Raw genomic sequence first — 113781 nt, 5'->3', positions numbered from 1 at the left:
CGAACGCCCCCTCCTGGCCGGTCCCTGCCCCATGTACACGGCATGCACCGCCCGGTTGAATCCGCAGAGTGAAGCAGTCGCATGAATGTCCAAATGTCGACCGCGAGGAATGACCTTTCCTGGCCGAGGTCTGCCCGCCGGCGATGGACAGCAAGCGAGCCGCACCGGCCGCGTGCGCCACCGGCCGCGTGCGCCACCGGACGATGCGCAACACGGCGAGCGGCGAGATGCTTGCGCGGCTCAGCGAGACCATCACGGTCGACGACCCGGCAGCGATGCGCGAGGCTGCGCTTCTCGGCCTGGGTGTTGCGCTGCTGGCCGTGTCGGACGTGCTGTCGTCGATCGAACGGGGCGAACTCGTGCGATTGCTACCGAGCTGGTACGGGGACGCCGGGACGATTTCGCTCTACTACGCAACGCGGGCGCTGCTGCCGGCGAAAACACGGGTGTTTGTCGATTTCGTCGTTGAGGCCTTCGAGCGGGAGCGGCTAGCCGAAAGGTTCACTCGAAGCATGGGATGAGTCGCGCCGGGCGGCCATCGCGACGCAACGCGGCGCGTCCAGCGCATGTCAAACAGAAAAGAGTCCAGCTCAGACCAACACGTTCGAGAACACCCGCGTTGCGAAGCTCCCCGAGTCTGTGCCGGCGTTGATGACGCCAACCGACTTCAGATCGTCGGCATACAAGGCGATCTCTTTCTTGAAAGCGTCCCCGGTCGGGTGATGATGATCGGTGTGACTCCTGAGCATTGCGGCCAACTGTCCGACATCGGCGTTCGGCGCGTTCGGCGAAAAAATCGCGGCCGCTTCGTCGGGATGATTCGCAGTCCACTCGGTGGCTTCGAGCAGCGCCTCGGTTAACGCCTGCGCGGTTGCCCGGTCCTTGCGGATCAACGAGCCGCGTACGCCCAGCACGCAGCACACGCGGTTCGCGTATTCGCCGCAGAGGTTGTTCGACACTTCCTGCAAATGGTCGGACTCGCGCAACGTCCAGATCGTCGGGTCGCCATCGGCAATCGCCTGCACTTCCCCCTTCTTCAAGGCTTCGCCGAGCAGCGTCGCTGGATACTGGCGCCAATGCACGTCGTTGTCAGGATCGACGCCGAGCTTCTTCAACGTAATGGCGAAGAAGTTTTTCGCCGGACTGGCCATATCGCTGACGCCCACCGTGTGCCCCTTCAAGCCCGGCAGGTCGACAATCCCCGACGCCTTTGTCGCGAGCAGCCGCATGCAACCGCCGTGGATGCCGGCCGTCAACTTCACGTCGAAGCCCTGCTCCAACGGCTTGATCCAGCGCAGCGCCATACCGACGCCCGCGTCCGACTTGCCCGTCGCGATCGCTTCGAGCAACTGATCCGTCGAGCCTGCAAAGTTGACCAGCTCCACCCGCAGGCCGTGCTTCTGGAAGATGCCCTGCTTGAGCGCGACGGGCACGGGAGCCGTACAGATCGCGCCGGCGTTCCACGAAAGCTTGAGCGGCTTGAGGCCGTCGTCGGCAACGGCGCGCACACAGGGCAAGCCGAAAGACGCGCCGCTGAGCGCCGCCGCGCCCGCGGCCCAGGCGGTCTTGCGCAGCCATGCGCGCCGCGCGGCGTTCGCGGGCATCGTGTCGTCGGTAAAGTTCATGTCGTTGATTCCCCGATGTGTTGTGTGGGTTTCTGTGGTTTGTTTCAGCCAGCCCGGTTCAGGCCTCGAGTCCGAGTTGCGCAAGCACTTCGCGGCGCAAGGCGACCAGTTTCGGATCGTCCCGATGACGCGGATAGGGCGCATCGTTGCGCACTTCCGCGACGATGCGCGCCGGCCGCTCGCTCAGCACGATGACACGCGTTGCGACATACAGCGCCTCTTCGACGTCGTGCGTCACGAGCAGCACCGAAAACCGCGCCGCCTGCCACAGCCGCACCAGTTCGCCCTGCATCCGGATGCGCGTGAGCGAATCGAGCTTGCCAAATGGCTCGTCCAGCACGAGGAGTCGCGGATCGTTGACGAGTGCACGAGCAAGCGCGGCGCGCTGCGCCATCCCGCCCGACAGTTGATGTGGAAAAGCGTCGGCAAACTGCGCGAGGCCAACCAGTTGCAGCGTTGCATCGACGCGCTCGCGAACGCTGCCTTGCGACGCCTGCCCATACGCTGCACGCCCCTTGCGTTGTGCCTCAGGACCCAGTCCGACGTTCTCGCGCACGGTGCGCCACGGGAATAGCGTCGGATCCTGGAACACAACCACGCGTGACGGATCCGGTCCGGTGATGGCGGCGCCGTCCGCTTGCAACGCGCCTCGCGTGGGCTTGTCGAGTCCCGCGACGAGACGCAGCAAGGTCGACTTCCCGCAGCCGCTAGCGCCAAGCAGCGCGACGAATTCGCCTGGTTCGACAGTGAGCGTGATGTCATCGAGTACAGGCAGCGCTTCGCCGCGCAACGAGAAGCGATGACTGACATTGCGCACGTCGATACGCGCGCCCCGCCCGGCCTCGGGCCGGCCAGGTGCAGTCTGAATGGGAGATGCGGCTACCATTTGAGCAATCCTTTTTGCCAGGCGAGCAGGCGGTCGCGCACGCGGAACAGCAGCGTGATGAGACCGGAGCACATCAGCGCCATCACGAACAGCGCGGCATACATGTTCGAATAGGCGGCCCACCCCTGCGCCCACTGCAGATACCAGCCAAGCCCCGCCTTCACGCCCATCATTTCGGCAACGATGAGCACGGAAAACGACGCGCCCAATCCCATGAAGAGACCGACGAACACCGACGGAAGCGCGGCGGGAATCGCAACCTTCAGGATCAGGAACGACGGACGCGCGCCAAGCGTGCGGGCCACATCGTAGTACGCGGAATTCACGCTTGCGACGCCGGACCAGGTCAGCACGGCAACTGGAAACGCGGTTGCAAGTGCGATCAGGAACACACTGGCGCTGAAGCTCGAAGGGAAGAAAAAGAAGGCCAGCGGCAACCAGGCTGTCGCGGGCAGCGGTCCCACGAGACGCAATACCGGATGCAGCCAGTAGCCGAGCGCCCGTGACCAGCCAATGCCCACGCCGACCACGAAGCCAGTCAGCGCGCCGAGCAGATAGCCGTAGGCGAGCAATCCAAATGAATGCGCAACGCTCGATGCGAGCCGCGGCAGGTCGTCGAAGTACACCGCAATCAACGCCTGCGGCGGCGCAAAGAAAGGCCGCGGCAACCATTCGAGCTGCGCAGTGACGACTTCCCAACCGGTGACGCCAACTGCGAGCGCGAGCAGCCACGGGGTTGCCGCAAGCCATGCGTCGATCCGCGGGTGCGGCTTCTGCGCTCGCGTTCGAGTCGGCGTGTCCGCTCGCCAGCCAACGACGCCGAGCGTCGCCGACAGCACCGCAAGCGCGAGTTTAAGGATCAACAAGTGGCGCGTGTACGGCCAGTCGTCGGCGCTCGGCCACCATTGCGTAAGCGCCGCGCCGCCGAGCCATGCGAAAGCCGCCAGCACGGCAACGATATGCTTGCCGCCGTGGCCCTGCCCTACCTCACGGTCTGCGTGAAGCCCGGCGAGTTCGAGTGTTTGCGATTGAGAAGACATGTCGATACATTCATAAGAACGCGGTTTTATTACGCGCTGGCGTTGTGCGTGCCGGAAGGCGTCGGTGCGTTGAAACGGGCGTTGCAGCAGATGCAGCCATATGGCCGCGCTGGCCATCTACATGCAAGCGTAGCGACGAAGCGGGACCCTGAGAATTATCAAGTTTCGATATGTTTATATCGATTCAATATTTATCTTTTGCATTTTTTGATTCTCCCCGATCTCCGGTGCAGCATCGGGTTTATCACTACAGCGGATAAACGTATCGGATTTGCTTCGTTGCGCGAGGCCACGCACAGCAGTAGATTGAGCTTTTCGCGCCATGACCGGCGCCTCTGCTCCGAACAAACGAAGAGTCTAGTGTGACAATTGCTTCCACTTCCGCCGAATCTACGCAGCCGGCCGTTCCCGGCGTGTCAGCCGTCGTGACGCCGCGACGCGTCGAAATTCGCGCCTTCGACGGCCCTGTGGGCGCCGAAGTGCTTGGCCTCGATCTGAGCCGTCCGCTTGACGCGGAGGATTTCTCGCGCATCCACCGCGCGCATCTTGACCATCATGTGCTGGTGTTTCGCGACCAGCGAATCTCGCCCGAACAGCAGATTGCCTTCAGTCGGCGCTTCGGCCCCCTGCAGATTCACGTGCTGCACCAGTTTCAGCTCGCGGGACATCCAGAGGTGCTGGTCGTATCGAACATTGTCGAGAACGGCAAACCGATTGGCCTGGGCGACGCCGGCCATTTCTGGCACTCGGATCTGTCATATAAGGAAAAGCCGAGCCTGGGCTCGTTGCTGCATGCGCAGGAACTGCCCGCCGAAGGCGGCGATACGCTGTTTGCCAACATGCATCTCGCGTGGGACACGTTGCCGGCGCATCTGCGCAATGCCGTCGAGGGGCGCATCGCGGAGCACACCTATCTCGCGAAGTACGCGGAACTGCAGAAGCGCAGTCCGTGGCGGCCGAATCTGTCCGCCGAGCAGATTGCCCAGGTGAAGCCGGTCTTGCATCCGATCGTGCGCACCCATCCCGAGACAGGTCGTAAGGCGCTCTTCGTCAGCGAACATTTCACTACGCGCGTGATCGGGCTGCCTGAAGACGAGAGCAAGCAACTGCTCGAAGAGATTTTCGCGCACAGTGTGCGCCCTGAGCATCTCTACCGGCATGTCTGGGCCGAGCACGACATGGTGTTCTGGGACAACCGCTCGCTGATGCATCTTGCGGCCGGCACGCCAGACCATCTGCGCCGCAAGCTCTACCGCACGACCATCGAAGGCGACGTGCCGTTCTAAGGGCAAATTCGCAAGCCTGTGCTGCCGCAACCAATCGGCTCACTGGCGCGCCGAGACGACCTTACTTGCGCGGCGCTCAGCTTCCGCAAACATCTCGCGCAGCCGCTCCCGTTCGTCGCCGCTCAGATGTGAGACCGCAGCAGGCATCACCAGCACCAGTTGCAACGTCAGCTCGCCGCGCAAGCCGTTGCGGTCCGTGAGTCCATGTCCGGGCAGACGAATCGTGCTGCCGGCGTGCGCGTTCGGCGCAATCTTGACCGGCAGCGTGCGGCCTAGAATCTGCGCTTCAAAGGTGCCGCCGAGCGTGGCCGTCACGAAATCAACCTGAATCTCGCAAGCGAGATTCAGTCCATTGCGACGAAAGGCCGAGTCGCACACGATCACCACCGAGAAGATCGCATCTCCCGACGGCCCGCCATGCGTCCCGGGATGCCCGCCACCTTTCAGGACAAGACGCTGGCCATCCCAGGCACCCGCGGGAACCGTGACGGTCTCCAACTTCCGGTACGTCGCGACACCCGTGCCGAGGCACATTGGACACCCGCCGCCCGCCAGCGGACGCCCGGTCCCCGCGCAGGCACTGCAACGCGTGCCCGAGAGCGACTGGCCGCTGCCGCCGCAGCGTATGCACTCCGAGGCCGTTCCCCGACATTGGCGACACGGCCCGTTCACCGCGTAAGACGCTTGAACATCGCCGCCATAAATCGCGGCTTCGAGCGGCACGAAAAGTTCGACCAGGCAGTTCGCACCGCGCATCGGCGGCCTGTGGTGCTCGCGCGGCGGGGTCTCCTGGTCGCGCGCCTCCTCCGGCGCCGCCTCCGGGCTGAAAGTCGGCGCCTTGCGCTTGCCGGTCAGAATCTCGAACGCCTCCTGAATGCGCTTGAACACCGGCTCGACAGATGATTCACGCCCCTTGTTGCGGTCCGGGTGGTACTTCGCCCTCAGCCGGCGGTATGCGCGTTTGACGTCTGCCTGCGATGCCGTTCCCGGCAATTCCAGGCGCCTGTAGTATTCGTCGAGGCTCACCCGTTTTCCCCGTTTTCTTTCTGGAACTGCAAGTCTATCAAGACGCAATGACAGGACCGCCGTTCTTGATGGCCGGAGTGTCCCCTCCGAATCGCTACAATGATCCAGATGAATAACCCGCTCAACCGCATCAAGCGCCACCCATGCTGACCTCCTTTTACTGGAGTGGCGACGCCATCCGTAGTCGATGCGTGAGCGACGTCGTGCTGTCGGACACGCTCGACGTGCCCGCGCCCCCTGCCCGTCTGCTTGCAGATTGGCAAAGGGAGACATCGTCGAACCTGACCCTGGAGCCCGGCGACGTCGAAGTCATGCCGTTGGCGCGAACGCAGTTTCGCTGGCCCGACTACACGCGCTGCGTGCAGGCCGTATCGGACTGGATGGGCACGCTTGGACTGCCTACTGTGCTTGCCGCTGGCGACCTGGCCCTGATGGCCTGCCGCGGCGCAAGGTACCACCATGACGGTGTGCAATACGGCGGCGCCGCGTTCTGCAATCTCTTCCTGAGCGAGGACAAGGGGTTGGACCTGCATTTTCCGTCTTTGGACCGTCGCATACCGCTGAGGCGTGGAACGGCTGTGATTTTCGATACGGGTCAGCCTCACGGCGTCATTCGGCGTGGCAGCAGCGGTTTCAATGCGACCGACTTCGCCTCCGACCAGGACTGGATTCAGATATTCCTGACGTGGGAGCTTCCCATTGAAGATGCCCATGTTGGACGCGCGCTGAAAATTGCCTTCGACGTCGCCCCTTCAACACCCTTACAACCGCATGAAGAGCAGGTCTTGCTGAACGGCGAGCGAGTCGCCGTGTGCCCGGAATCCGGTCGTTGGTACCGCGCCGGGTAATCGTCAACGTCGCTCTAACCGCCTGTATGATGACGGACTGGCGCCCGCCCGAAAGCCCCACGCAGACGCTCTGCGCAGATCGCGCACTGCCTGCTGCCGCCACGCGGCGCCGACGAATCCATCCACGCTGAACCAGAGGAAAACCGCCATGACGGCCGCAACGCAATTCGATCAGGTTTCCGTTATCAAACGGGCCAACGTCTACTTCGACGGCAAGTGTGTCTCGCACACCGTTCTCTTCGCAGACGGCACGCGCAAGACCCTCGGCGTGATCTTGCCGGGCGCGCTCAACTTCGGCACCGACGCTCCGGAACTCATCGAGGTGCAGGCCGGCCAATGCCGCATCCGTCTCGAAGGAAGCGACGAGTGGAAAACGTACGGCCCGGGCGAGTCTTTCCCGGTGCCCGGCAAGAGCCGCTTCGATATCGACGTGATCGAAACGCTCGACTACGTCTGCAGCTACCTGTAAGACAGACGGGCGCATAGCGCCCGTCCGATGTACGCGTCCCTACGCAAGGATCAAGAAGTGGCGTTATGGCGAACCAAGGCGGCTAGCCGCCCCCGGAATCACCTGGGATGACGTCACTGCGCCACATCCTTCCCGATCGAACAGCGCCGCCATGCCACACGTCGACGAATACATGTGCGAGCTGCTATGCCCTACGTTCGGCACTTCGAGAAAGCGCTGGCTAAAATGCGCTTCATCTTGCGAGCGTAGATAAGCGACGTAATTGAGCCCACGCGACAGGCGTGTCGGCCCCTCCGCCTCCGCCCCGCATGAACGGTCCAGCTCCTTGTGGTTCGGATCGTTATCGTCCATTCCGAAGAGGTACACGATATCGCTCGCGAGGTAGCGCTTCTCGAGCTCGGACGGTGAGACCGGCTGCGTCACATAAGGCGGCAAACCGCCACTCAAGCCATATTCCCAGCGATTGAATTTCGCGCACAGCGATTCGCCCGTCGCGACCGGCCTCTGCGTATCGAAGTACAAGTAGGACGACGGATTGGCCACCACGTAACGGATAGCGATACCGCGCGCCAGCAGAGGCGCCTGTCCATGACCGACCGCCGCATATCGCTGGACCAGTTGACCGCCCGCCGAGTGCCCGGCGAGCACAACCTGCTTGAGGGCCGGAAACAGTGTCTTGTCCGCGAGTCGCGCGAAGATGGTGTCGATCACGCTGAACGAACCGATCGGCGCCGGCCCGTGCGCATCGTAACCGGTCTTCCATCCATCCGTTCCCCAGTGCAGCATGTCGGCCGGCAATTGATGGGCTTCTATATCCGCAGCCGTCAGGAATTGCGGCGTGATGATGATGGCGCCCTGCGCAGCCGGACCCGCGTTGATCGCGGCGCGCTCCCCTGAAGTCAGGTCCCGTCGGACCCAGCCGTGAATGACGATGACCGCACGCGTCACGTCGGGCTGGGGCGTCGACCAATCGCGCGTTACGTGAATCGGGACGACGCCACGGCCCGCGGATGTCGTGATCTCAAGGCGGCCGTCCTGAATGACGGGCACCGGCGTGCGTACTAACGCATAGCGTTCTGGCGGAGCGGAACCGGCATTTTGCGTGGACGCTACATCGCCGGCAAACGCTGGGGCGAGATGAAGCACAGCCGAGAAAAGCATGGCTGAGAGCGTACTGGTACGGAATGCGAACAATCTCATGATTGCGCTCCGTGTCCAGCGAAATGTGTAATTCTCGTCCCTGGCATTGTTTGTCTCGCAGGTGGCCTTAGTCACTCTTTAACGCCACTCGAATAAAAATCCGTCGCGGATCCGCGAAATTTTTTAATGCCGGTCTCTGTGGGCTTTCCACCAGTCGTTGTTGGCGCCTGTCATGCAGAATGGATGCGCGCGTAGGCGACAATGGCCGCAACGCGCATAAAGCCCCCGGAAGCGACCTTCCGGGAGCATGCACCCCGTCAAGCTAAACCCCGCTGCCTCCCACCGTCTTGACACTCTTCCATTGCCCCTGCTCGACCTGGAAAAGCGTATAAGGCGGCTTGATCAGATCGCCATAAGGATCGAAGGTAATCTTGCCCGTCACACCCGTGACCGTGACTTTCGCCAGGCTGCCGACAATCTTCGCACGATCAAGCGAATCTGCACTGTGAATGGCCTTGATCATCGCGAGCGCAGCATCATACGCAAACGGCGCATACAGCTCGACATCCTGGTTAAAGCGCGCCTTGTACCGCTTACCGAACTCTTGCGCGGCGGGGAGCTTATCGAGTGCGGGGCCGGGTTCCAGATCCTGGGTACCGTCCCCCGCCGCGCCGGCGATCTGCAGGAACGCATTGCTCTTCAATGCACCGGCGCCGAACAGTTGAGCGCTCATGCCTAGCGAGCGCATCTGCTTGACCAGCATCGCGCCCTGCTCATCCAGGCCGCCGAAGAACAGCAAGTCGATATTCTTGCTCTTGAGCGTTGTCAGGATGGAGCGGAAGTCGACAGCCTTGTCGTTGGTGAACTCGCGGTCGACAACATTACCGCCCGCTTCCTTGACGCCCTTTTCGAAGGCATTGGCGAGGCCCTCTCCAAACGCCGTGCGATCGTCGATGATCGCAATGCGTTTGGCCTTCATCTGCTCGACCACGAAGTGACCCGCCACGACGCCGCCAATGCCGTCGTGCCCCATCGTCCGAAACACGTTCTTGTAGCCCTGCTTCGTCAGATCCGGGTTGGTGGAACCCGGCGTGATCATCGCGACGTCCGCCTGATGGTAAACCGCGGAGGCCGGAATGCTGCAGCCCGAGTTGTAGTGGCCAACCACCCCCACCACACCGTCATCGACCAGCTTCTGCGCGACCTGCACCGCAACGTGCGGGTCCGCCTGATCGTCCTGCACGTCGAGCACGAAGGTGACCGGCTTGCCGCCTATCATGGGGTGCTTCGCGTTCTCCTCGTCGAGCGCCAATTGCGCACCGTACTGCAGATCTTTGCCGACGCGGGCCACCGGACCGGTCAACGGTCCGGCAAAACCGATCTTGACGACTTCCGGATCGGCGGCCCACGACGGCATCATTTGCGTGCCTAGCGCGGCACAGACGGCCAAACTCAACAGCCAATAGCGGCGATTCATGATGCGCTCCTTGCGAGATGTGACGTCGCGCTTTCTCCAGGTTTGTCGGTTCGATGCGCGACGCGTCGAGACCGTCCTATGAATCCTTGCCTTGAAACGTCAGGCGTGTGCTGCACAGCCCCGGCCATCTGCCGGAACCGCGTGGCGGCATACGGCCCGAGATCGAGCGGCGCTGCGCGCCCCGCGACCAGGTCGGCAACGATCCGGCCGCTGATGCCCGCCAACGTAAGTCCAAGATGCTGGTGACCGAATGCATAAATCACGCGTTCACTCGCACTCGAGCGCCCGAGTACCGGCACGCCGTCCGGCAACGTCGGACGAAAGCCGAGCCAACTGCTGTCGGGTTTGTCGAGCGCAGGCAACGCGCGCTTCGACGAAAAAGTCAGAAGGTCGAGCAGCGAGCGATTACGCGTTTCCGTGAAGCCGCCCAGTTCGACCGTGCCCGCGACGCGCAGACCATCGCTCATCGGCGTCATATAGAAACCGCGTTCGGCCCAGCCAACCGGCCGCGAAATCAGTTGTTGCATGCCCGGATAGCGCACGTGATAGCCGCGCTCGGTGTCCAGCGGCACGGTGTCGCCACATTGCCTCGCGAACTGTGCAGAGCGCGCGCCGCTGGCGATCACGACGTGGCTAAAGCGTCTGGCGGCGCCATCGACCATCAGAGCCGCGCCTTGCGCAGACGGTTGCACCGCATTGACGGTGGAACGCTCCAGCGTCAGCCCTTGCGCCGCAAGCCGTTCATAGAGCGTCTGCAGAAAGCCCTGCGGACTGGAGAGATACCAACTGTCGCTGAACAACACGCCGCGCTCGAAAATCGGCGCCAGTTGCGGTTCGAGCGCCTGAACGTCAGCACCTGACAACACCTCGAAGGCAACGCCGAGCTTATGACGTAGGTCGAGGGCGGCACGAGCCGCGTCGAACGAAGCCGCGCTGGAATAAAGATAAAGACACTCGCGGAACCGAACGAAGCGAGCCAGCTCCGCAGCTTCGAGAAGCGGCGCGTAACCGTCCTGCGCGTGGCCAAGCAACGCCGCAAGCGCCGCTGCGCTCGCCGCACTACGGCCGGGCAACGAACTCATCATGAAGCGGGCGAGCCACGGTGCAAGGTGCGGCAAATATCCCCAACGCAAGCGGAACGGGCTTTGGCTCGAGAACAGAAAGCGCGGTAGATCGCGGAATACCGACGGGTTGTTCACCGGAATGCAGGCGTAGTGCGCGAACGTGCCGGCATTGCCGAACGACGCCCCTTGACCGACGCCGGACGGATCGAACAGCGTCACGCGATGCCCCTCGCGCATCAGCGACGCGGCGCTCGCGAGGCCGATGAATCCCGCTCCCACGATGGCGACGTCGGACATCACGCGCACCCTTCCAGCGCGCGCTCGCCGCCTGGCGAACGGTATTCGGGGGACTGCGCAACGCTCATCGGAACACTCCTGCTGACCGGTTTCTCGACTTTGCCCGGCGGTGTCGGGACAGCCGCCACCAGACAAACCATGACAGCTAGAATCACACAACAATTTTTTGTGTGCAAATAAAACGTACATTGTGTGGCCCTGGAATTTTCCCTGGATGGCTTCTGGCGCGGTCTTTGCTCAGCCGGTCAACGCCGGCCGCTCCGTGCCCGGAAGGGGTTGCAGTCGACTGCTGGTGGTATAGAATCGGCCAAACTCCGTACAATTGCGGACAAAGCTGGTTTTGTATGGAGACATCCATTCTTATGGCTTCTGGCAAAAACCCGGCGCGCAACGCCAACGGCACCTCGGCCCAGGCAAAGCGCGCCACCTATGTCGAAGTGTCCAGTTCGATCGAGAACGAGATTCGCAGCGGGGTGTATCCGCCCGGCAGCCGTCTGCCGCCCCAGCGGCAGCTCGCGACCGAGCTGGGGATCAACGTCTCGACGGTGTCGCGGGCCTACAAGGAATTGCAGTTGCGCGGCCTCGTGATCGGCAGCAAGCGGCGCGGCTCGCTAGTCACGGGCGGCGCGATGCCGAGCGTCGAGCCTGCGCAGAGCGCAAACGGTGCCGCAATCGACCTGACCGTCAACCGGCCGGCCACCGGCGAATTTCTGGCCTGTCTTGCGCGCACCCTCGCGGAATTGCCGCGCGACCCGCGCTATGCGCAACTGCAGGAATACCAGCCGCCGCAAGGGCCCTTATGGGCGCGCGCCGCCGGCGCCCGCTGGATGGCCGCGCCGGGCTTCGAGCCGGCGGCCGATCATGTGGTGGTGACGAGCGGCGCGCAGCACGGGCTATACGCGGTGCTGAACAGCCTGATCGGCACCGAGGGCGTCATCCTCGCCGATCAACTCACCTATTACGGGCTGAAGGCGCTCGCACCGGTGTTCCAGTTTGAAATCGTCGGCATTCCTAGCGACCTCGACGGTCTGCTGACCGACGAAGTCGAGCGCATCTGTCAGCGTATGCCGGTGAAGGCCATCTTCACGGTGCCGAACCTGCAGAATCCCACCGTCATCACGATGAGTCTCGAACGCCGGATGGCGCTCGTCGACATTGCGCGCCGCCATGGCGTGGCGATCATCGAAGACGATGTGTATGGACCGCTAGTGTCGCAGCGCCTGCCGACCATCGCGAGCCTGTGTCCGGAATTGACGTTTCACATTGCCGCCACCTCGAAAATCCTCGCGCCGGGGTTGCGACTGGGCTATCTGCTCAGCCCGCCGGATAGCGCCGCGTTGTGTGCGGAAGCGGTGCGCACCACCGCATGGATGCCGGCGCCACTGTCGATGCTGATCGCTTCGGTCTGGATCGAGGACGGCACCGCCCGTCACATCATGGACGCGCAGCTCGCCGAAATTCGCGCACGCCAGGATCTGGCGCGCGAACTGCTGCCGCAAGCGTTGCTGCAGACCGATCCGGCGTGCATGTTCGTGTGGCTCAAGTTGCCACCGCCGTGGCGTGCCGACGATTTTGCGGCCAATGCGAAGGCGCGCGGCGTGGTGGTGATGCCGTCGTCGGCATTTGCCGTAGACCGCTCGGAAATCGAACACGGCGTGCGGATCAACCTCGCCTGCGCGACGAGCCGCGAGCAACTGGTGAGTGCGTTGAGGCTGTTAACGGCAACTCTCAAAGATCGGCCCAGGGCGCTGTTCGGGACGATCTGAGGCAGTCATCGGAGACGATGCCCCGCTTGAACGCGGCACCACCGCTGCGCGCTTGGCGATACGAACAGCACCACTAGGCGACCGCAGTTTTCAGCGTAGCGATATCGCGCCGGGGCGGCGCGCCAAACATGCGCGAATACTCACGGCTGAATTGCGACGGGCTTTCATAGCCCACCTGATAGGCCGCCACCTCGGCAGTCGCGGCGCCTGTCACCATCAAGTGACGCGCTTCCAGCAGGCGAAGCTGCTTCTGGTACTGCAGCGGCGTCATCGATGTCAATGCCTTGAATTGCCGATGAAATGCCGAAGGGCTCATTTGCGCCACGGCCGCCAGTTCTTCGATGCGTACAGTTTCGGTGAATTGGTCGCGTAACGCATGAATCGCCGTCACGACTCGCTGCGCGTGGCTGTTGGCCAGCACGACCCTGGCGACCTCGCTGCCGTGAGGCCCCGTGAGCAGCCAGTAGCAGATTTCCCGCATGATCAGCGGCGCGAGGATGGCAATGGCTTGAGGCGTATCGAGCAGGCGCACCATGCGCAGCACGCAATCGGCCAGCGGGCCGTCAAAGTCGGTGACAAACACGCCGTGCTCGAGATCGCTATCCGGCTTGGGCGGCGTGTCGAGACGCTCCATCACATCGCGCATCACCGCAAGGTCGAATTCGATCACAACGCCAAGGTACGGCTCGGCAGGACTGGCCTTCACCACCCTGCCGAATGCCGGCATCTCGACGCTCACCACCAGGGCCTGTCCTGCCCGGTAGTCATATTTCCTGTCACCGAACGCGCTCCACTTGGCGCCTTGCACGACGACGCAGAGGGCCGGCTTCATGATCATATGGGAAGGCAGCTTTTCGCGATCCGATCTCATGATCGTCATTCCCTCGATCGCCGTCACGAATGGACTTACCTCGTCCGCACGCTTGTCCGTATAGCGTTTGAGGACCTCGACCAAAGCCTTTGACATATGAACCCCTTCACTGCGCTCGCATTCCTGCATGTTACCGCCACTCGTACCTCGTGGCAGACGTCCGGGCAGGATTAGGCAAGAAGCGAAGCAGTTCCGGCATTCAGCGGCCGGAGCGGCGGGAATACGCTTGCGCCTGTACAACCTGAAGCGGAGCGCAAGATGACAGCAGGAGATTCAGCAGGTGCCGTGACGAAGATCGCAATTGTCACAGGCGGAAGTCGCGGCTTGGGCCGCAATACGGTGGTCCATCTCGCCCGGCGAGGGGTCAGTTCCATCTTCACCTACCGCGCCAATCAGGCAGAAGCCGAGAAGGTCGTCGGCCTGGTGGCGGACGAAGGACAACGAGCCATTGCACTGCCGCTCGATACCGGCAAGGCGGGCACGTTCGATTCATTCGTCGGACAGGTCCGGGAGTCGCTCGCGCAACTGGGCGCCGAGCGTTTCGATTACCTCGTCAACAACGCCGGCATTTCGCATCACATGCCGTTCGACAAGACCAGCGAGGAAGAGCTGGACAGTCTCTACAACGTCCATTTCAAAGGCGTGTTTTTCCTGACGCAGAAGCTCCTGCCGCTTATCAATGACGGCGGCCGCATCGTCAATATCTCTTCGGGGCTGACGCGCGTCGCCTTTCCGGGCAGTGCGTCCTATGCATCCATGAAAGGCGCGGTCGAGGTGCTGACTCGCTATCTCGCGAAGGAACTCGGTCCGCGTCGTATCGCGGTCAATACCGTCGCGCCCGGCGCAGTCGCTACCGACTTCAGTGGCGGCATGGTGCGTGACAATCCCGAGGTCAACAAGATGGTGGCGAATGCCACGGCATTGGGTCGTGCGGGCTTGCCCGACGACATCGGACCGATGATCGCGGCCCTGCTGTGCGAAGACAATCGCTGGGTCAACGCCCAGCGTATCGAGGTCTCAGGCGGGCTGATGATCTAGCGCGCCGGTTTCTCGTGGAGAAAGGCGATGGCAGCCTCGCGGGTGACGCTGCCATCGCCTGTGCTGCCTGCCGCGCTTCCGATGTGATCGGTCTATTCCTGGCTCCCGACCAGGCGGCCATCGATGCTGCGAAACGCATTCTGGTTACCGGCCCTGATGTAATTGATGGCCGGCGCGCCGAAAGTCATCTGGTCGAAAGCGGCCGATTTCACTGCTTCGTAGTTGGCAGCATTGTTCGGATCGCCATGGCCTGTGTAGTGCGCAATGTACGGATAGGGATAGACCGAGCGGCTCGCCAGCGGAGTCAGGCCTTGCGCAGCCACGGGTGAGCTGGGCGGCATCAGGCCGTGGAACTGGAACGCAGCATCCTTTACACCGTTCATTGGCGGCGGGTTCGGTGGATCGGGTGGGTTCGGCGCCCCGGACAGGTTCGGTGGTCCAGGCGGATTCGGCGCCCCGGACGGGTTCGGCGGCCCAGGCGGGTTCGGCGCCCCGGACAGGTTCGGTGGCCCGGGTGGCATCGGCGGCCCGGACAGGTCCGGTGGTCCGGGCGGGCTCGGCGGCCGAGGCAGGTTCGGTGGCCCGGGCGGCTGATTCGGCGGCCCGGACAGGTTCGGCGGCCCGGGTGGCATCGGCAGCGCCGGCCGGAAAACTTTCTCCGAAAGAAGGGCTTTCGGCGCCACGTTCCGCTCGGTCCATGCCAGCAGCGGCGACAGCAAGTCCACCTGGTCGAAGCCTTCGCCTCCCCCGCAATGGCCGACGCCCGGCAGCAGGAAGAGGCGCATGAATTCATCGGTCGCCTTCTCTCCCAGCTCGGCGCGAACGCCCTGGTAGTAGGCAATGGAAAAAGCCGGACTCACGGAGTCGTCAGCAAGGCCATGCCAGAGGATCAGTTTGCCGCCGTGCCGCATGAACGGCCGGAGATCGGTATTGGTCGCGTTGTAGAGCGAAGCCAGCCGGGCGACCCGCTTGAAGTTGTCCATCGTCAGAGGGAAGTCCGCGAGCGACTTGATGCCGGGGTTGGGTTCCGGCAGCAGGACATACTGCAGCGCGGGCAGCACCATCATCTCGGACATGGAGTGTGCGGTCGGCGCCTCGGGCACAGGCCAACGCAATTCAGAGCCTGGCGGCAGACCGCCCAATACGAATTTGTGGCCGGACGCATCCGTCGCGCCCTCATAGAGACGCCTGGCCGCGCCGATCTCTTCCTCGCTCAGGCAGGTGGAGCGGTTCTTGTCGTCCTTGGCGCAGAGGCGAACCCAGGAGGCGTCGAACTTACAGGCATAGGGGTTCTGCAAGATCCCATCGTTCACGCCCGACAGCGTGGAGCAATGATCGAGCACGGCCTGATGCAGGAGCGGCAGGCGGTCCTTGAGCAAGATCGCCGAGCCGTCCTTGCGCTGGTTCGCGACCACATTCCAGCCGTGATAGAAGGAATTCTGGAACTGGAAGAAGGCCGCCGGCGCGCCTGCCGAAATGCCGTCGAAGTCGTCCGGGTAGCGCTGCGCTTCCATCAACGCCTCGCGACCGCCGTCCGAGCAGCCCATGAAGTAAGAATACTTTGGCAGCCGGCCATAGTAGGCCCTGATGAGCGCCTTCGTGGCCACGGCCGTCAGGTGATTCGCCCGGTAGGCGAAGTCGATCCGCTTTTGGGGATCCGCTGCCCAGGAGGCATCCATCATTCCCCCGCTATGGCCCATGTCGTCGGATGAGACGACAAATTCCCCGTTCAGCGCCGGGATACAACCATGGGCATTGGAGACATGGATATTGATGTCGCCACACAGCCCGCCGCATCCCTCTTGCAGAAACCGCTGCGTCCAGTGTTGCAACGGCAGATCGACCTCGAACCCGATCTGCGGTGCGATCATCCCGATCACGTGACAGAAATCGCCCTTGGCCGTCTTGAGTGAGCTTGCGGAAACGATCTTCACCGTCGCACCGACTGCATCGGAAAGGTCGGCTCTCGCCAGTTGCTCGCAGGAGATAACCGGCTGCACGGTGGGAAGCGTTGCTGCGAATGCTTTGCCACCAACCAATGCCAGCATCAGGAACGCGGCCACCAGCCGGCCCCACCCTATCAGACCGTTCATACTCGGAGATTCCTCGAATTGCCTGGCATAGCTAATGTTATGCCCACGCTGCGTGGAATTGCCCACGGTCGGTGGCGACCGGCGTGCGCTGCGGCTTGACGTGGCTGGAGCGCGTGTCGCGCGCGGCGCCGGTCTCGCCTACCTCGCCGGAGGGCACAAAAATATAGCCGCGCCCGCGCAAGGTTTGAATGTATTTCGGCTTCGCGGCATCGGCTTCGATCACCGAACGCAGGCGAAACACCAGAACGTCGAGCCCGCGCTCCGTCTGGCCGGTGTCGTGCTTGCCAAGCAAGGCAATGATGCTGGTACGCGACATGATCTTCATCGGATTGGCCGCGAACATCTTGAGCAGCGCAAATTCGCTCGACCGCAGACCGACGTCCTCCCCGTCCTTGATCAGGCGGCGGGTGGCGAAATCGATCTGCCAGTCGCCGAACGCATAGCGATCGCGGATTTCAGGCGCGGCATAGACAGCCGAGGAGCGGTGGCGCAACGCATTGCGGATGCGCGCCGTCAGTTCGCGCGCATCGAATGGCTCGACCAGGTAATCGTCGGCGCCAAGTTCGAAGGCAATGATCTTGTCGATCACGTCAGCGGACTTGCTGATCATGATCACCGGCACGTCATAGCCGGCAGCGCGCAGACGCTGGAGGGCCGCATGGGATTCGGACAGCGGGAATTCGGCGCGCATCACGATGGCAGACGGCAACTCCAGCTCGACCCGGCGAACCAGCGCGGTCGCGTTATACAGCACCGACATCTCGATCTGATCACGGTGAAAATGGGTGCGCAGTTCGTCGCGTACCGCCTGGTCTGGTTCAATAACAAGAAGTCGCGTGTTCATGACGTTCGAATACCTCTAGACTGCGGTGAAGAATAATCCGGTTTGACCCCGCTTCGCCCCCGCAGTCGAGCCTTGCATCAAAGGCGGTCTACTGGAGCTACCGGAACCGATAGTAAGGATGAAATGCGCACGCAGAATGGGGAAATCGAGGAGAAACTGTGAAGAACGCAGGGCACGGGGAGGCGCCACTGCACGCCAACGCGAAAATCAGGCACCATACGCCGCTTCCGACGAGTGCATCCGCTGCGGCGGAGACCGGCGCTCACCCTGAGCCAGCGGCCGCGCGAAGGAGCGGCGGCAGAGAATCCACATGAAATTAGGCATCACGTCCAAGCTGTTTCTGGCTATCTCCACCTCATGCATCGCCATCGCGATCGCCATGGGTGCGGCCATGCGCGTGAGCTTCGAAAACGGCTTTTTTCACTACCTGGGCGAGCGGAACACGAGCAGTGTCACCCGCCTGACGAAGGCCCTGGAAGGCGCTTATGCGCAACACGGCAACTGGAATTTCCTGCGCGACAACCGCAACGCATGGGCGGGGTTCATCGAAAACGCGCACCTCGGCGCGTCGGAGGCGAACCCGCAGGACCCGGGAACTCGTCTCGAGGGTCCGGGCGGCCCGGGCAGCGACACGCCCCCGCCAGGCGCCCCGCCCGGGCCGCCCCCCGATCAGACAGGCGGCGCAGGCGGCCAGGATGGGCCGGCAGGGCCGCCGTTTGGCGGGCCCCCGCCCGATGCCGCCGGCAACCCGCCCGAGGAGCGCGGACCCGGTGCGGCCTCGCAGCCCGCGACGGCGGCGCGCTGGAGCGATCAAGGACCGCGCGGCCACGGGTGGGTTCCGCCCTGCACGCTGTTCGACGCGCAAAAACATCGCATTGCGGGCAATGGGCCTTTACCGCCACCCGATTCGCAGTTTGAACCGTTGAAGGTCGCGGGCCAGGTGGTCGGCTGGCTTGTCGTGGCTTCCCCCGATAACCTCTTCTATGCGGCCGACCGCCGTTTCCAGGTCCGGCAGTTACGGGCGACGTGGATCATCGTTGCATTGGCCGCATTGCTGGCCGCAGGTGTGGCGATGGTGTTGGCACGCATTTTCCTCGCGCCGATCCGGCGCCTCGTCGACGCAACCCACCGCCTCGCCGGCGGCGACTACGCGACCCGGGTGCCGGAAGGCAGTGGCGACGAATTCAACCGGCTGGCGCAGGACTTCAACCTGCTGGCCGACTCGTTGGAACAGGCGGAGCGCTCGCGCCGGAACTTCATCGCCGATATCTCGCACGAATTGCGCACACCGCTGGCGGTGCTGCGCGGCGAACTCGAGGCGATCGAGGACGGCGTGCGCCATCTCGACCGCGCGTCGCTCTCGTCGCTGCAGAGTGAGGTAGCGATGCTCAGCCAGTTGATCGACGACCTGTATGAGCTGTCGCTCGCCGATATCGGCGCGTTGTCGTTCGAAAAGGTGCCGGTGGATGCCGCAGGCATTGTCAGGGCCGCCACCGACGCCTTCGAGGAACGCCTCAATACAAGGCAGATTGCGCTCGAAACGGAGATCGCCGACCAGCCGGCGATCATCGTGGGCGACCCGCACCGGCTCACGCAACTGCTGAAAAACCTGCTGGAAAACGCTCTACGCTATACCGATCCCGGTGGCAAGGTACTTGTCAGCGCCTCGATGCACGACCAGCAGTTGCATATAGACGTGCAGGATACTTACCCGGGCGTACCCGAGCCGTTATTGCCTCACCTGTTCGAGCGCCTGTTCCGCGTGGACGTCTCACGCAGCCGGCAAAGCGGCGGCGCGGGCCTGGGGCTCGCGTTGTGCCGGCATATCGCCGAAGCCCACAAAGGAACCATAGAAGCCGCGCGCTCGCCGCTCGGCGGTCTTTGGATCAAGCTGCGTTTTCCGCTCCAACCCTCTCACCATGACTGATACGTTCCCCACCGTCCGGATCCTGATCGTCGAGGACGAGCCGAAGCTCGCCGCGCTGCTGACCGACTATCTTCGGGCCGAGGGTTACAACACCACGACCCTCGCTGACGGCCTGCAGGTCATTCCGTCGGTGCGGGCGCAGCCCCCGTCGCTGATTCTCCTCGACCTGATGCTGCCGGGACGCAGCGGACTCGAAATATGCCGCGAGTTGCGCACTTTCTCGGCGGTGCCCGTGATCATCCTGACCGCGCGTGTCGATGAGATCGATCGTCTGCTCGGCCTCGAACTCGGCGCGGACGACTACGTCTGCAAGCCATTCAGTCCGCGCGAAGTGGTCGCACGCGTCAAGGCGATCATGCGGCGCGCCGGACAACTGCCGGCGACGGCGCCGCAGCCGGACCCGGCGCCCAGGCCGCCACTGCAACTGGATGTCGAGCGGCACGTCGCGCGCCTCGACGACACGGATCTACAGCTCACGCCGATCGAACTGAGATTGCTGGCATTGCTGCAATCGACCCCGGGCCGGATCTACCGGCGCGATCACCTGCTGCGGCAGCTCTACGACGATCACCGCGTCGTGACCGACCGCACCGTCGATACCCATATCAAGAACCTGCGCCGCAAGCTGCAAACGGTCCGGCCGGGGCAGGACATGATCCGCTCGATCTATGGGGTCGGTTATCGGCTCGACCTCGATCTGGAAACCGGGAGCGAGGAGGACTGAAGCGCCGCGGCTGACGCTTACCGGCTCAATCGACGATGAACAGTCGCGCACCCGTCCTCGTGCAGGACTGGTGTGCCTCTGCGTTGTCGCCAACCTGGTAGCTCATCCCGGCGGTCAGGACGAACTTGCGTCCGTCTTCGAGAGTCGTTTCCAACTCGCCTTCCATGCAGAAAAGGACATGTCCTTTTTTGCACCAATGGTCCGCAAGGTAACCGGGAGTGTATTCGACCATACGAACCCGGATTCGATTCTGCTCATCACCAAAAAACTGCGTGCGCCAGTAGGCCACGCCGGTTTCGCCTTTGTGCTCAGTTGGTTCGACGTCGGCCCAGTTGGTCGTGCCAAACGCGAAAGCATCCATTTTCATCTTGCTCTTTCCTATCCTTTTGTCGCGTGCCGGTTTGGTGCGTGGCTATTGGTGTCGACGGCGCAAGCATGACCATAACTTCCTGCTCACGTTCGATCAAGCTCAAGCAGTCCAGACTAATGCATCCAGCATAACCGGTGTGAGCGTGGCGGCCTGGTTCACCTGTTTGCCCGCGCGGAACACCCTTCACGGGTACTCCTGCCTGGCGCCGTCCGTGACTTCTGCCGGATTGTGAGCGCAATCCGGACGAAGCAAAGTAACAGCGCCGCTTCGCACTGCCGGAAACACGGTTCGAAGCGCACAAAAGCGCCTTCCTGTCCCTTACGCACCCCACTGGAGCACACCATGACGAAGCTGATTCGCGGCATCGGCATTGCTTCGATTTGCCACGGCACAACCCAACGTCTTCGGCCGGCAACATGAGCGCGCACCGTTTCATAGACCTGTTGCGGCTGCGCAGTCTCGCACGTCCCACCCCGCCGACCAGCCCCGCTGCAAGTACGCTCGCCGTGCAGTTGCGCGACGAATGCGAAGCGATGGCGCGCTATGCGCTGCATCACGGGCTGCCGGTCGCACCGGAGCTCATCGCGCAGCTAAGCGCCCTGCTCGGCAAGGCACCCCAGAGCGTCCCAGCCACGGCACAGGATTCGACGCGTGAGCACGCCTATGCGCTCGCCGCCATTCATCGCAAGCTGTCGACGGCCATCGCACCCGCCACACCGCAAGCGGTCACCTTGCTCGACGCGCAGCATCGCGACCGCCGCGCTCTCGGCTGGCTGGGCCCCGTCCCGCTAATCAGGCTGCTCACCGTCGCGGCGCTCGGCTTTCTGATTGCGGTGATTGTCATTGGCCTGTCACCTGACGTATCGAGCGAAAACATCGATCGAGGCTTCCTCCAGTCGAACGGCACGCGGCTCTTGTGGAACGTGCTGTTTCTGCTGTTCTGCGCGGGACTTGGCGCGTCGTTCGCCACCTTGTTCCAGGCACACCGCTATATCGCCGCGTCGACCTACGACCCGAAATACGACGCCTCATACGGCGCACGCCTGATTCTCGGCCTGATCGCCGGACTGATCCTCGTGGAGATGCTGCCCGCGCGCCTGTTCGATCAAGGCAGCATGCACAGTTTCGGCAAACCGGCACTGGCCATGCTCGGGGGGTTCTCGGCGACCGCTGTGCATCGCTTGCTGCAGCGGCTCGTCGACACGCTGGAAACGCTGGTGCGCGGCGACCGCGCGAACGACGCCGACGCCGCCCTGCAAACGCAGCGCTCACGTGCCGCACACGAACGCACCCAGTGGCAGAGCGAACTGGCCGCGAGCCTGCTCGATCTGCAGCAATCGCTCGATACGTCCGCCTCCGGGGAGGTGGCTCGGCGGCGTCTGGCCGACTTCACCCGCGCGATGCTCGCCGCCGATAGCGCCTCTGCACCGGCCGGCGGATTACAGAACTTTCAAAACGCCGAGGAGTAACGCCATGCTGTTTCTCTACAACCTGCCGTCCGCCGAGATGGGGGCGCTGATCGTCGCGGCCACGCTCGCCGTTGCGCTCACCGGCTACGCGCTGTTCCGCTGCTTCTTTCCGGTGCGGCTCGACGCCGAACAACGCGGCATGACGATCGCCATGATGTCGGCCGTGACGACGATCAATTCGCTGCTCGTCGCGTTTTCGGCGATCTCGGTCTGGGGTTCGTACCAGGCCGCCTCCGACAACGTCGCGGCCGAAGCCGCCTGCGCCACGGAACTCTCGCACGACCTGGCGTCGTTCCATGCGGAGCGTGCCTATGTGGCGCGCCACGATCTGGGCATCTATCTGCAGCGCGTCGTGCGCGACGAATGGCCGTTGATGCAGCAGCACGCCAGCGCGGACGCAGGCACCGAAGCGGCGTTCGACAACATGTTCGCGGCGGTGAACCAGATCGAGCCTTCCGACGATCGCGAGCACGTGCTGCTCGCCGAGGTACTGACGCGCGTGAACGAGATGGTGAAGTACCGCCAGAGGCGCCTGCAAGATCTCGATTCCGCGATGCCGGTTACCTTGTGGGGGGTCATGCTGATCGCGAGCGGCATGTCGCTGGTGCTGCTATACGCGTTACCCGGTACGCGTTTTAACGTGGTGCTCGTGTCGATCTGGGCCATCACGCTCGGGCTCGCGTTTTTCTTCGTGCTGGCCGTCGACCGGCCGTTTGCCGGCGAAGTCAGCGTGGGCTCCGAGCCGATGCAACGGGCGCTCGCCACGCTGATTGCCGAAGACCCCGGGCGCGCGAGCCCGCCCACCTGAGCCGGTCCCCGGCTGCCGGACGACGTGTGCGGGTGGCGGGCCTCCGCCCCCCGCCTGCCCACTGTGTTATCCGTGCACGTCGAACAACGGCGCGCTCGGCGCACGCGAGGCGTCCGCCGCTACGTGCCGGGCCAGCCATAGCGCGGCCTCGGTGCGGTTGCTGACGCCGATCTGGCGAAACAGCGCATACAGGTGATTCTTGATCGTCCCTTCGGCGACGTTCAGCACCCGGCAGATCTGCTTGTTCGACTTGCCTTCGGCCAGCAGCCGTAAGACTTCGCGCTGCCGCGGCGTCAGGCGCTCAAACGAGCGCTCGTCGCCGGCATGCACATGCGAGCGCTCGGCCTGCGCGCCGACGCCGTAGCTGGCCGGCACATAGATCGCTCCCGCGGCAACCCGGCCGAGCGCGTCGGCGAATTCGTCGGCGCTCGCGTGCCGCTCGACGATGCCCGCCGCCCCCGCCAGCAGCGCATCCGCAATCGCCTGGCGGCCCACCGTACGGACCACGAACAGCCACGGCACGGCGCCGAGCGCGTCCCGCAGCACCTTCGGCCACCCCACCTGGGCCGCATGGTCATCCCACTCGATCGTCACCGCTGCAAGGGTTCCCGGGGGCAGGCTGTCGCGCAGCCGGTAAATATCCTCGGGATGTTGGGCGGCCCAGACATGCCAATTATTGTCGCGTTTCCATAGCACATCGGCGACCCCGGCTACGAAAAGCGGCGGACTATCGATCATCAGGACGTTCATTTGCGCTGTTTCCCTCGGTAACGGAACGCTCGGATTGAGATTATTCGCGTCCCTTCGGCTCGCTTTTACCTCTGTTTTAAAAAGGGCGCACTAGGCCCGTCGATCCGTGACAAACGTTCTAATTCGGACGCGCATGTCTTTCATGAAGAATTTCCGTGTCATTTTCATGGGCTGTCGTGCATGACTGACGGCCTATCCCCTGCCGATCATTGTTTATGTAACTTGAATAAAGACAGCGAATTCTCGTTGTCGCCACATGAAGGGGGTTTTTATGGATGCCAATTTTATCGGCTCGGTCATTAACGCTTTGCCGATGGATCAAATGATTGCAGGGCCGTTGAAAGCAATGATTAGCGCGCAAACCCAGGCGGCAAAAAGTTATGCCGACTTTTTGATGCAGGTTTGTATTCAAAACGGCAAGGCGGTAGCCGTGCAATTCGACTACGACGAAACCCTGGTCGACGAAAGCGGCGTGTCCAAAGGCGTGGTGCAAAAGACCATGCGCATTCCGCTGCTTGCCGCGATCGTGCATCCGATCATCGCGATCGAAGAAGGCACGATCGACTTCGAGATGGAGATCACGCAATCGGAGAAAGACGCGTCGTCGACCGAGGCGGGCGGCGAGGTGCAGGCCAAGCTCGGCTGGGGACCGGTCAGCGTCAGCATCTCGGGACGGGTGTCGCACAAGTCGGAGCAGACGCGCAGCACGGACACGCGCGCCAAGTACTCGATCCACACGCAGATCAAGCGGCAGTCGCCGCCGGAAGCGCTGATGCGGGTCATCGATTTTCTGACCGAGGCCGCGACCAAGCCCGTCGTCACCGAGGACAAGTCGAAAGACGTCAAGCCGCTGCCCGCAACGCCCACCGACGGCAAGCTGGTCGGCCAGGCGGCAGCAGACGGTGCGCCGCAAGCGGGCGGGACGCAGGCAGGCGGCGAGCAACAGGCCGTGGCGCACTAAGCGCGCCGGCGAGCGAGAGCGGACCTCATCATGTTCAGCTTCTTCAAGCGGCGTCGCGCCTCGCGCGAGGCAACGGCGGCCGGCGTGCCGCCCGGCGTAACAGGCGAGCACGCCACAGACGATGTGCGCGGCGCGGACCCAGCGAGCACGGCGGGCACAGCTCAGCCGGCGAGCGCCAGCGGCAAAACCAACCCACGGGGTGCAGATGGTTCGCCACAGGATGACTCGCCGGACGCGATGCGCTCGGCTCCTTCGGGCTCCTCTGGGTTCGGCCAGCCGTCTGCTGCGGCCTCTGCGTCGCCACCTTCCGTCGCGCCGCCTCCTGCTTCTCCTTCCGCCACACCGCCTTTTGACTCGCCTCCTGGTTCGCCTCCTGGTTCGCCGCCTGGCTCACCGCCTGGTTCACCTCCTCCCGCTTCGCCGCCTTCCAGCGCTGACCGCCCCCCTCCGCGCGGCCTCGCGCTCGACGAGATCACCCGCGGCATGCAGCACGCGGCGGCCGCGGCCAACCAGTTGCTCGCGCAGCAGTACACCACTGTGCTCGATCAGTTCTTCGATCAGGACGAGGACGGCCTGTTGTCGCCGCGCGAGGTCGAGGTTGCGCTCGACGCCCAGCACACGATGCCGGTGCCGCTGGTCGCGCTCGCCACGCCGCGCGGGCTCGCGCTCGAGCGGATGGTGGTGCATCTGACGGTGCGGGCGGACTTCACCGAAGCATTGCCCGCAGGCGGCTTCGCGGGCGGCGACCAGCGCGGCCGCTTCTACGTGACGCTCGCCCCGCCGTCGGCAAGGACCGGCACTGACGGCAGCGCTGCGACGCGCGACAGCCAGCACATCGACATCGAAATGCACTTCGCGGCGCTCGCTCCGCCCGAAGCGATCATGCGCGTGATCGACGAATACACGAATCGTCTGCTGCCGCGCGCACGGCACGGCGACGAGGAGAATTCCCATGCCTGACCAACCCGAATGCACCGGTGCACAAGGCATCGATCTGATCAAGCACTTCGAGGGCCTGCGTCTGACCCGCTACCTCGACGCGGTCGGCAAGCCGACCATCGGCTACGGTCATCTGATCCTGCCGCACGAGCGCTTCACCCGTCCGCTTACCGCGAGCGAAGCCGAAGCGCTGCTCAGGAAGGATCTGCGCAGCGCCGAGCTAGCGCTGCGCAAGCTGTTACGCGTGCCGGTCACACAGCAGCAATTCGACGCGCTGATGGCCTTTGTCTTCAACCTCGGCGCGGGGCGATTGCGCTCGTCGACCTTACTGCGCTACCTGAACGCCGGTGCGACCGCGCGCGCCGCCGACCAGTTTCTGGTCTGGAACAAGGCCGGCGGCAAGCCGCTCGCGGGCCTCACACGCCGCCGCCAGGCCGAACGCAAGCTGTTTCTCTCGTAGCTGTTGCCTGGCGTTCCTGTCACCCCGGAGTGGCCACCTCGCGGCCACTCAAGGGCCATTTAGTAGCCACCAGCCTCTTGGCAACTCTTTTTTAGCCATCCTTCCTTTAGGAGCCTTCTCATGATTCCGTCACGTTACGGCCGCCGCAGCCGTTGCCTGTGCACGCCCACCCGGCCGGTTCGCGCCATCTTCCTCGCAGCCGTTGTCAGTGTCGCGACGACCTCGGCGCTTGCCGCACCGGATCCCCAAACTGCCGCGCCAACCTGCAGCGCCGAAGTCGCCGGCATCAGCAGCACGCTGCAAACTGCACGGCTGCCGGCGTTGTGCGAACGCTGCGCGGCGCGGCTCGCGCAAACGTTAGGAAGCCTCTATGCAAACGGCGTGTGGCCAGGCTTTTATGTGTCCGCGGACAACGCCAACTGGGACGACCCACAACGCCGTCCAGCGATGCTAAGCGGCCAGAGCCTTGCACACATCGTCGACGGCGAGGATTTCGCCGCCGACATCGACAGCGGCTACGGGCCGCGCGGCGTGCTCCGCTTGCGCTACACCGCCGGCAATCAGCCGCTCGAGGTCACGACCACCGACCACCGGGTGTCGATTCCCGTGACGTACTGCACGGGCGGCAGCACGCAATAGCGGGTGCGATGACCCGCTCCATCGCACCCTGGCCCGTGCCAGGCCGTCTCGCCCAGGCCATCGGTCCCATGCCTTCGACCCGGCCTTCCGCCCTATTCAACTGGTCCCGTTGCAAACGTACGCTGCAAGTGCAGCACAACACAGCACGAATCACCTGGCAGAGCAAACCGATACCTAACACGACGACAGGAGCAAAGGCATGAACGCAGCCCCGCAGTTCAACGGATTGACCCCTCCACTCCCGGCCCGGCGGCGCTTGCGCGCATGCGTTGCAGGACTCGCATTCGCGCTCGCGGCAGTCAGTTCCGCTCACGCTGCCGTCAGCCCGCCGCTGCCTGCCTACGGCGCCGATCTGCAGCGCACGTCCGTATCGGGATTGTCGTCGGGTGCGTTCATGGCCGCGCAATTCGATGTCGCCTATTCGACGCAACTGGTCGGCGCCGGCATCGTCGCGGGTGGAGCCTTCCACTGCGCGGGCGAATCGGAATTCGTCACCCCCGCGGTCGCCGCAGTCACCTTGTGCATGCAGCCACTCGGCGACGCGCCCGCCGCGGCCGGTGCATGGCGCGACGCACGCCATTATGCGCAAGCCGGCCTGATCGACAGCACCGAGGGTTTGCGCGATCAGCGCATCTATCTGTTCAGCGGTGCGAAAGATACGATCGTAGCGACGCGCGTGGTCGATCAGGCCGAGCAATTTTACGAGCTGGCCCAGGTGCCACGCGCCAACATCGAGTATCAGCGCAATGCCGATGCGGGCCATGCACTGATCACCAATCGTCCCGAAGACTCGGCGTGCGACGCGAACAAGAGCCCGTTCATCAATAACTGCGGCTTCGAACAGTCGCACGAAATCGTGCGCTGGATCTACGCGAAACCCGCCGCGCCGCTCAATCCGCCCACCGCGCAGGCGAGCGGCAAGCTGCTCGCCTTCGATCAGCACGTGTTCGATCCCAGCGGGCGCGCCTCGCTCGCCGACACCGGCTATGTCTACGTGCCGGCCGAGTGCGAACACAAATCGTGCGCGGTGCATGTGGTGTTCCACGGCTGCGCGCAGAACGTGGATACGGTCGGCGAACGCTTCGTGCGCGGCGCCGGCTACAACGAGATCGCCGATACCAATCGCCTCATCGTGATCTATCCGCAGGTCGGCAGCAAATCGGCCGTCAACCCGCTCGGCTGCTGGGACTTCTGGGGCTACACGAGCGCCGATCCGGAACACCCCGATTTCTATACCCGCGAGGCGCCGCAGATGGCTGCGGTGATGAAGATGATCCAGCGTCTCGGCGAAGCACGGCCATAAGCGCGACCGTCGAGCCACCGCCAAAACCGGCATATGCGCCCCGCACCCGTTCATCTCGAACTCGCCAACCACCTTAAGGACTCACCATGCTTTCCTCGTTAATTGCGCAATGGGAAACCGCCAATCTCGCCGCCTTCGAACTTCTCGGCAAAGTCGTGACGAAGTCGGCCAACCCGGCGGGCTTGCCGGGCGCCGTCACCGATATCGGCGCATGGCGAGCCTTCGCACGCACCGCGTTACAAGCCGGCCAGCGCTACGCCACCGTTTGCCAGTCGGCACTTGACGAAAGCTGGCGCGAACAGCGCGACCGGCTGGCGTTGAAGGACACCGCTGTGGCAGTCAAGCAGCTCGCCACGCTGAATGCCGATCTTGCCACCCGTCTCGCGCAGGGGCACATGCAGCACACCGGCGCAATTGCCGACGCCGCCGCGCAGTACCTCGACGACCTGTCCCACACGCGCGGCGCAGCGGACCTCGCCATGGCGTTCGGCAAATTTTCCGGCGACGTGCAGGCGCAAAGCCGCGCGCATGCGCTGCATATCGCGGCACTGGCAGGCGGCGTGGCTCCCGCCCTCGCGCAATGGGCCGACACCAATCTGACTGACGATACGGAGCGCGCGTCGTGAACATCCAGTTGAGCTTCATCAACCGCTCGAACGATTGCGGCAACAGCGAAGTCGTGCTGTTCCAGCGCAACGTAGTGCCGGATCTCGACGAGCTTGCGATCGCATGGAAAGTCATCCGCTACTGCGGACGCGACTGTATTCACCCATTCGTATTTTCGACCGCACTCGAAATCGCACTAGGCGACGACCACGGCAACTTCTCGCCGCGGGTCGCCGCGCAGCCGGGCGAGCGCTTCGTCATTCACGCCCATCCGACCGGGCGCGGCCGGCTCGTGCCCGACGCGACCGGGGCCAGCGGCGCGGACGGCACGGGTAGCGGCGCCGATATCCAGGTCGTCAACCGCCTGCCGCGCGGCGCCGTCAACGTCAATGCGTTCAGCTCGGGCAAGCTGCTCGCCGCCAAGCAGGCTGTCGCGCCTGGGCAGAAAGCGGAATTCCGCTTCACTCCGGCGCTTTGGATCGCCGTCGCCTCGCAGGTGCAGGAGAGCCGCGCGCTGAGTTCGGCGGTGATGTCGAGCGACAGCACGTTGCTGCAGCTTGCCGGCATCGCCGCGGCGGAGATCGTGATGACAGGCGGCGGCAGCGGCACGCAGGCGCAGCCGTTCAGCTTCGCGCTCGAAAACGTGCTGCACCTCTAGCGTATGGCGCCGCCCGCGCAACGCGGGCCTTCCCTTCCGGTTTGGTTCGACGACCTGTTCGCGAGAACAGGCCGGTGGCAAGGTACGCGGCAAACCGATTGCCGTTTTCTCAACTCAAGGAGCAAGCAAGTGGACATCCAGCTGAATTTCATCAACCGTTCCAACGATGCGAACAACTCGAGCATCGTGATCTTCCAGAAAAACGTCGCAACCGATTTCGACGAACTGGCGATCGCGTGGAAAGTGATTCGCAACTGCGGCCAGGGCGACAACCACCCGTTCAAGTTTCCGATGACGATGACGGTCAGCGCGAGCGACAGCTACGGCAACTACATGCCGCAGCAGACCGCGGCCAACGGCCAGGTGTTTCAGGTCGTGCGTTCGACCTCGGGCGACGTGCTCACGCTCGCCACGGAGCCGGGCAACAGCTCCGAGGTGCAGGTGCGCAACGATCTCGCGAGCGGCGCGGCGAACGCCACCATCTACAAGGACGGCACGCCGCTCGCGACGAAGACCTCGATCGCCCCGGGCCAGAAGGCCGTGTTCCAGTTCAAGCCGACGCTGTGGATCGGCGTTGCGTCGCAAATCGAGCAGGGCGCGCTGCTGAATTCGGCGGTGATCTCCGACATCAACGCGGAGCTGTCGCTGCTGGGTATTGCCAGCGCCGACATCGTGATGACGGGCGGCGGACCTGGCCCCCGCTCACTGCCGTTCACGTTCCGGATGGAACGCGTCGTGATGGCGTAAGCCGCACGCCGGCGGCGGCAGCCTGGCCGCCGCCGCTCCTCTACCTATCAGAAAGGCTTTGTCATGGACATCAAGCTCAACTTCATCAATCTGTCGAACGACGTCAACAACAGCCAGATCGTGATCTTCCAGAAGAACGTCTCCACCGATTTCGACGAACTGGCGATCGCATGGAAGGTCATCAGCAACTGCGGACGCGGCGACAACCATCCGTTCGTGTTTCCGATGCGCACCAGCGTCACCGCCAGCGACGCCGACGGCAACTACATGCCGCAGAAGCTCGCGCAGAACGGTCAGATGTTCAACGTATCGCGCGTCGCCTCGGGCAATGTGCTGGCGCTGGCCGGCGCTTCGTCGAACTCGCGCGAGATCCAGTTGCGTAACGACTTGCGCACCGGCGCAATCACCGCGTCGGTGTTCAAGGACAACCGCCTGCTCGCGCACAAGACCGGCATCGTGCCGGGACAGAAAGCGGTGTTCGAATTCAAGCCGACACTGTGGATCGGCACCGCGTCGCAGATCGAGCAAGGCGCGGTCATGAACTCGGCCGTGCTCTCCGATATCAATACGGAGCTGTCGCTGCTCGGCATCGCACGCGCGGACATCGTCATGACGGGCGGCGGTGGCGGCACGAGCGCCGTGTCGTATCAGTTCAAGCTCACGAACGTGGTGATGGGTTAAACCACGCTCGGCGCCGTCGCAGGGGCGGCCCGGCGGTTCGCGGGTCGGCCTTGCCCGTTGCCGTGCGCCGGCCGGCAAGCCCCTTTCAAGCTAGCGCCACTTCCACATGCGCGCGCAACGCATCCACAAACGCCCTGACTTTCGCCGACGGATACCGTGCCGCCGGAAACAGCGCATGAATCCCCCCAGGCGGCGAAGCCCAATCGGGCAGCAGGCGGATCAGGCGTCCCGCTGCAACATCTTCGCTGACCGAGAAATTCGTCAGGCACGCCACCCCGCCACCCGCCAGCGTCGCCGCGCGGCAAGCCGGCGCCGTATCCGCCAGAAACCCAGGCGCAAACCGCACCGTCAGTTTCCTGCCGCGCGAATTCTCAAGCGACATCGTCAATGGCTTCGGCAACACCGCCATCCCCACAAACGGCATCCCAGCCAGCGCCGCAGGCGTCGCCGGTCGCCCCCAGGCGGCCACAAACTCCGGACTCGCGACCACCCAGCGCACGAAGCTGCTGATCTTCACGGCCCGATGGCTCGAATCGGCCAGCCGCCCCACCCGGATCGCCACATCCACGCCCTCGGCCAGCAGATTCACCACCCGGTCATTCGACACCAGTTCGATACACAGCTCCGGATGCGCCTGTCGCAGCGCCACCAGCGCCGGCGCAACCACCATCGCGCCGTAATCCACCGGCGTCGCCACCCGCAGCGTACCGCGCAACGTACCGCCGCCTTCTTCCACTACCTGCAGCGCTTCATCAGCAATACTGAGGATTTGCCGGCTGGCTTCGTAGAACGCTCTGCCCGCCTCGGTGACGCTGACCCGCCGTGTCGTACGCACCAGCAGGCTCGCCCCCACTTCCGCCTCGAGCCGCTGCATATGCGTGCTGACCATGGTCTTGGCGATGCCGAGCCGCTCTGCCGCCGCCGTCAACGAACCCGCCTCGATCACCGCGACAAAGACCGCCAGCCGGTTGAGATTCACATCGCTCGCACTAGCCATTCGATTGTCCACTTTAAGAGGAAAGAGTAACCACGATTATCCATCTTCTCAGGCCAGTCCGCGGAGAATAAGCTGGCATCACTTGTCCATTGCCACTTTGCTTCAAGGAGCGCCCGATGTCCTCTACCAAGCCTGCCCAACCGATCCGGCTGCATACCACCCCGCTGTCGGGCCATGGTCATCGCGTCAAGCTGTTCCTGACCATGCTCGACCTGCCGTTCACGGTCATCGAGCTGAACATGAAGGCCGGCGACAACCGCAAGCCTGCCCACCTCGCGCTCAATCCGTTCGGCGAAGTGCCCGTGATCGAAGACGGCGAGATCGTCATGAGCGATTCGAATGCGATCCTCGTGTACCTCGCGCGCAAATATGCCGATCCCTCCTGGTTGCCGCAGGATCCGCTCGGCGCCGCTGCCGTGCAACGCTGGCTCTCGCTCGCTGCCGGCAAGATCGCCTACGGGCCGTGCGCTGCGCGTCTGGTGACCGCGTTCGGCGCGCCGCACAACCTGGAGACGGCGCAAAAGATTGCCGTCAACCTCTTCAAGGTGCTCGACGCCGAGTTAAGCAGCAAGCCGTTCGCGATCGGCGCTACGCCGACCATCGCCGATATCGCCGCTCATTCGTATATCGCGCATGCCCCCGAAGGCGGCATTTCGCTCGAACCGTATCCGCATATCCGTGCGTGGCTCAAGCGCGTGGAAGCGCTGCCGCGCTTCGTGCCGCTGCCCACGACCAAGGTCGGTCTGCTCGCTGAGGCCCAATAGCCTCGTCACGCGCATCGCACTCTACGTCCACCCAGAGAGTCGATCATGTCAATGCCCGCTCCTGCGCCTGGCTGGCGCGCCAGTGAATCGCCGTTTCATGCGGGCGAACTCGCAGCGCAGGAGCGTGCGGGCGTGCGCGAGCGGATGAATGCCGACGCCCACCGGGGCATCCGTGACTACATGCCCGAGCAGCATCGCCGGTTCTTTGCGGAGCAGCCGTTCATGGTGCTGGGCGGCCTCGACGCAAGCGGTCAACCGTGGGCCTCGTTGCGCGTCGGCGCGCCTGGATTCGTCTCGACACCCGATGAGCGCACCGTGCGCATTGCCGGGCGCGCGCCGGCCGGCGATCCGCTGGCTGCGGCATGGCACGTCGGCGCGTTGATCGGCGGACTGGGGATTCAGCCGGCCACGCGTCGGCGCAACCGGGTCAACGGGGTCATCACGGCGCTGGACGGCGAGACGCTCACGTTGAGCGTGAGCCAAAGCTTCGGCAACTGCGCGAAGTACATCCAGAGCCGTGCGCCTACCTTCGTCGCTTCCATTGCCGATGAGCCGCGCATCGCGCCGGTCCCATCGCCGGCGCTCAGCCCGGCCGACCGCGCCCTGCTCGCCCGTGCCGACACGTTCTTTATCGCCAGCGCCAACGCATCCGACGACGCGGGTTTTGGACGCGGCGCCGATGTCTCGCATCGCGGCGGCAAGCCCGGCTTCATTCGTGTGGACGACGAGCGCACGCTGACCACACCGGATTTCAGCGGCAATCAGTTCTTCAATACGATCGGCAATCTGCTGGAGGATCCGCGGGCGGGCTTGCTGGTGATCGACTTCGCAAGCGGCGATCTGCTGTATCTCGCGGTGGATGCCGAGATCATCTGGGAAGGTTCGGAACTCGAATCGTTTGCGGGTGCAGAGCGGCTCATGCGCTTTCACATCCGCGAAGTTCGGCGCACGCCAGGCGCGTTGCCGTTTCGCTGGTCGGAAGTGCAATATGCGCCGCAACTCGAGAAAACGGGTACCTGGGCAACGCAGGCAGCAGCGGCTTTGGCGGCAAGCGGCTGGCGCAAGCTGAAAGTGGTCGAGGCGCGCGAGGAGACGCCGTCGGCGCGCTCGTTCTATCTGGAGTCCGCTGATGGCTCGCCGCTTGCCCGCTTCGAGCCGGGCCAGTTTCTGCCGATCCGCCTGCACGTGCCTGGACTCGCCACGCCGCTCATGCGCACCTACACGCTCTCGGATGCGGATCATGGCCGGCACTACCGCATCACCGTCAAGCGCGAAGGTGTGGCCTCCGCATGGCTGCACGAGCATATCCAACAAGGGGACGTCATCGAAGCAAAGGCGCCCGCAGGCGCTTTCAAGCTGGATCGCGCCAGCCGACGCCCGGTTGTGCTGCTGTCCGCGGGGATCGGCATCACGCCGATGATGGCGATGCTCAATACATTGCTCGCGGACACGGGCGGGCAAACCCAGCCCGAACACATCCACTTCGTGCACGGCGCGCGCAACGCCAACGAGCACCCGTTCGCTGCTCAACTCATGGCAGCGGCAGAGGCGCACCCCAATGTTTCGGTACATCTGCGGGATAGCCGTCCTGCCACGGATGCGGAAGATTCACTCGCCGCGCGCCCGGTGGGACGCGTGGACATCGCGTTTCTCAAACGCGTGCTGCCATTCGGCGACTACGATTTTTATCTCTGCGGTCCAGGCGCGTTCATGCAGGATATCTACAACGGCCTGCGGGCGCTCAACGTTGCTGACGAGCGGATTCGCTTCGAAGCGTTTGGACCGGCCAGCGTCAAACGCAGCGAAAGCATCGCCAACGGAACACGCGCAGAAGCGCCAACTCCGGCCCAAAACGCCGCGCAGTCGTCGAAAATTGTATTTATGCGTAGCGGACGTGAAGCGAAGTGGTCGCACGAGGCTGGCAGTTTGCTCGAACTTGCCGAGGCAAATGGCGTGACGGTGGAGTCGAACTGCCGATCAGGAGCATGCGGGACATGCTCGACGCGGCTACTCGCCGGTGAGGTCGCGTACCCGGTACCATGCGAGGCACAAATCGAACCGGGCCATGCGCTGATTTGCAGTGCGATACCCGCGAAGACAGAAACCGGCGAAGAATCGACGGTGATTCTGGATCTGTAACAACTGGGGCGCGATGCGCCCCGAGCTTATTCCGGACGGCGATGCGCTTCAGCGATGATGGCGCACGTTTGCAGGTGCAGTTGCAGCGCGCGGCGAGCGAGTGCGCCGAGGCGGGCAAGCCAGCCGTTAGCGGCGGGGGCGGAAGTGGCGGTAATGTGGCTCATGGCAAGCTCCAGTTCAGGCTAGGGTTAACTACCTAGGTAATAACCCTATTATAGACCTCTCTTGCCGCAACGCAACAAATCAAAATAAATCCAGACTTACCCCAACCCCAAGGCGGCGCTCCTGCGTCGCACCAATCCCCTCAACTCCCCGCCAGCCAAGCCTTTGCCTGCAAACCCGCGAGCCCTGGGCAACCGCATCGCAACATTTCCCCCGTCTTGACTCCAGTTACCCACCCTGCTGTACTAAATAAAACAAAGTGATTTAGTCAGAAAGGCCAGTCCGATCCTGTGTCATCCGACGCAGGCAGCGAGGCCACGAGAGGCGCCCCCAGCGCCCATCAGCTATTGAATCGACCGTAGTCCAAAAACGTCGTTATCAATTATCCGGAGGAGCGTCCCATGAATCAGAGTTCCCGCAAGCATCCCGCCGCCCGGCGTCTCGCCACGCTGTGCGTCGCCGCATCCGCTGTCTGGTGCGCAAGCGCCACGTTGGCCGTCGCCGATCAGCCCGTAGTCGGTCTCATCACCAAAACCGACACGAACCCGTTCTTCGTCAAGATGCGCCAGGGCGCGGAAGCCGCGGCGCAAAAGGACGGCGCCAAGCTGCTGACCGCGGCCGGCAAGTTCGACGGCGACAACGCGAGCCAGGTCACCGCCATCGAAAACATGATGACGGCGGGCGCCAAGGCGATTCTGATTACGCCGAGCGATACCAAGGCCATCGTGCCGAGCATCAAGAAGGCCCGCGCCGCGGGCGTCATGGTGATCGCGCTCGATACGCCGACCGAACCGCAAGACGCCACGGACGCCCTGTTCGCCACCGACAACTTCAAGGCCGGCGTCCTGATCGGCCAATACGCGAAGGCCGCCATGGGCGGCAAGCCGGCCAAGATCGCCACGCTCGATCTCGCACCGGGCGTCTCGGTCGGGGTACTGCGGCATAACGGCTTCCTGCAGGGCTTCGGCATCAAGGAAGGCGACCCCGCCGTCGTCTGCAGCCAGGACACGCGCGGCGATCAGGCGAAGGGCCAGACGGCGATGGAGAACTGCCTGCAGAAATCGCCCGACATCAACGTGGTCTACACGATCAACGAACCGGCCGCAGCCGGCGCGTATCGCGCGCTCAAGGCAGCCGGCAAGGACAAGGACGTGATGATCGTCTCGATCGACGGCGGCTGCGAAGGCGTGCGCAACGTCAAGGCCGGCGCGATCGCCGCGACCTCGCAGCAGTATCCGCTGAAGATGGCCTCGCTCGGCGTCGATGCAGGCGTCGAATACGCCAAGAGCGGCAAGAAGGTCGCGGGCTATCACGACACCGGCGTCACGCTGATCACCGACAAGCCGATGAGCGGCGTGGACAGCAAGGACTCCCAGTTCGGTCTGGCGAACTGCTGGGGCCAGTAAGCATTCCCAGGCAAATGGGAGGCCCGCCGACGGGTCTCCCACCGTTTTGCCGCGTGGCCGACGCGTCACGCTTTAGTAGCGAGGAAATTCCATCATGTCGACTCCTTCCGCCCCAGCCAGCGGCCACCGCGCCCTGTCCGAGCGACTGCCTTCGCTCGCCGAAATCGGCCCGCTGATCGCCCTTCTGCTGGCCTGCGTGTTCTTTATCACGCAGAGCAATCGCTTCCTGTCGTTCCAGAACCTCTCGCTGATCCTGCAGCAGACCATGGTCGTCGCGGTCATTGCAATCGGCCAGACGCTGATCGTGCTGACCGGCGGCATCGACCTTTCCTGCGGCATGGTGATGGCGTTCGGCTCGATCGTCATGAGCAAGTTCGCAGTCAACCTCGGCGTGCCGCCGATTCTCGCGATCGCTTGCGGCATCGGTGCAAGCGCCCTGTTCGGCGCGCTCAACGGCACGCTGATCACGCGCATCAAACTGCCGGCGTTCATCGTCACGCTCGGCACCCTGAACATCGCCTTCGCGCTCACGCAGATCTATTCGAATGCGGAAAGCGTCTCGAACCTGCCCGATGCGATCATGTTCCTCGGCAACACGTTCAGCATCGGGCCGGCCCAGGTGACCTACGGCACGGTCCTGACGCTGCTGATGTATCTGGCCACCTGGTTCGTGTTGCGCGACACAGTCCCGGGACGGCATCTCTACGCGCTCGGCAACAACGCTGAAGCCGCGCGGCTCATGGGTCTCTCGTCGCAACGCATCCTGCTGACCGTGTACACGCTGGCCGGCGCGATCTACGGCATCGCCGCCCTGTTGTCGGTGTCGCGCACCGGTGTGGGCGATCCACAAGCGGGGCAAACCGAGAACCTCGACAGCATTACCGCCGTGGTGCTCGGCGGCACCAGCCTGTTCGGCGGACGCGGCTCGATTGTCGGCACCTTGCTCGGCGCGCTGATTGTCGGCGTGTTCCGCAACGGTCTGACCTTGATCGGCGTGTCGTCGGTGTATCAGGTGTTGATCACCGGCATGCTGGTGATTCTCGCCGTCGCCGCCGACAAGCTGTCCCACCGCGGCGCTCGATGAGCCATCAGGAGCCTGTCATGCCTACTCCCCAAACTGCTTCCAACGTGACGCCGGTTCTGCAGGCGCGTGGACTCGTCAAACGTTATGGCCACGTCACGGCGCTCGACGGCTGCGACTTCGAAGTGATGCCCGGCGAAATCATGGCCGTGATCGGCGACAACGGCGCCGGCAAGTCGTCGCTGATCAAGGCGCTCTCCGGTGCGACGGTGCCCGACGAAGGCGAGATTCTGCTCGACGGCAAGCCGGTCAAATTCCGCAGCCCGCTCGATGCCCGCGCCCAGGGCATCGAAACCGTCTATCAGGATCTCGCGGTGGCGCCCGCCATGAGCATCGCCGAAAACCTGTTTCTGGCACGCGAGCTGGTCAAACCGGGCTGGCGCGGCTCGATCTTCAAGATGATCGACAAGCGCCGCATGCTCGAAGAAGCAACCGCGCATATGAAGGGCCTGCAGATCGGCATCCGCTCGATGCGCCAGGCGGTCGAAACCCTGTCCGGCGGACAGCGCCAGGGCGTGGCGGTGGCGCGCAGCGCTGCGTTTGCCCGCCACGTGGTGATTCTCGACGAACCCACCGCGGCGCTCGGCGTGAAGGAAGGCAACATGGTGCTCGAACTGATCCGGCGCGTGCGCGACCGCGGCTTGCCGGTCATCCTCATCAGCCACAACATGCCGCACGTGTTCGAGATCGCCGATCGCATCCATATCCAGCGGCTCGGACGGCGCGCGGCGCTCGTCAATACCAAGGACATCCACATGTCCGAAGCGGTCGCCATCATGACCGGCGCGAAGGAAGCGGACGTCAAGGCCATCGCATGATGCACGCACCCCGCTGACGAGCGCCTCGCGATGGATACCACCGGCACCCGCCCACCCCTGAAGCGCACCGTCGGCTCGAATCAGGTCGGCATGCGGCAGTTCAACGAACGGATCGTGCTGCAGGCGATCCGGTTGCACGGCCCGCTTGCCAAGGCCGACGTGAGCCGGCTGACGCGCCTGTCGATGCAGACCGTGTCGATGATCGTCGACCGTCTGATCGACGACGGGTTGCTGGCGCGCCAGCCGCGCGTGCGCGGACGCATCGGCCAGCCTTCGGTGCCGATTGCGCTGCGGCCCGAGGGCGCCTATACGATCGGCATCAAGGTCGGGCGCCGCAGCCTCGACGTGCTGGCGATGGATTTCGTCGGCCACGTCTGCAGCCGCGACGTGCTCGAGTATGCGTATCCCGATCCGCGTGTGCTGTTTCCCGCGCTGGAGGCCAAGCTTGCGCGGCTCAACGAAACACTCGGCGAGCGAGCCAGGCAAGTGGTCGGCGTAGGCGTGGCGGCGCCGTTATGGCTTGGCGGCTGGCGCGATTTCCTGGGGGCGCCGCCCGATGCGCTCGACGCGTGGCACAACATCGACATCCGCGCCCGCATCGCGACGATGACCGGCCTGCCCGTCGAATTCGCCAAGGACACCACCGCCGCCTGCGCCGCCGAACTCGTGATGGGCCAGGGGCGCGGCATCCACAATTTTCTCTATCTGTTTGTCGGCACCTTCATCGGTGGCGGGCTGGTGATCGACGGCCGTCTGCATGGCGGCCCGCACGCTAACGCCGGCGCCGTCGGCTCGATTCCGCTGACCGGCGCTGCGAGTCGAAAGGACGGTTCCTCAACGGGACAAGGCGCAGCGCGCCAGTTGCTGCATGCGGCCTCGGGGTTCGTGCTGGAACAACTGCTGAGCGACGCGGGCGCGCTGGCCGCCGCGGCGCACGATCATCGCGCCTTGGCGCCGGAGTGGTGGCGTCAGACCGAACGGTGGCTCGACACGGCCTGTCCCGCGATTGCCGGCGCGCTGATCAATGCGACTGCCCTGCTCGATCTGGAGGCGGTCGTAATCGACGGCGAACTCGACCGGCAACTGGTGCGCGAAATCATCCGCCGCACCGAGCGCGTGCTGGATGGGTTCGAATGGGAGGGCATGGTGCGTCCGCAACTGCTGGAGGGCACCATCGGCGCCGATGCGCGCGCCATGGGCGGCGCGATCCTGCCGCTCTACGCGCACTTCGCACCGGTGCATGAACTGTTTCTCAAACCGGCGACCGAGGCCGGGTACTGAGTACTGAGTACTGAGTACTGAGTACTGAGAGGCGGCATCCGCACCGCCCCAAGCAGCCCCTCAGCTCCGCTTCACCGCAGGCACGGCGGACGCGGCAGGCGCCTTCGGTTCACTCAGCAAGGGCTGCAACGCCGGCGCAAGCGACTTCAGCAACTGCACAGACATCGCGCTCGTGAACTCGTAGTGCGACGCATACGGCTCATGAACATAAGCAGTCAATGTGCCGTAGAAACGATCCCCCATCATGAACACGAAGGTTGCGCTGCGATTGACCTTGCGCGACTCGATCAGCCGGCCGCCTTTGGCGAACACCTCGAAGCGCTGGTCGCCCGTACCGGTCTTGCCGAACACCGGCAGCGTCGTGCCGTTGGGGAACACCATGCCGTCGGCGAGACGCTTGGCCGTGCCGCCTTGCACCACATCGTTCAGCATCTGATGCACGACATTGACGACCTGCGGCGACAACTGCGTCTGCGGCGCCACCGTTGCGCGCACGAAATGTGTTTCGTACGGCGTATCTTTGGCGAAGTCGAGTTGCGTGATGCTTTCGGTCGGCACCTTGTCGCCGCCATTGGCGATCACGCCGATCAGTTGCGCAAGCGCCGCCGGACGGTCGCCCGACGCGCCGATCGCCGCCGCATACGAAGGCGTCAGATTGGCGAACGGATAGCCGAGCGCTTGCCACGACTTGCCGATCGCGTCATAGGCGCGCAACTCGATCATGTGTTTGATCCGGCGGTCCTGGGTCGCGTGGTAGCGCGTCTTGAAGAGCCACGAATAGGTCGTCGCCCGCACGTCGCGGCTGGCCTCCTGAACCTGGTCGAGCGTGACATCGGGATGCTCGCGCAGGTAATTGACCAGCCACAGTTCCAGCGGATGCACGCGCGAAATATAGCCGCGGTCGTTCAGATTGAAGCGGTCCATCGCGTACTTCGTGTAGAGCTTCGCCAGATCGTCGTCGCTGAGCCACTGCGCCGGGGTACCCTTTAGCTGCTCGCGCATTTGCGCGTCGAACCAGCCCAGCGAGCCGTTGGGCGCCACGCTGCGCAGCACCGTGGCAATCCTCGGCGGCGATTTGTGCACGCTGCGCAGCATGATCGCCAGCGCGTCGTCGGGCATCTTGCCGTGATACTTCGTGTAGAAACGCTTCATATACACGCGGCTTTCCTGATCGGCGAAGCGGGTCAGGTAGAGCTGGCGCGCGGCGGGATCGTCGAGCCATTGCGTCGACGGCCCGGAGGTCTGGATCATTTCGTAGCGCACGATGTCGCGCATCAGCCGCACGAAAACGAGGTTCACCGAGTGCTGGAACGCGCGGTGCACAGTCAGGATCTGGCTGTTGTCGCTCGATTCGAAATTGGTGAAGGTCTGCGCGCCGCCGCCCGTATAGAACGTTTCACCCGCGCTGGCAGAGTATTTTCTCTCCACCGCCGCATCGAGCATCGCTTGCAGCGAGTGGTCGGGCGTATGCGCCAGATAGTCGAGCGCCCAGCGCGTCAGGACATCCTGCGGATCGGGCTGGACCCGCTTGAGATCGGCCGCGCTCAGCGACGCATAGCGCTCGTGCAGGTCGGAGACGATCTGCAGGTAAGTGATGATCGTGCGCAGCTTGGCGGTCGAACCGAGGTTCAGGCGCGCGCCCGAGTTGATATCGAACGGTTCGTTGACGCTGTCCGTTTGCACCCGGACGAGATTCGCACCGTTGTGCCGTTCATAGAGCGTCAGGCTGTAGGTGATTTTCGAAGGGTCGTCGCCGGGGCGCAGCATTTCGAATCCGTACAGCCCCGCGGCCTGCGCGCCGTCCTTGGTAGCCGCGCTCGCGAGCCGGTCGCTCACCGCCTGCTGCACCGAATTATTGAGCGTGCCGGTGGCCTGCAAGTCGAGCTGGTCGAGCTCATAGAAACTGCGCAAACCGAGCGCGGCCAGCAAGTGCGCGCGCATCGAGGTGACCGCCTTGCGGCTGATGAACGACTCATCGGTTTGCCGCACCGGCGTGGGGCTAAGCGCAATCTGGACATTGAGCGCCGCGTCGCGCAATGACGGCGAGATGACACCGCCCGTTGCGAGCAGCCGCAGATAGCTGTCGGTCATGCGCTGGAGTTCGCCGTAGCCGTGATGCAGAAAGTACGACGGCGCCCGCTGCGCGATCATCAGCGAGAGTACCTGGCGGAACGCCAGCGCCTGCTCGGCGAGGTTGTCCGCGGAGCTTGGCGCATTGAGAATCGCATTGACCTCGGCAAAGTCGCGCCCATACCAGGCGGCCAGACCGTCGCCCATGCCGTTGATCTCGCCGACGCCCGGCTGCGCCGACAGCGGCACCGAGTTCAGGTACTGCACCACGATTTCGTGCCGCGCCGGCATGGTCTGTGGTCCATCCAGGTAGGCACGCACCGAAGCGGACGCGATCTGGCGCAGTTTCTCCGGCGGCGTCGCGGTCCGTCCGTCCGGCGAGTGACGGAACTTCTCGATTTGCGTAGCGAGCGTGCTGCCGCCAGGTTGCGCCTGGTGCCGGTTGAAAACCCGTGCGCCTTGATCGAACAGTGCGTGGCCGAAACGTCCCCAGTCGATCGCCGGATTGCGGTTCGGCTGGTTCGGATCGAGCAACTCACGGTCCTCGATAAAACACAGCGAGTTGACGATGAGCGGCGGAATCACGTCATAGCTGCCGTAGATCCGGCGCGGATAGGCGGCGTGGAAAAGCGCTTGGCCAGTGCCGTCGAACAGTTGCAAGCCGGCCTGGTCTTTCTCCTGGTAGGGCAGGAACAGGCCGTCGTCGGCAAGCGAGAGCATCCGTTCCGAATCGCGCGCTTGCGAGGCCACCACGAAACCGCGCGCACTCAGGCGCTGCTGGAACGATGGCATGAGCGCATAGCCAAGCCGTTCGTCGTACGGGCCGTTGGTAGGAAAACGGATATTGGGGCTTGCACCATCTGCGAGCGTGAAGTCCACATCGCGCGTTAACTCGGAGAGGTAGCGCGCCTGCAGGCGAGAGGTTTCGATTTCGATCTGGCAAAGCTTGGCCAGGATGGCGAGCGCCACCAGAACGGCCGCGATTAGCGACCATTTAATCCACTTCCACACCGACGCACCGCCGGCAACGCGAAGCGGAAACCTAACGAGTGGCCGATTCATGGCGGCATCTCCCTCGCAGGCGCCGAGCGAGCAATCTAGCCTGCATTCAATCCAGTGTAGCGCGGATCGGCAAAACGCAAAGGGGCCTGAATAACCTCACAGTCTCGCGCCAACAACACCGCTTCAGAGAGTCGTGGCGCAGCAGCAAATCTAGTGAGATATTGATGGTTTCCGCGCACGATCGGCGGCAGGCGATCTGCGAAAACGTGCGGCCAGGGTTGGTCTGAAACGCGCTTTTCAAGCGCGCGATGCGAAAAATTCGCCCATTCCGGTCAAGCCAGTTAGGTTGTTTTGAACTGGCCTGACCGTGCTGCCGAATGAGCCTACCCTGACGCATGCTGACTTCCTGTGCGCCGGACATTGACTGTCCCGCCCGGCGTGAAGCTGTGCCGGCGCCGTTCGGCGCCGAACGCCAGCCCTAGTCACCACGACTACCCCCGTCCCCCCTTCCCCCCTTCCCTGCGTGGCCTTTCGATAACGCACGGCTCTTGCCGCAGGTCTGCCTACGCACCTCTCTACGTTGCCGCAGGCACAACGGATGCAGGTCGGCGCTAAAAAAACCGGATATAACCTCAGACGGAATTTGAGTAACATACCCCCGCATGTCATCACTCATTCGGCCATGACCGCCAACCCTCGAGAATTGACGCCGGAAACGCTCGCTGTGCTGCTCGAACGCGTCGCCGGGAAGGACGCTGCGGCACTGCGCGAGCTATACGACGTCGCGGCGCCGAAACTGTTCGGCCTTGCGCTCCGTATATTGAGCAAGCATGAGTGGGCCGAAGAGGTCTTGCAGGACAGCTTCGTCAATATCTGGCGCTTTGCGGGTGACTACCGGCGCGGCTTGTCGGCCCCCATGACATGGATGTCGGCGATCGTACGCAACCGTGCACTCGACCACCTGCGGCGGGTGAACACGCAGGAAACCGAATGGAGTGAAGTGTTGGACGATCTGGTGGCAACGGGGGACCCCGATCCGGAAGCATTGTCGGCCGTGAGCATGCAGGCACGGTTGCTGGACGGGTGTATGCAGCAGCTCGAGCCGGCGCAGCGGCAAGCCGTCGCGCTCGCCTATCTGCGCGACCAGAGCCACAGTGAGATTGCCGAAACCCTGAGCGTTCCGCTCGGCACGGTCAAATCGTGGATCCGGCGCGGCCTGAGCAAGCTCAAGAGCTGCCTGGGAGGTGCACGATGAATCTGCACCGCTATCCTCAACTGGTCGATCTGCTGGCCGCCGAATATGCACTCGGCACCTTGCGCGGCGGCGCGCGGCGACGGCTGCAACGCTACGCCGAGAACGACGTGACGATCCGCGCCTCACTGGAAGAATGGCAGCAGCGCCTCGAACCGATGGCCGAACTGGCGCCGGCGCGGATGCCTTCCGCGGCGGTCTGGGAGGCGATCGAGCAGCGCCTCGGCATAGTCACGGCTCACAGCCCTGCTCCGGATCGGCCGACAGTGCAGCCGCTGCGGCCAGTACAGGCCACCCGCCCGGCGCGCGGCTGGTTCGACAGCCTGGCGTTCTGGCGCGGCTGGGCGATCGGCGTCACCGCGCTTGCGGCCATCGCCGTGTTCGTCGCCGTGCGTTCGCTCATGCCGTTCGGGGCGCTCGCCCCGCAAGGCGCGCAGACGGTCGCGCAGCAACCCGGGACCGAGGTATCTCATGTTGCCGTGCTCAACAACAAGGATGCGCAGCCGGTCATCCTGGTGGCGTGGGATGAAGTGCACGCCACCATGACGTTGCACCGTATCGGCGACACCCAGTTGCCGCCGCAGCGCGCCATGCAGTTGTGGGGCATCCCGGCCAGCGGTCATCCGGTCTCGCTCGGCGTGCTGCCCAACAGCGGCAACGGCAAGGTTCCGGCGGCGCAGCAGCGGCCGGAAAGCTACGCGGCGCTCGCCATCTCGATCGAACCGCCGGGCGGCTCGCCGGACCCGAATGGCCCGAGCGGCCCGGTGGTGTTCAGCGGCAAGCTGTTGCCGGTATCCTGAGTCCTCTCTTTCATGTCGACGCCTGCTGAAACAGCGGGCGCCGGCCAACTCATCTCTACTTTATGCAAAGCTTTTACGAAGCCACCGTGGTTCGCCCCGAGCGTGCCCGTCTTACCGGCAAGCGCGCGGCCGATGTCTGCATTATCGGCGGCGGGCTGGCCGGCCTGTCGACGGCGCTCGGCCTCGTCGAACGCGGCGTGCGCGAGGTGGTCGTGCTCGAAGCGCAGCAGACGGGCTTCGGCGCGTCGGGGCGTAACGGCGGCTTCGTGTTCGGCGGCTATAGTCTCGACTGCGCCGATCTGCTGAAGATCCTCGGCCCCGTGCGGGCGCGCGAACTCTATGCGCTCACCACCGATGCGGTCGATCTGATGCGGCAACGCATCGCCCGCTACGCCATTGACTGCGACGCGACTCATGCCGGCGTGATTCTCGCCAACTGGTTCGATGAACCGGCGCGGCTCGAGACGCAACGCCGCCTGATGCGCGACTCGTTCGGCGTCGACTGGGAGCCGGTCGATGCGGCCACGCTCGCCGCGCAGTTGAAGACGCACCGCTATCACGGCGGCCTGTTCGAGCGCAACGCGTTCCACTTTCATCCGCTCAAGTATGTCCTCGGCGTCACCGCGGCCGCCTCAGCCGCAGGGGCGCAGATTTACGAGCGCTCGCCGGTGCTGCGGCTGCAGCCGCAAGGCAGCGGCTTTCTGGTCGAAACCGCCGACGGCGCCGTCGAGGCACGCCAGGTTGTGATGGCCGGCGGCGGCTACGTGCGCAACGTCTACCCGAAGGTCGAGCGTGCGGTGTTGCCGATCGCCACCTACGTAATGGCCACCGAACCGCTCGGCACGCGCCTCACCGAGGCCATCGACACCGCCGCGGCGATCTACGACACGCGCTTCGCCTTCGACTACTACCGCCCGCTGCCCGACACGCGCATCTTGTGGGGCGGCCGCATCTCCGTGCTGAACCGTGAGCCGCAAGCCATCGCCCGGCTGCTGCGGCGCGATCTGCTGAAGGTCTATCCGCAACTGCGCGACGTGCGCATCGAGCATGCTTGGGGCGGTCTGATGAGCTATGCGCGGCACAAGATGCCGCAGATCGGCCGCAGCGCCGACGGCGTCTGGTACGCGGTCGGCTTCGGCGGCCACGGCATGGCGCCCACCACCGTGTCCGGCGAATTGCTGGCGGCCGCTATCTCAGGCGAGCGGCCGGTGCCGGAGGCGTTCGCCAGCTTTGGGCTCACGCATACGTTCGGCACGCTCGGACTCGCCGCCGCCCAATTGACCTACACCACCATGCAGGCCCGCGACGCGCTGGCGGCGCGCCGCCGCGCTCCCTCCTGAGACCGCACCCGATGCCTTGTGCGATGGCGCGAAGCCGCGGCGAAGCACGAATTTCGCCATGCTAGAATGCGCCGTCATCGCCGCTCGAATACACAATGAAAAAGGGAAGCAAGGCCGCCGCGCCCGATCACAGTGGCATCCCGTCCGAACCTCGGCGCACTACCGCCCGAACTAACGACGCCCGCCGCAAATACGATCCCGAAGAGACGAAGCGCAACATCCTCGAAGTCGCGACCCAGGAGTTCTCCGCGATGGGGCTGACCGGCGCGCGTGTCGACGCCATCGCCGAGCGCACCCATACCACCAAGCGCATGCTGTACTACTACTTCGAAAGCAAGGAAGGGTTGTACCAGGCAGTGCTGGAAAAGGTGTACGGCGATATTCGCGCGCTCGAGCAGGATCTGCACGTCAGCGAACTCGATCCGCTGGAAGGCATGCGTAAGCTGGTCGAATTCACCTTCGATTATCACGACCGGCATCGCGACTTCGTGCGTCTCATCACCATCGAGAACATTCACGGCGCGAAGTTCGTCGAGCAGTTGAAGACCTTCAAGAGCAGCAACGCGAGTGCGATTCACACCATCGAAGACCTGCTGGCGCGCGGCATTGCGAGCGGCCAGTTTCGCGCCGACGTGGATGCGATCGACCTGCACCTCTTGATCAGCTCGCTGTGCTTTCACCGTATCGGCAACCGCCACACGTTCGGCACGGCATTCGGCCGCGATCCGTCGCATCCGCGCCTGCGCACGCGGCACCGGACCATGGTGGTGGACGCCGTGCTGCGTTTCCTGCACAACGCGGATTGATGCACAGGCAGTGAAGCATTGAGGCGACGGGCCACCGCTACAGGTGGCCCGCCTGCGCCTTGCACCCGAGGCTCAATCGGCGAGCACGATCCGCTTGATATCGCCGACGATAAAGATGTACGACAGCGCCCCGATCAGCGCGATCACACCGATGAACACCAGCGCGCCGACGAACGAGCCGGTCGACGCCACGATCAGCCCCACCGCCAGCGGCGTAATGATGCCCGCCAGATTCGCCGCAAAGTTGAAGATGCCGCCGGTCACGCCGAGCAGGCCGTCCGGCGCGATATCCGACACCAGCGTCCAGCCGAGCGCCGCCATGCCTTGCGCGAAGAACGCCACCGAGAGGATCACGATCACCGTCACGTTGCTTTGCACGTAATTGGCGAGAATGATCGTCGAGGCGAGCAGCAGGCCGGCGATGATCGGCAGCTTGCGCGCCACGTTGGGCGACACGCCGCGCCGCAGCAGCCAGTCGGAGAAGGTGCCGCCGAACATCACGCCAATCGACGCCGCGATAAACGGCATGATCGCGAAGAAGCCGATCTTGAGCCAGCCCATATGGCGCTCGGTGGCCAGATAGGTCGGGAACCAGGTCAGGAAGAACACCAAGGTCGAATTGCCGGCGAACTGGCCGAGACAGATGCCGGTGAGCTGGCGATGCTTGAGCAATTGGCCGATGGTGCGCCACTCGAAGCCGCTCGACTTCACCTTCGGCTTGGGCGTCGCTTCTCCCGTGCGCGGCTCGCCTGGGTTCTGCTTGCGATGCGTCAGGCCACCGCCCGCCTCGATGTAATCGAGTTCCGCCGCATTGGCGGCCGGGTGGTCGCGCGGCTCGCGGTAGCTGAACCACCAGATCACGCCGAAGACCAGGCCCACTCCGCCCACCACGTAGAACAGCGAGCGCCAGCCAAACGCGCCCATCAGCGCGAACAGGAGCGGACTGAAGAACGCGAGGCCGATGTATTCGCCGACGGTATACGTGCCCGTCGCCATGGCTCGCTCGCTTTGCGGAAACCAGGTCGCCACGACACGGCTATTGGTCGGAAAGCACGGCGACTCCGCCACGCCGAGGCCGAGCCGGAATGCGAACAGCGGCGCGATGCCGTGCACCAGCCCTTGTGCGAGCGTACACAACGACCAGAACGTCATCGACAGGAAATACGTGACCTTGCTGCCGAAGCGGTCGAGAAACAGGCCGCCTGGAATCTGCGAGGCCACATAGCTCCATGAGAACACCGAGAACATCAGGCCCATGATCGCGGCGTTGATGCCCAGTTCCTTGGTCAACTGCGGCGCCGCGATGCCGAGCACGGTGCGGTCGAGATAGTTGATCATCGTGCCGATGGCAAGCAGCCCGAGGATGCGATAGCGCACGTTCGTGCGGCGCGCGCCGGTCGCTGCCGCGCCGGCTGGCAGCGGCGGCTGCTCCGGCAGATCGGATTGGGTCGGATGAATCGGTTGCGGCATTGTCTGTCTCCTGTCGGTCAGAGTTAGCGCTTTATCTGTCGATCAGAGTTCGCGCCTTTGCGCTTGACTCTGATCCCATGCAAAGCTCGTTACTCCGGTCTTATGCAAAGCTGCGTTTTATTAGGTGTGCTCTACAGCACCTTCGGTACACTTCACTGCCGGTCTATGGCTTAGGCAGCAGCGACTGGAAGTGCTCGAACATCCTCTCGGCATCCGGTTCCAGGCCGGTAAAAATGCGAAACGCGTCCACTGCCTGATATACCGCCATGCCGCCGCCGCTGAGCGTGCGGCAGCCCACCGCCCCGGCCGCCTGCAGCAACGCCGTGCGAATCGGGAAGTAGACGATATCGGCAACCCACAGGCCGTCATGCAGCAACTCCGCCGGCAACGGCAAGCCTGGCAGCTTCGCCATACCCGTGGGCGTTGCGTGAATCAGACCCTGCGCCTGCGCGAGCGCAGCGGCGAGCGACTCGCCTGCGCGCACGGTTGCGGACGGAAAGCGCTGCTGCAGTTCGTCCGCGAGTTGGGATGCGCGGGTGCCGTCGACATCGAATAGCGTCAGCGCCTGCGCGCCCATCGTCAGCGCCGCATGGGCGACGGCGGCGCCCGCACCGCCGGCGCCGAGTTGCACCACGCGTTCGAGCAGCGCATCCGGCAAGCCACGCTGGAAAGCTCGCGCGAAGCCGGACCAGTCGGTGTTGTGGCCAATCCGCTTGCCGTCCTTCAGCAGCACTGTGTTGACGGCGCCCAAGGCGCGCGCATCGGCAGACAGTTCATCGAGCAGCGGAATGATCTGCTGCTTGCACGGATAGGTGACGTTCAGGCCGTTGTAGCCCATCCTTTCCGCCGCAACCAGGATGTCCGGCAGCGCCGCCACATCGAGCTTGAGCGCTTCCAGATCGATGCGGCGATAGACATACTGCAGGCCGAGCTGCCGGCCTTCTTCCTCGTGCATCGCGGGCGTCAGCGAGCCTCCGATGCCCGCGCCGATCAGTCCGACCAGATACGATTGCTTGCCAGCAGTCGCCGTCATTTCGCAATCCTCGCTTTCAGGATGGTCGCCATGCGCTCCAATGCCAGCACATAGCCCTGCGTCCCGCAGCCGATGATCACCGCCTCGGCCAACGCCGACACATACGAGTGGTGCCGGAAGGCCTCGCGCCGATGCACGTTCGAAATATGCACCTCGATCACCGGCTTGGCGATCGCGCTCAACGCGTCGGCAAGCGCCACGGACGTATGCGTGTACGCCGCAGGATTGATGACCACGCCATCCACTCGGGTGCGGGCTGCGTGCAGCCAGTCGATCAGTTGATGTTCGGCATTCGACTGCTGGAAATCGAGCGCAAGGTCCAACCGTTGCGCAGCATCGCGGCACATCCGCGCGACGTCGTCGAGCGTCTCGGAGCCGTAGATGGACGGCTCGCGTGTGCCGAGCAGGTTGAGATTAGGTCCGTTCAGGACCAGCACCGAGGCAAAACTCATTGCGGCTACTCCATGAAATTCAGGCGCGGGCAGCGCAGCCAATGCGGCCACTTTTCCCCACTGTAGCCCTAGTGTGCGCCAGATCGGGGGTTCGGTCTTCTGGGGTTTTCTCTAATTTGTACGATCTAGTTAGTTTGTATAGAATCGCCAAAACTCGAACTACAGTGGCAAAAACTGCCCCTGAGTTTGAGGTAGACAAGTAACTGGCTGGACCATTCTGCAACGCCATCCGCCACCGCCGCCTGCTTCACCGGCGAGGCTCAGGCCCCGCTTCAGGCTCTCGCGTCAGGCCTCGTTTCACGCTTCTTTTTCTTTGCCCGCAGGAGCCGTCATGCAACGTTCGATTGCCACCGTGTCGATTAGCGGAACCCTGGTGGAGAAGCTGGTCGCCATCCAGGCGGCCGGCTTCGACGGCGTCGAAATCTTCGAGAACGACCTGCTCTATTTCGACGGCTCGCCGGCCGACGTGCGCCGCATGGCCGCCGACCTCGGCCTGAAGATCATGCTGTTCCAGCCGTTTCGAGACTTCGAGGGCGTCAGCGCCGAGCGGCTCGCGCGCAATCTCGACCGCGTCAAGCGCAAGTTCGACCTGATGCATGAGCTGGGCGCCGATCGCCTGCTCGTTTGCAGCAACGTCTCGGCGGATACGCTTCGCGACGACGGCCTGATCGTCGAGCAGTTAGGCGCGCTGGCGCTGGCGGCGCAGCAGGCGGGCGTGATCGCCGGTTATGAAGCGCTTGCGTGGGGGCGTCATGTCAATTCCTACCGGCATGCGTGGCGGCTGGTGAATGCGGTAAGCCATCCGAACCTCGGGATCGTGCTCGACAGCTTCCATACACTGTCGATCGACGACCCGGTCGACGAGATCGCCAGCATTCCCGGCGAGCGCATCGCCTTCGTGCAGATCGCCGACGCACCGAAGCTGGCGATGGACGTGCTCGAATGGAGCCGGCATTACCGCTGCTTTCCGGGCCAGGGCGACTTCGATCTGGCCGGCTTTACCGCCCGCGTGGTGGAGACCGGCTACCAGGGGCCGCTCTCGCTGGAGATTTTCAACGACGGCTTTCGCGCCGCGCCGACGGCGGCGACAGCCGCGGACGGGCACCGTTCGCTGCTGTTTCTCGAAGAGCAGACCCGCAACAAGCTGAACCAGCAGGGCCAGCCGGCCGCGCAGCTCTACCGGCCGTCTCCGGCGCCCGTGCATGTGGGCTTCCAGTTCCTCGAATTCGCGGTGGATGACGCGGCGCGTACCCAGCTCGCCGACTGGCTTGGCAAGCTGGGGTTCCAGTGTGCCGGACGACATCGCTCGAAAGATGTGACGCTGTACCAGCACGGCGCCGCTTCGATCGTGCTGAACGCCGAAGCGGACTCGTTTGCCAGCGCGTTTTTTCAGCAGCACGGGCTCTCGCTGTGCGCCTCGGCGCTGCTCGTGGACGATGCGAAGCTCGCCTTCGAGCGCGCGGCGGGCTTCGGCTATGCGCCGTTCTCAGGTCAGGTGGGACCGAACGAACGCGTGTTGCCGGCCGTACGGGCGCCGGACGGCAGCCTGAACTACTTCGTCGACGAAACACCCGACGCACCCACGCTGTTCGAAGCCGATTTCGTGCTGAACGAAAGCCGGTCGCCACACGCACCGGCGCTGCTGACCGAGATCGATCACGTGGTTCTTTCGCTGCCCGCCGACGCGCTCGATACATGGGTGCTGTTCTTCCGCACGGCCCTGGGTTTCGAAGCGGAACCGAGCTGGCTGGTGCCGGACCCCTATGGACTGATGCGCAGCCGGGCGCTGCGCAGTCGCGACGGCTCGGTGCGCATTGCGTTGAACGCGTCGCTCGACCGGCACACGGCGGTAGCCGAAGCATTGCAGACCTATCGTGGCTCCGGCCTGAACCACGTCGCTTTCCGCAGCGACGACATCTTCTCGGCAATTCCGCAATTCGCCGCCGCCGGCCTGCCGATCCTGCCCATCCCGCGCAACTACTACGACGACCTGGCCGCCCGCTACGCGCTGCCGGACGAGACGATCGAAGCGTTGCGAGCCCGCAACATCCTGTACGACCGCGACGAAAAAGGCGGCGAGTTTTTCCACGCCTATACGGCCCAGCTCGATCAGCGCTTCTTCCTCGAGATCGTTGAGCGACGGGGCGGTTACGACGGCTACGGGGCAGGTAACGCCGCCGTCCGGCTTGCCGCACAGGCACAGCATCGCAAGCACGGCATCAACTAGTGATTTACCTTGTTTGACGAGTTGGCGTTGATATTGAAATATTGTTTGACAAGTAACGGGCCGAAATAAGGTCTCGATAAAAACTACCGATTTACCTTGGCGATCTAACCAGCAACGAAGGAGACAGCAGATGAAGCAGTCAGGCGGTACATTCAAGAAACTCGCGTTCACGGCCAGCGCAGCCCTGCTCGCCAGCCCGGCGTTCGCGCAAAGCAGCGTCACGCTGTACGGCGCGGTGGACGACGCGATCGTCTACGCCAACAACCAGAAGGGGGCGTCGAACACCTATCTGCGTCAGGGCAATCTGTACGCGTCGAAGTGGGGTCTGCGCGGCGTTGAAGATATCGGCGGCGGCACCACCGTGATCTTCGATCTGCAGAACGGCTTCGATCCGAATACGGGCGCACTGTCGTCGTCTACGCAGATTTTCAACCGTCAAGCGTATGTCGGCATGCAAAACCCGCTGTACGGCACGTTTACGATGGGCCGCCAGTACACCCCGTACTACCAGTTTGTCGGACCGCTCGCCTCCAGCAACTGGCTGACCGGCGCAACGGGCGCGCACCCGGGCGATATCGACGGGCTCGACACCACGATCCGCATCAACAATTCGCTGATCTACACCACGCCGAACTGGAACGGCCTGCAGGCGAGCGGCATGTACGCGCTCGGCGGCATTGCCGGCAGCACCGGCAAGGGCGAGACCATCAGCGCGGGCGTGCGCTATGCGACCGGCCCGGTCAACCTCGCCGCCGGCTACCTGCGCCTGGACAACGCGCAGCAAACCAGCGGCTTCGATTCGGCCTCCACGGGCAGCTTCGGCACTTCGTCGCTGAATACGGGTTACGTGTCTGCAAAGGCGCTCCAGCACATCGCCGCGGCAGCCGATTACACGATCGGCAACCTGATGATGGGTCTGACGTACTCGAACGTTCAGTACGTGGCGGGCAGCAAGTCGATCTTCCACGACACCGCCATCTTCAACACCTACGCTGCGCTCGCCACCTACCGCTTCACGCCGGCCTTCGATGTCGCCGGCGCGTTCTCTTACACGCTGGCGTCGAAGGCCAACGGCATCACCAGCGCCGCGCGCTACCAGCAGTATTCGCTGAAACAGGCTTATCACCTGTCCAAGCGCACTACCCTGTATGCACTGGAGGCTTATCAGCACGCCAGCGGCGACACGCTCGGGTCGAAGGGCGCCGGCAATATCGTGGAGGCGACGCCGGCGGTCGGCGATTCGCAAAACTCGACGCCGTCGTCGACGAATTCGCAGTTCGTCGGCATGCTGGGGATCGCGGTCACGTTCTAAGCGGGCTGTTGCCGCTTTTTAGCGGCTTCGGTCGCTTTTTGCCGCTACTTTTCCGGCTGTTGCCGCGAACCGTGCGGGTGCGTCAGGGGCTGCCTTACACGCACCTTGCACCGGTTCCGCGGCGCCTCCTTCCTCGGGGCACGTTTCTTGCGGCGATATAATCGCCTTTTGATCCGCCGTCCGGCGCGGCGCCCGGCGGCCGCCGCCCGCCGGGCGCCGCGCTTGGCGAACCGCAAGAACCGATACCTCTGGAGACTCATGAAAAAGCTTGCCGTAGTCCTGTCCGTTCCCCTGCTTTTCAGCGCGTGCGCGTATTTCCAGAACCCGGATTCGGGCGAGCCCGTGATCGACGGCAACACGCAGCGCCCCGTCAACGACGTGGTGGCATGCATGACCCAGGAAGCCGCCAAACATCACGCCACCTTCAAGACCACCCCGCTGCCGGAAGGCCAGATGCTCGATTTCGGCGACTCGAACGTCGTCAAGATCCGCGCCGACAATGGCGCGACGACTTACCGCTTCTACGCCGGCAAGCGCCACGTGGACAACCTCTGGATTGAGGGCGCGAGCAAAATCTGCGCACCCTGACGTAAGCGCCGGTAATCCAGGCCAGACCAAAAGTCACGCGATCCCGCCGATTCCAGTCCGAGTCTTAAGAGTGGTTTAAGACTCGAGCCTCATGATCCTCCGGACAATGAAGAAGCCGGAGGTGGATACCATGAACAAGACTGATCACGAAGCGAACGATGCGGCGGCGCCGGCCAAGCGCCCGACCATGCTGCGCCGGCTGCTGAGCCATCACGAACTCGCGACGCTGCTGCTGTTGCTGCATGCGCCGATCGACGCGTTCGCCAAGCCTGAAATTCCGATGCTGCACGAAGCCGGCCTCGTTGAAACCGTCGCCAGCGAAGCCGGTGCGCCGAGCATCCGCTTGACGCCGGAAGGCAATGCTGTGCTGCGCGGCCTCGGCATCCGCTGATCCTGCCGCGAATCCGGGCATCAGCCTAGCCGCGCGGCCGCTCGTCAAGCCTGCCACACCGCGTAACCCGCCTCACGCAAGCCAATCGCCAGCTCCACCTCCATATCCCGCGCCCCGTCGTAGGGCATCGGATTGAACACCTCATACAGTTCCGGCATGAGCCGCAGGCCGTAATCGCGCACATAGCGATTCGCCTGGATATCGGCCTTATGACGGTCGAAACGCAAGTCCGGGTCCAGTCCCGTCATCCCCACATACGCGCACGGCCGCTCGAACCGGTAGTCCGGATTGGCGCGGCGAAAACGCGCCTCGTTCCAGACCTTGTCCGACAACGCGACAACATAGACGTAATAGTGATGACTCGGACGGCGGCGTGCCATGCAATGCGGGCGCTTGGTTGGCCGTGTTAGCTGGCCGTGGTCCCATGCAGCAGCATGCGGTACTCGGTCGGCGTGATGCCGACGGTGGCCTTGAACTGCCGGGTGAAGGCGCTGTGATCCGTATAGCCGCATAGAGCGGCCACGTCCGTGACCTTGTCGTGCGAGACCAGCAGCGCGGTCGCCGCATCCAGCCGCGTTTTCAGCAGCACCTGGCGCGGCGTGAGATGAAACACCTTGTGAAAGTAACGCTCGAGCTGCGCCACCGACATATCCGCCATCGCCGCAAGCTGCTTCAGATTCAGCGGCTGCACATAATTGTCCTGAATGTACTGCACGACCGTCGCGAGCCGGCTATAGGCGGGATGGCTGCCTTCGTCCGCTTTCAGATCGCGCGAAATGCCGGCCAGCCCCACCACCTGCCCCGCCGGATCGCGCAGCGGCTGCTTGCAGGTCAGGCACCAGCCGGGTTGCCGTCCGGGATACAGATGCAGTTCCAGTTGATCGACCATCTGGTTGCCGACGTGGATAATCGCCTTGTCCTGTGCCGTGTAGATGCGCCCGAAGCGGCGCGGGAAGACGTCCTCGGCGGTCTTGCCGAGCAGCGCGGTCTTGTCCTTGTAGCCGCAGCGCGAGGCCAGCGTGCGGTTCACGAGCGCGTAACGCGCGTGGGCGTCCTTGACGAAAAACACGACGTCCGGCATCGCATCGAAAACGGGCTCGAGCAGCGTGAAATGCGACAGCATGCCCGTCAGCGTGGCATCGGCCGGGTCGAGCGGGTGAGCCAGCGTGTTCATCTTGCGTGTCCCGTGCATCCGGTGCAGTGGTCTTGTGCGGTCGATTATAGGGCCGCGCGCGGCGATCAAGAAATCAGCGGTGCGGGCTTACTGCGCCTGCGCCGCGGCGGATTCGTCTGCCTCGATCAGCGTGGCAATTTGCGCCGGATGGAACGGCGGACGCGGCTGCGCCGCCGGCCAGCCGAAATAGGTGCTGGCCGCCGCCCCGCAGATGCGCCCTTGGCATGCGCCCATGCCGCAGCGGGTGTGCAGTTTGGCATCGCGCCAGTGGGAATAGGCGCGCACTTCTGCGATCGTCACGTCTTCGCACCGGCACAGCAGCGTGTCCGCGGGCGGCAGCGCCCGGGCCGCCGCGCCAAGCGTAAACGCCGTTTCGACGTGCTGCGCAAAGCGCTGCCAACGCGCGCGTTGCGCACGCAGCGAGCCCAGATCGTGCGCCACGCCGCTCGCCACCCGTCCCGCTATTTCGCCTTCGGTACGCGCCAACTCCATGCCGCCGATGCCGGTACATTCCCCTGCAGCAAGCACGCCCGCGACCGAAGTCCGCTGCGTTTCGTCGACGAGAATCGCACCGTGTGCGTCGAGCGCACATCCCAGCGCTTGCGCAAGCGTGACGTTCGGCACCAGACCGTAACCGCACGCCACGCGGTCGCAAGCAAGCGTCACCTCGTGCCCGCCGCGCAGGATCGTGACCTGTTCGACCCGGCCGGCGCCACGCGCCTCGCGCACCACGCTTGCGCTCCAGTAACGCAGTCCTAAGAATCCGCGCGTTAGCTGCGCCGCCTGCACCAGCTTTGAAGGCGTCGCCGCGAGCGATGCGGTAAAGCGCGCCAACGAGGCCGCCGAAGCCTGCTCTATCACCGCGACCACCTCGGCGCCTGCGGCGCGCGCCGTAGCGAGCGTCGCCAGCAGCAACGGCCCGCTGCCGGCAATCACAATTCGCTCGCCGCGTACCGGCGTGCCGCCCTTGATCAACGCCTGCAGCGCGCCCGCCCCAGTCACGCCGGGCAGCGTCCAGCCGGCGAACGGCAGCAGCCGCTCGCGGGCGCCAGTCGCGAGAATCAGTTGGCCGTAGCCGATGCGGATGCCACCGCGCTCCGCCGCTTCCAGCAGCAACGCCCGCTCCGCCAAAGGCGCGACCACGCGTACCGAAGACCACACGGTGACGTTCGGATACGCCTGCAGTGCCGCGTAAACCTCGCGCAGCGGCGCCTTCGGCTTCTGCCCCCCCTGCCGCCAGATCTGGCCGCCGACCCGCGGGTTGTCGTCGAGCACGGCAACCCGCGCACCGGACTGCGCCGCCGCGCGAGCGGCATGCAACCCAGCCGGCCCGGCGCCTACCACCACGACGTCATAGTGCTGATTCGTGCTCACACGGGCCCCGTCGTCTGAATGACCTGTCCGTCGCGACAGACGGTCTGGCAGGCCAGCGCATGCACCCGGCCGTCGATGGTGACGCGGCACTCCTGGCAAACTCCCATGCCGCACAAAGCGGCGCGCGGTTGTCCGCTGACGGCGATGCGCGTGCCGCGCAGGCCCGCCAGCGCCAGCGCCGCCACGACCAGGGTGCCGGCCTCGACCTCCACCGTGCGGGAATCGATCGTCACCCGGACCCGCTCGCTCGCGCGATGGCTAGACATGACAGGCTCCCAACGCGAAACGCTGCGGCAAATACGGCTCCAAGGGAATCGGCGCTGCGTCCCCGGCGATCTGCGCTGCGAGCAGCTTCGCCGTGGCAAGCGAGGTGGTCACGCCAAGCCCCTCGTGTCCAACCGCGAGCCACAGGCCGGGCGCCGCGTCGTCGATGCGGCCGATCAGCGGCAAACCATCCGGTGTGGCCGCGCGAAAACCGGTCCAGGCGCGAATCCCGTTGAGTGTCGGCAAGGCAGGCAGATAGCGCGCGGCCCGCCGCAGCATCTGCGCGAGCACGGGCATGTCGACGGCGGGATCGGTCGTATCGAACTGGCGCGACGATCCGATCAGCAACTGGCCGGTCGGCCGCGGTTGCGCATTGAAGGCCACCGAGGTGCCTGCCGCATGATGGGCGCTTTTGATATAGCCGAGTTCAAGCAGTTGATGTCGAATCAGGCCTGGATAGCGGTCAGTGATCAGCAGATGACCCTTCTTCGGCTGAAGCGGCAGCGACGGCACCAGCGTCTGCGCGCCGATCCCATTTGCCACGATCACGTGGGCCGCCGTTTTGCGCTCGCCATCGGCGAGCGTCACGCCATGCGCATCCACGGAGGTCACCTCCGTTTCGAGCCGCACGCGGATGTTGTTGGCCGCAGGCGATTGCGTGAGCAACCATTCGGCCACCGTCGGCGCATAGACGATGCTGTCGTGTTCGATGCGCAGGCCGCCCGCCATGCCCGGCGCAAGCGCCGGTTCGCAGGCTCGCAACGCGGCGCCGTCGAGCAGTTGCGCAGCCACGCCGCGCCCCGCAAACGTCTCGTGCATGGCGCGGGCGGCTTGCCATTCTTCGTCGTCCGCAGCGACCCACAGCGTGCCGCAGCGCGCGAATGCAGCGCGCTCACTCAGTTGCGGCGCGAGCTCGAGCCACAGTTCGCGCGAATAGATGCTCAGCGCAAACTCGGCGGGCGAGTCGTTCATCACGACAATGTGTCCCATGCCAGCCGCCGTCGCACCGCCGCCTATGCCGTGACGGTCAAGCACCTCCACCCGCATGCCGCGCGCCGCCAGTTCCGCCGCGCATGCCGCACCGACAATCCCCGCACCAACGATAACCACATCTGCCATCATGCCGTGCGCAGACCCCACGCGAACGGATCGCGCTCGTCGAAACACAGACGCCCTTCGGCCATGATGTGCGCATGCCCGGTGATGGTCGGCACGACGCTGATGCGCTCGCCATCGGCCTCGCCCATGCGCCGATAGGTGGCTTCGAACACACTGCCGATAATGCTTTCCTGCCGCCACACCGCGCCTTCGGCAAGCTTGCCGTCGGCGGCCAAGCACGCCACCTTGGCGCTGGTGCCGGTGCCGCACGGCGAACGGTCGTAGGCATTGCCTGGACACAGCACGAAGCTGCGGCTATCGACGCCTTCGCGCGAACCGGCCGCGAACAGTTCGATATGGTCGATCAGCGCGCCATCCGCGCCGGTGATGTGCTGGGCGATCAGCGCGTCGCGGATCGCCGAACTGAAGGCGGTCAACTCGGGAATGTGGCGCGCTTCGAGTGTGCGGCCGTGCTCGGCGACGAGGAAAAACCAGTTGCCGCCCCAAGCGATATCGCCGGTCAACGCACCATAACCAGGCACGTCGACACTCACTGCCGCGCGGTACCGATAAGCCGGCACGTTGCGCACCGCGACGCTGCCATCCGGATTGAGCACGGCCTCGACGATGCCGACCGGTGTCTCGATGCGATGCTGCCCCGGGCCGATGCGTCCCATATGGGCGAGCGAAACCACCAGCCCGATTGTGCCGTGTCCACACATGCCGAGGTAGCCGACGTTATTGAAGAAGATCACGCCGGCCGCGCAATCCGCATGGTCCGGCTCGCACAGCAGCGCGCCGACCACCACGTCCGAACCGCGCGGCTCGGTGACGATGCCGGCGCGCCAGTCGTCGAAACGCGTGCGAAACACATCGAGCCGCTCGGCCAGCGTCCCGTTGCCGAGATCCGGACCACCGGACACAACCAGGCGGGTCGGTTCACCGCCGGTGTGCGAATCAATCACGTTCAGGGTTTTCATGCTGCCATCTTAGGAACGCCGGGCCAGCCAGTCTTGGCGTCATTACGCGTGGATTGTGACGATTTCAGCATAATCACCTACACCGTTAACAAGACACAGCAGCGCTCCCGGCGGCCAGCGCGGAGGGCCGTACGTCACGCGCGACCGGCCAGCCGTCCATATGCCAGGAAATAACTTCCGCAATGCTGCGGTCCAGGCAGAAAAAACGCCGTGGGAAAGCCTTATTCAAGCAGCATACGGGATATTTCCGCTGACACCGCTGCACATCGTCTATGCTGAAATCGTCATTTCACACGCGTCGAACACGCAAGACGGCGGCATTTTCCCTGCTTACACTGCGAGCAATCCATCAAACTCAGGAGAGAAGTCGTGGCACACATCTGGGAAGGCGTATTGCCTGCAGTCACTACCAAGTTCAACGCGGATTTCAGCATAGACCGCGCGTGGACCGGGAAAAATATTGAAGCGCAGATCGACGCGGGCGTTGACGGGATCATTGTGTGCGGCTCGCTCGGCGAAGCCTCGACGCTGTCGCTCGACGAAAAACTGGAGGTGCTCGATATCGCAGTGGACGCCGCCAAGGGCCGCGTGCCGGTGCTGCTGACGATCGCGGAAAACAGCACGCTCGACGCGTGCCGCCAGGCCGAGGCGGGCGTGAAGCACGGAGCGGCGGGCTATATGGTGTTGCCGGGCCTGCGCTACCTGTCGGACCGGCGCGAGACACTGCAGCATTTCCGTAGCGTCGCCGCCGCCAGCGCCTTGCCGCTGATGATCTACAACAATCCGCTCGCTTACGGCGTCGATACGACGCCCGAGATGTTCGCCGAACTGGCCGACGAAGCAAAGATTGTCGCCATCAAGGAATCCTGTGGCGACGTCCGCCGGGTCACGGATCTGATCAACGCGGTGGGCGATCGCTACGCGATCCTATGCGGTGTCGACAACCTCGCCATGGAAGCGATCCTGATGGGCGCGCACGGCTGGGTGGCCGGCCTCGTATGCGCGTTTCCGCGCGAGACCGTGGCGATCTACAAGCTCATCAAGGCGGGACGCGTGGAGGAAGCCCGCGCGATTTACCGCTGGTTTGCTCCGCTGCTCGCACTCGATGTCTCGCCGAAGCTGGTGCAGAACATCAAGCTCGCCGAAGCGATGGTGGGACTCGGCACGGAACCGGTGCGCCCGCCGCGTTTGCCGCTCGCCGGCGAGGAGCGCAAGGCGGTCGAAGCGCTGATTCGCCATTCGCTCGAAACGCGCCCAGCATTGCCGCAGTTCTGAGCGAGCGGGACCTGCGAACCTGAGAGCGCCGCGCCGGCGTTGGATCGGGGAGAGCCGCGCTGGCGGCTCACGCAGCGGCAAGACGAGGCCTCGCCACCTGTTTCTCGACCCGTGCGCCCTCGTGCAGGCTCAGCAAGCGGTAGCCGCTCTTATAGACCGGCTGCAGGCGAACGCCGTTTTCCTCGTCGATCTCGAGCAGCAGGCGCAGGCGCGATACGTGACTATCGATGGTGCGGGTGAACTCGCGAAATTCGCGGCCCCACACCATCGCGAAGATATGATCGCGCGACAAGACGCGGCCGATGTTGGCAAAGAACAGCGACGCCAGACGATACTGTGTGCCCGACAACGGCACCGGCTCGCCACGCAACGTGATGAGCTGGCGACGCGCGTCGAAGTGGTACGGGCCGACGTCGAAGCTCGTGACGCTGTACCGCTCCGGATACGCACGCCGCAGCAGCGCCGCAACGCGTTCGCGGAACTCGGCCGGGCGCACCGGCAGCAGTACGTAGTCGTCCGCGCCGGAGGCGAGCGCGCGGACCACGCTCGCCTCCGAACCGTCGCACGAAGCGAACAGTGCCGGCACCCGGTCGCCGCCCACGGCCCGCGCCGATTTCAATACATCGACACCGGACAGACGCACGCCGCTCCAGTCGAGCACAAGCAGATCGACCGTCGAGCGGGCGAGCACCTTCGACATGTTCAGGCCGTCGTCATAAGTCACGCAGCTATGACCGGCTTGCGTCAGAATCTTCTCGATCGACTGGCGTTGCAGAGGGTCGCGCTGAAGGATGGCAATACGCATGAGGGTGGCTCTCAACTAATGGCTCGGACGCGATTCTGGGAGTCGCTCCACCACCTGTATATAGGCGCAGTCCTAATTTGCGCGCAGATCGGCGTCCTCTGACAGACGAGCCCCAAGCTCCCACGCATGCATGCGTTTCGCATGACCTGCCATGGCCAGCTTGCGCGGCTCACGTCGTGCCGCGCAACAGCAAACGCACCTTGGCGGCCGAACCGCCAAAAGCCAAGTTGTTCAATCTAATTAAGCACTTCCGGCGGACCATCCGCTTCGTCGGGTAAAATCCCCGGTTGGCCAAAGTCGTCATCGCGCCTGCCTTATCCCGGCAAGCGCGCCTGTGTGCCGTGCTCTACCCAGCGCTTTCGCACTTCTCGCCAGACGACCGCCGCATTCCACGCGTCGCGCGTGGCTTCCCATTCAATAAAACGACATAGCAATGCAAGCAACAAATCTGGGTGGAGCACAGCAGGCTGTCACCCCACGCACCCTCGGTCCGAGCGACTACAAAACGCTCGGCCTCGCCGCCCTCGGCGGCGCGCTGGAGTTCTACGACTTCATCATCTTCGTGTTCTTCGCCCCGGCGATCGGCCAATTGTTCTTCCCGCAGGCTATCCCCGACTGGCTGCGCCAATTGCAGACCTTCGGCATCTTCGCAGCCGGCTATCTGGCGCGGCCGCTGGGCGGCATCATCATGGCGCACTTCGGCGACCTGCTCGGCCGCAAGCGCATGTTCACCCTGAGCGTGCTGCTGATGTCGGTGCCGACGCTGTTGATGGGCCTCCTGCCCACCTACGCCAGCATCGGCTTGCTGGCGCCGGTGCTGCTGCTGGTGCTGCGCGTGCTGCAAGGCGCGGCGGTGGGCGGCGAAGTGCCGGGCGCGTGGGTATTCGTGTCGGAACACGTGCCGCAGCGTCACATCGGCTATGCCTGCGGCACCCTCACGGCCGGGCTGACGGCGGGTATCCTGCTCGGCTCGCTGGTCGCCTCCGGCGTCAACCGGCATTTCGCACCGGCGGACATCACCGCTTTTGCCTGGCGGGTTCCGTTCCTGCTCGGCGGCGTGTTCGGCCTGTTCTCGGTTTACCTGCGCCGCTGGCTGCATGAAACGCCGGTGTTCGCTGAACTGAAGCAACGCAAGTCGCTCGCCGCGGAAATCCCCTTGAAAGCGGTGATGCGCGACCATGGCCGCGCGGTGATCGTGTCGATGCTGCTGACGTGGATGCTGTCCGCCGCAATCGTCGTCGTGATCCTGATGACGCCGACGCTGCTGCAAAAGCAATTCCATATCGCCCCCGCCACCGCCCTGCTTGCCAACGGCGTGGCGACGCTGTGCCTGACGCTCGGCTGCGTGGTCGCCGGCTCGATCGCGGGACGCATCGGCGCGGGACGCACGCTGTTTATCGGCGGCCTTGCGCTGGCCGCAGCGTACTACGTGATGTTCGCGCAACTCGCCGTCGATCCTGCCAAGCTGCTGCCGCTCTATGCGTTGACGGGGTTCCTCGTCGGCGTGATCGGCGCAGTGCCGTTCGTGATGGTGAAGGCGTTTCCGGCCGCGGTGCGCTTCTCGGGCATCTCGTTCTCGTATAACGTCGCCTATGCCGTGTTCGGCGGCCTCACGCCGATCGTCGTCTCGCTGATGATGAAGTCGAACCCGATGGCGCCCGCGCTGTATGTCGGCGCCGTGTGCGTGCTGGGTGCGCTGACCACGTTCTTCATCAAGGATGCGCCGCAGGCGCAATCGTCGGTTCGCTAGTCGCGTCGGCGATTCAGAGCCACTCACTGCTCGCGCAAGCGCCGGGCTAATCCAGGCCCGGCTCCACTCCTGCGCCGTAACAGACTCGCTTGCGCTTGCCCGCAACATCGATACTTCTCGCCGCATCGAAACGTCGCGTGCCCGGCATGGCTACGATGTCTCTCATGTGGTGACGCTCAATCGAAACCTGAGCGCGAGCAGCACTGACGCTGCTCCTTAGCGCCAGCAATATCTCAACTCAAATTTTTGACACTGCGAGCCCCTCCTTCAAGGAGGACCGGATGTTGTCCACCGAGAACGTTGCTCAGATTCTCAATGTGTCTCGCCCCCATGTCGTCAAGCTAGCGGATTCGGGCAAGCTCGGTGCGATCGAGAAAACGGAGGGCGGGCAACGTCGAATTCGGGCTGCCGCAGTAGAAGCCTATCGCAGCGAGCGACAATCCCAAAGCCGCAAGGCGCTCGAGAACCTCGCGGCAAGCTCGGAAGAAAGCCGCCGCTACGATGCGACGGCGGGCCAAACCGACGGAAAGGATGAGCCGACATGATCGCAGTTATGCTAAGCCTTCGCGCGAGACCGTCGCGGAGGGAGGCGGATTGCAGCGGTCGTGATCGTGCACGCACTTCACCAAGCCATGCCGCGCTCCCCTCCCTTCCCTCGCACCGCCAGCCTTCCGTAGGCAAAATCCTGCTCAGATGCCGGAAAGGCGCGCTTAGATGCGCGACATCTTACTAGCTAGAGTCGCGGGATGATTTCGGCGGTCGTTGAGCAGATCGAGCGACTCGAGCCTAATTCGCACTGCGCTTCGCGAAACACCATATCGCTCCATCAGTCGCGCCGTTACAAAATCGTAGTTCTGCAAATTGCACGGCTGGTCGTCGAGATAAAGCATTCCGAACCCTTTGTCCCAAACGCCAATGTTCCGAAGCAGTCGTCGGAAGTCTTCAATAATGTGCTGTCTTGGCATTAGAAGGCTTGCGGCCATATAGTTGGCCTGAAATTCGAGACGAGTTAATCCTGTCTCATCAACTCCGCCGCCAAGCGGCAAAACGAAGTCATCGTTGTCGCAGGCCTCTCTGACCAAGTACCGTCCGTGGTCCAGAAGATGATGAGCCATCTCGTGTGCAAGCGTGAAACGCTCGCGTCCACGGTTAGGCTCTGATTGTGCATAAATCTCGATTGTTAACGGATCGAACACGATTCGCCCTAAGGATTTCGCGCCTTTGCCCGAGCTAGGCGCGGGAACATTGAGACGCAAACTCAACCCGAATCGACGCGCTTCCCGCTCGCATAATTCTTCCAATGAAACCTCGCCACCACGATAACCGAGACCCGACAAAATAGCTGCACTCCCTCCTTCCATGGATTCTTTTGTCACAAACGCGATAGAGGTCGTTGTGTCGTTCCGTCTGTTAACGATCTCGTTCAAGCAATTGGCGCCGTCATCTGCTGCGCCAATGGTCAAGTCGCTCAAAAAATCCCAAAGCGAGTTGGTCGACAAGTTTGGACCTTGCAGGTACAAGTCGAATGACGTGCTTTGAAAGGTTGAGCTGATCAACCCTTCTTCTACGTCTGAGCCGGATACGGCGTCGGCTCGGATAGATGCCGACGGCGAGCGCCTTAGTTCCCACTTGAAATTCTCGGCGCTGAAATAGCGAAGTAGCCCAATACCTTTGGCTTTTGCAAATTCGCGAGCGCCGGATTGGAAAGGCGCTGTGCTGGCAATGATTCCCTTTGCGTTCGCAGCCCCAACCTGCTGAAGTTTTGAGAAAAATTCCTCGGCGTCGTCAACAGGGACCGGATGGCTGTAGTTCTTGCACTCAATCAAGATCAGCATCGAGTATTCGTCCGCACCCGGTAGATAGGCCTCAATCGAGATATCGAAGACGATGTTCGAGCAGCGGTCTCGTGAGTAGTACCCTTTCTTGGCGAAAACCTTGCAGTGCTGCTTCCCGAAAAAAAATCGGTCAGCGTCTATCTCGGCTTGCACGAGGTCGAAAATGCGTTTTTCGAGTTCATTGCCAACCTGGGTTGTGCTTTTCTGAGTGCTCATTTGCGGTGACTTTTCTGCGATCGGGTCTCGCAAACGCTGGCGAGTGCCTTTTTGTGGCTTGTCGGTTGTGCACGGACTACGAGTCTGCACCGGTTGCAATGCGGACGCGGTATGTGGAACCACTCGTCCAGAGGCGAAAGCGCAATGAAGGTTGGCCTCCCAAGTGGATGCCAGGTAGAGATTAACGCAGTGACGGCTGTGCATGGATGGGTGCACGAGTACTTGGCACTTGAGCCCCGACCAGCACGGCGACCCGACAATCCATCCGTATACCCATTGAGGCCTTCTGCAGCCGCTTGAGCAAGGACCTTGCGATCGCGGTCGAGTCCGACATCAAACACGCAGCGTCATCGCCGCTCGATGCCTGCAGGCAGCGTCAGTCGATTGTGACTCCCGGCTCCTCCACAAGACCGAGCTCTTCCAGACGGATTGCCATCGCCGTATTCGACAGGCCGAACGTCGCAGCTAGTGACTGAAAGCGATTTCCTGAGCCAAACTGCGTCGCCGCTGCTACGGCCCGCGACAGACCCCGAGAACCGGTACCCGAAGTGCGCATCAGTTCATCAGCATCCTTGCCCTTCAGGGCAAACGCTACGCCGTCTGTGAGGTAAAGCGGCTTTTGCCCAAATTTGGTCGCGTATGCTTTTCGCACGATATCGTCTGGAGCCAGGAAGATGCCAGCAAAGTAGTTCGCCTCTCGCTCCTGCTTATCGAGTCCGACGGAACTGCCATCCAGCGGTCGATCCCGATGCAAGGTCATGCCGGAACCCACGTGCAGGAAATAGTGCCCGAGTTCGTGAGCACCCGTGAAGCGACGCACCTCATATGAGAACTTCGGCGAGACACGGATGACTCCACGCTGCGGATCGAACAGACCGGCGACTTCGTAACGGTCTTTTCCGATACCATGAACCCCGAGAGGCGTGCTTTCGTCGTACTCGATGCAATGCACGCTGGCAGCGTGGTCAGGCCGAAAAAGCTGAAGCACCGTCGGCACCGTACTATGTGTGGTTTTCGCGCGCTGGTAAATCTCGAACCGCGCCGCGTACGCGATCTTGTCGATCGCCTTCTTGTCGATCTTTTCCATTGAGGGGCCTCCCATCATTATAAGAACGAATATATTCCACAATATCTGGTATGTAAAGCCACATACGGCACAAATTGTAGTACCCTGCGGGAAAGACCGATTTGCCAGCTAAAAGTCCTTGTCCGAGGAGACAAATCAGGAACCGGCCACTCGCACTCTCCTTCCCGTGCCGTTTCTACACCGACTAGTTGCCATGCCCTCGGATGCAGCGGTACGAATACCCATTACTGAGCCCCCGCGCAGATCCCGCCGCGCGCGATTCGCGCACCGGCCCCCTGCCTTGGGTATTTGGCGGCAAACCGATCAAACTCACGTGACCTAGTCGTCCGGATCGGGATCCGGCGGCAATGGTGCGGGAGTTGGCGTGGGCTCGGGAGTCGGGAGCGGCTCAGGAGCTGGCGTGGGAAACGGCTCCGGTGTGTTTGGTGCAGGGGTGGGTTCTGGCGGCTCGACAGGTTGCCCGACGCCTGAATCGTCGCCTAGACTCGCAGGCGGCTCGTAATTGGAAGAATCTTGGTCTCGATACTCTGGACCGCCCGGGAGATCGTAGCCTGAGCCGTCAGACGGGTTAATCGTCATGGTCATGGTCATGACCGGTCCACCGTAGCTACTGTCGCCGCCGAAAGTCACAGTGTCGTAATCGCCACCACCGGGCATGAAGGAAGCGGAGCCCAAATCTACGAGTCCGTTTCCGGGAAAATAACTCCGAGCCAAACCTCCTGATCCAGCCGCGCCACTTCTCGGGGACGATGGCGTCCCATTGTCGAATATATGGTGGTACTCGGAGGATACGTCGTCGACCGTGCCGAAGACACCGGTGACTGCCTTCCCTACCAGAATGTTTGTCTCTCGAGACGCTTCGCCAGTCAATATCTCGCGAAGATCGGCCGCTGTCGCCAGATCCCGAAGATCAACAGCGGTAGAGAGAATCCGGGATCCTTGCAACGGGTCGTCGTGAGGCGAAACGAAAATACTGAGCAACGCGCTAGACATACCCACTGGGGAAGTCATCGCGGGCATTACATCCGCAAACGCAGAGAGCCCTCCAAGGTAGCGCTCGTCACCGAACGCCGCCAATCCTGCAGCGATAACCAAGGCGGGAAGCGCTGCGGCAGACAACCCAAACGTCAAGGCTACGGCCGCCGAAACTTCAGCCGCTCCGGCCGCACCGGCACCTGCGACAGCTCCATAGGTCGCCCAAACCGCAACGCCATCCCAGAATGCCTCGAGCCCAAGCGTCGTCGCGACTTTGCCACGGGATTTTTCCATGGCACGCTATGCTGTTGACGCGAAAGAGCCGCGAATACGTAGATGAAGAATGAACCCCCCTATGATGGTCGAGATTTTGATGGGAGCAGTGCCTGGATACCAAACAACCGCATTTGGATCAACCGAGATACTCCATGATCCAGACAGCGGATCAACGTTCCGGCAGGCCGGATCTGCTACCACCGGTGGCTCCGCATCACCTGTGGCGTTCCCTTGAATCCTGACGTTCGTAAGTAGTACGGGCGGCCGTGAGTACGGCTTCGAACTTGCGTCGACCTGCGGCGGAGTCTGAATCATGGCGTTCAGCCTGGCAAGTTTCGGCAACTCATACGCCGACGCAGCAGAGTTCTTTGCAGCAGGCGTTGTGGATGACTGCATAGCACCCGAGTACTCGACGGGAAGCTCGTCGTCTAGTGCATGAACCACGGAAAGTCCAACGCCGACGACGCGCAGTGCCGTTAAGGTTGTCGCGAATGGAAGCATATCCCTAGTGAGCTTGAAGGGAACAGAACCCCCGTCTTTGTCATTGATAGCTTTCAGGGCGTCCGCACTGATTGCCGGCGCAGCCCCCCTGACGGATGGAGCGGATAGCGCGATTGAAACGATAACCTCTGTCTCATTCATCGCGCGCCGTTCGAGCACGCGCATCACCGTTCGGGTCCACAAGACGAGTGCGTCAAGAACGTCCGGCGTGCGCACCTTGGTCGGCGTCGGAATGAGTCCCGACACCCAAGCCGTCACTGGACGCGAGTCGCCAGGCTTCGTAAACAAAGGAATAAGCGCGGGGAATGAGCCGCCGTCGAAGCGTTGCAGCTGGGAGATATTGAGTACACTTTTCAGACCAAGGCTCGCACAATATAGTTTCTGATATGCATCAGTCAGATCCTCGTACAGGAACGCTAGCAGCCGAAGGTATCTCTCTGCGAAGTTCGAAGCCGAACCTGGGGAGAGGTAACGCGTGTAGTCAGCGAGTTGAAGGTCGGTACCGATATTGAATTGCCTTGTGAGCACCTCGGTCCGAAGCGTATCTTTTTTTCCCTGCAGCATCGCTTCCTGAGCGTTACCGCTGGCCTGGATGGAAAGACCCAGCAATTGCTTCTCAAGCAAAAAATGCGGATGAAAAGCCTCACTAGCCTTCGATTGCGCGTCGAACTCGATTTCAGCTACATCTGTCGCATTCGACAGGCGAAGGAAATTTCGCTGTAGAGGTACAGCCTGCAGAAATGCCAGATAGCTCATCGCAACGCGAATGCCGCTCGTTTCGCAGGTTCCCATTTCTCTGCGAAGAGTCAGGCAACGATCGAGAAGTGACGACGCACTTCTTAAAAGTCCCTCAAAAAGCTGTGGCTCAAACGGCACCCGTTTTGGGTCAACACCTAATCCCTTTTGAATCGCGGCGCCGCCGTTGCCGACAACCGTTACGGTATGTGTGTCAAATGAGCCATCAAACGTACGAAGCCACGCATGAATCGGGTCATCTGGATGCGCGGCATGGTGAAGTCCCTTGGCGAGCGCTTGTTTCGAAGCGTTAAAGGTCTGTGGATGAACCGCACCAAGCAGTCCGGAAGCCGATTTTCCACCGAGACGATCTTCGGTGAAAGGTGCTATTTTGGGGTCCGGGGAAACCTTGATGTTGACCGGTGGAGCGGGCTCAGACGCTCCACCGGGGGTACTGGCACCGGACTCAGATGTCGTCATGGCAGAAGCCTCGCTGGACGCCGCCGCAGCGACGACACCCGCAGCTTTAAGAAACCCCCGACGGTCTGGCATGGGATGCCTCCACGGCGCTTCGTATTGGTTATTACTCGCCTGAATCAGCGAACTGAAACATAGGTCACTCGTACGTGCGAGTCAAATGGAGCATTTGCTTATGGAACTGAGCGATAACAGTTTTGTACTCCGGGCATGTTCAGCTGCAACTGCTACAACCTTGCGCTTCAATCTCTCAGTCTTCTCTGGGGTTTCACCTGCCCCTCCTAAGTACTATCACTGCTTATTCGTATCGCCCGTCCGATCCGAACTTAAATTTCCGTTTTTTTCTGTCTTGCTTCCTTGCACTCAGCAAAGTTCTAACTTAAGGTGTCAGCTAGATTGTGCGCCGATTTGGGTGCCGAAACACGTGAGAGTTTCAATTCATTCATTGTTTTGGTCCGCTAACTTGGGTCGAAGTTGACGTTGTCGTCTGATCTGGCTTTCCCCCACCGGTTTGGACTTGAACCGAGGTAGTCGTTTGTGCCGACGGAAGTGCCGAACGAATCGGGCTGGTAATCAAATCGACCGCAGTCTTTAGTGCGCTCTGGTCAGTAAACTTATGACCGGTGATGATCCCGTCGGAAAGCGTATATGTATCTTGTGGATTTGTCCAAAACTTGCGCTGCGGGTTTACCGCATGCGCATATCGATATACCGTGAAAATCTGCATCGCGCCGATCGCGACTCCATCCGGATAAGCCTGGCTCCCGCACATCGGTGTAATGGCTACCGGCAAAGGGTCATAAACCCAAAATCCGTTGGTCGTGGCTCTATCCGGATTCTGGTTTTGGTCGCCTTGTCGAAGCAACGCATAAGGATCAGGTGGGGCACAACCCTGGATCTTCAAATATATAGTTAGGATATCGCTAACCCCACGCTTGACTCCGTTCGGCTTGGTTGGACTCTTTTCTATGATTTCGTCTTCAATAGGCTCTTCACTTATACGGTTTAGAGATGTCGAAATCTCTCCTTCTTTATCTGTAAGAGTAGGCACATCAATAACCTTGTACGTGGGAACAAGTTCACTCATTCGTTTTGCACATTCTCGTGGCAACTCGCTTTCGGTTAGCAATCCATTGCTGGGAGGGTTTTTTACCGCTGCGAACCCTCCAAATTTTGATGCTGCACTTGCCAGCTCTCCAATGGTTTGCCCAATCTCACTAAGCGCAGACGTTAGCATCTGTTGCGAACCAGTATCAGACTTAGACGGTTGCCCGACTAGATTGGTCGTGAATTCCACCGAACTACTATAGAGGGACCTATTTATAAAATAAAGATATCGCTGTTTAGATGGGACATTTACTACGCTTACGGTCAGCGAATACGCCGTCAAATTTTCCGTGGGCACGACGGTGGCAGCGCTCCCAGATGCCTCATTATCTTTGGGAGACGGACCACTTGCCGGCTTTTGTATCGCGACCAGAATGTGAGAATCTACGTGACTATAATAAGACATGAGGAATATATCCGAGCCTTCAGGTTCTTTGTATGTTCTGTCGCTCTCATACAGATTACCTCCACAACCGCTGAGAGCCAAAGTTGCCGCGATCACGGTCATCTTTCGGTTCACGTAGATCTCCTCATTTTTGTCCGTGTGGCCTTCCCGGTCGGCATCGGAATTTCGAAACTATGGCGCGCGATCGGTATGTTCCAAAGACGATGTTTTCCAACAGATACGTACCCGTTCGCCACAGCACGAAGGAATTCCTCAGCGATCCGAAGAGAAGCATAGTCCCTGCCCGGAGGCAAAACAACACAAAAAGCTAGTATCGTTTCGCCGCGTTGGGTTAGTTATCTGCCAAGAGACGTACCGCTGGTAAGAGGTGGGTTGGACCTTTACAGCTTTTTGCCTAGTGGTCATCGTGAATGGCGTTGGAAAATCTGATCGTCGTACTGACACACGGCGACAGTTCATCGCAAGAACACTGCACCTTGGAAAGCCAAACGGAGCCCACAGGTAAATCATCAACGCAGGTTCGCCTATAGATCCAATTGCATTGGGTGCCGAAAAATCCTAGGCGCGCTTGCAGAATTTAGATGCTATGGGAGAGCTATGGAAGTATGCCCGCCGGAGTAAAACGGGAGTTCCAGACTCGTTTTCTCCGAAGGAGCACGCAAAATGGATGCGACTGACGCAGCCCTCCCATAGCATCTAGCAGGAGACTGCCGCGCAAGAAGCGGCGCTAAGGTTGCTTGGAGTACTCGTCTGACGTCAAGTTCGTTGGCCGTGCCACGAGAGACTACTTGTAAACAATCCGGCAAATTGCTATAACCAGCAGATTCTCGTGGCTGTCCGATTTTGATTACATTTTACTTGAGGCTTGATGGCCCAATTGATCTATTCGCTTTGCACCGGTGACAGCGCTATGTTGCGGCCCGACGCTGAGAAGGAGGTGCTTCCCGGAGTGCTGTGGGGTGACTGCGCGGCCCTCTGCACGCCAGCTTTCTGGCGAGCGCTTCTCTTCCAGAATGGCGATACACAACTTTTGCAGATTTACTGGCGTAAGGTTTAGTACTTCGATTGTCCGCCTGAACTTGACGCCCGCTTCTGCCTCTTCCGCCGCGGGCCTATCCCACCCTACCTCAGATTCGTGCATTCCGAATTTCATGACGGATGGAAATAGCCGGACCGACGATGTCTCATAATCGTTCGCATACGGAGGCCTCTTCACGCAAGGTCGATAAATCTGCACAAGCTGCATGTCTACATTGTAAGCGCGAGGCTGTACCTTCCACGCAGTCGCGCGGATCAGCCGTTTGCTGCCGGATCAAATGCTAGACCAATCAAGATACCGACATTGTTCCGCATCCAGAACAGATTTCGTTTGTCTCTTGTGGGAAGAAGCGTGCGCTGCCCAAGTCAAATTTATTTGTTCGAACCCGAAACGCCAAACGAAATATATTCGTTAACAATCAATAAGTTGAAGAGATTCTCCATAACAGATTTAGTTTGCACGTCACCAGCCGGCGATTCAGAGCACCAACTGCTCGCACAAGCGCCAGGCTAACCCAAGCCCGGCTCCACTCCTGCGCGCGGCGCACCTCCCCGATCCGTTATCGTCCGTCCTGCTGGCGACACAGCACCGGCGACCCAGCGTCACCCCGCTCCGTAACAGACTCGCCTGCGCTTACCCGCAACATCGATACTTCACGCCGCATCGAAACATCGCGTGCCCGGCGTGGCTACGATGTCTCTCATGAATACCCCTACCGCCCCCTTCACCCCCGCCATCGCCCGCCTTGTTGCGACGGTCAGCGTCGGGTTCGTCGTCACGCAACTCGACGTGACCATCGTCAACATTGCGCTCGCCAGGATCGGCGCGGATCTGCACGCGAGCGTCGCAGGCCTGCAATGGATCGTCGACGCATACACGCTCGCCTTCGCCGTGCTGATGCTGTCCGCCGGCGTGCTCGGCGACCGGCTTGGTGCGCGCCGTATGTATGCCGGCGGCATCGTGACCTTCGCGCTCGCCTCGCTTGCCTGCGGACTCGCGCTCAACGGCGCGACGCTGGTCGCCGCGCGGGCGCTGCAGGGTATCGGCGCGGCCGCGATGCTACCGAACTCGCTGGCCCTGCTCAATCAGGCATGCGGACACGATCCAAAGCTGCGGGCGCGCGCCGTGGGCCTGTGGACCGCCGCCGGCGCCATTTCGATCGCGGCGGGTCCGGTGGTCGGCGGTCTGCTGATTGCCGCCTTCGGCTGGCGCAGTATCTTTCTCGTCAATCTGCCGTTGTGCGCGGCCGGCCTGCTCGCCACTTTCGCGTGCGTTCCTTCGGCCCGCACAGCACACACGGCCCAGTCGCCTGCCGCTGCACAGCCGGCGCGCAGTATCGACCTTGCAGGTCAGTGCCTTGCCATTGTCGCGCTGACCGCCTTTACCGGCGCCGTCATCGAATGGCGCCCGCTTGGCCTCGCCGATCCGCTCGTCGCGGGCGGTTTTGGCCTTGCGCTCATCGCGGGGATCGCCTTCGCGATGACCGAAACCCGCATCGCGGCGCCCATGCTGCCGTTCTCGTTGTTCCGCAAGCGCACCTTCAGCGCGGCGGTACTGTTCGGCATTTGCGTGAACCTGACGTACTACGGCATGGTGTTCGTACTGAGCCTGTATCTGCAGCGCGTGCGCGGCTACACGCCGCTGCAGGCCGGCCTCGCCTTCCTGCCGCTGACGGGCGGGTTCCTCGTGTCGAACGTGCTCAGCGGCTGGGTGGTCGGGCGCTATGGCGTGCGGGTGCCGATGATCTGCGGCGCGCTAACCGCTGGCCTCGGCTATGGGTTGCTGCACCTCGTGAGCGCGACCACGCCGTTGATCGGGCTGCTGCTGCCGTTCCTGCTGATTCCGTCGGGCATGGGTCTCGCGGTACCGGCCATGACCACCGCCATACTGGCCTCAGTCGAACGGCAGCGCGCGGGCACGGCATCCGCGGTCTTGAACACCGCGCGGCAAGCGGGTGGCGCGGTGGGAGTGGCCGCGTTCGGCGCGCTGGTGAGTGGGGCCGGCGCCGCGCATATCGTGTTCGGCATGCAAGCGGCCACGGCGATTTCCGCGTGCTTGCTGCTCACCGCGCTCGCGCTGGCCTGCCTCGTTCATCCGGAGCCGCATGCGCAGCAACACCATGAGGGCAAGCCGCGTACGTTGAATCCTGTGCGGGCCACCGAACGCAGTTAAAGCAGGGCCGTACGAAATACAACGCCCACGCGGCTTACGTAGCGTGGGCGTTATGTCTGATGGGTGCTGGGCTAGGCGTAGCGCATGAACGTGGCCCCTCGCACGCGCCGGGTCCGTCAGCGATGCAAGCCGCCGCGCGGCGCGCGGGCGCCGTCAATGCTGATACCACCAGCGCCGGTCACGAACAGCAGCAGGAAGCCACCGGCAATCCCGATGTTCTTCCAGAAGTGAATCACCATGTCGTGTTGCATGGCCGGGTCCGTCACGTTCCAGAAATCGTGTCCGAGGATGGCGGTCGCCACGGTGTATACGGCCATGATGAGCGCCAGCGGGCGAATCTTGAAGCCAAGCACCAGCAGCAGACCACCCAGCGCCTCGACAGCGGTGGCGAGCGGAGCCGCGATTTGCACGAACGGCACGCCCCTGCCCTGCAAGTACCCGACAAAACCCGCGTACCCCAGGAGTTTCATCACACCGCCCCACAGGAACAAAACGGCCAAGGCCAAACGGGCGAGGAAGATTACGCCGGAATCGACGGGACGCGTCATGAGAGAGGACTCCTTTAGATGAATAAGGAGAAGACCGGGTGGCACCCTGTCAGTTCCCGGGAGTTGCTTGTCAGAATATGTCCAATGAGGCACTTTTCCAAGCAAAAACGCGTCCCGCTGCCCGCTATCACGAAAGATTTCTCCTACCCAACACCCTCGATCGGCGACCTGATTGCTCTCCCGATGGCTCGCCGCGCACGCCGGCTATTGTTATAATCCTTTCACGATTTCGAACAAAATATAACGCACCTGTGCGTCACGGGCCCCAGGACTTCCATGCTGAAAACTGATCGCCTTCGCGCGCTCGCCGACGCGCTGGCCAGACAAAACGTGATGCGCCTGCGCGACGCGGCCGCGCTGCTCGGCGTATCGGAGATGACGGTACGCCGGGACGTGGCCGCAAGCCCCGGGCAGTTCACCTATCTAGGCGGCTATATCGTCAGCGCGACCGACGTGCCGAACACCGCCGGCTATTCGCTGGAACAGGAAAAAGATCACTTCGCGCAGGCCAAGGCCGAGGCTTCGGCATACGCCGCGAAACTCATCTCCGACAATGAAACGCTCTTCATCGATTGCGGCACCACGCTCACCACGCTCGCTCGGCTGATTCCCGCCGAGCGGCATGTCACGGTGGTCTGCTATTCGCTGAACGTCGCGGAAATCCTGAGGCGCAAACCGAACGTCCGCATGATCCTGCTGGGCGGCGTGTACGTGCCGTCATCGGATTCGTTCGCCGGCGAAGAGAGCATCGAGATGCTGCGCCGCATGGGCATCAACAAGGCGTTTATTTCCGCGGGCGGCGTGGATGAGGCGCGCGGCGTGACGTGCTGGAATTTCCACGAAGTCGCGCTCAAGCAGGCGGCCATGGCGAGCGCCGTCGAGCGGCATCTCGTGGTGGACACGAGCAAGTTCGGCGTCGTCAAAGCGGTGCGCTTCTCGCAGATCGACGATTTCGATTCGATCATCACAGAGAAGGGACAGGAGCTGCGCCGGCGTAAATGAGCGTGGCGATGCGCCCTTCGTCTTAGCGTGTCATCGGTTCAGGGATAGGTGGCCACTTCGATCAGGTTGCCGTCCGGATCGCGGCAATAGACCGAGGTCATCGACCCGCGCGCGCCGGAGCGTGGCACGGGACCCGCTTCGATTTCGATGCCTTGCGTCAGCCAATGCGCCTTGACCGTATCGGGACTCGCCTGGGTCACAAAGCACAGATCCGCGCTGCCCGGCACCGGCGCCACGCCGGTGAACCAGGCGACGATGTCGGCGTCCTTCGGGCGCAGATTGATCTTGTGCGCACCGAAGTGAACGGCGACCCGTACGCCGGTGCGCGACTCGAAGTCGACGCGCTGCATGCCGAGCACGCGGACATACCACTGCGCACTGGCTTCCACATCCGCTACGTTTAGAACGACGTGGTCGAGAGTGTCTACGGAGAAGCTCATGATCGTGAGGGATAGCGTATCGGTTGAGGTGGCCGGACGCAGTTCGCAGCGCCGGCAATGCTAGGGCCTGTTCACGCTAATAACGGGCTTGCGCTGGCCCTAGGCTGATGCCCTCACAAAATACCACGTAGCGGGTTTTCACAGCGGCGCGGTCGCTCGTAGCATTCTCAGTCATCCGAAGCAACTGCAACCGAAAACTCTTCCAGGCACGCTACCCGCACACGCTCGATCACCGCTGGCCAGCCCTCCTCGAATCCGCGCCGGAAGAGCCGCAGCGTCTGCGGATACCACGGCGAATCGGTCCGCTCATGCATCCAGCGCCAATCCAGCCCCTGCCCAGGCAGCATGACCCAGCAAGGCTTGCCCAATGACGCAGCAAGGTGGGCGATCGAAGTATCGACGCAAATCACTAGATCGAGCCCGGCAATGATCGCCGCGCTATCCGCCAGATCCGCCACCTCAGAGCCGAGATGCAGCAACGGCTGAAAAGCGGGCGGCGAGCGCCCCTCGTCCTCCCCCTGACCTTTTTGCAGGCTCACGAAGCAAAGGTCTAGGACGCTCCACAGCGGCGCCAGAGCAGTGAGCGAAGGCAGCGACCGGTTAGCGTCGTTCAGGTGCCTCGGGTTGCCCTTCCAGACAACGCCGATCCTGCGTCCCGCGGGCAACATCGCCAGCCGTGCACGCCAATGCTCGACGAGCGCCGGGGCGAGCTTCAGTTGCGTAACCGGCGGAATCGTCTCCAGCGTGGTACGAAAATGCAGCGGTGCGCTGAGAGGGCTGGTCCAGTAATCGAATCCCGCGGCCTTGCCCAATGCGCTTTCGTGATCGAACACGGCGTCCACGCCCTCCACCGTTGCCAGCAAGCGGTGCAGAGCAGGAACACACGCTACCGTGATATGAGCGGCGCCTTGCGCCTTGATGAGCGGCAGATAGCGCGCGAACTGCAGGATGTCGCCGAGGCCGTCTTCCTGCCAGATCAGTAACGACTTGCCCGCGAGCGTATCGCCTTGCCACTGCGGACAAGGCAGCAAACCAGGCGTTTTGCAATAGATGAAATGCTGCTTCCGATAACGGCACTCGTAAAGCTGAAATCCTTCTTCGAACTGGCCAAGACTGATCAGCAACGTGCTCAGCGCAAAACTGGCGTCGGCATAGTCGGCGCGGATGGCGATCGCTCGCCGGTAACAGGCCTCGGCGTCGGCCAGGCGATTGAGTTCCTTGAATACGTTACCGAGGTTGTAATGCGCTTCGATGAGATCCGGACGCAACGCAAGCGCCTGCTGGTAAACCGCGGCAGCCTCAGGCAAGCGGTCGAGGACCTGCAGCACGCCACCGAGGTTGTTGTACGCCTCGACGCCAACCGGATTGATGGCGAGCGCCTGGCGATACGCCATTTCCGCTTCGGCGAGGCGTTCCTGGTTGTGCAGCACGATGCCGAGGTTGTAGTGCACCTCCGCATAATTCGGGCGCTGCGCCAGCGCCTGACGGTACGACGCCTCGGCTTCGGCCGGCCGCTTGAGGTCACCCAGCACGCTGCCCAGATTGTTGTGCGCCTCAGGATAGTCCGGGCGAATCGTCACCGCGAGCCGGCAGGCGAGTTCTGCCTCGGGTAGCCGATTGAGCGTTTTCAGCACGCTGCCGAGGTTATTGAGCGCCTCGGCATACTGCGGGCGGACCGTCAGCGCTTGCCGGTAAGCCTGTTCTGCCTCGCTCACGCGGCCCAGTTCTCTAAGTGCGTTGCCGAGGTTGTTATGTGCCTCGGCACAGGCCGGGCGCACCGCCAGCGATCGCCGGTACACCTCTTCCGCTTCGCCGAAGCGATGGTGATCGTAGAGCACGATGCCCAGGTTGTAGAGTGCCTCGGCGTAATCGGGGCGCAGCGCGAGCGCCTTGCGGTAGCCTGCTTCTGCCTCGTCGAATCGCTTGAGGCCGTACAGGACCGCGCCGAGATTGTTATAGGCCTGCGGCTGGTCGGGATGGATCGCCGCCACGCTGCGAAACATCGCCTCCGCTTCCTGCAGCCGGTTCAACCCCTTCAGCAGAATGCCGAGGCTGTTATACGCGTCGACGAAATCGGGCTGAAGCTGGATCGACTCGCGCCAATAATTCTCCGCATCCGTCCACTGGTTCAGACCGAGTGCGCAGACGGCTGCGACGTTCAACGTTTCCACCAAGGTGTGCTGGTCGACGCTGTCGCGCGAGCCGAGCACCGGCTGCAGCAACGCCGCGGCTTCGGCGAATTTTCCGGCCGAACAGAGCGCAACCGCCAACTGATGAGGGGCTGGGCTGGAGGGCGCTAATGTCGATGCCGAAGTCATGAATGGGGATTGCCAGGTTCAGCGTTTGTAAGGTCACGGAAGGCTTTTCCGGTGCGGATGCGTCGTGGGGACGCCCGCCGTTTGGCCGGAGCGCCCCATGACAAGGTTAAGGCAAGCACGGGCCCCGCGATGGGCAGAAATGAGCGTGTTGAAGCACGCTATTCAATGGATGGGGCGGTGGAGAGATCCAGCGGCCGTTTTTAGCGGATCGGCTCGAGGAGTTCGATGCGGTTGCCGATCGGATCGGCGGTAGATCCACCGGCTTCTGCAACTCGCCAAGCCCGAGAATGTCTCCGAAGAAACGTCTCGCCATCGCTTCTCCTCCGGCGGGCATAGCCAACTGAACATGGTCGATTCCGACAACGGGCGCATCAACAAGCGGGACGTGCTCAGCGTGACCACTTCAAAAAAGCATGAACACCAGATAAAGTGGCTTCGCCTAACCAAGCATCTCGCGCAACGGTTTGACCTTTCCGGCAAACCAGTCCTGCAAAGACTTGTCGTCCCAGCTTTCGGCAATCGCCGACGCTTGCTGCAGCAATTGAGCTGCCTCGGCTCGCCGCTCAAGTCCAAACAGCGCACGCGCCGATTCAAGCATGTGAAAGGCACGGTCGACGTCTTCACTTCCGTTGGTTTCGATCAGCAAGCGGCCGCGCTCCGCCGCTTCCAATGCCTTGGCAAATTCGCCAAGGCGGTTGAATACCAGCGCACACAGATAATCGGCCCGCTCTTCGTTGATCCACGTTCCTGCGCGAGACCAGAACTCGCGCGCGGCAAAGGCGCCCTCGACCATCGCCTCGCGAAGCGGCGCACGCGCGAGCGCCTCGTCATCCAGCTCCAGCAGCGCCGACACGATATTGTTGAGGCTCCCCGCCACCAGCGTGTCCGCGTCTTTTGGCGCCTCGCAGTGCTCGAGCGCTTCGACCACCGCCTGCAAGGCCACTGCCACTTCAATCGCACGCTCACGGGTCACGAGGAAACTGAGCGCCGCCGCGCGCACGACCGTCGCGGCCTGATCGGCACGCAGACCCTGCTGCGCCATGCGGCGCTCGAGCGCGATGCCCGCTAACAAATCACCGCTCAGATGTGCTGAAACCGCGGCGTTGCGCAACACCGCCAGCGGCAACGAATCGTGACCCGAGACTGCCTTCGCGATCAGTTCATGAGCCTCCGGCCAGCGCTTGTGAAGCTCGCCGACCACGTGATTGGCTAGCCAGGTGAAGCGCCCAAGCTGGTCGGCCGGTATGGACGACTCTGCGATCCGGTGCAGTTGCTCGGCAGCCGCTTGCGGGTCTTCATCGTGATTCTGCATGAGCCGGCTGATTTCGTCTGCGATCGTCATCGTCCGCTTTCCTCGATTAGAAAATCACGCCATTCAAACAGCATTGCTCATGCGCTCACTCGGCCAAGGCACGATAGTAGCGAAGTTCGCTCAGCGACACACCGCCAATCTCTATCGACTTGCCCGCTCCGTCCGGGACGAAGCCGACTCGTTCGTAGAACGCCTTGGCACGATGATTCTCCGCCAATACCCAAAGGGCAACGTTCTTGTAGCCCGCATCGCCCAGCACCGCTAGTACCGTATCGCTCAAGCGCCTGCCCACGCCTTGCCCCCAGAATGCCGGCAGCACATAGAACGCTTCCACTTCGGCCCATTGGCTGTCCTTATCCGCATCGCGGCAGGCGCCGAACGCGATCCAGCCGACGGGCACGTTCTCCGCGTGCGCCAGCAACACACGAATACGCCCTTTCTCAAGCGCTTTTCGCCATCCCTCGGTGCGAGCCGCAACGCTCAGATCCTTGAGAAATTCTGCCGGTACGATCCCTTCGTAGGCTGCCTGCCAGGTCGGCACATGAATCGCAGCAATAGCCTCGGCATCCTCGGCCGTTGCCTCGCGTATATCAATCCGCATCCCCGCCATCCCCTTGCGACATCAAGCCAGCGATCTTATCCAAAGAAACGCCCGGTAGGCCAGCGATAAGCCAACGCGGACTCGCGCGGATACGCGTTCTCACAGACGCGGCCAAGCTGATTGCCGCCCCACAGGTACACGCTGTCAGCGTCTTCTCTAAGGAAAAACCCAACATGTCCTTTCCAGCTATCCGGTTCGTCGCGGTACAAGACGGCGATGCATCCTAAAGCCGGCTGTGCAAGCGGCTCGCCCCATTCGAGCCAGGAGCGCGCCAGTGCCGAGCGCGTACCGGCAATCCCGAGTTGCGCGAAGCACCAGTTGACGAACGACGAACACCACGAAGCTTTGTCGTCGTAGCCGCGAATGTTGGTGTGAGCGTGGTATTCGGTAATGCGCGGATTGCTTTGCCCCACCGGATACTGGGTCACGCCGTTTTCCATGCGGGCGACGGCGAGCCATGGGGGTTCCTTGCCTGCATCGAAGCAATATTGAAGATCGTTCATAGTTGTTTAGTGCAAACCGGCTCGCGCCCGTACTTCGTATTCCTCTTCGATCGCCGGTGCGGGATCGAGCAGACTGTCGACAAAGCTTTGGGTAGCCGGGTCTTTGATGAAACTACCCGCCGAGCTGGCAGCCAGGATCGCAGCGCTCTCCTGGGGCCTCGCGATCGCAAACCCCTGGACATAGTCCACACCGATCTCTTTCAGCGCGCGCAAAGTATCCGCGTCTTCAACCCACTCGGCAATGCTGCGCATGCCGAGATTGCGCGCGAGGGCGACGATCGCTTCCACGATGGCGGTGTCCGCGGGATGCGCGCACATTGTGCGGACAAACTCGCCGTCAATCTTCAAGGCGTCCGCCGAGAGTCCCTTCAGATACTTGAACGACGTATAACCGGCGCCGAAATCGTCGAGCGCGATCTTGCCGCCCATGTCGTGAACCCGCGCAATGAATCGCTGGGTATTCTCCAGATCGTGCAGCGCCACGCTCTCCGTGATTTCGAGGCAAAGGTAGCGAACAATCGAGCGGTAGCGCGCGAACAAGGCAAAGATATCTTCCATGAACTGCTCATCATTGAGCGAGCCGCCACTCAGATTGACACACACAAAACGTGTATTCGGCAACGCCTGCCGGTTGGTCTCGATCCATTCCAGCACGCTTGTCAACACCCACCTGTCGATGGCAGCAATGTTGCCGGACTCCTCCGCGGCAACGATCACCTTGCCGGCCGGTAGCGTCGAGCCATCCGGCGCGCGCCAGCGCAGCAGCACTTCGAAGTCGAGCGATTCAGTCGGCGCCGTGAGCGACATGATCGGCTGCATGACGAGGAACAGGCCCGCGGGCAAGCGGTTCTGCCCAAGCGTTTCGACCAGCATCAGTTCCTTGGCGCGCTCCTCGAACGCCGCCGCGCCGTTGCGATAGGTGACCAGATGGCCGTACGCGACGCCTTTCGCCTCCCGGCACGCGCCATCGGCATTCGACAACGCGTCCTGCACCCGCACGCCGTGCGAGCACTCCACGAGGCCAATGGACGCCTTGACCTGAAACGCACAGTTGCCGACCTGGTACGGAGCCGCACTGAGCAAGGAGATGAGTTCGCGGCACTGGGCAATCGCCTCGTCGATGTTCGTGTCGCTCATCACGCAGATAAACTCGTCTCCGCCGATGCGCCCCACCGCGTATTCGGGCCTGACGAGCGAGCGGGTGCGCACCACGACCTGCTTGAGCACCTCGTCGCCGGCGCGATGCCCGAAGAGGTCGTTGACCAGCTTGAAACGATCAAGGTCGATATAGGCCAGCGCCCAGGGCGTGTGTTCCTCGCTTTGCGCCGCGATCGCCAGTTCCACGCCCCGGCGGTTCAGCGAGCCGGTGAGCGGATCGTGCTCGGCCAGAAAATGCAGACGCTCGATCGCTTTCGAACGTTCGGTGACATCCTGCAACGAACCTTCGATCCAGCCGTTCGAGCGCGTCGCCTTGAGCGAATAGCGCCGCTCGTTCGTTCCCCGCTCGAGCGAACCGCTCACTTCGAGTTCACCCTCGCTACCCTTCTGGGCCAGCGCCTGCAGGGCGTCCCATGCTCCCGCTTCAAAAAAGTCCTTCCAGTACCGGGCCTTGTATTCCGTCTTGGGCAATTCGAGCATCGCGCGCAACGCGGGATTCGCTCGCACGAACCGGCCACTCTCATCGAGCGTGAAGAGGCCGATTGGCGCGACGTCGTAGGTATTGCGCAATTCCGTCTGCATCTGGCGGCGCCGCTCGCGCTCGGCGCGCATCTGCTCGGCAATCGCAAACGCCGCCATCATGCTCGACGAGAGTGCGGCGATCACCGGATTCACGCCGCCGAACAGCAGCTTGATGCCGAAGGCGGCGCCCAATACTTCGGAAAACGTAGCAAATAGCACGACCGCCATCGATGCCACATACCACAGCACAGTGCGCGATCGCGTCATCCATACGAGCCGTGCGAGCAGAAAGATCAGCACGCCCATGCCGACGCTGCTCAGCGCCCAAAGCACCGGAACGAACTGTGCGTAGCGCAGTGTCGCAGCGGCGGCGAGCAACAGCAGGCCGTTGTACTGCACGATGCGCAGCATCCAGCGAAAGCCCGCCACCTTCAGCTCGCGACGGAACAACTGGCCGAACAGCGACACCGTGAGCAGATAGTAAATAGCGAACGTCGCCTGGCGCAGCAACTGTATATGACCGGGCGGGATGATGCGGCCAATCCACTCCATGTCCCAACCCATCGCGTTCGCGCAGAGCCGCAGGTTGCCGACAAGCCATACGGCAAAGATCACATAGGTCCATTCGCGATTGATCAGTGCCGTGACAAACACGAACACGGCCAGCGTCAGCAGTCCGCCGGCGATCAATGCGGAGCTTTCCTGGAAGTCGAGCGCCGAACGATCGAGATCGTGCGCATTCCAGGCAAGCACGCTCAGATAGGCGGGACCGGAGAACGTGCCGCGGCACAAGATGGCGCCCTGCGTTGCCGGCGTGTCGAGCGCCAGTTCGAAGCCCGCCTTGACTGGACTGATCTTGCCCTGGGTGCCTGCGCGGTCGCCCTGACCGAGTGGCGCCAGGCTCGCGGCGTCCCAGCAGGCGAGCGTTTGCGCATGACGCGAGGGAAATTCGATCAACGTCGGCTGCCCCGGACTCACAACCGGCGGGTCGAGCAGGAACCAGAACGGGGTCTCGGCAAGATGGGTGCTGAAGCGCCTGGTGGGCGGCGCCTGCAGCTCGCCCGTTAGCGCGTGCAACGCCCCGGCGGGAGTGAGCGAGCTAGTCGCGTCCGGCAGCACATGCAGATCGACGATGACCGACCCTTGCGACTCGAATTGCCGGGGCGCCCACACAAGTGCAACGACTGTGGCGGCCGCGATAAGCGCCGGCACGCAATATACCGAGAATGCGAACAGCAGCCAGTCGATGAACGACCCCGCACGCATGTACCTTGACCGTGAAAAGAAAGTCGCCGATTCCATATCTGGAATTCCCCTGTTGCGGCAGAGCTTCGACTTGGGCAATGGCAGAACTGATTCTGATTCGGCTCCGCCATCGCCACGGTACATGAATTGGCCTGCTGATCGGACTATTTTGTTTTACCTGCCGTGAGCACTGTGCGAAGCCTCCGGGCATCCTACCGTTTCTGGCTCAAAAGATAAATCTACCGGAGATAAATCGATGTCCGGATGATGTGTTTGAAACACGAACTGAAATAACGGGTGCCGCACCTCGGCCCACCGCTGGCGGGCGACCGCCACCGGCTTGGCAAGTACCCTATGGGGTATTCCCCCTACATGGGCCATCGGCAAGAATGCATTCTTTTCGAACACGTCATAAAAGAGCATCGCCTCATACTCACGGTCCAATGGCGAGCGCGCGGTAATGACCATCCAGTCGATCTGCTGTTGCTGGCAATATAAGAATAACGCCTTGCATAGACCGATCTTTACCATCCGTCCGATGGTGCCGCCCGCCACGCCAAGCCGGGTGGCCTCCGCCAGACGAACTCCCTGCAACCAGCCGGGCAATACGACCGACTGTTCCACCGCGAGAGGTGCGAACCGGTTGGTTTGAATTCGCATTGTGCCAAGCGGGCCGCCGTCCAGTCTGGACTCGGCCAGCAGCACGACCACGCCGGGCTCGTGATCGCCTTCTTCTATAGTCATTTTGCGAGCGAAGTCGGGCAGATGCCGGCTGTAAGCCAGCTTCCGCATCACAACCGCTTTTTGAAGGGACTGATGGTCCGCGACGATCCGAATGGTGAACGGCATTCTTTCCGTTTTCCGTTCCGTCGAGATGTCCAAACTTGCCGGGTCGATAGTCTGTCCGCCAAGAGATTCGGAAATTAATACTGCAGGATTAAGACGATCCATTTTGTAACCCCATTTGAGCGACAAGAGAAGAAATTGCCGCACCGGGCACGCCGTCAATCCGTGCGTCAGCACGACGAAACTAGGCTCTCACGAACTCAAAATTACGGGTGAGTCCTATCTAATGTTTTAGAGAAACTTAACAATTCAGCGTACGGACGATCGATTTTCAGCGCTGAAACAAGGCCGCGAATACCGCGGCTGCGAGCCGGCCCTGTCTTCGCACCCAATCACGACATATGCACTAAACTTGGCGTCCTTTACCGACGCCGGGCGGCGCAACGATGACTCCTCAACCTGATCAGCCGGCCGCACAACCGCGCATCCAGGCACCCAACGAAACGTCCAGCGAGACAGATGGCGCGGCACCGCAAAGCCTGCCGCGCAGCAAGCCGTTTCAGCGCTTCTGGCTTACCCGGGTGCTGTCGTCGCTGTCCTTCCAGATGCTCGCGGTCGCCATGGGATGGCACATCTACGCGCTCACGCATAGCGCCTTCGCGCTTGGCCTCCTCGGTCTTGCGCAATTTCTACCGATGTTCACGCTGACGCTGGTGGTCGGCCAGGTGGCCGATCGCTATGACCGCCGGCGCATCGCTGCAATCTGCCAATGCGCCGAAACCGCCGCTGCCTTGCTGTTCGCACTCGGGACCGTCGGCGGCTGGCTGAGCGCGCCCGTCATCTATGGATTGGCCGCGTGCGTCGGCGCGGCGCGCGCCTTCGAGTCGCCCGCCGTCTCGTCGCTGCTGCCCGGTGTGGTGCCGCGCGCCCAACTGCCGCAAGCCACGGCATGGGCGACCTCGGCCGGCCAGACCGCGCAGATCGTCGGGCCCGCCCTGGGCGGTCTGCTCTACGGCATCGGCCCCACCCCGGCGTACCTCGTTTGCGCGCTGACGTTTGCATGTGCCGCCACCCTGGTGTCGGGTATTCCACTACAGGCGAAGCCCTCCACCCGCGCGCCCGTGACGCTGGCTTCCGTCTTCTCCGGCATCGCTTTCATCCGCAAGCAGCCGGTGATTCTTGGGGCGCTTTCGCTCGATCTGTTCGCCGTTCTGTTCGGCGGCGCCACGGCCCTGCTGCCGGTGTTCGCTCGCGACATCCTGCACGCGGGACCGCTCGGACTTGGCCTGCTGCGCTCGGCCTCGGCGCTCGGGGCGCTCAGCGGCACCATCTGGCTCGCGCACTTTCCATTGCGTAGCCGGCCGGGGGCCGCCATGTTCGGCGGTGTGATCGCATTCGGTGCGGCGACCATTGTGTTCGGTCTCTCGCACCAGTTTCTGCTCTCGTTACTGGCGCTGGCCACGCTCGGCGCCGCGGATGTGATCAGCGTCGTGGTGCGCCTCTCGCTCGTGCAGTTACGCACGCCGGACGAGATGCTCGGACGCGTCAGCGCCGTCAACTCGCTGTTTATCGGCTCGTCGAATCAGCTTGGCGAGTTCGAGTCGGGCGTGACCGCAGGATGGTGGGGGGCGCAACCGGCCGTGCTGATCGGCGGCGTCGCGACAATCGGCGTAGCATTGCTATGGATGAAACTGTTTCCCGAGTTAAGACACGTCCAGTCGCTCGGCCATGAAGACGAACCGCGTGGAGCGTAGTTCGTCAGATATCCCCGAATTGCACCTTTCCAGGGAGCGTCAGTCAAACCCTGAAGATGGCCCCGAGACTGACGCAAAAACGGAGGAGACATGCAAACCGCTCAACACGGTCACCACTTTCATCTCGAGCTGCGCCACGCAACGGTACCCACCTATGTGACGAGCTACCTGTTCCCGATCCTGCTGCTGGCCTATGAGGCTTATCGGGTCGGGCGGTGGATCTACGATTACGGCATGAACTTCGCGAACTTCCGGTACATGGGCTATGAATTCCTGCTCATGCTGACGTTCGTCGGCCTGCAGATCCTCGTGGAAGTGGTGTTTCTCGCGGGCGCGGGCATCACCCGTCATCCCGACTTCGAACATCGGGTCGCGAACGTACTGGCTGGTATTGGCTGTTCGTTCGTGGTACTAGGTTTCGACCTGTTGTTGCAGTACGCGCTGTAGCGCGTTGGGGTGGGCGCAGGCGGCCCGGCCAGCGCCCACTATCTGAGCGCCGAACGCATCAAGCCTTACGCTGCAACGCGAACAGCGAGCCGGCGAGGAGAATGAACGCGCCGATAATGACCTTTTGCCAGGTGCTCGGCACGCCGACCAGGATCAGCACGTTGTTGATCAGCGTCACCAGCACCACCCCCAGCAACGTGCCGGCCACGGTGCCGGTGCCGCCCGTGATGCGTGCGCCGCCCAGGATCACCGCGGCGATGACATCGAGTTCCGAGCCGACCAGATCGAACGGGTTCGCGAGCCGGTTATTCGACACGTGCAAGATTCCCGCGATCCCCGCCAGCATGCCCGTATAGCCGAACACGAACAGATGGATCGCGCGCAGGTTGTAGCCAAGACGCTCGGCAATCGCAAGGCTGCCGCCCATCGCGTAGACGCCGCGGCCCATCATGGTGCGATTCAGCAGCCACCACGTGAGCACGGCCGCCGCCACCAGCGCCAGCACCGAAACCGGCAGCACGGCGCGCAAGCCGTCCGCGGTCTGATAGAAAAACAACGGAATGCGGCCGAAGCGGTCCATGCTGTGCGGAATGTTCATAAAGAACGTAGTGCCGATGAAGGTCAGCAGAATCCCGCGATACAGATATTGCGTGCCGATGGTGACGATCAGCGAAGGGGCTTTGAGGCGGTGCACGAGCATGCCGTTGACCAAGCCGAGCAGGATGCCGCCGAGCGCCCCGGTAATCAGGATCAAGGCAAACGGCTCATCGGGCCACCAGGCGAACACGGCCTTGGTAATCGCGTACATGGTCAGTGCGCCGATCGCCGTAAACGACACGTCGATGCCGCCGGACGCCAGCACGACCAGCGTGCCGAGTGCGAACAGCGATACCGTAGTCGCCGAATGCAGCATGTCGAACAGCGTCGCGAGCTGAAAGAAGCGCGGGTTGATCGCACCCACCACGATGCACATCACGACGATCAGCCCCGCCGTAAACCACTCGGGGTTACGCGCGAGCCTCGCTCGCACGCCCGGCGGCTTCACCTCGGGTGCGATGTCGATGACGGTGGGAGTGGTCATGGTCTGGTTCAAGCGCGGGTTCATGCGAGTGACATCCTTTAGGCAGCTTCCGACAGCAGCGCGTGATACAGGTCAGCTTCGTTCAATCGGTCGGCCTGATATTCGTTGGCGACGCGTCCTTTCTTCATCATCAGGATACGGTCGCAGTTCTGCAGCAGTTCGGGCAGGTCGTCGCTGATCAGGATAATGCCGATACCGCGCTGCGACAGGCGCTGCATGATCCGGTAGATGATGTCCTTGGAGCCGACGTCCACGCCCACCGTCGGCCCGTGCAGGATCAGCACGCGCGGATCGATAGCGAGCCAACGGCCGATCAGCACGCGCTGCTGGTTGCCGCCCGACAGCGACTGGACAGGCTTGTCGACATCCGGCGTGGCGATCTGCAACTCCTTGACGGTCTCGACCGCGAGCGCTTGCGCACGGGTCCGGTCGATCTGGCCGAAGCGGTCCCGCAAGCTTGAGATCATCGCGGTGATCACGTTGTCGCGAATCGGCTTGTCGAGAAACAGCCCTTCGTTCAGCCGGTCCTCCGGCACATAACCAATGCGGTGCGCCTTGGCGTCCGATGGCGTGCGCAGCGTAATGCGCTTGCCGTCGAGCACGATCTCGCCGTGATGAGCCGGCGCCACACCCGCGAGCGAGCGCGCCAGTTCATTGCGGCCCGAATCCAGCAGGCCCGTGATGCCGAGAATCTCGCCACGGTGCAGCGCAAACGAGACATCGGCAAACTGCCCGTTGCGCGTCAAGCCGCTCACGTCGAGCACGACTTCTTGCCCGTAAGCGCCTTCGCGATAACGCTCGCTCGACAGATGCCGCCCCGTCATCAACTCGCTGATCTGCGCCTTCGTATAGTTCGTGATCGGCCCCTGCGCCATGGTCTGGCCGTCGCGCAGCACGATCACCTCACCGCCGATCGCATAGCATTCGTCCAGCTTGTGGCTGACGAACAATACCGTCACGCCGTGTGCGCGCAGATTGCCCAGCACGGCAATCAGGTTATCCACTTCCTTCTGTGTGAGCGACGTCGTGGGCTCGTCCATGATGACGAACTTCGCTTCGCTCGCAATCGCCCGCGCAATGGCGACAAGCTGACGCGTCGCGAGCGGCAGTTGTTCGACGAGCGTCGCCTGGAACGCCGCGTCGCCGGCCAGGCCGACCGAGGCCAGCGCCCGCGCAGCGGTATTCGCCAGCGCGCGGCGGTCGAAGGTGCGGGTCAGGCGGCCGTTGTGCTCGGCCAGCTCCGAGGTCAGCCCAACGTTTTCGGCCACGCTCATATTGGGAAGCAACGAGAGATCCTGATACACCGTCTCGATGCCCGCCGCGAGCGACTCCAGCGCCGACAGCCGCGCGTGCCGCACGCCCTCGATCACTAGCTCGCCTTCATCGGGCGGCTGCGCGCCCGAGATGATCTTGATCAGCGTGCTCTTGCCACAGCCGTTTTCGCCCAGCAGGTGATAAATCTGCCCGCGCTCGAACGACAGGCTCACGCCACGCAGCGCGTGCACGCCGGTAAAACGCTTGTGCACACCGACAACCTGCAGGAACGGCACAGAAGCAGCGTCTGAATTCATGGTTCCACCGCAACCTTCAAAGATGCGTCCGTCATCCGATACATGGGCGGACGCACCGTTACACAAGAATCGGCAACATACCCGGCAAACGCCGGAGCGCACCCTGTTTTCCTGCTTCAGGCACGGCCCGGCGCACAGCAACAACGCGAGTCGCGCCTAGAACGGGAAGTTCTTGTAGTTGGACTTGTCGACATTCACCCAGCCCTGGCCACGCACGATAATGCCCTTGCCCGGCCCCTTGGTGACGCTCACCTTGGTGTAACCCGGAATGCCCAGGTCGTCGCCGTCGTGCACGGTCTTGCCCTGGGTCAGCATCAGCGCAATCTTGTTCATGGCGATGCCCGCCAGCTTCGGATCCCAGAAGGCAATGCCGTTGATCGCGCCGCTTTCGAGGAACTTGCCGGCCTCAGTCGGCAGACCCGTGCCGTACACGCAAATCTTGCCTTGCATACCGGCTTCTTCCACTGCGCGGCCAATGCCGATCACATCCAGCGACGACGAGCCCTGGAAGCCCTTCAGGTCCGGATGCTTGCGCAGCACTTCCTTGGCGACTTCATAGGCGCGCTCGCCGTCGTTGTTGGTTTCGAGCTTCGGCTCGACCAGATCCATCTTCGGATACTTTGCCTTGGCGTTGCCGATGCCGCCATCCGCCCATTGCACCTGCGAGCGGCTGCCCAGCGAGCCGACCAGCACCGCCCATTTGCCTTCGTCGTGCATGCACGAGGCGAGGCGCTCGTTCAGACCCGCGCCGTACGCCGTGTTGTCGAACGCTTCGATATCGACCATCGTGTTCTTTTCGTTGTCGGCCTCGTGCGTGACCACCTTGATGCCGCGATCCATCGCCTTCTTCAGTGCCGGTTCAAGCGTCGGCGGATCGTAGGGCACTACCGCCAGCGCATCGACCTTCTTGGCGATCAGGTCTTCGACGATCTTCAGTTGCTGGGCCGCGTCGGCCTGGCCCGGGCCGGTCTGATACACCGTGACGCCGGGGTTGTCCTTGCCGAACTGCTTGACGCCGTCGTCCATCCGGTTGAACCAGTTGATCCCGGTTACCTTGACCACGGTGACGATCGTCTCGTTGGTCGCGGCCTGCGCCGCGGCGATGACTCCTACCGCGAAAACGCCTGCGGCGATCGCGACGCTCAGTCGATTCAATTTCATGCCATGTCTCCTTTTTTCTTTCGCTATCGCCCTGCTTCACGGTTGCGAACATCCAGGGCTCCGATGTCCGCCGCGTACTCAACCCGCTTCCTGCTAAACCCGCTTTTAAATCTTTACTCAACCTTGCCCAAGCGCCAAAGCAGTCACAGCCGCTAACGCTTCGCGCTCGCGTCCGGGCGCGCAAGACCGAAGATCGCACTCACCCGCTCGCCACCGGCGAACGCCAGCGACAACAACAGCAGAAAGCCCCATGCACAATCGCCGAAGAACTGCGACACGCCGAGCAGATTGAACAGGCTCGCGAGAAACTGCAGCACCGTGGCGGCAAAGAACACCGAGATGATGCGACCGCGGCCGCCGGCGGGATTCACACCGCCCATCACCGCAATCAGAATCGAGATCAGCAAATACGAATTGCCGTAATCCCATTTCGCGCTCGACGTATGCGTGGCGCTGATCAGACCGGCCAGCGAGGCCAGCACGCCGCACATCGTATAAGTGGCGATCAACATGCGGGCGCGCGGAATGCCCGCGTAAAACGCCGCTTTGGGATTGGTGCCCATCAGGTAGAGACGCAGTCCGAACGGACTGCGCCTGAGCAGCCAGCCGAGCACGACGATCGCGGCAATGAAGATGAGGAAGGAAATCGGCACCTGGAACGCCGTGCCGTTACCGATATCCGAGAGCTGGTCGACGTATTCCACCGGTACCGACGCACCGTTGCTCAACACCACGGCGATGCCGGTAAACAGCAACTGGGTGCCGAGCGTGCAAAGGATCGGCGTGAGCCGCAGCTTCGCGATCACGACGCCGTTCAGCAAACCGCCGAGCAGCCCCATGGCCAGCACGATCGCGCAAAACAGCGCGGTATAGGCGACGGGCGAGGCGTCGCTGCTGATGAGCTTCGGCACCAGCAGCGCTGCGACCATGCCCGACAGATTGGCGAGGCCGACGCCCGACAGGTCGATGCCGCCGTTGCCCGAAATCATCGAAAGCATGATGCCGAGCGCGAGCAGGCCGAGTTCGGGCAACTGGCCGCCCATCGACTGCAGGTTGTCGATATCCACGAACTGGCCGTGCGACAGACCCGTCGCGACCAGCACCACGAGGACATTGACGGCCAGCAGGAAATTCAGTTGCCGGTCGCCGAACAGTTTTCCAACAGCGAACGAGGACTTCATGGTGAAGACAGACTCCTTCAGACTGCAGCAAACTTCAGTGGGCCTTCAAGGTGCGATGCATGCGCCTGTGGGGCCATGCCGATCGAACCTCATGTGCGCATTCAGTGCGCGGACACCGCTTGGCCCGCTTGATTCAATAACTGGTTCACTTCGCTCAGGGTCGGCATCGACGGCGCCGTGCCGGGCCGCGTCACGGAGATACCGGCTAGCGCACAACCGAAGCGCATCGCCTCAACCGGAGCGGCGCCGCGCGCCAGCGCCGCAGCGAAGCCGCCGGTGAAACCGTCGCCCGCCCCCGCCGTTTCCACCACCCGGCCGCATTGAAACGCCGGCACCAGCACGGATTGCGTTGCCGAGTGCAGCAGTGCCCCAGCCTCGCCGAGCGTCACGATCACGGTGCCCACGCCCTTGGCCAGCAGCACCTCGGCGGCGCGGCGCGCGTCGTCGGCGTTCTGGATCGGCACGCCGGTCAACGCGGCGGCCTCGGTTTCGTTCGGCGTGATGTAGTCGCACAGCGGGAAAATAGCGTCGTCGAGCGGCAATGCGGGCGCCGGATTGAACACCGTGGTGACACCGTGCCGTCGCGCGACTTCAAGACCGCGCCGCGCGGCGGCAAGCGGTTGCTCCAGTTGCGTGACAAACACCTGGGCGGCGGCGATGTCGGCTTCGATGGCGTCGACGTCGGCCGCATTCATCGTTCCTGCCGCACCGGCCGCGACGATGATCGCGTTCTTGCCGTCGGTGTCGTCGACAAAAATATGCGCTGCGCCCGTGGAGACACCCGGCACTTCCGTGGCGCGAGCGGTGATACCTTCGGCGGCCCACGTCGAGCGCGCAATGGCGCCGAACGCATCGTTGCCGATGCGCGTGCAGAACACCACCTGCGCGCCTGCCCGCGCTGCCGCTACAGCCTGATTCGAGCCTTTGCCGCCCGGCCCCATCGCGAAAGCCGAGCCGGCGATGGTCTCGCCGATCAGCGGCATCCGTTCGGCGCGGAAGGTCAGGTCGGTCACGTAGATGCCGAGGATGACGACGCGCCCGTTCGATTCGGACTGCGTACTCATTTGCCCTGCTCCGTGCGCGCTACATCTGGTGCCAGCAGCACCCCTTTCTTGAACACAAAGCAGCCATAGCCGCGCCGCTCGCCGGTTGCGATCACGCAATACGCGGCTTTCGCACGCTCATAGAACGCGAACCGTTCGATCGAGCCAAACGGCAGCTCACGCCCTTCGGCAGCGTTCACTTGCGCTTGCGCTTCCCGTTGCACGACGGGAATGGTGTCCGGTTCGCCCACCACTTCCATGCGCAGCGCCGGATGCTCGACAAAGGTATCGAGCGGCAGCACGGACAATACCGCGCGAACCGCGCTTGCGGCATCGGCGCCGTCGATACGCAACAGCTTGCCTAGCACCGTTGCACGCGCAACGGAGTCGGCCGGGAAATTCGCATCGCAAATCACTACTTCGTCGCCATGCCCCATCGCGCGCAGCGCGTACAGGACATCGGCGTTCAACAGCGGGTCCAGATTCTTTAGCACAGTGTCTCCTCCATGTTCGATCGGCCTGCTGCCCGTCCACGCCCGGACGGTCAGTCTCCGTATGGGATCCAGATATTCTTCACTTGTACAGCCTGACGCAGCCACTCCGGCCCTTCGCTCGAACGGTCGAACCAGTCGAACTGGCGGCCATGATCGACAAAGGTACGCTTCAGGTTGCCGACGGACGCGCGCTCGACCAGCGCCGAATCCGCCGCGCTGCCGAAGCACCAGAGTGCGTCGACGTCGTCGTGTTTCGCCAGCGCGGGCAGCAAGACCGCCCGCTCGCCCGTTACGATGTTCAACACACCAGCGGGGATGTCCGAGGTTTCGACCACCTGATACAGGTCGGTCGCGGTCAAGGGAGAAGCTTCGCCCGGCAGCACCACCACGCGATTGCCCATCGCCAGCGCCGGCCCCACCAGAGAAACGAAGGCCAGCAACGGCGCTTCATCCGGACACGCCACCCCGATCACGCCGAGCGGTTCATGCATTGCCAGCGCCACGCCGCGCAGCGGCGGCGTATGCACCGCGCCGTCGAACTTGTCGGCCCACGCGCCGTAGGTGAAGAGCCGCGTCACGGCAGCTTCGACCTCTGCATGCGCCGCAGCTTCGGTCACGCCGGTGCGCACCACCAGTTGCCGGGCGAATTCGTCGGCTCGCACCGCCAGATTCTCCGCGAAGTAATACAGTACCTGAGCGCGATTGTGCGTGCTGGCCTGCGACCACTTCGCGGCGCCGCGTGCCGCCTCGACGGCATTGCGAATGTCCTTGCGGTTGCCCTCGCCCACTTCGCCGACGATCCCACAATCTGGGCCGTACACCGGCAACGAATAGCCGCCGTCGGGACGCACCTGCTTGCCGCCGATAAAGAGCTTAGCCGTACGATCGATCGGCGTGACGTTCGGGTGGCCCGCGTTAGGGTGGCCCGCATTCGGGTAGCCCGCGTCCGACGCAACCGCGCACGCATCTGCCGAAGCCACACGCGCCGATGCCGCGGCTGCAGAGCGTTCGGCCAGCTTAAGCCAGGCGCGCGGCTTGAGGTATTCATAAATGCCCTCGCGGCCGCCCTCACGGCCATAGCCCGACTCGCGATAGCCGCCAAAACCGACCGCCGCGTCGAACAGGTTGGTGGCATTGATCCAGACGACACCGGCTGCAAGCCTCGGCGCGACATCGAGCGCGCGGCCGATCGTCTCGCTCCAGACGCTCGCCGCAAGCCCATAGCGCGTATTGTTGGCCAGCGCGACCGCTTCATCGGGCGTGCGAAAACTCATCGTCACCAGCACAGGGCCGAAAATTTCTTCCTGTGCGAGCGTCGATGCCGGCGCCACCCCGGTGACGAGGGTCGGCGGGTAAAAACAGCCTTGCGCAGGCAGCGTGGCCTCCGGCGCTTGCCACACCGCACAGCCTTCGCGGCGGCCGGCTTCAACCAGCGATCGGATCCGTTCAAGCTGCACCGGATCGACAATCGCGCCGAGATCGATGCTCTTGTCGAGAGACGCCCCAACCCGCAGGGTCTCCATGCGGCGCTTGAGCTTCTCGATGAAACGCGCTTCGACGCCCTCTTGCACGAGCAGACGCGAACCGGCGCAGCACACTTGCCCCTGGTTGAACCAGATCGCGTCGACGACGCCTTCGACCGCGCCATCCAGGTCCGCATCGTCAAAGACGATGAACGGTGACTTGCCGCCCAGTTCAAGTGTCAGCGACTTGCCCGAGCCTGCCGTGACCGAGCGAATCTGCCGGCCCACTTCGGTCGAGCCGGTAAACGCGAGCTTATCGACCCCGGGATGCTCGACAAGCGCCGCACCGGTGCGGCCATCGCCCGTCACGACGTTCAGCACTCCTGCCGGCAAGCCGGCGCGATGCGCCAGTTCGGCGAACAGCAAGGCGGTCAGCGGCGTGTATTCGGCCGGCTTGAGCACCACACAGTTGCCCGTGGCGATGGCCGGGGCAATCTTCCATGCGAGCATCAGCAGCGGGAAATTCCACGGCACGATCTGGCCGACCACGCCGAGCGGCGCAAAGTCGGCGAACTCATTGTCCTGCAGTTGCGCCCAGCCGGCGTGATGCAGAAAGTGACGGGCCACGAGCGGCACGTCGATGTCGCGCGTCTCGCGAATCGGCTTGCCGTTGTCGAGCGCTTCAAGCACGGCGAACAGCCGGCTGTGACGCTGCACCATGCGCGCCAATGCATACAGATGGCGCGCCCGTCCGGCGCCGCCCAGTGCCAGCCAGCCAGGCTGCGCGGCGCGCGCGGCCGCCACCGCTGCGTCGATATCAGCGGCATCGCCCTGGGCGATATGCGCAAGCAACCCGCCCGTGGCAGGTTCGCGCGATTCGAAGCGCTCGCCCGAGGCCGGCGCGCGCCAGGCGCCGCCAATGAAATGCCCGAAGCCCGCCTCGTGCTGCGCCAGCCAGGCGCGCGCGGGCTGATCGTCCTCGGGTGCGGGACCGTACTCCATCGAAGAAAAATATTCGGCTACGCTCATGGGATCGGTCTGCTCAGGCAACGGGGTGACGGTTGAAGGCGGAGTAACGGCCGCTCACGTGGTGTTCAAGCTGGCGTTCGATGTCGGCAAGAAGGCTCGATGCACCGATACGGAACAGCTCCGGTTCGAGCCACGCGCGCCCCAGTTCCTCCTTCATGAGGATCTGATAGGTCAGCACGGATTTCGCGCTCGAGACGCCGCCCGCCGGCTTGAAGCCGATCACGACGCCGGTGCGCTCGTGATAATCGCGGATCATGCGCACCATCACCAGCGACACGTCGAGCGTCGCGTTCACCCCTTCCTTGCCGGTCGAAGTCTTGATGAAGTCCGCGCCGGCCATCATGCAGACCATCGAGGCGCGCGCCACGTTCGACAGCGTACGGATATCGCCGGTGGCGAGAATGGCCTTCAGATGTGCCGGGCCGCAGGCCGCACGGAAATCGCGCACTTCGTTGTATAGCGCTTGCCAGTTGCCTGTCAGCACATGTTCGCGCGTGACGACGATATCGATTTCCTGCGCGCCATCGGCCACCGACGCTTCAATCTCTTTCAGCTTCAACGGATGCGGGATCAGTCCGGCCGGAAAACCCGTGGACACCGCGGCAACCGGAATGCCGCTGCCTTGCAGCGCGTCGACCGCGGCGGCGACGAAGCGGTGATACACGCACACCGCGCCGGTGGTAATGGTCTGCGGCGCGATGCCCAGCGCGCTGAGGAGGTCGGCGCGCACCGGTTGACGCGCTTTCGCGCAAAGGCGCCGCACGCGGCCTTCGGTGTCGTCGCCGTTCAAGGTGGTCAGGTCGATGCAGGTGACGGCCTTCAACAGCCAGGCCGCCTGCGCGTCTTTCTTGACGGTGCGGCGCGTCCCGAGCGTGGCCGTGCGCCGCTCGACCGCGGACTGATTGACGCGCAGGCCGTCGAGCCAGGCGGCATCGAACGGCACGCCCGGATTGCGTTCTGGATGAACGGCCACGCCGCGCCGCAGCGCGATGACCGACGAAGACGAAGAAGGGGCTTCAGGCATGGAACGTCCGTGATTTTGTGCGGTGCACAGCAACGGCTGATGGTTTATTCGCAACCATCGTACATCGAATGATAGGATCGTAACAAGTGGCGTTACGATCATTTCCTTATCTGGGATTTATGCGATTTGCGTGGGTGGCGCGCAAACGAAACCGGATTTGAGCCCAACAAACCGGGTTTCGGAGTGGCCAATGGGCCGCCATCTGCGACGCTCAATGCCGCATCAAGGACCACAACAGCAGCGCCAGCAACGCCACCACGACCGATTGCCAGAACAGAACCGGATCGCTTTCGAGCAAGGGCACGCGCCGAACCGGTGCCGTCGCGTCTCGACCGCTCGAAAAACGTTCGAGATCAGCGCAGACTTCGAGTACGTCCTGATACCTGCGCGCCGGATCGGGCTGTAGCGCTTTCTCGAGCACCAGGTCGAGCCATTGCGGCGCGTCGGCCCGGTACTGATAAAGCGGCACACGGCCATTGAAGCCGTAGGGCAGCTTGCCGCCGCTGAACAGCCGGTACAGCGTAACGCCATACGCAAACACCTCGGAGCGCGCATCGCCCTGCGCGCCCTTCATCAACTCAGGCGCCATATAAGCGGGCGAGCCCGGAGCGGTATCGGGCCCCGGCAACTGCATGCCCGGCATATAACCGAAACCGAGATCGAGCAAGCGCGTGCTATCGCCCCGCATCACCAGCACATTCTCGGGTTTGATATCGCGATGGAAGATATTGCGGCGGTTTAGCGCGTCGATCGAACGGCCCAGTTGCTGCGCGATCCCAAGCGCACGCATCAGCGAAATGGGTTGAGGCGCCGCCAGCAGTTTTTCGAGCGTGATGCCTGCGCCGAGCGGCATCACCACATAGAGCCGGGTTTGCCGGTCGGCATCGACCGGCATCGGCGCGAGCACGCCATCGTCGTCGATCTTGCCTGCCAGCCAGCGCTCGCGCACGATCGACTGGCGCACGTTCTCGTCCTGCCCCACCCGAGGCCTGGGAAACTTGAGCGCCAGCGGCGTGTTCGGATCGGCCAGATCGTAGCCGGCGAAAATCCTCGAATAGAAGCCATCGCTCAATACGCTCGTGAGCAGATATCCATCGACCACCTCGCCGGCGTCGGGCACAGCCGGAATCGGCAAGACACCCACCACCCGCTCGAGGTAGCCGACATCGAGCGAAGGCAGGCCGCCCACATCGAGCACCGCGCTCGTCACGTCGTCATGCGAGCCTCGCGTCACCGCCAGCGCGCCAAGCCGGCGTGCCGTGTCGAGCGCACCGCCGCGCGCCGCCAGCACCGTCTGCAACTCGCGCATCGGCACGCGGCGATAGAGCCCGTCGGAACACATCAGCAGGCGGTCGCCCTCGCGCAGCTCAAGGGTTTCGATGCGAGTCACCAGCGCCGGCAGCATGCCGACCGCATGCGCCACATAAGAACCAAAGGCGACCGGCACTACGTCGTCGTCGCCGACCTGGGTCAGTTGACCATCGCGCAGCAGATAGAGCCGCACATCGCCGGCCGCCACCAGATACGCGGTCGCGCGGCGCACGATCAGCGCTGCAAAGGACGCGGCCATCTGCGTCAGCGCGGGATCGACGCGCCCCATCTGATGCAGCCAGCCGTGTATTGCCTCAAGCGCGCGCGCCGCGGCCACGCCGGGCTGCAAGGTGTCGGGGAGCCCATAGTAGGCATCGATAAAGGTCCGCACCGAGAGCTCGGCCGCCACCCGTCCGCCCTTGCTGCCGCTTACGCCATCGGCCAGAGCGATCACGCTGCCACGAGCAACGCGCGCCGCCAGATCGCCGAGCATCACGCCGATGTAGTCTTCGTTGATGTGATCCTGCCCGCGTCCGCGGGCAGGGCAAGAGACACAACCGATCTCGAGGGCAGCGCACTCGCCGCGCTCCGGCCGCAACTGCAGGTCGATTTCCTCGCCGCTCGTTCCGCGACGGCTGGCGGCCCTTCCCTCCGGATCGTCCGGCATCCGGCCCGTGTTCGGTGCGGACAAGCTATCCGGGGAGAAGGGTTCATTCATCTACTTTTTGCCATGGGTCATCACGTCGCTTGTTTCCAGATCGTGCTCGATCTTCTCGAGCACCTGCGGCGAGCGCTTCTTGAGCATCATCAGCCAGACTGCGCCAACCAGCATATACGCGACGAACAGATAAGGGAGGATGTTATACGGATAATCGGGCACCGGATACACGCTGCCGATCACCGCGCCGACCATCGCCAGTGCGCCGAGCACGCCCCACAGTACGTTGATCGATTTGAGCTCGCCTTGCTTCTTCAGATAAACCGGCGCCGCGATTGCAACCAGGAAATACACGACCAGGAAGCCAAAGGTCGCAAACGTACTCGTATAACCGAAGGTGTTGAGCGGCCCCGTGCCGAGCATCGCAATGCATACGACGAAGGTCACGATCGAGGAAAATGCAACGGCCAGGTACGGTGTCTGGTGCGTGCGGTGCACCATGCCCATCGAGCGGTGCACGAACTGATAGCGGCCCATCGAATACAGCAGGCGGCTGGACGAGTTGATGCACGCAAGCACGCACGAGAACGCGCTGACCGAGGCGATCAGATAAAACACCGGGCCGAGCGGCGAGGCGCCGACACTCGTGAGCAACGTGCTGAGCACGGCCGAATCGCCGCCGAGCTTGGCTGCGTCGTCGTGGTAGGCGATCGTCATCGAATAGGCCACGAACATGAAGAATAGGCCCGACAGGATCACGCACCAGACCACTGCACGTGGAATGACGCGCAGCGGGTTCCGGGTTTCCTGGCCGAGCGAGGCCGCACTCTCGAAGCCCACGTACGAGAAGATGCCGAGCACCATGCCCTGTGCCATGCCCTTGCCGCTCACGCCCTGCAGTCCCAGTTGCGTATGGTCGACGATATGGTCCGGGTGCAGTGCGAGCACATAGATCAGCACACCGCCGACGATCACCACCGAAGCGGCTTCGATCGCCAGCGACAGGCGCGAGGAGAGCTTCACGTCACGTGCCGAGAAGAACCAGGCCAGGCCGATAAAGATTGTGTAGATCGCCCACGACGGAATAGCGATGTTCCAGGCCGAAAAGGCGTTCTGCACGAACACCACGCCTGCGGCGCCAACCCCCATCGCCGTACCCACGTAAGCCGCGATCAGGCCCCAGCCGGCAATGCCACCCGCCATCGGCCCAAGCGCGCGCGAAATATAGATAAAGAACGAACCCGCCGACGCGATCCGGCTCGAGAGCGCGATGATGCTCATGCTCACCAACAGCAGCCCGAGCGTCGAAAGACCATAAATCAACCATGTTCCCGCGCCGGCCAGCGCCGCGATGGCTGTCACGTTGATCGACGGCGTGAAGGTCGGCGAAAGGTTCGCGATGGATTGGCCAATGACCTCGGGAAAACCCAAAGTACCGGCGCGTAGGCCGCCGGAAGGTGCCGGCGCTGCTTGCGTAGTGCTTTGTGGAGTGCTCATGTAGGGCTCCTGATAGATGGATGAATCAAAGCTAGATGCGCTCAACTTTTGCACAGTCAAAAATCTCGAAACAACTTATTTCATTTGATCCATCCGGGAATCCACGACGTACCCGCGAGCGGCACGCGCGCCATCGCCGCAGCTTCCACAGTCACAGCGACAAGATCCTCAGGCTCCAGGTGATGCACGTTCTGCTTGCCGCACGCACGCGCGATCGTCGTCAGTTCCATGTTTAGCGTCTTCAGGTAGTTGCGCACCCGGCGCGCCCCTTCCTCCGGTTGGACACGCTGTTCGAGCACCGCATCCTGGGTGGTCACGCCGACCGGGCACTTGCCCGTGTGGCAGTGATGGCAGAAACCCGCCGACGTGTTCAACGCCGCGTAATCCGCCGCTGCCGAATGCAGCGCGCCGTTCTGGAAGTAGGTGTCGCTGTTGCAGCCGAGCGCCATCAGCATGCCCTGCCCGATCGCCACCGCGTCCGCGCCGAGCGCCAATGCCTTCGCCACGTCAGCACCGGTGCGGATGCCGCCCGATACGATCAGTTGTACCTGGCCTTTCATGTTCAGATCTTCGAGCGCGTCCACTGCCTGACGAACCGCGGCCAGCGTCGGAATACCGACGTTCTCGATGAAGCAGGTCTGCGTCGCCGCCGTGCCGCCCTGCATCCCGTCGATCACGACCACGTCCGCGCCCGCATGCACCGCGAGCTTGACGTCGTTGAACGTGCGGGTTGCGCCGACCTTCACGTAGATCGGCTTTTCCCAATCGGTGATTTCGCGCAGTTCCTGAATCTTGATCGTCAGATCGTCCGGGCCGGTCCAGTCCGGATGACGGCTCGCCGAACGCTGATCGACACCGGCCGGCAACGTACGCATCGAAGCGACGCGCGGATTCACCTTTTGCCCGAGCAACATGCCGCCGCCGCCCGGTTTCGCGCCCTGACCGATCACGATTTCGATCGCGTCGGCACGGCGCACGTCGTCCGGGTTGAAGCCATAACGCGACGGCAAGCATTGATAGACCAGTATCTTCGACGAGCGGCGTTCCTCCTGCGTCATGCCGCCGTCGCCGGTGGTGGTCGAGGTGCCCATCGCCGTCGCGGCCTGGCCCAGCGCTTCCTTCACGTTCGCGGACAGCGCGCCGAAGCTCATACCCGCCACCGTGACCGGGATGTCGAGCACCACAGGTTTTTTGGCGAAGCGCGTGCCGAGCACTGTCTGCGTCGCGCATTTCTCGCGATATCCCTCGAGTGGATAGCGCGACAGGGAGGCACCGAGAAACAGCAGATCGTCGAAATGCGGCACGCGGCGCTTCGCGCCCAGACCGCGAATTTCATAGAGGCCGCGCTGCGCAGCGGCGTGGATATAGTCGATCGTCTTGCGGTCGTAGCCTTGCGACTCTTCCTGCTGCAAGCGGGCGAAGTGAACGGGTTTGGCTTCCATGGGGACCTTCTTCGAGAGCGTGTGTTCAATATTCCTGATTCGCGTCGGCGTTCCAGTGATAGAGCGTGCGAGCGGAAGCGATCCGTTTGAACGACGCCGGGTCGTGGTCCATGCCGGCGGCGGTGAGCAGTGCGCGTACGGCGTCGAGATCGGCCTGCGTCATCGGCTCGTATTGCGCGTCCGCGCCGAGCGATTTCACTTCGCCGCGCACGTACAGCACTGCCTCGTAAAGCGAGTCGCCGAGTGCGTCGCCCGCGTCGCCGCAGATCACCATGCGTCCGGCCTGAGCCATGAACGCAGAAAAGCTGCCCACCGATCCCCCCACCACGATATCGCCGCCCTTCAGCGAAATACCGCAGCGCAGACCCGCATCGCCGTCGATCACCAGCAGGCCGCCATGCGCCGAAGCGCCTGCACCGTTCGACGCGAAACCCTTCACATGCACCTTGCCGCTCATCATGTTCTCCGCGACGCCGGTGCCCGCGCTACCGTCGATCTCGATCGTCGCGTGTTTGTTCATGCCGCCCGCGTAATAGCCGGCGTGACCGGCGATCGTCACCCGCACCGGCGCATCCACACCGACAGCGAGGTTATGCGCACCGTTCGGCGCGACGACCGTCACCGCCTGGCCCTCCAGTTCGCTCGCCGGCTTGTGCAAGAACTGGTTCAACTCACGAACCGTCGTGCGCTCCAGATCGAAAGTCAGGATTTCCATACATACATCTCCTCAGGTGCGGGTTCGAAGACCCTGGCGTTCTTGATATCGGGCAGATGCGCGAGCGAACGGAACTCGGAAGCGATCGCGACGTAGTCGTCGTTTTCCGCGACCACCGCCGGCTTGCACGCGAACGGATCGCGAATCAGCGCGAGTTCGGTCGAGGTACCCATCAGAAACGTGTAAAAGCCGTCGAGTTCTTCGAAGCCTTTCTGCAGTGCGACCGGCAGCGTGTCGCCTTCGCGCAGCCGCCATTCGAGAAAGCGGCAGGCGGCTTCGGTGTCGTTGTCGGTATCGAAGTGAATGCCTTGCGGTTCGAGCTTGCGGCGCACGCCATGCGCGTTCGACAACGAACCGTTGTGAACCAGACAGAAGTCGTCGCCGGCCGTGAATGGATGGGCGCGGTCGGGCGTCACTGCGGATTCGGTCGCCATGCGCGTGTGGCCGACCAGATGCGTGCCCTTCAGGTTCGCAAAGTCATAACGCCCGGCGACTTGCGACGGCGAGCCGATATCCTTGTACAGGTCGATCGAGCGGCCGCTCGAGAGCAGATACAGCTTCGGATAGCGTTCACGCAGCCACGTCTTCACACGCTCGACGTTGCCTTGCACCGTCATCACTGCGTGATTGCCTTTCGAGTCGACGCGCGCGGTGACGTCCATCGCCGCGTTCAGCGCTTCCACCAGCGGCTGCCAGGCGAAATCCGCGCCTTCTTCGGTGAAGCCCGCGTAGAGGCTCAGCTTGCGCTGGCTCGCATCGACCGGCTTGCCGAACACCGCGAGACCCGCCGAGTCCGGTCCGCGCTCGGTCATGCCGATCAGCATCGGCACCATCAGTTCGCCCAGCCGCTCGCGCAGTGCAGGCGTCTTCACCAGCAAGCCTACAATTCCGCACATGGTGGTTCTCCTTAGAAAAATTCGAGGTAGGTCTTCAGTTCCCAGTCCGACACGTGGCGCATATATTCGAGCCACTCCATCCTTTTAAGCTTGAGGAATTCGTCGACGACCGGGCCGAGCGCGTCGCAGATCACTCGATCGCTTTCGAGTGCGTCGAGCGCCTGTTCGAGGTTTTGCGGCAGCACGCCGATGCCGTGTTCCGAGAGCTGGACGGGCGACCACTCGTACAGGTTTTCGTTGGCCGGCTCGCCCGGCGACATGCCGCGATCGATGCCGTCGAGTCCCGCCGCAATCACCGCCGCGGTCGCAAGATAGGGATTGCATGAACCGTCGGGCAGCCTCAGTTCGATACGCTCGCCAGGCATGCGCACCATCGTCGAGCGGTTGTTGTCTCCGTAGCTGATGTAGGCCGGCGCCCACGTTGCGCCCGTCAATGAGCGGCCGACCACGAGGCGCTTATACGAGTTCACCGTCGGATTGCACAGCGCAGTCAGCGCCGGTGCGTGCGCGAGCAGACCGGCCGTGAACTGGTAGCCGAGCGACGAAAGCCCCATGCCGAGCTGGTCCGCCGGATCGGCGAACAGGTTGCGCTCGCCGTCGCCGATCGACATATGCATATGCATGCCATTGCCTGGGCGGTTCGCGAACGGCTTGGGCATGAACGAGCAGATCATGCCGAGTTCATTGGCGATCTCCGAGGCCGCCATCTTGAAGAACACGTAGTGATCGCAGGAGGTCAGGCAATCGGTATACGTGTAGTTGATTTCGAACTGCCCGTTGGCGTCTTCGTGATCGATCTGATAGACATCGATGCCTACTGCGCGCATCGATTCGGTGAGCCTTTCCAGGAAGACACGCGTACGCGAGAGACCCTTGTAGTCATAGCACGGCTTGGCGAGCGTATCGCTCGGATCGCACGGCTCCAGCGTGCCGGACGCCGAACGGCGCAGCAGCGAAAACTCCGGCTCCAGACCGGTGAAGAGGGTCCAGTTGCGTTCGGTCATTTTCGCAACCGCCTTCTTCAGCGTCACACGCGAATCGTATTGCCATGCCTGACCACCCACGTGGCCGTCGCAGACGATCCGTGCCAGACCCGGCTGCCACGGCACCGGCGTGAGCGTCGCCAGGTCGCCGACGGCCATGTAGTCGGGACCGTTCGGCTCGATACCGACACCCCAGATGGCAAACCCCGCGAAACCGGCGCCCGCTTTCAACACGCTCTGCAGATGACTGACCGGCACCGACTTCGCCTTGGCCACGCCGTGAATATCGACAAACTGCGCAAGCACGTACTTCACGCCCTGCTGCGTCAGATAAGCTTGCGCCTCTTCCGCCGAACCGAACCGGGGCACGCATCCGAGTTCGTTGACCGGCAGCTTGGTCGCATCGTTCAGGTTCATCGCCGCTCCTTGCAACAACAGTGTTGGTGGGTTGGGCAAGCCACACGCAACGCATGTGACCAGGCTATGCAACGCGCTTTCGAACGGCGCTTGCCACACGTTTCAAAGCCGTCTTCAATCGGACGGCAAATTTATTGGCGATAAACTAGGATTCCCACGGTGAAACTCTTCGCGCGCGCCCCGGCGCTGCGATCTGCTACGCTTTCCCTTTTCCTGAGGCCTACATGCAAACCGGTGAAGACAACAACACGCCGCTCGAACGCTACCTGGGTATCACCATTCGCGAGCTACGCCAGCGCCACGGTCTGACCATCGCCCAGGTCTCCGCGCAGGCCGGCATCAGCCGCGGCATGCTCTCGAAGATCGAGAACGCACAGACCGCCGCCGGCCTCGACGTACTCAACCGCATCGCCCAGGCGCTCGGTGTTTCGCTCTCCACGTTGTTCCGCAATTTCGACGTGCCTCAAGGCGGTGCACAGCTCGTTCAAAAGGGCGCCGGCATGGAGGTCGTCCGCAAAGGCACCAAACGAGGTCACACCTATCACCTGCTCGCATACGACCAGGGGCCGCGCAAGCTCTTCGAACCCTTCCTGATCACGATGGAGGACGAGGCCGAGCGCTTTCCCGTGTTCCAGCACCCGGGAACCGAATTCATCCATATGCTCAAGGGCGTGATCGAATACCGCCACGGACAGCAAACCTACATCCTGCATCCCGGTGACACGCTCACCTTCCAGGGTGAAATACCCCACGGTCCCGAACGTCTGATCAAGACGCCCATTCAGTTCCTGTCGATCTTTGTGTACCCACAATCGAGCGCCGACTGATCTCGCGCTGCGTCCGGTCGCAACCCCTGCGCAAACCAATGCAACGTTTATGCCATGTTTATCTTGGTGAATCAAAAATTCCCGCGAATAAACGCCTTGAGCGTAATGAGGCTTGCTCGGCCTTCAGGCTGCAAGGTTCGTTGTTCGACTGCGGTGCACATCCTTGTTGCGGCTGGTGCGACTTTGCACAAAAACGAGATGTGCGGTTAAGCTGGGTCAAAAGCAACGCTTATACAAATAACGCCTTGGCCGCGGCCTTAGCGCAACGCGTCGTCCGGCAGATCGGGCAGCACACGCGCCAGTGACGGCCGGATTGCGTTGTCCAGTACGCCGCGCGTCAGCATGACGATGTCGCCGGCGAACTGATCCCATTCGCCTTGCCGGTGCAGCAGAAAGAAATCGCGCCGCCCAAGGCGGCTCGGCGGCAACGGCATCACCGCGATATCGTCAAGGTAGTGACGCGCCTGCCACAAACACAAGGGCGTCGAAATCGCGAAACCCACGCGTGCCGCCACCAGACTCAGCAGCGGATCGGTGGCATCGAACTCGTAACGACGCGGACTGTTGATCCCCAGGTGCCGCGCGAAACGCTCGACCTGCTGGCCGATCACCGAGCGCGCCGTGTAGCGGATCAGCGGCATTTCCATGGCGAGCGTGCGCCAGTCGCCAGGACGGCGGCCATTTAGATGGCTGCGCGCCACTACCGCGACAAACGCTTCGGAAAATAGCGGCACTTCGACGATCCTTGCATCGGTCAGCGTGGTCTGCGTGCAGATCGCGATGTCCAGTTCGCGATCGTGCAACTGCTTGCTCAGGCCCGGCGTCAGGCCTGACCACATTGAAATCTGCCGCTCCGAATTCGACACGGCGCGGATCAACTCCGGGCCGACAGTCGCCGCGAACGAATCGACACAGCCCAGCCGCATCGGCATCTTGCCCGCGTGCGACGCATCGCCGATGCGGGCGGCGACCATCTTCGCATGCTCGATCAGCGGGTCCGCCAGTTCGAGCAGCGCGCGCCCCGCCACGTTCGGCCGCGGCGGGCGGCTCTCGCGGTCGAACAGCGTCAAGCCCTGATCGCGCTCCAGCGCGGCAATCGATTGGCTGATCGCGCTTTGGCTCACGCCGAGCTGCTTGGCAGCGCCCGACATCGATCCGCTGTCGCACACGGCGACGAAAGCCTGCAGCGCGCGCAGATCGATCGGGGTCGGGGTTCGTCTCATGGCTTGCTCCGCTCGCGTCGGTGACTTGCCGGTCATCCTGTGCAGCACCGAAGCATGGTGCCGAGGTTCGCAGGGCCGGTGGTCAGGATGAGAAATTGCATTGGCTCCCTATAAGTTTGCCTAATACAAAATTAGCGCGCCCGGCGTTTTCCTAGAATTCGCCTCATTGCCCACCTGGAGGTCTACATGACTCACTACGACTTCATTGTGATCGGCGCCGGCGTCATCGGCGCGTCGGTCGCCCATCATCTCGCCGCACAAGGCGCGCAGAGCGTGCTGGTCGTCGAGCGGGGCACGATCGGCGCGGGCACCACCTCCCAGTCGTCCGGCCTGCTGCGCACGCATTATTCGGTACGCCAGAATGTGGAACTTGCGCGCTCGTCGTGGAGCGCGTTCAACAACTTCGCCGAATACGTCGGCGACGACGAAGCGTCCTGCGGCCTCGTCAAATGTGGCTATCTGATCTGCTCGCCCGAGGGCGACAAGCTTGAGCCGCTGCGCGCCTCGCTCGCCGCGCAGCGGGACATGGGCATCGAAGTGCAGCTACTCGACAAGGCTGAGGCACGCGAGCGCCTGCCGATCGCGAGCTTTGATGACGCCGCGCTGATCGGCTTCGAACCGGAAGCGGGCTTTGCCGACGCCTATCTGGTCGCCAGCGGCTTTGCCCGTTCGGCGCGCCGGCGCGGCGTCAAGATCATGGAAGGCGTCACGGTGACGGGCCTCATCCGCGAGGGACTCCGGATCACAGGCCTCGAGACGAGCGCCGGCCGCTTTGGTTGCGGCACCCTCATCAGCACCCAGAACATCTGGACACCTGAACTCACCGCGTGGATCGGCGTGCCTCTACCGGTCAAGCCGGAGCGTCACACGGTACTCGCACTCGAATGCGAGGGCGCCGCATACTCGTTCAAGATGCCTGCGTTCAAGGACCTGGGCTCGACCGGCATGCTCTACTACCGCAGCTATGGCGGCAGCCAGATGCTCGTGTCCGAGGGCGTGGTCGGCGAAACGCTGAGCTCGCCGGAAACTGAACAGGGGGAGATCTCGCTCGACTATGTCGCCGAAGTCGGCACCCAGGTCGCCGAGCGCTTCCCCGCTTATGAAGCTGCGGGGCTCGCTTCGTCGTGGACCGGCGTCTACGACGTGACGCCCGACTGGAATCCCGTGTTGGGCCAGGTCGCCGATATCGAGGGACTTGTGGTCGGCTTCGGCTTCTCCGGGCACGGCTTCAAGCTCTCGCCTGGCATCGGCAAGATTCTCGCCCAGCATGCGCTCGGTCAGCCCACCGACGTGTCGCTCGCACCCTATGCACTCGACCGGTTCGCCAGCGGCGCTCTGCTGGTAGGCAAATACGGCTCCGGCTCTGTCTCCTGATTTAAAAATGCTCCAGCCATGACAATCAGCGTGCCGGCTCCAGCCAGGCGGGCTTTTGTTTGCCCATTGGTATTTTTACCAGGAACGTGAATCGGGCACGACGGGGCGATTCGAAGCAAACGCGGCAGGTTCATGCGAAGATCGCGGCTGGCTCGCACAGTGCCCTGTGCGGTGCCCGAAAACCCGTTTCCCCCGTGGAGTGGCTGCACCATGATTGACGAAGCTCACGTCGTGAGCACATTGGCGTCCCGTGCGATCGTGCCCGACGCCAGCCAGCGCGCAGCGATCGCCGCACTCGTCGCGCTGCTCGGCGGGCCCGCGCTGCGCAAAACGCCGCGTCGGGCGCAAACGTCAGTGGGCGTCTATTGTCATGGCTTGCCGGGACGCGGCAAGAGCCTCGTAGTCGATACCGTGTTCGAGCTGGCCGGATGCGCCAGGAGGCGCATCCACTTTCATGAGTTTCTGCGCGAGATGAACCGGCGGCTCGTCAACGAACCGCGCGGCGACGACCGGCTCGGCTCGGTGTCGCGGCAATGGCTGGATGGCATTGCCTTGCTGTGCTTCGACGAATTCCATGTGCACGACATCGCCGACGCGTTCCTGATCGGCCGCTTTCTCGAAGTCGCGCTTGAACTCGGCACGCGCATCGTGCTGACGTCGAACTATGCGCCGCGGGGTCTGCTGCCGAATCCGGAATTCCACGAGCGCTTCGAGCCGACCATCGGGCGCATCGAGCAACACTTCACAGTGATTCATTTCGACGGCGCGCGGGACTATCGCTTTAGCGGCGCGGCCGCGCAACGGCCGCGCTTTTTTGCGCCGCTCGACGCGAATACCGGCGCGCAGGTGCGGCAACTCTTCGTGCAGGCCGAAGGCGAGGACGCCTTGAAGCCGCAGACGCTGTCCGCCGCAGGCCGGCCATTGCGCGTGCTTGCCGCCGGGGCCGCGCTGATGTGGGCGGGGTTCGATGAACTGTGCACCGCGAACCGTTCGCATCTCGACTATCTGGACCTGGCCGAGCGCTGGCAAGGGTTGATCGTCGATCAGTTGCACACGCATGCGCTCGCCAAAGCGCACACGCTACAGCGTTTCGTGTGGCTGGTCGATATTTTCTACGACCGCAAGCGGGCGCTCTTCATCGCCTCGGATCAGCCGATTGCAACCGCGCTTGGCGGGCTCGAAGGCGCGCACGATCTGTCGCGCACGTTGAGCCGGCTCGCCGAGATGCAATCGCGCACTTACTCGAACCCGTTCGACGGGGCGCAGGCTGCCTCCGAAGCGACGGCTTGTCCCTAACGATACGCCTCAACGCCGCGCGAACGCCGTCGTCAAACGGCTGGTGGTCGCTTTCTGCGCGGCGTCGTCCTTGGCGAAATCGGGGCTGCCGCCGACCTTGTTCATCTCCGGGTTTTTTGCCATCTTCGTTTCGATCGACATCTCGATCATCCGCTGCATCGTGTAGATCGATTCGCCGCGGCCCATGCCGGTATCGCGCAGCAGTTGATACGCGGTCTTCATTCCGGGATCCTTATCGATCATCGCCGCGAACTGTTTCTGGCGCGACTTGCGCGTGCCGTTCGGCGTATTCATGATCTCGTTCCATTTTTCGGCATGCTGTGCGGACTTGACCGGATCGCTCGTCCCCATGTGATAGTCGACCACGGCGTACGCGTGCTTGCCGACCACGTCGCGCTTTTCCTTCTTCGCAGCCGTCGATTTCCGGTCGTCGATCATCGAACCCGGGAAAAGTCTGCCGAAGGTCTCCTTGCCCGCCTGCGCCCGCGCCTGCTGACGGAACGCGAGATGCGTGTCCTTGATCACCTTGTCGCTCGCATCGCCGAGATCGCTGATGATCTTCTTGTTCGCTTCCGTGGCGTTCGGGCCCGCGTACTGCTCGGCAAAGGCATGGCGCTTCTGCAGCTCATAGCTGCCGACCACCTCCGCCTTGTCGTTGCGCATGCGCTGCTTGAGGCCGCGAATGCCCTTCGCGACGTCGAGCGAGCTGACGCCCGACAGCGCGCTGCCGGCGATGCGCTGGCCCGCTGCGGTGGCGGCCGCATGCGAGCCCGCAACCGCCACCGACGCGCCATGCGTGCCGATCGCGGTCGCCGTCGCGGCGCTGATCGCCACGGAATTGCGGATGAATTCGTACGCGGCGCGATTGCGCTGCTTAGCCGCCACGTCGTCTTTGAGGAACGCGGTGAGCAGCACATTTTTGGCGTGAGCGCTCTCGTTCTTCAAAGCGGGATCTTCCGAACTGGCGAGTTTTTGCACCGCTTCCATGTCGTATTCGAGCGGGACGGGCTTGTTGCCGGTGGTACCGCCGTTATGAAGATCGCCGACCTTCTTGATGGCATTCTTGCGCTTGAAGATCATCGTTTCCGGATGGATCGGCTCACTGCTCGCCCGCCTGGTTTCGAACTTGGCCAGATCGTCCTTCAGCATGCTGTCGAGCTGGGTGCCATAGCGCTTCTTGCGCTCCGACGCGGCGAAAAACGCGTGACCGTTGACCACTGCGCCGATCGCTTCGTGCGCCGCCGTCATGCTGCCGCCCACCACCGCGCCCGCTGCTGCGCCTGGCGTGGTGTGGGTGCTGATGCCAACCGCTGCTGCAATCGAAGCATCCGGGCGCAGCTTGTTGGTTTCGAGCAGCGAGAAGCCCGGCTTGTCGCGATCGACCGGTTGCCCCAGACGTTGGCGTTTGGCGGGCATCTGGAAGCCGGGATCTTCCGGCGCCGCGTTCTCTTCAGGCGCGGCTTCGGTTTCGATGGAGGGCGCGCGCGATGGCGGTTGTGAGGGAGCGGACGGTCGCGTGTGCGAGGGACCGGCCACGCTTTCTGTGTGGCGTGGCGGCTGCGGCGTCGAAGCTTTCGAGGTCTGTGGATGCTCTTGTGATGTGCGAGGAGGAGGCGGCGCTGGCCGGGTCGGCCTCGCGGGCGTCGTATCACCCGTTGTTGGCGCAACGACATTCTGCTGCACTCTCGGCTGCGCCCGCAGAGGCGACTTTGGCGGAACGGGCGGTGCGTCGCCACGATTCTGCTGCACGACGGCTTGCGTTCCCGGTTGCACCCCGCCCCGCGCCAATTGCGCCCGCAACGGCGACTTTGGCGGCCTAGCAGGGACCGTCGATGCGTCGGCGGTATGCGACGTCAAGGATGTCGCCCTACTCGCGCCGAACGTCGCCCCGCCGCGAGACGTACTGGTCTCGCCTTGCATCTGCGAGGCCGAATGCTCCTGGAGGCGGGCAAGCTGAGGCGTCACCGAGCCCTTATCGGTCCGCGCCTGCATATCGGGTTTCTTGTTCTGCTGCGTCTGCTGGCTGTCGACGGGGCTGCTGTCAGCCCCCCTCACTGTGGGCGAAGCGGTCTTCTGAGTACTCAGCATGGAATGTCTCGTCGACGATGGGTTCGGCGTAACACGCGGCCTGCCTCGCGCTTCGCGTCGTTACGTCCTCGGATGAACACGGCGGATCTGAACGGATGAGCACAGCCCACCCCGCGCGTCCATCATAGGATTCGTCCAGCCGATGGCTCATGCCACTTACGAAGGGAGATGCGAAAACCCGAAGCTTCGACACTGCCCTGGCGAACGGCAATTTGCAGGCGGATTTAAACCGGCGTCATGCCTCATGCGGCCTGGGCGCCGCAGGTTCACCGGTCCTCTCGCTCACCCCTGCAGTGCGGCCTTGCCGCCTTGCCTCGCGCGTTTCGCCCTGGGCGACACCCGCGCCGGCAAGGCCGACAGCCGCATCATGTGGCGCAGCGCCATCATCGCGCCGATCGCTTCAAGCACGCCCGCCGGCACCCACATGATGAGACCGCCGAGGCTCTGGTCAAGCGCAGGCGGCAGCGACGTGAACGCACGGCCGCACAACGTAAACACCGGATAGAGGTCTTGCGAAGAAAACGTGATGATCGCGCCCACCAGGATCTGCGGCGTCATCGTGATGACCGGCGACAGAACCCGCAGACCGGGCCGGGTGCGGCTCGGCGGGCTCGGACGATGATCGAGCAGCATCCACCAGTAAAGCAGCCCGCTCACCGCCACCGACCAGTTCATGAACGTGTAGATGCGCCAATCCAGCATGGCGATGAACTGGATCGACGGAATCAGCCAGAACACCACGGAGACGACAAACGCAGCGGAGATGAAGGTGGGATGCAGCACGATTGCCGCGACGAGGCGCACGGAGCGGCGGCGTTGCCAGCGTCGCAGCGCGCTGCGCCAGCGCGGCGGCAAGCCGGCGCGCAGGGCGCTGCCCGGGTAGGCGGCCATCAGGATCAGCGGCGCCAGATGGTGCAACACCAGGTGCTGGAGGCGATGCACGAAGAACTGGTGCTCGGCGTAATAGTCGAGCCGTGTGTGCAGCGCAATATAGAACAGCCCAAGGCCGCTCCAGAACGCCACCCGCCGAACCATGCCGATACGAAGGCGGCGCGAGCCGCGCGCAAACAGCACCGCCACCGCGACAAAAACGGCGACGAGCGCGAACGACGGCTCCCACGGATCAAGCAGGCGAATCAGCGACATGGTGAATTTGACGGTAACGCCGGGGCTGCGCGTCCGAACGGACGTATCGCACAAACAGCGCCACAGATGATAGCAGGGGTTTGCCGGCCGGGGCGCGCCCGCCGCGCGGGCTCACTTCACCCGTGTGAACGGGGTCATGCCGGTCATGGTAGGCAACACGAGCCTGTCGTGCTGCCTGTCGTAAATGACGTTCTCGGCCCCGCCCGTCGCATTGACCTCCAGCACGCCGTCACGATACGAAGCCGAGGCCATCGCGCCCTTCATTCCGCCTGCGGTGGTATTGGCGATGATGAAACCGTCGTCATTGCGGGAGATCTCTACGCTTTCCCGGCTTTTGGTGCTTTGCCACTTGCCGATAAACTCGTCGCCCTCCTTGTTGCCGCAGCCCGCCATCACGGCAAGCAGGACGGCAACCAGCATCACGACATACGCGCGAATCATGTTCTCCCCCTCTATTTATGATGGTTACGCCGCCCGGCCTTGCGAAGGGGCGCGAGGTGGTGGCGCTCGGGATAACGACAACCGGGTTAACGGCAATCCGGCGCACAACCTGAGGCTAGCGGCGCCGGCGCTTCCATGCGACCGACGGCTTGCGGCTCTCCAGCCCGGCTGCCCTGCGTTGTCCGTCGAGCATTTCGTCCAGCCGACGCGATTCCTTGTTGATGGAAAAAAGCTCCAGCAGGCAAGAGGCGATGAACAGCACAAAATTCAGGATCATCAATCCGATCACGACCTCGATCCAGTCACCCACAACACACCCCGACGGCACTCGACTCTTCACTCAATGTATCTGCCTCAACTAAAACGATGAGTCATAAAAATTCCGGACTCGTCGCATTGCTCATTCAATCAAACAGACAATTATTTTAAATGAAAATTCAACTAGACAGGCTTGTCTAAATTATGGATTTTTAAAAATATTTGTAATAATTCGTGAATTAACACCAATGGCTACTCATATTAGTGCAGCAAGATGATTCATCGTCTAGCAGGCCAGCGGCTCTCGTCTGTCCGGCGCCGTTCAGAAACTGCAGCATATAAAGCGCACGGGAAACAATCGGAAAAGTGCTGAGTGTTCCCCACACCCATTCCGTCTAAGCAATTGCAGAATCAATATAAAAATGTTGTAAAAATTCCGATCTTCTTGCGCCTCTAAACGCTATGCACTCCTTATTCGCTCCGGCATGATGGAATTGAATGTTTTCCGGGGTTTGAACCGTTCGTTCCGGTGCACCCGGATATGCGCGCTGAGGGCAGCTCGGAATCGTGGGGGGATCGGGCGGGCGCCCGGCAATCCGTTGAGGATGTGTTACCGGAGCCGCAGGCTAGCGGCGCCGGCGGCTCCATGCAGGTGAACGGGACAGTTAACGGGGGCTTGCGTTGAACGAAAAACGGCAGCCCGGGGTTGCAACACCCCAGGCTGCCTTGCCTGCCCTATCTCGTCACTCAGAAGGTCGCAGACGCGCTCGCGCAACT

At 62.9% G+C, this 113781-nt stretch carries 100 protein-coding genes; 43 read left to right on the top strand and 57 right to left on the bottom strand.

Translation table 11 applies throughout. From position 1 onward, the window contains the following. Window positions 1-143: 143 nt before the first annotated feature. The gene (locus AC1ECK_RS00500; RefSeq protein WP_480314822.1) at window positions 144-521 is read left to right on the top strand and encodes a LysR substrate-binding domain-containing protein; all 378 of its coding nucleotides are present in this window, start codon (window positions 144-146) and stop codon (window positions 519-521) included. Between the two features lie 69 nt (window positions 522-590). Here AC1ECK_RS00500 and AC1ECK_RS00495 read toward each other — a convergent pair whose 3' ends face one another. Genes AC1ECK_RS00495 through AC1ECK_RS00485 form a run of 3 tightly spaced genes read right to left on the bottom strand, consistent with a single transcriptional unit; the run spans window position 591 to window position 3551 of the window. Beyond that, the gene (locus AC1ECK_RS00495) at window positions 591-1625 is read right to left on the bottom strand and encodes an ABC transporter substrate-binding protein (protein ID WP_480314820.1); all 1035 of its coding nucleotides are present in this window, start codon (window positions 1623-1625) and stop codon (window positions 591-593) included. 58 nt (window positions 1626-1683) lie between these two features. Next, window positions 1684-2511, bottom strand: a complete 828-nt coding sequence (locus tag AC1ECK_RS00490; RefSeq protein WP_480314818.1) for an ABC transporter ATP-binding protein — start codon at window positions 2509-2511, stop codon at window positions 1684-1686. Beyond that, the gene (locus tag AC1ECK_RS00485) at window positions 2505-3551 is read right to left on the bottom strand and encodes an ABC transporter permease (RefSeq protein ID WP_480314816.1); all 1047 of its coding nucleotides are present in this window, start codon (window positions 3549-3551) and stop codon (window positions 2505-2507) included. Before AC1ECK_RS00485 ends, AC1ECK_RS00490 begins: the two co-directional genes overlap by 7 nt. 413 nt (window positions 3552-3964) lie before the next feature. On the opposite strand from AC1ECK_RS00485, the gene AC1ECK_RS00480 reads away from it, so the two are divergent. Further along, window positions 3965-4837, top strand: a complete 873-nt coding sequence (locus AC1ECK_RS00480; protein WP_480315548.1) for a TauD/TfdA dioxygenase family protein — start codon at window positions 3965-3967, stop codon at window positions 4835-4837. Window positions 4838-4876: 39 nt separating this feature from the next. Here AC1ECK_RS00480 and AC1ECK_RS00475 read toward each other — a convergent pair whose 3' ends face one another. Further along, window positions 4877-5863, bottom strand: coding sequence for a DnaJ C-terminal domain-containing protein (locus tag AC1ECK_RS00475; RefSeq protein WP_480314814.1), 987 nt, complete (start codon window positions 5861-5863; stop codon window positions 4877-4879). A 143-nt stretch (window positions 5864-6006) separates the two neighbouring features. Between AC1ECK_RS00475 and AC1ECK_RS00470 the strand changes: the two genes are divergently transcribed. After that, window positions 6007-6711, top strand: coding sequence for a hypothetical protein (locus AC1ECK_RS00470; RefSeq protein ID WP_480314812.1), 705 nt, complete (start codon window positions 6007-6009; stop codon window positions 6709-6711). Between the two features lie 148 nt (window positions 6712-6859). Next, on the top strand, window positions 6860-7180 hold the full coding sequence (gene ppnP, locus AC1ECK_RS00465; protein ID WP_480314811.1) for a pyrimidine/purine nucleoside phosphorylase: 321 nt from the start codon (window positions 6860-6862) through the stop codon (window positions 7178-7180). A 63-nt stretch (window positions 7181-7243) separates the two neighbouring features. Here ppnP and AC1ECK_RS00460 read toward each other — a convergent pair whose 3' ends face one another. The 3 genes from AC1ECK_RS00460 to AC1ECK_RS00450 form a co-directional block, all read right to left on the bottom strand. Continuing rightward, window positions 7244-8380 carry an alpha/beta hydrolase gene (locus AC1ECK_RS00460; RefSeq protein WP_480314809.1) on the bottom strand — a complete coding sequence of 379 codons (1137 nt, stop codon included), beginning with the start codon at window positions 8378-8380 and terminating at the stop codon, window positions 7244-7246. Between the two features lie 262 nt (window positions 8381-8642). Continuing rightward, window positions 8643-9797, bottom strand: coding sequence for a branched-chain amino acid ABC transporter substrate-binding protein (locus tag AC1ECK_RS00455; protein ID WP_480314807.1), 1155 nt, complete (start codon window positions 9795-9797; stop codon window positions 8643-8645). Beyond that, complete coding sequence (locus tag AC1ECK_RS00450) at window positions 9794-11158, bottom strand: NAD(P)/FAD-dependent oxidoreductase (RefSeq protein ID WP_480314805.1); 1365 nt, start codon at window positions 11156-11158, stop codon at window positions 9794-9796. Before AC1ECK_RS00450 ends, AC1ECK_RS00455 begins: the two co-directional genes overlap by 4 nt. A 362-nt stretch (window positions 11159-11520) precedes the next feature. On the opposite strand from AC1ECK_RS00450, the gene AC1ECK_RS00445 reads away from it, so the two are divergent. Then, the gene (locus tag AC1ECK_RS00445; RefSeq protein ID WP_480314803.1) at window positions 11521-12924 is read left to right on the top strand and encodes an aminotransferase-like domain-containing protein; all 1404 of its coding nucleotides are present in this window, start codon (window positions 11521-11523) and stop codon (window positions 12922-12924) included. Between the two features lie 73 nt (window positions 12925-12997). On the opposite strand, the gene AC1ECK_RS00440 is transcribed toward AC1ECK_RS00445, so the two are convergent. Further along, window positions 12998-13891 (bottom strand): AraC family transcriptional regulator, encoded by an 894-nt coding sequence (locus AC1ECK_RS00440; RefSeq protein WP_480314801.1) that lies wholly within the window; start codon window positions 13889-13891, stop codon window positions 12998-13000. A gap of 162 nt (window positions 13892-14053) precedes the next feature. On the opposite strand from AC1ECK_RS00440, the gene AC1ECK_RS00435 reads away from it, so the two are divergent. Next, entirely contained in the window at window positions 14054-14833 is a 780-nt protein-coding gene (locus tag AC1ECK_RS00435; protein ID WP_480314799.1) for an SDR family NAD(P)-dependent oxidoreductase, read from the top strand. A gap of 92 nt (window positions 14834-14925) precedes the next feature. Here the strand turns inward: AC1ECK_RS00435 and AC1ECK_RS00430 are convergent, their stop codons facing one another. After that, on the bottom strand, window positions 14926-16926 hold the full coding sequence (locus AC1ECK_RS00430) for a tannase/feruloyl esterase family alpha/beta hydrolase (protein WP_480314797.1): 2001 nt from the start codon (window positions 16924-16926) through the stop codon (window positions 14926-14928). A gap of 37 nt (window positions 16927-16963) precedes the next feature. Further along, a complete protein-coding gene (locus AC1ECK_RS00425; protein WP_480314795.1) occupies window positions 16964-17770 on the bottom strand; it encodes a winged helix-turn-helix domain-containing protein in 807 nt (268 codons plus the stop codon). A 310-nt stretch (window positions 17771-18080) separates the two neighbouring features. Between AC1ECK_RS00425 and AC1ECK_RS00420 the strand changes: the two genes are divergently transcribed. Both AC1ECK_RS00420 and AC1ECK_RS00415 read left to right on the top strand, forming a co-directional pair. Then, window positions 18081-19697 (top strand): ATP-binding protein, encoded by a 1617-nt coding sequence (locus tag AC1ECK_RS00420; protein WP_480314793.1) that lies wholly within the window; start codon window positions 18081-18083, stop codon window positions 19695-19697. Further along, entirely contained in the window at window positions 19690-20421 is a 732-nt protein-coding gene (locus AC1ECK_RS00415; RefSeq protein ID WP_480314791.1) for a response regulator, read from the top strand. Before AC1ECK_RS00420 ends, AC1ECK_RS00415 begins: the two co-directional genes overlap by 8 nt. A 25-nt stretch (window positions 20422-20446) precedes the next feature. On the opposite strand, the gene AC1ECK_RS00410 is transcribed toward AC1ECK_RS00415, so the two are convergent. Beyond that, on the bottom strand, window positions 20447-20788 hold the full coding sequence (locus AC1ECK_RS00410; protein WP_480314789.1) for a DHCW motif cupin fold protein: 342 nt from the start codon (window positions 20786-20788) through the stop codon (window positions 20447-20449). Window positions 20789-21207: 419 nt separating this feature from the next. Here AC1ECK_RS00410 and AC1ECK_RS00405 point away from each other — a divergent pair, with 419 nt between their 5' ends. Together AC1ECK_RS00405 and AC1ECK_RS00400 are read left to right on the top strand one after the other, a co-directional pair. Beyond that, a complete protein-coding gene (locus AC1ECK_RS00405) occupies window positions 21208-22260 on the top strand; it encodes a hypothetical protein (RefSeq protein WP_480314787.1) in 1053 nt (350 codons plus the stop codon). A gap of 4 nt (window positions 22261-22264) precedes the next feature. After that, on the top strand, window positions 22265-23068 hold the full coding sequence (locus tag AC1ECK_RS00400; protein ID WP_480314785.1) for a bestrophin-like domain: 804 nt from the start codon (window positions 22265-22267) through the stop codon (window positions 23066-23068). 66 nt (window positions 23069-23134) lie between these two features. Here the strand turns inward: AC1ECK_RS00400 and AC1ECK_RS00395 are convergent, their stop codons facing one another. Further along, window positions 23135-23818: a helix-turn-helix transcriptional regulator gene (locus AC1ECK_RS00395; RefSeq protein WP_480314783.1), complete on the bottom strand. Its 684-nt coding sequence runs from the start codon at window positions 23816-23818 to the stop codon at window positions 23135-23137. A gap of 256 nt (window positions 23819-24074) precedes the next feature. Here AC1ECK_RS00395 and AC1ECK_RS00390 point away from each other — a divergent pair, with 256 nt between their 5' ends. The 9 genes from AC1ECK_RS00390 (at window position 24075) to AC1ECK_RS00350 (ending at window position 30812) form a co-directional block, all read left to right on the top strand. After that, entirely contained in the window at window positions 24075-24779 is a 705-nt protein-coding gene (locus tag AC1ECK_RS00390) for a DUF2589 domain-containing protein (protein ID WP_480314781.1), read from the top strand. 471 nt (window positions 24780-25250) lie between these two features. Then, window positions 25251-25739, top strand: coding sequence for a DUF2589 domain-containing protein (locus AC1ECK_RS00385; RefSeq protein ID WP_480315546.1), 489 nt, complete (start codon window positions 25251-25253; stop codon window positions 25737-25739). Then, a complete protein-coding gene (locus AC1ECK_RS00380; protein WP_480314779.1) occupies window positions 25732-26178 on the top strand; it encodes a lysozyme in 447 nt (148 codons plus the stop codon). Before AC1ECK_RS00385 ends, AC1ECK_RS00380 begins: the two co-directional genes overlap by 8 nt. Window positions 26179-26298: 120 nt before the next feature. After that, window positions 26299-26817, top strand: coding sequence for a hypothetical protein (locus AC1ECK_RS00375; RefSeq protein ID WP_480314778.1), 519 nt, complete (start codon window positions 26299-26301; stop codon window positions 26815-26817). Between the two features lie 199 nt (window positions 26818-27016). Next, complete coding sequence (locus AC1ECK_RS00370; protein ID WP_480314776.1) at window positions 27017-28120, top strand: extracellular catalytic domain type 2 short-chain-length polyhydroxyalkanoate depolymerase; 1104 nt, start codon at window positions 27017-27019, stop codon at window positions 28118-28120. An 86-nt stretch (window positions 28121-28206) separates the two neighbouring features. Next, entirely contained in the window at window positions 28207-28746 is a 540-nt protein-coding gene (locus AC1ECK_RS00365; RefSeq protein ID WP_480314774.1) for a hypothetical protein, read from the top strand. Then, window positions 28743-29384 (top strand): hypothetical protein, encoded by a 642-nt coding sequence (locus AC1ECK_RS00360; RefSeq protein WP_480314772.1) that lies wholly within the window; start codon window positions 28743-28745, stop codon window positions 29382-29384. The genes AC1ECK_RS00365 and AC1ECK_RS00360 overlap by 4 nt, the downstream gene beginning before the upstream one ends. 129 nt (window positions 29385-29513) lie before the next feature. Continuing rightward, window positions 29514-30131 carry a cupredoxin domain-containing protein gene (locus AC1ECK_RS00355; protein WP_480314770.1) on the top strand — a complete coding sequence of 206 codons (618 nt, stop codon included), beginning with the start codon at window positions 29514-29516 and terminating at the stop codon, window positions 30129-30131. Window positions 30132-30194: 63 nt separating this feature from the next. Next, on the top strand, window positions 30195-30812 hold the full coding sequence (locus AC1ECK_RS00350) for a hypothetical protein (protein WP_480314768.1): 618 nt from the start codon (window positions 30195-30197) through the stop codon (window positions 30810-30812). Window positions 30813-30897: 85 nt separating this feature from the next. On the opposite strand, the gene AC1ECK_RS00345 is transcribed toward AC1ECK_RS00350, so the two are convergent. Next, window positions 30898-31809 carry a LysR family transcriptional regulator gene (locus AC1ECK_RS00345; RefSeq protein WP_480314766.1) on the bottom strand — a complete coding sequence of 304 codons (912 nt, stop codon included), beginning with the start codon at window positions 31807-31809 and terminating at the stop codon, window positions 30898-30900. A gap of 116 nt (window positions 31810-31925) precedes the next feature. On the opposite strand from AC1ECK_RS00345, the gene AC1ECK_RS00340 reads away from it, so the two are divergent. Together AC1ECK_RS00340 and AC1ECK_RS00335 are read left to right on the top strand one after the other, a co-directional pair. Then, window positions 31926-32573: a glutathione S-transferase family protein gene (locus AC1ECK_RS00340; protein WP_480314764.1), complete on the top strand. Its 648-nt coding sequence runs from the start codon at window positions 31926-31928 to the stop codon at window positions 32571-32573. A 45-nt stretch (window positions 32574-32618) separates the two neighbouring features. Next, a complete protein-coding gene (locus tag AC1ECK_RS00335) occupies window positions 32619-34712 on the top strand; it encodes a 2Fe-2S iron-sulfur cluster-binding protein (RefSeq protein ID WP_480314762.1) in 2094 nt (697 codons plus the stop codon). Between the two features lie 26 nt (window positions 34713-34738). Here AC1ECK_RS00335 and AC1ECK_RS00330 read toward each other — a convergent pair whose 3' ends face one another. Then, window positions 34739-34876, bottom strand: a complete 138-nt coding sequence (locus AC1ECK_RS00330; protein WP_480314760.1) for a hypothetical protein — start codon at window positions 34874-34876, stop codon at window positions 34739-34741. Window positions 34877-35275: 399 nt separating this feature from the next. Between AC1ECK_RS00330 and AC1ECK_RS00325 the strand changes: the two genes are divergently transcribed. The 4 genes from AC1ECK_RS00325 to AC1ECK_RS00310 all read left to right on the top strand — a co-directional run bounded on the left by AC1ECK_RS00325 (window position 35276) and on the right by AC1ECK_RS00310 (window position 39460). Then, entirely contained in the window at window positions 35276-36280 is a 1005-nt protein-coding gene (locus AC1ECK_RS00325) for a substrate-binding domain-containing protein (RefSeq protein WP_480314758.1), read from the top strand. Window positions 36281-36374: 94 nt separating this feature from the next. After that, the gene (locus AC1ECK_RS00320; RefSeq protein ID WP_480314756.1) at window positions 36375-37364 is read left to right on the top strand and encodes an ABC transporter permease; all 990 of its coding nucleotides are present in this window, start codon (window positions 36375-36377) and stop codon (window positions 37362-37364) included. Between the two features lie 17 nt (window positions 37365-37381). Further along, the gene (locus AC1ECK_RS00315; protein ID WP_480314754.1) at window positions 37382-38179 is read left to right on the top strand and encodes an ATP-binding cassette domain-containing protein; all 798 of its coding nucleotides are present in this window, start codon (window positions 37382-37384) and stop codon (window positions 38177-38179) included. 30 nt (window positions 38180-38209) lie between these two features. After that, the gene (locus AC1ECK_RS00310; RefSeq protein WP_480314752.1) at window positions 38210-39460 is read left to right on the top strand and encodes an ROK family transcriptional regulator; all 1251 of its coding nucleotides are present in this window, start codon (window positions 38210-38212) and stop codon (window positions 39458-39460) included. A 60-nt stretch (window positions 39461-39520) separates the two neighbouring features. Here AC1ECK_RS00310 and AC1ECK_RS00305 read toward each other — a convergent pair whose 3' ends face one another. Further along, window positions 39521-42592 (bottom strand): transglycosylase domain-containing protein, encoded by a 3072-nt coding sequence (locus AC1ECK_RS00305; RefSeq protein ID WP_480314750.1) that lies wholly within the window; start codon window positions 42590-42592, stop codon window positions 39521-39523. A 622-nt stretch (window positions 42593-43214) separates the two neighbouring features. Between AC1ECK_RS00305 and AC1ECK_RS00300 the strand changes: the two genes are divergently transcribed. From AC1ECK_RS00300 to AC1ECK_RS00285, 4 genes are all read left to right on the top strand, one after another. Beyond that, complete coding sequence (locus AC1ECK_RS00300) at window positions 43215-43787, top strand: sigma-70 family RNA polymerase sigma factor (RefSeq protein WP_480314748.1); 573 nt, start codon at window positions 43215-43217, stop codon at window positions 43785-43787. After that, window positions 43784-44584 carry an anti-sigma factor gene (locus AC1ECK_RS00295; protein ID WP_480314746.1) on the top strand — a complete coding sequence of 267 codons (801 nt, stop codon included), beginning with the start codon at window positions 43784-43786 and terminating at the stop codon, window positions 44582-44584. Before AC1ECK_RS00300 ends, AC1ECK_RS00295 begins: the two co-directional genes overlap by 4 nt. Window positions 44585-44646: 62 nt before the next feature. Further along, on the top strand, window positions 44647-45924 hold the full coding sequence (locus tag AC1ECK_RS00290) for an NAD(P)/FAD-dependent oxidoreductase (protein ID WP_480314744.1): 1278 nt from the start codon (window positions 44647-44649) through the stop codon (window positions 45922-45924). 95 nt (window positions 45925-46019) lie between these two features. Next, on the top strand, window positions 46020-46730 hold the full coding sequence (locus tag AC1ECK_RS00285) for a TetR/AcrR family transcriptional regulator (protein ID WP_480314742.1): 711 nt from the start codon (window positions 46020-46022) through the stop codon (window positions 46728-46730). 72 nt (window positions 46731-46802) lie between these two features. Here the strand turns inward: AC1ECK_RS00285 and AC1ECK_RS00280 are convergent, their stop codons facing one another. The 3 genes from AC1ECK_RS00280 to aroQ all read right to left on the bottom strand — a co-directional run bounded on the left by AC1ECK_RS00280 (window position 46803) and on the right by aroQ (window position 49685). Beyond that, window positions 46803-48200 carry an MFS transporter gene (locus tag AC1ECK_RS00280; protein WP_480314740.1) on the bottom strand — a complete coding sequence of 466 codons (1398 nt, stop codon included), beginning with the start codon at window positions 48198-48200 and terminating at the stop codon, window positions 46803-46805. 163 nt (window positions 48201-48363) lie between these two features. Then, complete coding sequence (locus AC1ECK_RS00275) at window positions 48364-49233, bottom strand: shikimate dehydrogenase (protein ID WP_480314738.1); 870 nt, start codon at window positions 49231-49233, stop codon at window positions 48364-48366. Beyond that, window positions 49230-49685 carry a type II 3-dehydroquinate dehydratase gene (aroQ, locus tag AC1ECK_RS00270; protein ID WP_480314736.1) on the bottom strand — a complete coding sequence of 152 codons (456 nt, stop codon included), beginning with the start codon at window positions 49683-49685 and terminating at the stop codon, window positions 49230-49232. The genes AC1ECK_RS00275 and aroQ overlap by 4 nt, the downstream gene beginning before the upstream one ends. A 331-nt stretch (window positions 49686-50016) precedes the next feature. Between aroQ and AC1ECK_RS00265 the strand changes: the two genes are divergently transcribed. From AC1ECK_RS00265 to AC1ECK_RS00250, 4 genes are all read left to right on the top strand, one after another. Continuing rightward, window positions 50017-51912: a bifunctional sugar phosphate isomerase/epimerase/4-hydroxyphenylpyruvate dioxygenase family protein gene (locus tag AC1ECK_RS00265; RefSeq protein WP_480314734.1), complete on the top strand. Its 1896-nt coding sequence runs from the start codon at window positions 50017-50019 to the stop codon at window positions 51910-51912. A gap of 130 nt (window positions 51913-52042) precedes the next feature. After that, window positions 52043-53224, top strand: a complete 1182-nt coding sequence (locus AC1ECK_RS00260) for a porin (protein WP_480314732.1) — start codon at window positions 52043-52045, stop codon at window positions 53222-53224. Window positions 53225-53482: 258 nt separating this feature from the next. After that, complete coding sequence (locus AC1ECK_RS00255; protein WP_480314730.1) at window positions 53483-53812, top strand: hypothetical protein; 330 nt, start codon at window positions 53483-53485, stop codon at window positions 53810-53812. Between the two features lie 130 nt (window positions 53813-53942). Then, a complete protein-coding gene (locus tag AC1ECK_RS00250; RefSeq protein ID WP_480314728.1) occupies window positions 53943-54203 on the top strand; it encodes a hypothetical protein in 261 nt (86 codons plus the stop codon). A 44-nt stretch (window positions 54204-54247) separates the two neighbouring features. Here the strand turns inward: AC1ECK_RS00250 and AC1ECK_RS00245 are convergent, their stop codons facing one another. The 6 genes from AC1ECK_RS00245 to AC1ECK_RS00220 form a co-directional block, all read right to left on the bottom strand. Then, complete coding sequence (locus AC1ECK_RS00245) at window positions 54248-54583, bottom strand: hypothetical protein (RefSeq protein WP_480314726.1); 336 nt, start codon at window positions 54581-54583, stop codon at window positions 54248-54250. A 26-nt stretch (window positions 54584-54609) separates the two neighbouring features. Then, entirely contained in the window at window positions 54610-55377 is a 768-nt protein-coding gene (locus AC1ECK_RS00240) for a PAS domain-containing protein (RefSeq protein WP_480314724.1), read from the bottom strand. Window positions 55378-55464: 87 nt separating this feature from the next. Next, window positions 55465-56751: an FAD-dependent oxidoreductase gene (locus tag AC1ECK_RS00235; RefSeq protein WP_480314722.1), complete on the bottom strand. Its 1287-nt coding sequence runs from the start codon at window positions 56749-56751 to the stop codon at window positions 55465-55467. Beyond that, on the bottom strand, window positions 56748-57017 hold the full coding sequence (locus tag AC1ECK_RS00230; RefSeq protein ID WP_480314720.1) for a (2Fe-2S)-binding protein: 270 nt from the start codon (window positions 57015-57017) through the stop codon (window positions 56748-56750). The genes AC1ECK_RS00235 and AC1ECK_RS00230 overlap by 4 nt, the downstream gene beginning before the upstream one ends. Further along, window positions 57010-58137 carry an NAD(P)/FAD-dependent oxidoreductase gene (locus AC1ECK_RS00225; RefSeq protein ID WP_480314718.1) on the bottom strand — a complete coding sequence of 376 codons (1128 nt, stop codon included), beginning with the start codon at window positions 58135-58137 and terminating at the stop codon, window positions 57010-57012. The genes AC1ECK_RS00230 and AC1ECK_RS00225 overlap by 8 nt, the downstream gene beginning before the upstream one ends. Then, window positions 58134-59093, bottom strand: a complete 960-nt coding sequence (locus AC1ECK_RS00220) for a 4-hydroxyproline epimerase (protein WP_480314717.1) — start codon at window positions 59091-59093, stop codon at window positions 58134-58136. Before AC1ECK_RS00220 ends, AC1ECK_RS00225 begins: the two co-directional genes overlap by 4 nt. A gap of 369 nt (window positions 59094-59462) precedes the next feature. On the opposite strand from AC1ECK_RS00220, the gene AC1ECK_RS00215 reads away from it, so the two are divergent. After that, window positions 59463-60368, top strand: coding sequence for a dihydrodipicolinate synthase family protein (locus tag AC1ECK_RS00215; RefSeq protein ID WP_480314715.1), 906 nt, complete (start codon window positions 59463-59465; stop codon window positions 60366-60368). A 67-nt stretch (window positions 60369-60435) separates the two neighbouring features. Here the strand turns inward: AC1ECK_RS00215 and AC1ECK_RS00210 are convergent, their stop codons facing one another. Next, window positions 60436-61173, bottom strand: coding sequence for a response regulator transcription factor (locus AC1ECK_RS00210; RefSeq protein ID WP_480314713.1), 738 nt, complete (start codon window positions 61171-61173; stop codon window positions 60436-60438). Window positions 61174-61606: 433 nt separating this feature from the next. Between AC1ECK_RS00210 and AC1ECK_RS00205 the strand changes: the two genes are divergently transcribed. Next, window positions 61607-62923 (top strand): MFS transporter, encoded by a 1317-nt coding sequence (locus AC1ECK_RS00205; protein WP_480314711.1) that lies wholly within the window; start codon window positions 61607-61609, stop codon window positions 62921-62923. Window positions 62924-63204: 281 nt separating this feature from the next. Continuing rightward, on the top strand, window positions 63205-63468 hold the full coding sequence (locus AC1ECK_RS00200; RefSeq protein ID WP_480314709.1) for a helix-turn-helix domain-containing protein: 264 nt from the start codon (window positions 63205-63207) through the stop codon (window positions 63466-63468). A gap of 165 nt (window positions 63469-63633) precedes the next feature. Here AC1ECK_RS00200 and AC1ECK_RS00195 read toward each other — a convergent pair whose 3' ends face one another. The 5 genes from AC1ECK_RS00195 to AC1ECK_RS00175 form a co-directional block, all read right to left on the bottom strand. Then, entirely contained in the window at window positions 63634-64974 is a 1341-nt protein-coding gene (locus tag AC1ECK_RS00195) for an ImmA/IrrE family metallo-endopeptidase (protein ID WP_480314707.1), read from the bottom strand. Between the two features lie 376 nt (window positions 64975-65350). Beyond that, on the bottom strand, window positions 65351-66061 hold the full coding sequence (locus AC1ECK_RS00190) for an ImmA/IrrE family metallo-endopeptidase (RefSeq protein WP_480314705.1): 711 nt from the start codon (window positions 66059-66061) through the stop codon (window positions 65351-65353). Window positions 66062-66379: 318 nt separating this feature from the next. Beyond that, the gene (locus AC1ECK_RS00185) at window positions 66380-67330 is read right to left on the bottom strand and encodes a hypothetical protein (RefSeq protein WP_480314703.1); all 951 of its coding nucleotides are present in this window, start codon (window positions 67328-67330) and stop codon (window positions 66380-66382) included. 6 nt (window positions 67331-67336) lie between these two features. Further along, window positions 67337-69028 carry a hypothetical protein gene (locus tag AC1ECK_RS00180; protein ID WP_480314701.1) on the bottom strand — a complete coding sequence of 564 codons (1692 nt, stop codon included), beginning with the start codon at window positions 69026-69028 and terminating at the stop codon, window positions 67337-67339. 439 nt (window positions 69029-69467) lie between these two features. Further along, window positions 69468-70652, bottom strand: a complete 1185-nt coding sequence (locus AC1ECK_RS00175; RefSeq protein ID WP_480314699.1) for a hypothetical protein — start codon at window positions 70650-70652, stop codon at window positions 69468-69470. A 1627-nt stretch (window positions 70653-72279) separates the two neighbouring features. Here AC1ECK_RS00175 and AC1ECK_RS00170 point away from each other — a divergent pair. Then, window positions 72280-73749, top strand: coding sequence for an MFS transporter (locus tag AC1ECK_RS00170; protein ID WP_480314697.1), 1470 nt, complete (start codon window positions 72280-72282; stop codon window positions 73747-73749). Window positions 73750-73865: 116 nt separating this feature from the next. Here the strand turns inward: AC1ECK_RS00170 and AC1ECK_RS00165 are convergent, their stop codons facing one another. Continuing rightward, window positions 73866-74297: a DoxX family protein gene (locus AC1ECK_RS00165; RefSeq protein WP_480314695.1), complete on the bottom strand. Its 432-nt coding sequence runs from the start codon at window positions 74295-74297 to the stop codon at window positions 73866-73868. Window positions 74298-74573: 276 nt separating this feature from the next. Between AC1ECK_RS00165 and AC1ECK_RS00160 the strand changes: the two genes are divergently transcribed. After that, on the top strand, window positions 74574-75299 hold the full coding sequence (locus AC1ECK_RS00160; RefSeq protein WP_480314693.1) for a DeoR/GlpR family DNA-binding transcription regulator: 726 nt from the start codon (window positions 74574-74576) through the stop codon (window positions 75297-75299). A gap of 38 nt (window positions 75300-75337) precedes the next feature. Here AC1ECK_RS00160 and AC1ECK_RS00155 read toward each other — a convergent pair whose 3' ends face one another. The 7 genes from AC1ECK_RS00155 to AC1ECK_RS00125 all read right to left on the bottom strand — a co-directional run bounded on the left by AC1ECK_RS00155 (window position 75338) and on the right by AC1ECK_RS00125 (window position 84349). Further along, entirely contained in the window at window positions 75338-75739 is a 402-nt protein-coding gene (locus tag AC1ECK_RS00155; RefSeq protein WP_480314691.1) for a VOC family protein, read from the bottom strand. A gap of 167 nt (window positions 75740-75906) precedes the next feature. Continuing rightward, a complete protein-coding gene (locus AC1ECK_RS00150; RefSeq protein WP_480314689.1) occupies window positions 75907-78057 on the bottom strand; it encodes a tetratricopeptide repeat protein in 2151 nt (716 codons plus the stop codon). Between the two features lie 439 nt (window positions 78058-78496). Then, the gene (locus AC1ECK_RS00145; RefSeq protein WP_480314687.1) at window positions 78497-79399 is read right to left on the bottom strand and encodes a hypothetical protein; all 903 of its coding nucleotides are present in this window, start codon (window positions 79397-79399) and stop codon (window positions 78497-78499) included. Window positions 79400-79454: 55 nt separating this feature from the next. Next, a complete protein-coding gene (locus AC1ECK_RS00140; protein ID WP_480314685.1) occupies window positions 79455-79979 on the bottom strand; it encodes an N-acetyltransferase family protein in 525 nt (174 codons plus the stop codon). A gap of 26 nt (window positions 79980-80005) precedes the next feature. After that, entirely contained in the window at window positions 80006-80473 is a 468-nt protein-coding gene (locus AC1ECK_RS00135; protein ID WP_480314683.1) for a TIGR02594 family protein, read from the bottom strand. 6 nt (window positions 80474-80479) lie between these two features. Next, on the bottom strand, window positions 80480-83419 hold the full coding sequence (locus AC1ECK_RS00130) for a putative bifunctional diguanylate cyclase/phosphodiesterase (RefSeq protein WP_480314681.1): 2940 nt from the start codon (window positions 83417-83419) through the stop codon (window positions 80480-80482). Window positions 83420-83572: 153 nt separating this feature from the next. After that, complete coding sequence (locus AC1ECK_RS00125; RefSeq protein WP_480314679.1) at window positions 83573-84349, bottom strand: hypothetical protein; 777 nt, start codon at window positions 84347-84349, stop codon at window positions 83573-83575. 281 nt (window positions 84350-84630) lie between these two features. On the opposite strand from AC1ECK_RS00125, the gene AC1ECK_RS00120 reads away from it, so the two are divergent. Together AC1ECK_RS00120 and AC1ECK_RS00115 are read left to right on the top strand one after the other, a co-directional pair. Continuing rightward, on the top strand, window positions 84631-85938 hold the full coding sequence (locus AC1ECK_RS00120; RefSeq protein ID WP_480314677.1) for an MFS transporter: 1308 nt from the start codon (window positions 84631-84633) through the stop codon (window positions 85936-85938). 90 nt (window positions 85939-86028) lie between these two features. Next, entirely contained in the window at window positions 86029-86385 is a 357-nt protein-coding gene (locus AC1ECK_RS00115) for a hypothetical protein (protein WP_480314675.1), read from the top strand. Between the two features lie 58 nt (window positions 86386-86443). Here the strand turns inward: AC1ECK_RS00115 and AC1ECK_RS00110 are convergent, their stop codons facing one another. The 14 genes from AC1ECK_RS00110 to glnT all read right to left on the bottom strand — a co-directional run bounded on the left by AC1ECK_RS00110 (window position 86444) and on the right by glnT (window position 104351). Beyond that, window positions 86444-87490, bottom strand: a complete 1047-nt coding sequence (locus tag AC1ECK_RS00110; RefSeq protein ID WP_480314673.1) for an ABC transporter permease — start codon at window positions 87488-87490, stop codon at window positions 86444-86446. Window positions 87491-87504: 14 nt separating this feature from the next. Beyond that, window positions 87505-89037: a sugar ABC transporter ATP-binding protein gene (locus AC1ECK_RS00105; protein WP_480314671.1), complete on the bottom strand. Its 1533-nt coding sequence runs from the start codon at window positions 89035-89037 to the stop codon at window positions 87505-87507. 156 nt (window positions 89038-89193) lie between these two features. Continuing rightward, window positions 89194-90198 carry a substrate-binding domain-containing protein gene (locus AC1ECK_RS00100; RefSeq protein WP_480314669.1) on the bottom strand — a complete coding sequence of 335 codons (1005 nt, stop codon included), beginning with the start codon at window positions 90196-90198 and terminating at the stop codon, window positions 89194-89196. Window positions 90199-90350: 152 nt separating this feature from the next. Next, the gene (locus AC1ECK_RS00095) at window positions 90351-91379 is read right to left on the bottom strand and encodes an ABC transporter permease (RefSeq protein ID WP_480314667.1); all 1029 of its coding nucleotides are present in this window, start codon (window positions 91377-91379) and stop codon (window positions 90351-90353) included. A 101-nt stretch (window positions 91380-91480) separates the two neighbouring features. Beyond that, on the bottom strand, window positions 91481-92443 hold the full coding sequence (rbsK, locus tag AC1ECK_RS00090; protein ID WP_480314665.1) for a ribokinase: 963 nt from the start codon (window positions 92441-92443) through the stop codon (window positions 91481-91483). Further along, window positions 92440-92916, bottom strand: a complete 477-nt coding sequence (locus tag AC1ECK_RS00085) for an RbsD/FucU family protein (protein ID WP_480314663.1) — start codon at window positions 92914-92916, stop codon at window positions 92440-92442. The genes rbsK and AC1ECK_RS00085 overlap by 4 nt, the downstream gene beginning before the upstream one ends. Window positions 92917-92966: 50 nt before the next feature. Continuing rightward, on the bottom strand, window positions 92967-95408 hold the full coding sequence (locus AC1ECK_RS00080) for an aldehyde dehydrogenase family protein (protein ID WP_480314661.1): 2442 nt from the start codon (window positions 95406-95408) through the stop codon (window positions 92967-92969). Window positions 95409-95421: 13 nt separating this feature from the next. Then, window positions 95422-96432 (bottom strand): deoxyribose-phosphate aldolase, encoded by a 1011-nt coding sequence (gene deoC, locus AC1ECK_RS00075; protein ID WP_480314659.1) that lies wholly within the window; start codon window positions 96430-96432, stop codon window positions 95422-95424. A gap of 211 nt (window positions 96433-96643) precedes the next feature. Further along, a complete protein-coding gene (locus AC1ECK_RS00070; RefSeq protein WP_480314657.1) occupies window positions 96644-98461 on the bottom strand; it encodes a bifunctional protein-serine/threonine kinase/phosphatase in 1818 nt (605 codons plus the stop codon). Then, complete coding sequence (locus tag AC1ECK_RS00065; protein WP_480314655.1) at window positions 98462-99898, bottom strand: APC family permease; 1437 nt, start codon at window positions 99896-99898, stop codon at window positions 98462-98464. It lies immediately after the preceding gene. A gap of 80 nt (window positions 99899-99978) precedes the next feature. Then, window positions 99979-101340, bottom strand: coding sequence for an FMN-binding glutamate synthase family protein (locus AC1ECK_RS00060; protein ID WP_480314653.1), 1362 nt, complete (start codon window positions 101338-101340; stop codon window positions 99979-99981). A 25-nt stretch (window positions 101341-101365) separates the two neighbouring features. After that, window positions 101366-102055 carry a protein glxC gene (locus AC1ECK_RS00055; RefSeq protein ID WP_480314651.1) on the bottom strand — a complete coding sequence of 230 codons (690 nt, stop codon included), beginning with the start codon at window positions 102053-102055 and terminating at the stop codon, window positions 101366-101368. Further along, window positions 102043-102951, bottom strand: coding sequence for a class II glutamine amidotransferase (locus AC1ECK_RS00050; protein WP_480314649.1), 909 nt, complete (start codon window positions 102949-102951; stop codon window positions 102043-102045). The genes AC1ECK_RS00055 and AC1ECK_RS00050 overlap by 13 nt, the downstream gene beginning before the upstream one ends. Window positions 102952-102962: 11 nt before the next feature. Continuing rightward, window positions 102963-104351 (bottom strand): type III glutamate--ammonia ligase, encoded by a 1389-nt coding sequence (glnT, locus tag AC1ECK_RS00045; protein ID WP_480314647.1) that lies wholly within the window; start codon window positions 104349-104351, stop codon window positions 102963-102965. 224 nt (window positions 104352-104575) lie between these two features. Between glnT and AC1ECK_RS00040 the strand changes: the two genes are divergently transcribed. After that, entirely contained in the window at window positions 104576-105178 is a 603-nt protein-coding gene (locus AC1ECK_RS00040) for a helix-turn-helix domain-containing protein (RefSeq protein WP_480314645.1), read from the top strand. A gap of 257 nt (window positions 105179-105435) precedes the next feature. Here the strand turns inward: AC1ECK_RS00040 and AC1ECK_RS00035 are convergent, their stop codons facing one another. Beyond that, entirely contained in the window at window positions 105436-106401 is a 966-nt protein-coding gene (locus AC1ECK_RS00035) for a LysR family transcriptional regulator (protein ID WP_480314643.1), read from the bottom strand. Window positions 106402-106587: 186 nt separating this feature from the next. Between AC1ECK_RS00035 and AC1ECK_RS00030 the strand changes: the two genes are divergently transcribed. Both AC1ECK_RS00030 and zapE read left to right on the top strand, forming a co-directional pair. Continuing rightward, on the top strand, window positions 106588-107775 hold the full coding sequence (locus AC1ECK_RS00030; RefSeq protein WP_480314641.1) for an NAD(P)/FAD-dependent oxidoreductase: 1188 nt from the start codon (window positions 106588-106590) through the stop codon (window positions 107773-107775). A 210-nt stretch (window positions 107776-107985) separates the two neighbouring features. Then, window positions 107986-109071 carry a cell division protein ZapE gene (zapE, locus tag AC1ECK_RS00025; protein WP_480314639.1) on the top strand — a complete coding sequence of 362 codons (1086 nt, stop codon included), beginning with the start codon at window positions 107986-107988 and terminating at the stop codon, window positions 109069-109071. 9 nt (window positions 109072-109080) lie between these two features. On the opposite strand, the gene AC1ECK_RS00020 is transcribed toward zapE, so the two are convergent. The 4 genes from AC1ECK_RS00020 to AC1ECK_RS00005 form a co-directional block, all read right to left on the bottom strand. Next, window positions 109081-110487 carry a hypothetical protein gene (locus AC1ECK_RS00020; protein WP_480314637.1) on the bottom strand — a complete coding sequence of 469 codons (1407 nt, stop codon included), beginning with the start codon at window positions 110485-110487 and terminating at the stop codon, window positions 109081-109083. Between the two features lie 954 nt (window positions 110488-111441). Beyond that, entirely contained in the window at window positions 111442-112305 is an 864-nt protein-coding gene (locus AC1ECK_RS00015) for a cytochrome c oxidase assembly protein (RefSeq protein WP_480314635.1), read from the bottom strand. A gap of 111 nt (window positions 112306-112416) precedes the next feature. Beyond that, window positions 112417-112746: a DUF3876 domain-containing protein gene (locus AC1ECK_RS00010; protein WP_480314633.1), complete on the bottom strand. Its 330-nt coding sequence runs from the start codon at window positions 112744-112746 to the stop codon at window positions 112417-112419. A gap of 115 nt (window positions 112747-112861) precedes the next feature. Then, the gene (locus AC1ECK_RS00005; RefSeq protein WP_480314631.1) at window positions 112862-113056 is read right to left on the bottom strand and encodes a hypothetical protein; all 195 of its coding nucleotides are present in this window, start codon (window positions 113054-113056) and stop codon (window positions 112862-112864) included. Window positions 113057-113781 lie beyond the last annotated feature (725 nt).

Source organism: Paraburkholderia sp. SSBN10T (genome assembly GCF_056619545.1).
Note: the sequence above shows the minus strand (reverse complement) of the source record. Positions and strands in the feature narration are given on the sequence as shown.

What these genes read in the sequence shown, in the direction of transcription:
- AC1ECK_RS00500 (WP_480314822.1), top strand. Translation starts at nt 144, where the DNA reads ATGGACAGCAAGCGAGCCGCACCGGCCGCGTGCGCCACCGGCCGCGTG.
- AC1ECK_RS00495 (WP_480314820.1), bottom strand. Translation starts at nt 1,625, where the DNA reads ATGAACTTTACCGACGACACGATGCCCGCGAACGCCGCGCGGCGCGCA.
- AC1ECK_RS00490 (WP_480314818.1), bottom strand. Translation starts at nt 2,511, where the DNA reads ATGGTAGCCGCATCTCCCATTCAGACTGCACCTGGCCGGCCCGAGGCC.
- AC1ECK_RS00485 (WP_480314816.1), bottom strand. Translation starts at nt 3,551, where the DNA reads ATGTCTTCTCAATCGCAAACACTCGAACTCGCCGGGCTTCACGCAGAC.
- AC1ECK_RS00470 (WP_480314812.1), top strand. Translation starts at nt 6,007, where the DNA reads ATGCTGACCTCCTTTTACTGGAGTGGCGACGCCATCCGTAGTCGATGC.
- ppnP (WP_480314811.1), top strand. Translation starts at nt 6,860, where the DNA reads ATGACGGCCGCAACGCAATTCGATCAGGTTTCCGTTATCAAACGGGCC.
- AC1ECK_RS00460 (WP_480314809.1), bottom strand. Translation starts at nt 8,380, where the DNA reads ATGAGATTGTTCGCATTCCGTACCAGTACGCTCTCAGCCATGCTTTTC.
- AC1ECK_RS00455 (WP_480314807.1), bottom strand. Translation starts at nt 9,797, where the DNA reads ATGAATCGCCGCTATTGGCTGTTGAGTTTGGCCGTCTGTGCCGCGCTA.
- AC1ECK_RS00450 (WP_480314805.1), bottom strand. Translation starts at nt 11,158, where the DNA reads ATGTCCGACGTCGCCATCGTGGGAGCGGGATTCATCGGCCTCGCGAGC.
- AC1ECK_RS00445 (WP_480314803.1), top strand. Translation starts at nt 11,521, where the DNA reads ATGGCTTCTGGCAAAAACCCGGCGCGCAACGCCAACGGCACCTCGGCC.
- AC1ECK_RS00440 (WP_480314801.1), bottom strand. Translation starts at nt 13,891, where the DNA reads ATGTCAAAGGCTTTGGTCGAGGTCCTCAAACGCTATACGGACAAGCGT.
- AC1ECK_RS00435 (WP_480314799.1), top strand. Translation starts at nt 14,054, where the DNA reads ATGACAGCAGGAGATTCAGCAGGTGCCGTGACGAAGATCGCAATTGTC.
- AC1ECK_RS00430 (WP_480314797.1), bottom strand. Translation starts at nt 16,926, where the DNA reads ATGAACGGTCTGATAGGGTGGGGCCGGCTGGTGGCCGCGTTCCTGATG.
- AC1ECK_RS00425 (WP_480314795.1), bottom strand. Translation starts at nt 17,770, where the DNA reads ATGAACACGCGACTTCTTGTTATTGAACCAGACCAGGCGGTACGCGAC.
- AC1ECK_RS00420 (WP_480314793.1), top strand. Translation starts at nt 18,081, where the DNA reads ATGAAATTAGGCATCACGTCCAAGCTGTTTCTGGCTATCTCCACCTCA.
- AC1ECK_RS00415 (WP_480314791.1), top strand. Translation starts at nt 19,690, where the DNA reads ATGACTGATACGTTCCCCACCGTCCGGATCCTGATCGTCGAGGACGAG.
- AC1ECK_RS00410 (WP_480314789.1), bottom strand. Translation starts at nt 20,788, where the DNA reads ATGAAAATGGATGCTTTCGCGTTTGGCACGACCAACTGGGCCGACGTC.
- AC1ECK_RS00405 (WP_480314787.1), top strand. Translation starts at nt 21,208, where the DNA reads ATGAGCGCGCACCGTTTCATAGACCTGTTGCGGCTGCGCAGTCTCGCA.
- AC1ECK_RS00400 (WP_480314785.1), top strand. Translation starts at nt 22,265, where the DNA reads ATGCTGTTTCTCTACAACCTGCCGTCCGCCGAGATGGGGGCGCTGATC.
- AC1ECK_RS00395 (WP_480314783.1), bottom strand. Translation starts at nt 23,818, where the DNA reads ATGAACGTCCTGATGATCGATAGTCCGCCGCTTTTCGTAGCCGGGGTC.
- AC1ECK_RS00390 (WP_480314781.1), top strand. Translation starts at nt 24,075, where the DNA reads ATGAAGGGGGTTTTTATGGATGCCAATTTTATCGGCTCGGTCATTAAC.
- AC1ECK_RS00380 (WP_480314779.1), top strand. Translation starts at nt 25,732, where the DNA reads ATGCCTGACCAACCCGAATGCACCGGTGCACAAGGCATCGATCTGATC.
- AC1ECK_RS00375 (WP_480314778.1), top strand. Translation starts at nt 26,299, where the DNA reads ATGATTCCGTCACGTTACGGCCGCCGCAGCCGTTGCCTGTGCACGCCC.
- AC1ECK_RS00370 (WP_480314776.1), top strand. Translation starts at nt 27,017, where the DNA reads ATGAACGCAGCCCCGCAGTTCAACGGATTGACCCCTCCACTCCCGGCC.
- AC1ECK_RS00365 (WP_480314774.1), top strand. Translation starts at nt 28,207, where the DNA reads ATGCTTTCCTCGTTAATTGCGCAATGGGAAACCGCCAATCTCGCCGCC.
- AC1ECK_RS00350 (WP_480314768.1), top strand. Translation starts at nt 30,195, where the DNA reads ATGGACATCAAGCTCAACTTCATCAATCTGTCGAACGACGTCAACAAC.
- AC1ECK_RS00345 (WP_480314766.1), bottom strand. Translation starts at nt 31,809, where the DNA reads ATGGCTAGTGCGAGCGATGTGAATCTCAACCGGCTGGCGGTCTTTGTC.
- AC1ECK_RS00340 (WP_480314764.1), top strand. Translation starts at nt 31,926, where the DNA reads ATGTCCTCTACCAAGCCTGCCCAACCGATCCGGCTGCATACCACCCCG.
- AC1ECK_RS00335 (WP_480314762.1), top strand. Translation starts at nt 32,619, where the DNA reads ATGTCAATGCCCGCTCCTGCGCCTGGCTGGCGCGCCAGTGAATCGCCG.
- AC1ECK_RS00330 (WP_480314760.1), bottom strand. Translation starts at nt 34,876, where the DNA reads ATGAGCCACATTACCGCCACTTCCGCCCCCGCCGCTAACGGCTGGCTT.
- AC1ECK_RS00325 (WP_480314758.1), top strand. Translation starts at nt 35,276, where the DNA reads ATGAATCAGAGTTCCCGCAAGCATCCCGCCGCCCGGCGTCTCGCCACG.
- AC1ECK_RS00320 (WP_480314756.1), top strand. Translation starts at nt 36,375, where the DNA reads ATGTCGACTCCTTCCGCCCCAGCCAGCGGCCACCGCGCCCTGTCCGAG.
- AC1ECK_RS00315 (WP_480314754.1), top strand. Translation starts at nt 37,382, where the DNA reads ATGCCTACTCCCCAAACTGCTTCCAACGTGACGCCGGTTCTGCAGGCG.
- AC1ECK_RS00310 (WP_480314752.1), top strand. Translation starts at nt 38,210, where the DNA reads ATGGATACCACCGGCACCCGCCCACCCCTGAAGCGCACCGTCGGCTCG.
- AC1ECK_RS00305 (WP_480314750.1), bottom strand. Translation starts at nt 42,592, where the DNA reads ATGAATCGGCCACTCGTTAGGTTTCCGCTTCGCGTTGCCGGCGGTGCG.
- AC1ECK_RS00300 (WP_480314748.1), top strand. Translation starts at nt 43,215, where the DNA reads ATGACCGCCAACCCTCGAGAATTGACGCCGGAAACGCTCGCTGTGCTG.
- AC1ECK_RS00295 (WP_480314746.1), top strand. Translation starts at nt 43,784, where the DNA reads ATGAATCTGCACCGCTATCCTCAACTGGTCGATCTGCTGGCCGCCGAA.
- AC1ECK_RS00290 (WP_480314744.1), top strand. Translation starts at nt 44,647, where the DNA reads ATGCAAAGCTTTTACGAAGCCACCGTGGTTCGCCCCGAGCGTGCCCGT.
- AC1ECK_RS00285 (WP_480314742.1), top strand. Translation starts at nt 46,020, where the DNA reads ATGAAAAAGGGAAGCAAGGCCGCCGCGCCCGATCACAGTGGCATCCCG.
- AC1ECK_RS00280 (WP_480314740.1), bottom strand. Translation starts at nt 48,200, where the DNA reads ATGCCGCAACCGATTCATCCGACCCAATCCGATCTGCCGGAGCAGCCG.
- AC1ECK_RS00275 (WP_480314738.1), bottom strand. Translation starts at nt 49,233, where the DNA reads ATGACGGCGACTGCTGGCAAGCAATCGTATCTGGTCGGACTGATCGGC.
- aroQ (WP_480314736.1), bottom strand. Translation starts at nt 49,685, where the DNA reads ATGAGTTTTGCCTCGGTGCTGGTCCTGAACGGACCTAATCTCAACCTG.
- AC1ECK_RS00265 (WP_480314734.1), top strand. Translation starts at nt 50,017, where the DNA reads ATGCAACGTTCGATTGCCACCGTGTCGATTAGCGGAACCCTGGTGGAG.
- AC1ECK_RS00260 (WP_480314732.1), top strand. Translation starts at nt 52,043, where the DNA reads ATGAAGCAGTCAGGCGGTACATTCAAGAAACTCGCGTTCACGGCCAGC.
- AC1ECK_RS00255 (WP_480314730.1), top strand. Translation starts at nt 53,483, where the DNA reads ATGAAAAAGCTTGCCGTAGTCCTGTCCGTTCCCCTGCTTTTCAGCGCG.
- AC1ECK_RS00250 (WP_480314728.1), top strand. Translation starts at nt 53,943, where the DNA reads ATGAACAAGACTGATCACGAAGCGAACGATGCGGCGGCGCCGGCCAAG.
- AC1ECK_RS00245 (WP_480314726.1), bottom strand. Translation starts at nt 54,583, where the DNA reads ATGGCACGCCGCCGTCCGAGTCATCACTATTACGTCTATGTTGTCGCG.
- AC1ECK_RS00240 (WP_480314724.1), bottom strand. Translation starts at nt 55,377, where the DNA reads ATGAACACGCTGGCTCACCCGCTCGACCCGGCCGATGCCACGCTGACG.
- AC1ECK_RS00230 (WP_480314720.1), bottom strand. Translation starts at nt 57,017, where the DNA reads ATGTCTAGCCATCGCGCGAGCGAGCGGGTCCGGGTGACGATCGATTCC.
- AC1ECK_RS00225 (WP_480314718.1), bottom strand. Translation starts at nt 58,137, where the DNA reads ATGATGGCAGATGTGGTTATCGTTGGTGCGGGGATTGTCGGTGCGGCA.
- AC1ECK_RS00220 (WP_480314717.1), bottom strand. Translation starts at nt 59,093, where the DNA reads ATGAAAACCCTGAACGTGATTGATTCGCACACCGGCGGTGAACCGACC.
- AC1ECK_RS00210 (WP_480314713.1), bottom strand. Translation starts at nt 61,173, where the DNA reads ATGCGTATTGCCATCCTTCAGCGCGACCCTCTGCAACGCCAGTCGATC.
- AC1ECK_RS00205 (WP_480314711.1), top strand. Translation starts at nt 61,607, where the DNA reads ATGCAAGCAACAAATCTGGGTGGAGCACAGCAGGCTGTCACCCCACGC.
- AC1ECK_RS00200 (WP_480314709.1), top strand. Translation starts at nt 63,205, where the DNA reads ATGTTGTCCACCGAGAACGTTGCTCAGATTCTCAATGTGTCTCGCCCC.
- AC1ECK_RS00195 (WP_480314707.1), bottom strand. Translation starts at nt 64,974, where the DNA reads ATGAGCACTCAGAAAAGCACAACCCAGGTTGGCAATGAACTCGAAAAA.
- AC1ECK_RS00190 (WP_480314705.1), bottom strand. Translation starts at nt 66,061, where the DNA reads ATGGAAAAGATCGACAAGAAGGCGATCGACAAGATCGCGTACGCGGCG.
- AC1ECK_RS00185 (WP_480314703.1), bottom strand. Translation starts at nt 67,330, where the DNA reads ATGGAAAAATCCCGTGGCAAAGTCGCGACGACGCTTGGGCTCGAGGCA.
- AC1ECK_RS00180 (WP_480314701.1), bottom strand. Translation starts at nt 69,028, where the DNA reads ATGACGACATCTGAGTCCGGTGCCAGTACCCCCGGTGGAGCGTCTGAG.
- AC1ECK_RS00170 (WP_480314697.1), top strand. Translation starts at nt 72,280, where the DNA reads ATGAATACCCCTACCGCCCCCTTCACCCCCGCCATCGCCCGCCTTGTT.
- AC1ECK_RS00165 (WP_480314695.1), bottom strand. Translation starts at nt 74,297, where the DNA reads ATGACGCGTCCCGTCGATTCCGGCGTAATCTTCCTCGCCCGTTTGGCC.
- AC1ECK_RS00160 (WP_480314693.1), top strand. Translation starts at nt 74,574, where the DNA reads ATGCTGAAAACTGATCGCCTTCGCGCGCTCGCCGACGCGCTGGCCAGA.
- AC1ECK_RS00155 (WP_480314691.1), bottom strand. Translation starts at nt 75,739, where the DNA reads ATGAGCTTCTCCGTAGACACTCTCGACCACGTCGTTCTAAACGTAGCG.
- AC1ECK_RS00150 (WP_480314689.1), bottom strand. Translation starts at nt 78,057, where the DNA reads ATGACTTCGGCATCGACATTAGCGCCCTCCAGCCCAGCCCCTCATCAG.
- AC1ECK_RS00145 (WP_480314687.1), bottom strand. Translation starts at nt 79,399, where the DNA reads ATGACGATCGCAGACGAAATCAGCCGGCTCATGCAGAATCACGATGAA.
- AC1ECK_RS00140 (WP_480314685.1), bottom strand. Translation starts at nt 79,979, where the DNA reads ATGGCGGGGATGCGGATTGATATACGCGAGGCAACGGCCGAGGATGCC.
- AC1ECK_RS00135 (WP_480314683.1), bottom strand. Translation starts at nt 80,473, where the DNA reads ATGAACGATCTTCAATATTGCTTCGATGCAGGCAAGGAACCCCCATGG.
- AC1ECK_RS00130 (WP_480314681.1), bottom strand. Translation starts at nt 83,419, where the DNA reads ATGCGTGCGGGGTCGTTCATCGACTGGCTGCTGTTCGCATTCTCGGTA.
- AC1ECK_RS00125 (WP_480314679.1), bottom strand. Translation starts at nt 84,349, where the DNA reads ATGGATCGTCTTAATCCTGCAGTATTAATTTCCGAATCTCTTGGCGGA.
- AC1ECK_RS00120 (WP_480314677.1), top strand. Translation starts at nt 84,631, where the DNA reads ATGACTCCTCAACCTGATCAGCCGGCCGCACAACCGCGCATCCAGGCA.
- AC1ECK_RS00115 (WP_480314675.1), top strand. Translation starts at nt 86,029, where the DNA reads ATGCAAACCGCTCAACACGGTCACCACTTTCATCTCGAGCTGCGCCAC.
- AC1ECK_RS00110 (WP_480314673.1), bottom strand. Translation starts at nt 87,490, where the DNA reads ATGAACCCGCGCTTGAACCAGACCATGACCACTCCCACCGTCATCGAC.
- AC1ECK_RS00105 (WP_480314671.1), bottom strand. Translation starts at nt 89,037, where the DNA reads ATGAATTCAGACGCTGCTTCTGTGCCGTTCCTGCAGGTTGTCGGTGTG.
- AC1ECK_RS00100 (WP_480314669.1), bottom strand. Translation starts at nt 90,198, where the DNA reads ATGAAATTGAATCGACTGAGCGTCGCGATCGCCGCAGGCGTTTTCGCG.
- AC1ECK_RS00095 (WP_480314667.1), bottom strand. Translation starts at nt 91,379, where the DNA reads ATGAAGTCCTCGTTCGCTGTTGGAAAACTGTTCGGCGACCGGCAACTG.
- rbsK (WP_480314665.1), bottom strand. Translation starts at nt 92,443, where the DNA reads ATGAGTACGCAGTCCGAATCGAACGGGCGCGTCGTCATCCTCGGCATC.
- AC1ECK_RS00080 (WP_480314661.1), bottom strand. Translation starts at nt 95,408, where the DNA reads ATGAGCGTAGCCGAATATTTTTCTTCGATGGAGTACGGTCCCGCACCC.
- deoC (WP_480314659.1), bottom strand. Translation starts at nt 96,432, where the DNA reads ATGCCTGAAGCCCCTTCTTCGTCTTCGTCGGTCATCGCGCTGCGGCGC.
- AC1ECK_RS00070 (WP_480314657.1), bottom strand. Translation starts at nt 98,461, where the DNA reads ATGAATGAACCCTTCTCCCCGGATAGCTTGTCCGCACCGAACACGGGC.
- AC1ECK_RS00065 (WP_480314655.1), bottom strand. Translation starts at nt 99,898, where the DNA reads ATGAGCACTCCACAAAGCACTACGCAAGCAGCGCCGGCACCTTCCGGC.
- AC1ECK_RS00060 (WP_480314653.1), bottom strand. Translation starts at nt 101,340, where the DNA reads ATGGAAGCCAAACCCGTTCACTTCGCCCGCTTGCAGCAGGAAGAGTCG.
- AC1ECK_RS00055 (WP_480314651.1), bottom strand. Translation starts at nt 102,055, where the DNA reads ATGGAAATCCTGACTTTCGATCTGGAGCGCACGACGGTTCGTGAGTTG.
- AC1ECK_RS00050 (WP_480314649.1), bottom strand. Translation starts at nt 102,951, where the DNA reads ATGTGCGGAATTGTAGGCTTGCTGGTGAAGACGCCTGCACTGCGCGAG.
- glnT (WP_480314647.1), bottom strand. Translation starts at nt 104,351, where the DNA reads ATGAACCTGAACGATGCGACCAAGCTGCCGGTCAACGAACTCGGATGC.
- AC1ECK_RS00040 (WP_480314645.1), top strand. Translation starts at nt 104,576, where the DNA reads ATGCAAACCGGTGAAGACAACAACACGCCGCTCGAACGCTACCTGGGT.
- AC1ECK_RS00035 (WP_480314643.1), bottom strand. Translation starts at nt 106,401, where the DNA reads ATGAGACGAACCCCGACCCCGATCGATCTGCGCGCGCTGCAGGCTTTC.
- AC1ECK_RS00030 (WP_480314641.1), top strand. Translation starts at nt 106,588, where the DNA reads ATGACTCACTACGACTTCATTGTGATCGGCGCCGGCGTCATCGGCGCG.
- zapE (WP_480314639.1), top strand. Translation starts at nt 107,986, where the DNA reads ATGATTGACGAAGCTCACGTCGTGAGCACATTGGCGTCCCGTGCGATC.
- AC1ECK_RS00020 (WP_480314637.1), bottom strand. Translation starts at nt 110,487, where the DNA reads ATGCCCGCCAAACGCCAACGTCTGGGGCAACCGGTCGATCGCGACAAG.
- AC1ECK_RS00015 (WP_480314635.1), bottom strand. Translation starts at nt 112,305, where the DNA reads ATGTCGCTGATTCGCCTGCTTGATCCGTGGGAGCCGTCGTTCGCGCTC.
- AC1ECK_RS00010 (WP_480314633.1), bottom strand. Translation starts at nt 112,746, where the DNA reads ATGATTCGCGCGTATGTCGTGATGCTGGTTGCCGTCCTGCTTGCCGTG.